Consider the following 115,343-nt stretch of genomic DNA (forward strand, 5'->3'; position numbering starts at 1 on the left):
ACCGGATCGGTAATGCCGTCCCAGATTTTACCAATCGCGAAAATAGACGCGGCAGCGGCCGGGGACAGCCCGGCCACCTCAATATAAAAATAGAGTAACCAGAGGCCGGTTATCGTCATCGCGCCGCTGCCAAAAATATCCCCCATACCCCAGGCGAGAATGTTTTTGGTTTTGACGTCGCGACGGCCAGCAGAAAGCGGTTCGTTTTGCATAAGGCGTGTCCCTGTCATTAAGGTGAAAACCTGTTCACCTTAATGAGCGGACGACGGCCTGACCCAGCGCTGCTTGCACGCTTTTTTGCCGTTCTGCGACGGCGTCTGAAGATCGGATCCGGCGACCAGTGAAACTGTGATCGCCAGTCGGTTAACGCACGGCGCGGGGCTGCGACATGTGCGTTTGCGCACGTCTCGTCCTTTTTACGCCTCGCCGGTTGTGAGGATCATCACGCAAAACGCCCGGGCAAATCCGTCGTTGTGACGAGGGGCAAGAATTGCGTGAAAAGCTGTTATCACCGCCTGGCGCGCCTTCTGTCCGGGTGCTGTGATGTCGCTCTTTTTAACGACGGCGAGTAAAACCATGCAACTGACACTTTCTCAATTTTCTCCCTGTGCCGACGGCATCACTCCGGACACGACCTGTTTTCAGCGGGCGCTGGATCTGCTGGCTGAGCGGGGCGGCGGCACGCTGACGGTCGGGGCGGGGCGTTACCGGGTGGGCGGGCTGCGCCTGCGTTCGCACTGCAGGTTGCACCTGGCGTCAGGAGCCCTACTGATAATAAGTGACGATTACCACGACTTTTGCCCGGTGCAAAGCCGCGCCGAATGTTCTGACCGCGCCTTTCTGTATGCCGCGGGGGCGAGCGATATTGCCGTCACCGGCGACGGGAAAATTTGCGGCAATAGCGCAAGCTGGTTCGCGGCCAGCGCCGATGAAATGGGCTACCGGCAGCCCGCGGCGCAGCGCCCCAGAATAATAGTGATGGAAGGGTGTCAGCAGGTCAGGCTGATGGATTTCACCATTGAAGATGCGCCAATGTGGACTATTCACCTCGTCGCCTGCCAGCAGATAAAAGTGCAGCGCGTCACGGTGCGTAACGATCTTTGTCTGGCGAATACGGATGCGCTGGATATTGACTGCTGCCAGCAGGTACAGATTTCAGACTGCGATTTTAGCGCGGCGGACGATGGCATCTGCCTGAAAACCGCCCGTCACACGCCTGCGTTACAGCAGCCTGCCAGCCAGATCGTCATCAACAACTGCCTGATCCGCTCGAAAAGCTGTGCGATAAAAATCGGTACGGAAACCGCCTTTGATATTGAGGATGTCACGGTGAGCAACTGCGTGATCTATCAGTCAAACCGGGGCATTGGCCTGGTTTCGCGGGACGGCGGCAATCTGCGGCGGATGATATTCAGCAATATTGTTTTCGACTGCCATACGGCACATCCCTGTCACTGGGGAAAAGCCGATCCGCTTTATATCTCGGTGCGTTACCGCGACCCGGCAATTGAACCTGGCGACGTTGCCATGATCCAGTTTCGCGGGCTGACGGGCTGCGCCGAGGGGGCCGTGAATTTTCACAGCGAGCCGTACGGCAAAATTCATCATATCCTGGTAAGCGATGTGCAGCTGCGTCAAACCTTCAGCCAGAGCGCGGAACAGGGTTTTTATGATATTCGCCCGCCCTGTAACCCGGCCTCGCCTGTCGGCAGCGGCAAAGATAACGCCTGGGCGCGCGATCCCCTGACGCAACATATCTGGGGCGTTGAACCTTATCCGGCAGGTCTGCCCGCGCTTTATGCCCGCGGCGTGGTGGCGCTGCGGGTACGTTTTTGCGACTTCCTGCGCCCGCAGCCGCTACCGGATGGCTGGTGCCCGCAGCACCTGTGGCTGGACGCCTGTGAAGGCGTCACCGTCGATGAGTGATCCTCAGGCGCTGATGCCGCTCTGCGGCAACTGTTGCGCCAGCCGTGTCGCCAGATAGCGCAGGCTGGAGAACAGCCCGGCGGCGTGTACGGCGTCGTTTTTAATGGTCAGCGAGGAGATCGTCCAGAGCTGCCCCTGCACGTTTTCATTAATCGCCCGGCTGAACGGCCCGAGGAACAGCCCGCACAACGTCAGCGCCGGGTTGAGCAGCGCGTCGGACAGTGGATGACGTTTCAGCCGATCGTCGCTGTGCAGCCTGTTCAGTTCGAGGCTTGCCCAGGGCGTCAGCAGATCCTGTTCATCGTAAGGGGAGATGATTTTAATATCGCCCAGCGCCGCCAGTACATCGTCTGAGAGTCGGCGTTTATTCACCGTGGCGATCTGACGCAGCGGCAGGTGCAGGGTGACGCCCGTCAGCCGCGGCCCGCCTTTTATTTGCAGGGTTTCGGTTGTGGCGTAATACGGGCTGTTCATGCCCACCACGATATTATCCGGCAGCGCGACGTCATGTTCCGCACACAGCGTACGCAGCCACTGCCATAATTGCGGCTCGTCCTGTTCGGTGAGGGAAATAGCGCATAATACCCGCGCCTGAATGGTAAATAAGCGCAGACAATCGGCAACCTTCACCAGATTACACAGCAGCACCACGCCAATAAATCCGGCCAGGGTTTCGCCGACGATATATACCATCTCCCAGCTTTCGTTTTTCTTAACCTGATAAGAGAACCACAGCATATCGAAAACAATAATGGTTAACAGCGCCAGGATCAGAAATAACAGTTGTGCCGCGCTGGTCCAGCCAAGCAGGTTACGAAACCAGTTAAACAGGCTCACGTCGCCCTCCTCGCTGTGGCCCACCATATCCCGACAGCGCAGGCAGAAGCGCTGGGCCAGAATGCCGCAAAACAGCGACAGCAGGGCGCATACCATACTTGAGATCGACAAATACCATTCGGCGGTGACCACCTTCATAAAGGCGAACATTTCCGGCGGGAACTGGGCATAAAGTTCGGCATTAGCTTTATGTTGCAGGTATTCTTTATCCGGTTTTGACGGCGGAGAGATATAGGATTTGATAATTTCAGTAGAAGTTTCATAAATCTGATAAATAGATACGACTTTATCATGTGATTTATTTATATGAATGAACTGACCGCAGGCGTAAAACAACAGCAGCGCAGGTAAAATCCAGGTGGCGAGAATAAAGCGAAAGTTTTTGAGCATAATCCATTGCTCCAGAGATAAATAACCAGCGCGAATTTTACTCGCCGCGCAGGTGAAAATAAACTGGAATTTATTATTGATTCTGTGAATAAAATAAGCGCATCGCGGGCGGAATTCATGCCGCGATGCGTTTTATGGATCAGTCGCAGGCATGGCCCTGCGGCGGAAGCGGTACGCCATCCAGCCACGCGCGGTTATCGCGCATCGCCAGGCGGCCTTCGGTAAACCAGCTCACCACCAGCGGATAGATCGCATGTTCCTGAGTCTGTACGCGGTCAGTAATGTCCGCTTCGGTATCGCCCTCAAAAATCGGCACTTTGGCCTGCAGAATTACCGGGCCGCCGTCGAGTTCATCCGTTACGAAATGCACCGAGGTGCCGTGCTCCGTATCGCCGTTTTCCAGCGCCTGACGATGGGTATGCAGCCCCGGATATTTCGGCAGCAGGGAAGGGTGAATGTTGATCAGACGTCCGGCAAAGTGCGCCACAAACGCGGGACTGAGAATGCGCATGTAACCGGCCAGCACCACCAGATCCGGGGCGTAGGCGTCGATTTCCTGCATCAGTTCATGGTCAAAGGCCTCGCGGCTGGCAAACAGATCGGCGGTCAGGGCGTGCGCAGGAATATCAGCTTCGCGCGCACGTTCAAGGCCGAACGCGTCGGCCTTATTACTGAAAACCGCACGGATCGTGGCGTTAATTTTTTTCTGCTTACAGGCATCGATAATGGCCTGCAAATTGCTGCCGTTACCGGAAATAAGCACCACGATATTTTTCATTACGCAATGACCACGCGTTCAGCGGAATCGGAGGCTTTGATAACGCCGATTTTCCAGGCAGTTTCGCCTTTGGCATTCATCAGCTCAATAGCTTTATCCGCTTCTGCTGCCGGCAGGGCGATCAGCATACCCACGCCGCAGTTGAAGGTGCGGTACATTTCATGGCGGCTGACGTTACCGGCCGTTTGCAGCCAGTTGAACACGGCTGGCCACTGCCAGGACGCTTCGTCGATCACCGCCTGGGTGTTATCCGGCAGCACGCGCGGAATGTTTTCCCAGAAACCGCCGCCGGTCAGGTGAGCGATAGCGTGAACGTCGACGTGCTCAATCAGTTCGAGAATGTTCTTCACATAGATGCGTGTCGGCGCCAGCAGGTGATCGGCAAGCGGTTTGCCTTCCAGCTCAGTGGTTTCCGCATCGCTGCCGCTGACTTCCAGAATTTTGCGCACCAGCGAATAACCGTTTGAGTGCGGGCCGCTTGAGGCCAGCGCAATCAGCACATCGCCGTCGGCCACTTTTGAACCATCAATGATTTCTGATTTTTCTACCACACCGACGCAGAAACCGGCGACGTCATAATCTTCGCCGTGGTACATGCCCGGCATTTCTGCCGTTTCACCGCCGACCAGCGCACAGCCCGATTGCAGACAGCCTTCGGCGATACCGCTGATCACGCTTGAGGCGGTATCCACGTCCAGTTTACCGGTGGCGTAATAGTCAAGGAAAAACAGCGGCTCCGCGCCCTGGACCACCAGGTCGTTCACGCACATGGCGACCAGATCGATGCCGATGGTGTCGTGGCGTTTCAGATCCATCGCCAGACGCAGTTTGGTGCCCACGCCGTCAGTGCCGGAAACCAGCACTGGCTCACGATATTTTTGCGGCAATGCGCACAGCGCGCCGAAGCCACCCAGTCCACCCATGACTTCCGGGCGACGGGTTTTCTTCACCACGCCTTTGATACGGTCAACCAGGGCATTACCCGCGTCAATATCAACACCGGCATCTTTGTAGCTGAGAGAGGTTTTATCGGTCACTGCTTCTGTCCCCACGCGTTTACTTGCGGTAGAAATAAATTTCGGCGCAATTCTAACAGCCCAGGCAAACGTTTGCGAGTGCATTGTTAGGGGGCAGGCGCGATTATTCAGTCAGGCTCATTTCCGCTATGATTGATCGGGATCAACACACTACCTGTAGCGCCGCGGACAAAAAGCGGTATAATCCGGCGATTTTTTTTGTGGCTGCTAACTGTCTGGGGAAGGAGAAGAGTATGAAGATCGTGGAAGTGAAACACCCACTCGTCAAACATAAGCTGGGACTGATGCGTGAGAATGACATCAGCACCAAACGCTTTCGTGAACTCGCCTCGGAAGTGGGTAGTCTGCTGACCTACGTCGCGACCGCCGACCTCGCTACAGAAAAAGTGACCATCGAAGGCTGGAACGGCCCGGTGGAAATCGAACAGATCAAAGGTAAGAAAATCACCGTGGTGCCCATCCTGCGCGCCGGTCTGGGCATGATGGAAGGCGTTCTGGAAAACGTGCCGAGCGCGCGCATCAGCGTGGTCGGGGTCTACCGCGACGAAGAGACGCTGGAACCGGTGCCGTACTTCCAGAAACTGGTTTCCAATATCGACGAGCGCATGGCGCTGGTGGTTGACCCGATGCTGGCAACCGGCGGTTCGATGATTGCCACCATCGACCTGTTGAAAAAAGCAGGCTGCTCCAGCATTAAAGTGCTGGTGCTGGTTGCCGCTCCTGAAGGTATTGCGGCGCTGGAGAAAGCGCACCCGGACGTGGAACTGTACACCGCGTCGATCGACCAGGGCCTTAACGAGCACGGATACATCATTCCGGGGCTCGGCGATGCCGGCGATAAGATTTTCGGAACCAAATAATTGAATAAATAAAAAACAGCCGACTTCGATAGTCGGCTTTTTTTTGAATAAAAGAAGCCATTCGTTAATAACAAACACAACTCAGAGGAAAACACTATGACGCGCCGTGCTATCGGGGTGAGTGAAAGACCGCCGCTTTTACAGACAATCCCGCTTAGTTTGCAGCACCTGTTCGCCATGTTTGGCGCAACCGTGCTGGTGCCAGTCCTGTTTCACATTAACCCGGCCACCGTGCTGCTGTTTAATGGGATCGGGACGCTGCTTTATCTCTTTATCTGTAAAGGGAAAATTCCGGCTTATCTGGGTTCAAGCTTTGCGTTTATTTCCCCGGTGCTGCTGCTGCTGCCGCTGGGGTATGAAGTGGCGCTCGGCGGCTTCATTATGTGCGGCGTGCTGTTCTGCATCGTCTCTTTTATCGTGAAAAAAGCCGGTACCGGCTGGCTGGACGTGATGTTCCCGCCTGCGGCGATGGGCGCAATCGTTGCCGTCATCGGCCTGGAGCTGGCCGGGGTGGCGGCAAATATGGCCGGTCTGCTGCCGCCAGAAGGGCAGTCGGCGGATACTAAAACGGTGGTTATCGCGCTGGTGACGCTGGGCGTGACGGTCTTCGGTTCGGTACTGTTCCGCGGCTTTATGGCGATCATCCCGATCCTGATCGGCGTGCTGGCGGGATATGCACTGTCGTTCGTCATGGGGGTGGTGGATACCACGCCCATCGCCGAAGCCCACTGGTTTGCGCTGCCGACCTTCTACACGCCGCGCTTTGAGTGGTTTGCCATCTTCACCATTCTGCCGGCTGCGCTGGTGGTGATTGCCGAGCACGTCGGGCACCTGGTGGTAACGGCGAATATCGTCAAGCGCGATTTGATCCGCGATCCGGGCCTGCACCGTTCGATGTTTGCTAACGGTTTTTCCACCATTATTTCCGGTTTCTTTGGCTCGACGCCGAACACTACCTACGGCGAAAACATCGGTGTCATGGCGATCACCCGCGTCTACAGTACCTGGGTTATCGGCGGCGCGGCCATCATTGCCATTCTGCTTTCCTGTGTGGGTAAACTGGCGGCGGCGATCCAGATCATTCCGGTGCCGGTAATGGGCGGCGTTTCCCTGCTGCTGTACGGGGTGATCGGTGCCTCCGGTATTCGCGTGCTGATTGAATCCAAAGTGGATTACAGCAAAGCGCAAAACCTGATCCTGACCTCGGTGATCCTGATCATTGGCGTCAGCGGCGCGAAAGTGCACATTGGCGCCGCAGAACTGAAAGGCATGGCGCTGGCGACCATCGTAGGTGTGGGTCTGGCGCTGATCTTTAAGCTGATCAACGTGCTGCGTCCGGAAGAAGTGGTGCTGGATGCGCCTGACAGCGATAGCAGCCTGAAGTGATCGACGAGTTTGAGCCGGGCGTGATGCCCGGTTCAAACGCAGCGCAATTTTATGATAGACTCAGTGCGTTTTCTGTAAGCCCTGTTGAGGTCCCTCTGAACACACCGGCGCAGCTCTCTCTGCCATTGTATTTACCTGACGACGAAACCTTTGCCAGTTTCTGGCCGGGCGATAACCCTTCTTTACTGGCCGCCGTGCAAAACGTTTTGCGCCAGGATCACAGTGGATACATCTATTTCTGGTCACGCGAAGGCGCGGGACGCAGCCATCTGCTGCACGCCGCCTGCGCGGAACTCTCTGCCCGCGGTGATGCGGTGGGCTACGTGCCGCTGGATAAGCGCACCTGGTTTGTGCCGGAAGTGCTGGACGGCATGGAGCAACTTTCGCTGGTGTGTATCGATAATATCGAATGCATCGCCGGGGATGAGGAGTGGGAGATGGCGATCTTTGATCTCTACAATCGCATCCTTGAATCAGGCAAAACGCGGCTATTGATCACAGGCGATCGTCCCCCGCGCCAGCTGAATCTGCGATTAGCTGATTTGGCTTCACGCCTCGACTGGGGGCAAATCTATAAGCTGCAGCCGCTGTCTGACGAAGATAAAGTGCAGGCGCTGCAACTGCGTGCACGCCTGCGGGGATTTGAGTTGCCGGAAGACGTCGGCCGTTTCCTGTTAAAACGGCTGGATCGCGAAATGCGCACGCTGTTTATGACCCTCGATCAGCTGGATCATGCCTCCATTACCGCGCAGCGTAAGCTGACGATCCCGTTCGTAAAAGAAATTCTCAGGCTGTAACCTTGCCGGGTGGCGGCTGCGCCTTACCCGGCCTACAAGTTACGCCGTAAAACGTAGGCCCGGTAAGGCGAAGCCGCCACCGGGCAATATATTGCGCCATTTCAGGCAGTTCTGTAGGCCCGGTAAGGCGCAGCCGCCACCGGGCAACAGGTCACGCCAGATCCCCCAGCAGATGCTCCACCAGCAGCGGGATCGGCCTGCCCGACGCCACGCTTCTGCCGTTCTCCCGCCACAGCGCCGTGCCGCTGATATCCAGATGCGCCCACGGAATTTCCGCCGGGCAGAAATGATGCAGCAGCCAGGCGGCGGAGGCGCTGATCGCGGCATTATTGGTCGGCGTATTACATAAATCCGCTATCGCGCTGTCGGTCTGCTTTTTCAGACGGGCATCCAGCGGCAGCGACCAAACCTCATCGCCGCAGCGCTGCCCGGCAATCGTCAACGCCTCGCGCAGCGGGTCGTGCTGCGTCATCAGCCCGCTCAGCTCATAGCCCAGCGCTTTCACCACCGCGCCTGTCAGGGTCGCCATATCAATAATGTACCGCGCCTGCGGGTGACGCTGCGCGGCCCAGGCAATGGCATCCGCCAGCACCAGCCGTCCTTCCGCGTCGGTATTATTGATCTCCACCGTCATGCCATTGCAGGCGCGCGCCACGCTGCCCGGCTGCATCGCATCAGGGCCAATCGCATTTTCCGCCAGCGCCAGTACGCCCATCATACGCACCGGCAGAGCCATCTGCGCCACGGTCAGCAGCAGCCCCAGCACACCGGACGCGCCGCACATGTCGTATTTCATGGTGTACATGCCCGCGCCTTCTTTCAGCCACAGGCCGCCGGTATCGAAAGTAATGCCTTTGCCGACGTAGCAGCGCACCGGTACATTTTCCGCACCGTCATAGTGAATGGCGAGCAGCCGTGGCGGAGTGCTCGCTCCCTGGCCCACCGCCTGCAACAGACCCAGCCCCTGTTCCGCGATCTGCGTTTCATCCAGCACCTCGCAGCGCAGAGTAGGGAAGGGGGCGCATAATCTTTGCGCTTCCTCCACCACAAACTGCGGCGTACAGCGATCGCCAGGCAGATCCGCCAGCCGCCGGGCGGCGATCATCCCTGTGGCGATCGCCTGCTGCTGACGGAACAGCGCCTCAAGCTTCGCCTGTTGTTCGGGCAGGCATAGCGCGTCAATATGGGTAATTCTCACCCTTGTGGCCGGGTTTGATTTCAGTCCCAGATCGTCCAGCCGGTGCGCCTGATTAAACAAAAAGCGCAGCAGCTGCTTCAGGGTGGTGTCGTTGATGTCCGTCAGATCGACGATCAGCCGCGAACTGGCCGGTATCGCCAGCAAGGGGCGCAGGGCATTCACCAGGCTTTCCGTCAGGCTCTCCTGCCAGTGGGCGTCCGGCAGCAGCGTCACCCGCGCGAAGGGGGCGCAGCCAAAGCGGGTATCGGCGATCTCCGGCAGCCTGCGCATTTCATTGATAAGCGGGGTGTCCGGTAATAAAGGGCAGGAGGCGCGGGCGATGAGCTGTCCGCCTGGCGGTACCTGCGTGAGCGAAGTAATACATTGCCATGCGATCATAAATCCTCCTCTATCGGCGCGCGGATCCGCGCGGCATAGGCCTGCATCCATTCTTCATCCACCGGCTGATAATGGGTCTTTTCACGCAGGCGCTCCGCACGAAATACCGTCAGCGGCTGGCGGGCGGTGGCGACCACAAACGAAAAGGTTTTGATATTGGTCGCCGCGCCGAATTCGCCTTTATTGTTCATGCACACCACCGATAAATCTCCGGCGCGGCCAAAGCGCGACATCAGCTTATCTTCCAGTTCAAAAACCACCGAGTCCGCCGCCTGTTGCGGCGTCATCCCCTGCGCCATGCGGCGGACGATTTCATAGCTGGCACAGCCTTTCATCAAATCTTCCCCGACGCCGGTGGCGGTCGCCGCGCCGGTTTCGCTGTCGCAGTAGAAGCCAGAGCCGATAATCGGCGAGTCCCCCAGACGGCCACGTTTTTTCATAAACAGACCGCTGGTGGAGGTGGCGACGCTCATCGACCCCTGTTTATCCAGGCCGATAACGCCCACCGTATCGTGACCGTCATAAGGGCTAAGCCCTTTGTCGAGCGTTTCGCGGCAGCGCTTGCGATAGTGCTGCATGGCGCGATCAGTGAGCATGGTTTTTTCGGCAAGGCCCTGATTTAGCGCCCATTCGCGCGCGCCCTGGCCGACCAATAGACTGTTATAGCGCTGGCGACTCAGCGCATGGGCCACCCGAACGGGGTTGGCGATATCCACCAGATTGCCCACCGCGCCGAACGCCAGCGTATCGCCGTCCATGTAGGCGGCGTCCAGTTCCACCTCGCCATTTTCCGTGGGCAGCCCGCCGTAGCCGACGGATTTATAGAGCGGAAAGTCTTCCACTGCGGCCACCGCGTCCACCACAGCCGCGGATACCGGCTGGCCTGCCGCCAGCGCGGAGGCAGACCCGGTAACCCCTTCCAGCGCCATTCGCCAGGTTGCGATAATTCCCCACATGCTTTACTCCTGTTTTGCCAGTGTTGAATCGGTTTGCACAGGCGCGGTCAGTTCCGCCGCGCGGTACTGTTTATCAAGGATGCGCATAAAAGGCAGGTACAGCATCGCGCCAATCAGCAGGTTAAGCAGCTGCATCACGCTGCCGCTGAGATGACCGGTGACGATAAAACCGCTGATCACCGGCGGTAGTGTCCAGGGAATAAACACCCCGGTGGTGACCGCCACCGCGCCGATTTTCATCGCCGCGTACTGCACGGTAACCAGCACCAGCGGCACCAGGTTGAAGGGGATGAGCATGATCGGGTTCATGATCACCGGCAGACCAAACAGGATCGGCTCGTTGATATTAAACACCGAGGCCCCGGCCCCCAGCCGCGCCACCTCGCGCATGTTTTTGCTGCGGGCGAAAATCAGCATGGCGATGACCAGTGACAGCGTGGCCCCCGCGCCGCCCATCCAGATCATGTCAAAAAACTGTTCGGTGATAATGTGCGGCGGCGTGGCGCCCGCCTGGATCGCGGCAATGTTGTCGGTCTGGTTTTCCATCCACAGCGGGCGAATGATGCCGTTGACCATAGAGCCGGAGTTAATGCCCACTGACCATAAAATAGTAATGCTGAAGACCGTCATCAGCGCGCCAAAATAAGAGGTGCCGTAATGGCGCACCGGCGTGGCGACCACCTCGTAAATAAACTGGTGGATGGTGTGGTAGTGGCTGTTTTCAAACAGAATACGGATGCCGAGCACGAGGATCATCACGATCAACGCCGGGATCAGCGCGGCGAAAGATTCCTGCACCGCAGGCGGCACGCCTTCCGGCATTTTGATCACCAGATTTTTGCGCTTCAGCCAGCAGAACAGCTCCGTCCACAGCAGCGATCCGATCATCGCCACGAACAGCCCTTTGCTGCCCAGCCACTCCACCGGGATCACCGTGATGCCGCCGTTTTCCGCCACTTTAATAAAGGGTGTGAGGATCAGAAAACTGACCAGCGCAAGGATCCCGCTGGAGAGACGATCTTCGCCGTAATGCTCTGCCAGCCGGTAAGCCACCAGAAAGCTGATAAACAGCGACATGGTGGAGAACACCGCGTTAAACGGGATTTCGATGATGGCGCTCCAGCTTTCGCCAAAGGCATGAGACATAAACTGCTGATAGGTCTGGTTGGGAAAGGATGAGATCACCAGCAGGATGGAGCCGACGATAATAAACGGCATAAAGGAAACATAGGCGCCGCGGATAGCGCCCAGATGCCGCTGCTGCGCCGTTTTAGCCGCCAGCGGCATCAGTTTTGCTTCAAGAAATCCCAGAACATTGTTCATTGTGAACTCCGTAGAAGATCGGACGACGTGATTCAGGTAAGGTCCGGGGATTATCAGTGAAGCGCGGCGACGGAAAGGTGAAACGGGTCACAATGTCCGGCGTTTCTGATATAAATCTCATAAGATTGGTCATAAGAATTTGATCCGGGAGCCGGGGATGGAAATCAAACTGCACGCTAATGCCACCACCACGCCGCGCGTCCGGCGCTATCTGCAACAGTCCGATAAAAGCGACCGCGAGCTGGCGAGCGAGCTGGGAATTTCGGTGACCACCGTCAGGCGCTGGCGCAACCGCGAGCAGGTCGCCGACCGGCATACCACGCCGAAGGTGATACACAAAGCGATGAGACAAGAGCAGATCGCGCTGGTCAATGCGCTGCGGGATCTCACCCTCGCGCCGCTGGATGAGCTGTTGCAGCTGGTGAACGACGGGCTGGGCATTGCCGTCTCCCGCGCCACCCTGAACCGCTATCTGAAACCTGCAAAAACCGCACGACAGGGCGCGCCGCTGAGCGGTAAAAAAGCGCTGAAAGCCGGGCTGCTGCCGCACCGGCTGACGCTGCACCATCTGCCTCTGGCGTTATCCATGGACGATAACGGCGAGCATCATCTGCTGTGGGCGCGGGAGCCGGTGAGCGGCTGGTGCTTCGCCCGGCTGTATGCGGGCATCTCGTCGCAACGGGTGGTTAACTGGCTGGAGGAGGGACTGGCAGCCTGTCCGGCTGCTATACAATCTGTTGAGACTTTTATCTCACCTGCCGCCCTTGCCGGGCTACCGGCGCTTCTGGCGGAAAAGGGTATAACGGCAGAAATACAGGATGTCAGGCCCGTCACCCTGGCGGTGACGACGCCATTGGTTGAGATCATTCCACAACTGAAAGCAGAGCCAGCCGCCGGGCTGCTGGCGCGGCTGTGTGAAAGCTATAACAACAAGGCGCAGAAAAAGCTGGGGGGCGCGACGCCGCAGGCTTTTTTACAGGCGCTGCGGCGGGAAGGGTGATCACATTTTGGTGTAGGGCTTAAAGCGTTCCTGCATCTGGCGCAGCTGATCGATACGGGCGTCATAGCGCGCCTGTTGCAGACTGCCGAGCTTAACCTGCGCGCTGGCGCTGCCCAGCAGGGAAATGGCCTGATCGAGTTTTCCCTGTAACGCCTGGGTTTCCGCCCGCGCCGCCAGTTCCTGATCGCGGTGTCCCTGCGCCGCTTCCGCCTGCGCCAGCAGATCCCAGCCGTTAATGTCGTCCTTATTGGTAAAGGTATAACGATTGAGAATGGCTGCGGCTTCGGCAGGCTGGCCCGACTGCATATAGGCGTTCGCGAGGTTCAGTTGCAACACCGGACTGGTTTTGATCTCGCGGGCGTTTTTCAGGCGATTAATGGCGTCGCTGTTTTTCTTCTGTCCGAGGTCAATGTCGGTGGCGAGATCCAGATACCAGACGTTACCCGGATCTTCGCGCAATAAGGATTGCAGCGCCTGGCTGGCCTCGGCGAATTTGCCGGCCTCCATTGCCTGGAGTGCCCGGCCATATTGGGCCGCACGCTGTTCACGCACGTTGCCTTTCGACCAGCTATCCAGCTGCTCGCCGGTCAGCTGATTGCGGCCGGAATTATACATTCCCAGGGCGCGGACTTTCGCCAGGTAAAAATCTTCCGACGATTGCGCCACCACCGCTGGCATCTGGTTGGCGCGGTTGCGGGCGTCCGAGAGACGGCTTTCCGGTAAGGGGTGCGTCAGCAGGATCTCCGGCGGGCGGGAGGAGTAGCGAGCCTGATCGAGCAGTTTTTCCAGGAACCCCGGCATCGCCTGCGGATCGAAACCTGCGCGTTGCAATACCTGAATACCGATGCGATCCGCTTCCTGCTCGTTTTGCTGGGTAAAGCTGATCATGCCCTGGCGGGTACCGGCGAGCGTACCGGTCAGCGCCGCCATTCCCGCCTGCGGGCTGGCCATCGCCAGCAGAACTGAGCCTAATGCGCCGGCCCATGTCAGGGGCGCGCTGTTTTTCTGATCTTCCATTGCCCGCGCCAGGTGGCGCTGGGTAACGTGAGAAATTTCGTGCGCCATCACCGAGGCCAGCTGGCTTTCGTTATCGGCGTAGCGGAACAGCGCCGAATGCAGCACCACGTTGCCGCCAAAGAAGGCGAAGGCGTTAATTTCGTCGTTATTGATCAGGTAAAAATGAAAGGGCGTTTTCACCGAATTAGCGTGGGAAACCAGACGCAACCCCAGGGAATTAATGTACTGCACCAGCAAAGGATCGCTGATGAGCGGCGCGCTGCCGCGCAGCTGGCGGACATAATAGTCGCCCATCTGCATTTCCTGACCAATAGATAATGTGCTTCCTGCGGAGGTGCCCATATCCGGTAAGCTGTCCGCGGAATCGGCCAGCGCCGGAGCGGCGGGGCTTAGCGTCAGCGCCGCAATCAACGTGGCGGCAAGGGTCTTTTTAAACTGCCTGAACATAACCTCAATCCTTTATCTGGGTTTGACCGTTTGACCTGCAATACCCGTTATCGTTCCATGATCGCAAAAGGTGCAAAACAGCACAGCGGGCATCAGGATTATCTTAGCAAGCCGGGGCATAGTTTCCTGTTCCGGCGACAAAAAGCGAAGTCTTTTTAGTGTCATTTCGCTACAATCGCTCCACGTCGTTTTGACGAAGACTCTCCAGGGAAAGAATTATATGCTCGAAATGTTAATGCAGTGGTATCGCCGTCGCTTCAGCGATCCGGAGGCGATTGCGCTGCTGGTCATTTTGGTCGCGGGCTTTACCATCCTCTTCTTTTTTAGCGGCTTATTAGCGCCCCTGCTGGTGGCGATAGTGCTGGCCTACCTGCTGGAATGGCCGACCGCCCGCCTTGAGCACATTGGCTGCTCACGACGCTGGGCCGCAAGCATCGTATTAGTGCTGTTTGTCGGTATTCTGCTGCTGATGGCGCTGGTGGTGATGCCGATAGCCTGGCAGCAGGGGATCAACCTCATCCGCGATATGCCGGGTATGCTCAATAAATTATCCGACTACGCCGCCACGCTGCCCCGTCGTTATCCGGCGCTGATGGATGCGGGCATCATCGACGCGATGGCGGAAAACATGCGCACCCGCATGCTGACGCTGGGCGACTCGGTGGTGAAATATTCGCTGGCCTCGCTGGTGGGGCTGCTGACGCTGGCGGTGTATCTGGTGCTGGTGCCGCTGATGGTCTTCTTCCTTGTGAAAGATAAAGAGCAGATGCTCAATGCCGTGCGCCGCGTACTGCCGCGCAACCGCGGGCTGGCGGGGCAGGTCTGGATCGAGATGAACCAGCAAATCACTAACTATATTCGCGGCAAAGTGCTGGAGATGGTCGTTGTCGGCGTCGCCACCTGGCTGGGCTTTATCCTGTTCGGCCTGAATTATTCGCTGCTGCTGGCGGTGCTGGTGGGATTCTCGGTGCTGATCCCTTATATCGGCGCGTTTGTAGTGACCATTCCGGTGATCGGCGTGGCGCTGTTCCAGTTCGGGCTTGGCACCGAGTTCTGGAGCTGCTTCGCAGTCTATCTCATCATTCAGGGGCTGGACGGCAATCTGCTGGTGCCGGTGCTGTTCTCGGAAGCGGTGAACTTACATCCGCTGGTGATCATCCTGTCGGTGGTGATTTTTGGCGGGCTGTGGGGATTCTGGGGCGTGTTCTTCGCCATTCCGCTGGCGACGTTAATCAAAGCGGTGGTGCATGCGTGGCCGGATGTGCCCGCCGTCGAAGAGTAATATTGCCGGGTGACGGCAGACGCCTCACCCGGCCTGTAGTCGTTGCGACCTGCAGGCCCGGCAAGCGCCGCCGGGCAAATAATCAGCTATGGGTTTTAATCCAGTTCAGCACGATATCGTGGTGATTGCTGGTCTTAAAATCGTCAAATACATGTTCAACGACGCCGTTGGCATCGATCAGAAAACTGATACGGTGAATACCGTCGTAAGTTTTCCCCATGAATGACTTCTCACCCCAGACGCCAAAGGCCTCGCAGACTTTATGATCTTCGTCTGAGAGCAGCGTAAAGTTCAGCAACTCTTTTTCGGCGAAGCGGGACAGTTTTTCCGGTTTGTCGGTGCTGATCCCCAGCACTTCCACGCCCGCTTTTTTCAGATCGTCCATGTTATCGCGTAAGCCGCAAGCCTGAACGGTACAGCCGGGGGTCATCGCCTTCGGATAGAAGTAGACCAGAACGCGCTGTCCCTGGAAGTCGGCCAAATTAACTTGTTCGCCATCTTGATCCGACAAGCTAAATGTCGGTGCAGGATCACCGGCTTTCAGTGGATTCATTACTTCACTCCATCATGTTCATCAGTTTGAGAATAGTTGACGACATTAATACTGCCTTGTGCGTTCAGTTCTGTACATAGTGCTTTGAACGCTTGCTCGATAATTGAGGCATTCTGCGAAGCGGGACTGTGGGCGGTGATCTGGATAAACAGCTGCGCGGCAGCATCGCCCTGGGCGGGCTGCGTGCGGGAAACCAGCTCCGCGATATTCATATTGTGCGCGTCGAACAGGGCGGTGAACCGTTCGATAAGATGCGGCGAATCAGGCACATCGACCTGAACCCAGACGGTGGCGGGCATCGCCGTACCGGGGCGCGCGGTGGTGCGCTTCATCACGATCAGCAAATCCAGCTCGGCACCCTTTAAGGGGAGGGTGGATTCAATCAGGGTAATCGCATTCCACGAGCCGGAAAGCAGCATAATAAAGGTAAATTCCTCACCCAGCATGGCCAGCCGGCTGTCTTCAATATTACAGCCGCAGCTGCTCACGTGACGGGTGATCGTGTTCACAATACCAGGCCTGTCGACACCAAGCGCTGTGATTACCAGATAATGTTGTGATGACGGTGTCAAACCTGTTCTTCCTGTAAGCGGTGAGGTAATCCTAAGGAAAGCATAAAAAAAACCTCCATACAACCGCCTGAAGGCCTCTCGTCGCTTGCTTTTATTACAGTTCCAAACGTACCATTGAGGCTCTTGTTTGCACAGAGGATGGCCCATGTTCACGGGAAGTATTGTCGCGCTTATCACGCCGATGGATGAAAAAGGTAATATCTGCCGGTCAAGCCTGAAGAAACTGATTGATTATCACGTCGCTAACGGAACCTCAGCGATCGTCTCGGTAGGAACCACCGGTGAGTCCGCCACGCTGAGCCACGATGAACATGGCGACGTGGTGATGATGACGCTGGACCTGGCTGACGGGCGCATCCCGGTGATCGCCGGTACCGGTGCAAACGCCACCGCCGAGGCCATCAGCCTGACGCAGCGTTTTAACGACAGCGGCATTGTCGGCTGCCTGACGGTGACCCCGTACTACAACCGTCCTACGCAGGAAGGGCTGTTCCAGCACTTCAAAGCCATCGCTGAACATACTGACCTGCCGCAAATCCTGTATAATGTGCCTTCGCGTACCGGTTGCGATATGCTGCCTGAAACCGTAGGACGCCTCTCGAAAGTTAAAAATATTGTCGCAATTAAAGAGGCGACCGGGAACTTAAGTCGCGTTCACCAGATCAAAGAGCTGGTTTCAGATGACTTTATTCTGCTGAGCGGCGATGATGCGACCGCGCTGGACTTTATGCAGCTCGGTGGTCACGGCGTGATTTCCGTGACAACAAACGTGGCAGCACGTGATATGGCTGAAATGTGCAGGCTGGCAGCTGAGGGGCATTACCGCGAAGCGCGCGTAATCAACCAGCGTCTGATGCCATTACATAACAAACTATTTGTCGAACCCAATCCTGTCCCGGTCAAATGGGCATGTAAGGAACTGGGGCTTGTAGCGACCGATACGCTGCGCCTGCCGATGACGCCGATCACCGACCACGGTCGTGAAGTCGTTGCCGCGGCGCTCAAGCATGCCGGTTTGCTGTAAAGTTTAGGGAGATTTGATGGCTTATTCAGTACAGAAGTCGCGCCTGGCGAAGGTTGCGGGTGTTTCGCTGGTGATGTTACTCGCCGCCTGTAATTCGGACTCGCGATACAAGCGCCAGGTGAGTGGTGATGAATCCTATCTGGATGCCGCGCCGCTTGCTGAACTTCACGCGCCTGCCGGCATGATCCTGCCGGTAGAAAATGGCGACTACCACGTCCCGGTGACCAACGGCAGCGGCGCTGTCGGCAAGGCGCTGGACATTCGTCCGCCTGCACAGCCGCTGGCGCTGGCGACGGGTACCCGTACCCAGTTTACCGGCGACACCGCCACGCTGCTGGTGGAAAACGGCCGTAACAATAACGTCTGGTCACAGGTAGTTAGCATACTTCAGGCGAATAACTACGCCATTGAGAAACGTGACGACGCCAGCCAGTCGCTGACCACCGGTTGGGTAGACTGGAACCGTCTGGATGAAGACCAGCAATACCGCGGCCGTTATCAAATCTCGGTTAAACAGCAGAGCTATCAGCAGGCGGTGATGGTGAAGCTGGTGAATCTGGAGCAGGCGGGTAAACCGGTTGCCGACATCGCGTCGCTGCAACGCTACAGCACCGAAATGCTGAACGTCATCTCCGCAGGTCTTGATAAAAACGCCACCGCAGCGTCTAACGCCTCGCAGAGCCGTACGGACGCCACGCTGGACGTGCAGAGCGCCGCCGATGACACCGGTCTGCCGATGCTGGTGGTGCGCGGTCCGTTCAACACCGTATGGCAACGTCTGCCGGGCGTGCTGGAAAAAGTGGGCATGAAAGTGACCGACAGCACCCGTTCAACGGGCAGCGTGGCGGTGACCTACAAGCCGCTGTCCGACAGCGACTGGCAGGAACTCGGCGCGCGCGATCCGGGTCTCTCTTCCGGCGACTATAAGTTGCAGGTAGGCGACCTCGATAACCGCAGCAGCCTGCAGTTCATCGATCCGAAAGGTCATACGCTGACGCAGTCCCAGAATGACGCCCTGGTAGCCGTATTCCAGGCCGCATTCAGCAAGTAAAAAAGAAGGCCGGAGCTGTCCGGCCTTTTTTATCGCCATTGACGCACACGTTTGCGTCGGGCCGGAAAGCCGAATTTAGTCTTTAAATCATCATACCTGGAGTAACAAAGATGCAAAAGAAAGCTGAGTTGTATCGTGGCAAAGCGAAAACCGTTTACAGCACGGATAACCCGGACCTGTTGGTGCTCGAATTCCGCAATGATACGTCAGCAGGGGACGGCGCGCGCATTGAACAGTTCGACCGTAAAGGCATGGTGAATAACAAATTCAACCATTTCATTATGAGCAAACTGGAAGAGGCGGGCATCCCCACTCAGATGGAAGCGCTGCTCTCCGATACCGAATGCCTGGTTAAAAAGCTCGACATGGTGCCGGTAGAGTGCGTGGTACGTAACCGCGCCGCAGGGTCGCTGGTTAAGCGTCTGGGCATTGAAGAGGGTATCGAACTGAACCCGCCGCTGTTTGATATGTTCCTGAAGAACGATGCCATGCACGATCCTATGGTCAACGAATCCTACTGCGAAACCTTCGGCTGGGTGAATAAAGAAAACCTCGCGCGTATGAAAGAGCTGACCTACAAAGCCAACGACGTGCTGTTTAAGCTGTTTGACGATGCGGGTCTGATCCTCGTCGATTTCAAACTGGAGTTCGGCCTGTACAAAGGCGAAGTGGTGCTGGGGGATGAATTCTCCCCGGACGGCAGCCGCCTGTGGGACAAAGAAACCCTGGATAAAATGGACAAAGACCGTTTCCGCCAGAGCCTGGGCGGGCTGATCGAAGCCTATGAAGCGGTGGCTCACCGTCTCGGCGTAAAACTCGACTGATCTCCCCGCAACATCGTTATGCCAGAGGCACTTGCCTGCCTCTGGCGTTCTGTGCCGTCTTTCTTATGGAAATCCTGCCTGTAAACGCCTACGATCTAAGAATAATTCCAGAATAAATCAGAGGTGGTTATGCGTTGGCAAGGGCGACGGGAAAGTAATAATGTCGAAGACAGGCGTAACGAATCCGGCGGCCCGATGATGGGCGGGCGGGGCATACGCTTACCGGCAGGCAAGGGCGGGATCATCCTGCTACTGGTGGTGGTCGTCGCAGGCTACTACGGCGTGGATCTCACCGGTTTGCTGACCGGACAGCCAGCCACGCAGCAAAGCGCGCCGCGGGCCACCGGGCCGCAGGAAAACGAAGCCGCAAAATTCACCTCAGTGATCTTCGCCACTACCGAAGAAACCTGGGGACAAATCTTCCAGAAAATGGGCGAAACCTATCAGCAACCGGTACTGGTCATGTATCGCAACCAGACCACCACCGGTTGCGGCACCGGTCAGTCCGTGATGGGGCCGTTCTACTGTCCGGCGGACAGCAAGGTCTATATCGATCTCTCATTTTACGATGAAATGAAAAACAAACTCGGCGCGGCGGGTGACTTCGCGCAGGGTTATGTGATCGCTCATGAAGTGGGTCACCACGTGCAGAAACTGCTTGGCACCGAGCCGAAAGTGCGCCAGCTCCAGCAAAACTCCACCCCATCGCAGGCGCGCCAGCTGTCGGTGCTGATGGAGTTACAGGCCGACTGTTATGCCGGGGTCTGGGGACACAGTATGCAGCAGCAGGGCGTGCTGGAAGCGGGCGATTTGCAGGAAGCGCTGAACGCCGCCGAAGCTATTGGCGACGACCGTCTGCAACAGCAAAGTCAGGGGCACGTGGTGCCGGACAGCTTCACCCACGGCACGTCTGAGCAGCGTTATACCTGGTTTAAGCGCGGCTTCGACAGCGGCGACATGAAACAGTGCAACACCTTCGGCAACCGCCTGTAATGCCCGGCGTTGACGTGTGAACTTAACCGCACTGACACAAAACATGGCGCGCGAAGGTATTCGCCGCCTGCTGGTGATCGCCGGGGAAAGCGCATGGTGTGTTGAACAGGCGCAGCGCTTTGCCCGCGAACAGGGCGCTGAGGTACTGTGGATCAGCGACAGCGCGGACGCACCGCAGGCCAGCAGTCCGCGCGCTTTTCAGCGGCTGCTGGGCCGGGAATTCACCCATGCCATTTTTGATGCCCGCGACGCTTTTGACGTGGCGGCCTTTGCCGCGCTCAGCGGCACGCTGACCGCCGGTAGCTGGCTGGTATTACTGACACCGCCGCTGGCAGACTGGGCCGCTACGCCCGATGCCGACGCCACCCGCTGGAGCGATACCCGCGACCCCATCCCGACGCCAAATTTTATCCGCCACTTCTGCCGCACCCTGGAAGAAGACAGCGAGGTGCTGATCTGGCAGCAGCATCATGCTTTGCCATCGCCCGATTTTTCCCGTCGCCCGCCATGGCATCCCGCGACGGGCGCGCCTGAGCGGGAACAGGCGGCGATCCTTGAACGCCTCGCCGCGCAACCACCCGCCGTTACCGTCGTCACCGCCCCGCGCGGACGCGGTAAATCAGCGCTGGCGGGTATGCATCTCGCCCGGCTCGCCGGTGACGCCATCGTGACTGCGCCAACGCGGGCGGCCACGGACGTCATGGCGCACTATGCCGGGGATGGTTTCACCTTCATCGCCCCGGACGCGCTGGCGCAACGGCTGGCGGAAGGCGATGCGCCGCACGCCCGCTGGCTGATCGTCGATGAAGCCGCCGCCATTCCCGGCCCGCTGCTGCATCAGATGGTCGCCGGATTTCCTCACGTGCTGCTCACCACCACGGTACAGGGCTATGAAGGCACCGGGCAGGGCTTTTTGCTCAAGTTCTGCGCGGGCTTTCCAGGTTTGCATCATGAAACCCTCAGCACGCCGCTGCGCTGGGCCGCAGGCTGCCCGCTGGAGGCCTTTATCAGCCGGGTATTGCTGTTTGAGGATGACACCTTAACCCGTGTGCCGGAGGGCGATTATCAGATCGCACCGCTGGGACAGACAAGCTGGCAGCAGGATCCCGCGCAGCCAGCCGCGCTTTATCGCCTGCTGGCCAGCGCCCATTACCGCACTTCGCCGCTGGATTTACGCCGTATGATGGATGCGCCCGGCCAGCGCTTCTGGCAGGCGCGCACGGCTTCCTTGCCGGTGGCGGCGCTGTGGCTGGTGGAGGAGGGCGGTCTCTCCCCGGCGTTAAGCCAGGCGGTGTGGGCCGGATTTCGCCGTCCGCGCGGCAATCTGGTGGCGCAGTCGCTGGCGGCGCACGGCGGCGATCCACTGGCAGCCACCTTTAAAGGCCAGCGCATCAGCCGCATCGCCGTACATCCTTATCGCCAGCGGGAAGGCATCGGCCAGGCGCTGATCGCCCGTGCGCTTGACCAGAGTGATGGCTGCGATTATCTGTCGGTCAGCTTTGGCTATACCCGCGAGCTGTGGCGCTTCTGGCAGCGCGCCGGATTTAAGCTGGTGCGCGCGGGCAGCTACCGCGAAGCCAGCAGCGGCTGTTACACGGCGATGGCGCTCTTGCCCCTCACCGAGAGCGGCAGAGCGCTGGTGGCGGCTGAACAGCGGCGGCTGGCACAGGATCTCCCCTGGCTTGCCTCCTGGCGCGATGAGGCGCTGGATCTGCCGCCAGCCGCTGACCAGGGGCTCGCCGATGCCGACTGGCAGGAACTGGCGGGTTTCGCCTTTGCCCATCGCCCGCTGTCGGCATCGACCGGCGCGTTGCAGCGGCTGCTTATCGCCTGCGACCTGCCGCTGGAGGCCCTGCGCGCGCAGTTAGCGGCGGGGCTGGATGAGCCGCAAATCTGCGTGCGGTTGCATCTTCACGGACGCAAAGCGCTGCTTGCAGCGCAACGGCAGCAAACCGCCGCGGCGCTGGCAAGCCTGGACGCGTCGCGCAGCAACGCCCTGAAAGATCACATTACGTCTCTGCAATTTTTTTAACTGACTCATTCAGTCATCCGGCATGGTCATTATGGCCGCAGGGCGTACACTTAGGGTATTGCCTTAAGGAGACCGTCATGAAACACGACCATTTTGTTGTACAAGCCCCGCAGACCCCGGCCAGGCAACTGCTGCTGTTTTTTCATGGCGTCGGTGATAATCCGGTTTCCATGGCACAGGTCGCCAGCCTGTTCGCACCCGTCTTCCCGGAGGCGCTGATCGTCAGCATCGGCGGCGCTGAAGCCTGCGGTCCGGCACCGGCGCGCCAGTGGTTTTCCGTGCAGGACGTGACGGAAGAGAACCGTCAGGCGCGTGTCGACGCCATCATGCCGGTGTTTGTCGATACCGTGCGTTACTGGCAGCAACAGAGCGGCCTTGGTCCGCAGGCGACCGCGCTGGTCGGCTTTTCGCAGGGCGCGATCATGTCGCTGGAGAGCGTTAAAGCGCAGCCACACCTGGCCTCAAGGGTCATTGCTTTCAACGGACGCTACGCCAGCCTGCCGACCCGCGTGAATCGCGATCTTACGCTGCATCTGATCCACGGCGGGGACGATCCGGTAATTAATCTGTCTCATGCGGTTGCGGCGCAGGAAGCGCTGTTAGAAGCAGGAGGGGATGTGACGCTGGATATTGTGGACGGGCTGGGACACGCCATTGACGATCGCAGCCTGCAACTGGCGCTGGATCACCTGCGTTTTACCGTGCCGAAGCACTATTTTGATGAAGCGCTGAGTGGCGGTAAACCGAACGACGACGATATCGTTGAGTTTATGTAAGCACTCTCTTCAGGCCCGGCAAGCTCGCGCTGCCGGGCGTTACCTTCAACAACCGGCTTATTTCTTTTTCGGCCAGTCGTCTTCGTCGTCCCACTTATCGTTAAAATCACGATGCGGGGGGAGATCGGGTTTATTGGCGAGAAACTTCTTATGGTCAACGCGCTTGAGATCTTTGATCACATTCAGCAGTACGCCGACCAGGAACACCAACACTAAAATCCACCAGTACTTTGCCAGCCAGTCCATGCGCTTATCCTCATTCAGTAATGCTTATCAGGCGACGAGCTGCACCATAATACGCTGGTACATGCGGGCGAGCAGTTGCAGATCGGCGGCGTTAACACATTCATTGATTTTATGAATTGTCGCGTTCACCGGTCCCAGCTCCACCACCTGCGCGCCCATACGGGCAATAAAGCGTCCGTCAGACGTGCCACCCGTGGTTAACAGCTGCGGTTTGATCTCATTATAGTGCGCAATCGCCTTCACTACCGCATCCACCAGCTTACCGCTATCGGTCAGGAACGGCTGACCGGAGAGCCACCAGTCGATGGTATAACGCAACTGGTGTTTCTCCAGCAGCGCCATCACGCGGGATTTGATCATCTCGTCCGTGAGTTCGGTGCTGAAGCGGAAGTTGAATTGCACAAAGAGATCGCCGGGAATAACGTTATTGCTGCCGGTACCGGCCTGAATATTGGCGATCTGCATGCTGGTGGCCGGGAAGAATTCGTTGCCCTGATCCCACTCAATGTTGACCAGTTCGTCGATCATCGGCGCGGCGCGGTGCACCGGGTTATCCGCCAGATGCGGATAGGCCACATGCCCCTGCACGCCATGAATGGTCAGGTTGCAGGTCAGGGAGCCGCGACGGCCATTCTTGACCACATCGCCCACCACTTCGGTGCTGGACGGCTCGCCCACCAGACAGTAATCAAGACGCTCATTACGCGCCATTAAGGTTTCCACGACCTTTACCGTGCCGTTGGTGGCGCTGGCTTCTTCATCGGAGGTGATCAGAAACGCCAGGCGGCCTTTATGATTCGGATGCTGGGCCACAAAACGTTCAGCAGCCACCACCATGGCAGCCAGCGAACCTTTCATATCCGCCGCGCCGCGTCCGAACAGCATGCCATCGCGGATCGTCGGTTCAAAGGGCGGATTGATCCAGCGATCGGCGTCCCCGGCAGGGACCACATCGGTATGACCGGCGAAAGCCAGCGTCTCGCCCTGACCACGCCAGGCCCAGAAGTTTTGCGTGTCGCCAAAATCCATGGTTTCAATGGTAAAACCGATCGCGCGCAGACGCTCAATCATTAACGCCTGGCATCCCGCATCATCGGGGCTCAGGGAAGGGCGGCGAATAAGCTGTTGCGTCAGCTCAATGACCGGGCATGACATAGACTACACCTCGTTAAAATACAGCTCGTAACTGGATCCAGTGAAACCCAGCAGCATAGGCTTACCGGGCGCGCAGAGCAATGGGCGTTTAATAATTGCCGGCATTTCAAGCATCAGCGCCATGGCCGCATCGGCAGTGGTGATGCCCGCGCGCTGTGCTTCGTCCAGCCTGCGCCAGGTGGTGCCGCGGGTATTCAGCAACGCTTCCCAGCCCAGTTCGTCAACGAAGGTACGTAATAAAGGCAGATCCAGGCCGTCAGTGCGGTAATCATGGAAGCGGTAATCAATCTGCTGATCGTCCAGCCAGCGGCGGGCTTTTTTGACGGTGTCGCAGTTTTTTATGCCATACAGCGTGATGATGGCCTGTTGCGCGGAAGCGGTCATGTCCAGTCCTGTGTCGTTTTTGTGATCCTGAAACCACTCATTGTATAACATTCATGAATGAGTTTGGGTAAATTTGCCTTTGGCTGTCAATTATTTTGAACAATGGCTGTCATTAGCGGGCTAATTTTACGCGTTATTATTATTTCTCTCTACACTGGCTTATTAATAGCAGGGTATCTATTTATGAATAAAATATCATCTTTTTTGCATGCGCATTAATAACAAAAATACTGCGCCTGAAAGTGATATTGCTGCGAATCATACATCATGAAATTATATATTAAGAAATCTTAATATTGCTGTAGATGATAATTTTTTGCATTCGCAGGATCCGGGCGGCGGAGAGGCGGGCGAGGCAAAACTTGAGCGGTTTTGCGCAGTTTTATGACCGCCGTCACGTGAGCGAAACGTTTCTATCGTTCGTTTCAGAATATTGCTATGTATCACAAAAATATAATGCGATACCGGGCATAGTTAATTCAGGCAAAAGAAGTGGCGGGGATAACAATCGTAGCAATCGCTTAAAATATCTTCACAACACCGTTTTGTTTTCGTAGAATAGCCATAATAATTACAGAGGTTGTTATGATTGAACATGAACTGGGGAACTGGAAAGACTTTATCGAAGGCATGCTTCGTAAATAATTTCCGGAACAAGACGTAAAGCAAGAAGCACTGAAACCATAAAAAATTGTGAAAAATATCACAAAGCAAAGGCGACCTGACGGGTCGCCTTTTTTATTTGTTCAAACTTACTGACCGTCTTTCAGCGGGAAGCGCTGACGCACCAGCACGAAGAACAGCGGCACAAAGAAGATGGCCAGCACAGTGGCGGAAATCATCCCGCCCATCACGCCGGTGCCCACCGCATGCTGGCTACCGGAGCCTGCGCCGGTACTGGTCGCCATCGGCAGCACGCCGAAAATAAACGCCAGCGAGGTCATCAGGATCGGGCGCAGACGCTGACGGCAGGCGTAAAGCGTGGCGGAGAGCAGATCCTGGCCTCTGGCGTTCATCTCATTAGCAAATTCCACGATCAGAATGGCGTTCTTCGCCGACAGGCCAATGACCGTCAACAGCCCCACCTGGAAGTAAACGTCGTTTTCCAGCCCGCGCATCCAGGTGGCGAGCAGCGCGCCTATCACCCCCAGCGGCACCACCAGCATTACCGAGAAGGGCACCGACCAGCTTTCGTACAGCGCTGCCAGGCAGAGGAACACCACCAGCAGCGAAATGGCGTACAGCGCCGGTGCCTGCGCGCCCGAGAGCCGTTCCTGATACGACATCGCCGTCCACTCCAGGCCAAAGCCGCCCGGCAGCTGTTTCACCAGGTTTTCCATAATGTCCATTGCGGTGCCGGTACTGACGCCCGGCGCAGCCTCGCCGACGATCTCCACCGCTGAATAGCCGTTATAGCGCTCCAGTCGTGGCGAACCCGTCTCCCAGCGCGAACTGGCGAAGGCGGAGAAGGGCACCATGCTGCCGTTTTTATTGCGCACGTACCACAGGTTGATGTCGTCCGGCAGCATGCGATATTTGGCGGCGGCCTGCACATAAACCTTTTTCACGCGGCCGCGATCCATAAAGTCGTTCACATAGCTGGAGCCCCACGCCGTTTGCAGCGTGTCGTTAATGTCATCAATGGAGACGCCCAGCGCCTGCGCTTTGCGCTGATCGATATCGATCTGCAACTGCGGGCTGTCGTCCAGCCCGTTGTGCCGTACGCGGGTAAGCTGTTTATTATCCCCCGCCAGCGTCATAAGCTGGTCGCGGGCGGCCATCAGCGCATCGTGTCCGGCTCCGGCGTGATCCTGTAGTTCCATATCAAAACCCGCCGAGCTGCCCAGTCCGCTGATCGCGGGCGGGCTGCTGGCGAATACCCGCGCTTCATTAATGCGGCTGAACGCTTTGGTGGCGCGTTCGATAATGGCGAAAGAGGTGCCGGTTTCGCTGTCCCGCTCCTCCCAGTCTTTCAGGCGCACAAACATCCGCGCCACATTCTGCCCGTTACCGCCAGGGCCGGAGCCGACGGTGGCAAATACCGAAGTGACGGTATCTTTCTCATGGGTGAAGAAATAGTCTTCGATTTTCTGCACCACTTTCAGCGTCTGCTGCTGGGTGGCGCCGCTCGGCAGCTGTACCGAGGTGGTGAACATCCCGCGATCTTCCTGGGGTAAAAACGAAGTCGGCAGGCGTAAAAACAGAAACACCATGCCCCCCAGCAGCAGGACATAAACCACCATCCAGCGCAGACTGCGATGCAGGATCTTCGCCACGCCGGACTCATAACGTGCGGCGTTGCGGTTAAACATGCGGTTAAACCAGCCAAAGAACCCTCTCTGACCGTGCTGCTCGCCTTTATGCAGCGGTTTAAGCATGGTGGCGCACAGCGCCGGGGTGAGGATCATCGCCACCAGTACCGACAGCACCATGGCGGCGACGATAGTAATGGAGAACTGCCGGTAAATAGCTCCTGTGGTGCCGCCGAAAAAGGCCATCGGCACGAACACCGCCGACAGCACCATCGCGATACCCACCAGCGCACCCTGAATCTGCCCCATGGATTTGCGTGTCGCCTCGCGGGGCGACAGGCCTTCCTCCGTCATGATGCGCTCGACGTTCTCCACCACCACAATGGCATCATCCACCAGCAGACCGATGGCCAGCACCATCGCAAACATGGTCAGGGTGTTAATGCTGTAGCCGAAGGCGTAAAGCACCGCAAAGGTGCCGAGCAGCACCACAGGCACGGCAATGGTCGGGATCAGGGTGGCGCGGAAATTTTGTAAAAACAGGTACATCACCAGGAAGACCAGCGCGATGGCTTCGATAAGGGTTTTCACCACGTCGATAATCGACGCTTTTACGAAGGAGGTGGTTTCGTAGGCGACTTTATATTCGAGGCCATGCGGGAAAAAAGGCGCCAGTTCGTTGAGGCGGTCGATCACCAGCTTCGAGGTTTCCATTTCGTTGGCGCCGGAGGCCAGTTTCACCCCCAGTCCGGAGGCGGCCTTCCCGTTAAAGCGGCTGAGGTTGTCATACTTCTCCGCACCCATTTCGACGGTGGCCACATCCCCCAGCTTCACCTCTGAGCCATCCTGATTCACGCGCAGGGTGATGGCGCGGAACTGCTCCGGGGTTTGCAGCAGCGACTGGGCGTTAATGGTGGCGTTCAGCGCCTGGTCATCCACCGACGGCGTGCCGCCCAGCTGGCCGACGGCGATCTGCGCGTTCTGGGATTTAATGGCGTCCGTCACGTCGGTGGCGGTGAGCTGGAAGCTGTTAAGCTTCGCCGGATCGAGCCAGATACGCATCGAATACTGCGAACCATAAGCGTCAATATCGCCGACGCCGTTCACCCGGCTCAGCGGTTCCTGAATATTACTGGCGACATAATCGGCAATATCTTGCTTATCCATGGAGCCGTCGGTGGAGACAAAGGCGATGGTCAGGATGTTGGTATCGCCGGTTTTACGTACCGTCACCCCCTGATTCTGCACCGCCTGCGGCAGCTTACGCATCGCCGACTGCAACTGGTTTTGCACCTGCTGCACCGCTTCGTCCGGATCGGTACCGGCTTTAAAGCTCAGGGTGATGGACGCCTGGCCGGTGCCGCTGCTCTGCGACGACATATACATCAGGTTATCGAGACCGGTCATGTTCTGCTCGATCACCTGGGTGACGGTGTTTTCCAGCGTCTGCGCCGACGCGCCGGGATAGTTGGCGGTGACCCGCACATTAGGCGGGGCGAGATCGGGATATTGCTCAACGGGTAATGAAAAAATGGCCAGGGCGCCGGTCAGGCAGAGAATAATGGCTAACACCCAGGCAAAAATGGGGCGATCTATAAAGAAATTCGCCATCAGAAACAGGACCTCTTTTTGCTGTACTTCATTATTTTACATTGCTCGCTTCACTTTAGCGGCATCAGGGCGACTAAACGTGGAGAAAAAAAGGAGAAAGTGTAAATTACCGTCGTCACGACGTATCATCATGATCCTGCTATGTGTCGTGGAGTCGTATTACCGATGAATATTGAAATCATCAAAGACAAAATCCTTTCAGAAAACTACTTCGTGCTGCGCAATATCACCTACGACTTAACGCGGAAAAACGGCGAGATTATTCGTCACAAACGGGAAGTGTACGATCGCGGCAACGGGGCGACCATTCTGCTCTACAGCCGGGAAAAACAGAGCGTGGTGCTGATCCGCCAGTTCCGCGTCGCCAGCTTTGTGAACGGTAATCCGGACGGACGGCTGATTGAAGCCTGCGCCGGTCTGCTGGACGATGACGAGCCGGAAGTGTGTATCCGTAAAGAAGCCATCGAAGAAACCGGCTATGCAGTCGGCGAGGTGCGCAAAGTGTTCGAGCTGTACATGTCCCCCGGCGGCGTCACGGAAATCGTGCATTTCTTTATAGCCGAATACAGCGAAGCCCAGCGTGCTAATGCGGGCGGCGGCGTGGAAGATGAAGATATTGAAGTGCTGGAAATCCCCTTTGCCGAAGCGCTTGCCATGGTACAGCGGGGCGAAATTCGTGACGGTAAGACGGTGATATTACTGCAATATTTACAGGCGTCCGGACTAATGGCTTGATTTTAATCAGGTTAATAAGATGTATTTTAAATAAATCTATCCGATAATTCTGATTGAGCATCAACCTCCGAATGAAGATCATACGCGCGTTTAATTAAGCGTATTTTCTTCCGGGGTTGTGCTGTCCATGCGTTATCGCGTTCTGATATTGTTTTTTCTCGGCCTGTTGACGGCGTTTTCGTCGTGGGCGGCGCCTGCCCAGCAGCGTTACTCAGACTGGCAGGTGACCTGCAACAACCAGAACTTTTGCGTGACGCGTAACACCGGCGAGCATCACGGGCTGGTGATGACGCTGGCCCGCAGCGCCGGCGCGAAAACCGACGCCACCCTGCGTATCGAAATGGGCGGCCTGGACGAGCCCGCTGCCCGCATCGCCCCCATTGCCCCCCGGCTGTTACTGGACGGCAAACCTCTGCCGCTGACCTCCACCAACTGGAGCGTTACGCCTCAGCGCCTGATCACCGGCCATGCCGCCACCATCAGCGACTTTTTGCAGACCATTCAGGAGGCGCAAACCATTACCCTGCAAAACGGCGAGGGGATGATTTCGCTGGTGGGATTAAAAGCCGCGCTGCTGTTTATCGATGCCCAGCAAAAGCGCGTCGGCAGTGAAACCGCGTGGATCAACAAAGGCAGTAGCCCGCCGCTCAGCGTGCCGCCTGCGCCTGCGCTGAAAGGCGTCGCGCGGGTTAATCCGACGCCCACGCCGCTCACCCGGGAAGAGCTGGACGACCTGCTGGATTATGGCAACTGGCGGATGGGCAATACCCAGTGTTCCCTCGATCCGGCGCGCCGGGAAGTGCGGGTGACCGCGTTAACGGACGATAAAGCGCTGTTGATGATTGGCTGTGAAGCCGGAGCCTATAACACGGTGGATCTCGCCTGGCTGGTATCCCGTGAAAAGCCTTATGCATCGCGCATGGTGAAACTGCGCCTGCCGTTCACGCCCGCCAGCGGGGATAACGATATGGAAATGATGAACGTGGGATTTGATACGAAAACCCGCGAGCTGACCACGCTGGCCAAAGGTCGCGGGCTGACAGATTGTGGTATTCAGACCCGCTGGCGGTTTGACGGCCAGCGTTTTCGTCTGGTGCGCTATGCGGAAGAGCCAAGCTGTGATAACTGGCATGGGCCAGATGCCTGGCCCACCCTGTGGATCACACGTTAAGCACTTTCTTCGCTTTCGCCACCACGTTGTCGACGGTAAAGCCAAAGTACGGGAACAGCTTATCCGCCGGTGCGGATTCACCGTAGCCGGTCATGCCGACAATCGCCCCTTTCAGGCCGACGTATTTGTACCAGTAGTCGGCGATACCCGCTTCCACCGCCACGCGGGCGCTGACGTCTGACGGCAGCACCGCCTCGCGGTACTCCTCATCCTGCGCATCGAAAATATCGGTAGACGGCAGGGACACCACGCGTACCTTGTGGCCTTCTTCACGCAGCTTCGCGGCGGCATTGACGGTGATCTCCACCTCGGAGCCAGTGGCGATAAGGATGATGTCCGGCGTCCCGTCGGCGTCCTGTAAAATGTAGCCACCGCGGGAGATGGCTTTCACCTGCTCCGGGGTACGCTCCATCTGCGTCAGGTTCTGACGGGAGAGGATCAGCGCCGTCGGGCCGTTATGGCGCTCAATGGCCAGCTTCCAGCCCACCGCCGCTTCCACCTGATCGCACGGGCGCCAGGTGCTGAAGTTTGGCGTCAGACGCAGGCTGGCGAGCTGTTCCACCGCCTGGTGCGTCGGACCATCTTCCCCCAGACCGATGGAGTCATGGGTGTAGACCATGATCTGCCGCGCCTTCATCAGCGCCGCCATACGCGCCGCGTTACGCGCATACTCCACGAACATCAGGAAGGTGGCGGTATAAGGCACAAAGCCGCCATGATGGGCGATACCGTTGGCGATGGCGGTCATACCGAATTCACGTACGCCGTAGTGGATGTAGTTCCCGGCAGGATCTTCTTTCAGCGAGGTCGAGCCGGACCAGATGGTCAGGTTACTGGGTGCAAGATCCGCCGAGCCGCCCAGCAGTTCCGGCAGCGCCGGGCCATACTGGTTGAGGGCGTTCTGCGAAGCCTTACGGCTGGCGATCTTCGCAGGCTCCGCCTGCAGTTTTTCGATGTACTGCTGAGTTAACTGCTCCCAGTTATCCGGCAGGCCGCCGCTCATGCGGCGGGTAAATTCAGCCGCCAGCTCCGGGTGCGCTTTTTCATAAGCGGCGTATTTTTCGTTCCACGCCTGCTGGGCTTTCTCGCCGCGCTCGCGGGCGTCCCATGCGCGATAGATCTCTTTCGGGATCTCAAAGGCCGCATGTTTCCAGCCCAGTTTCTGGCGGGTGAGGGCGACTTCTTCTTCCCCCAGCGCCGCGCCGTGGGATTCTTCTTTGCCCGCTTTGTTTGGCGAGCCATAACCGATCACCGTACGGCAGATGATCAGCGACGGCTTGTCGGTCACGCTCTGCGCTTCCTGGATGGCTTTTTTCAACGCTTCCGGATCGTGACCGTCAATTTCATGCACCACATGCCAGTGGTAGGCTTCGAAACGCTTCGCGGTGTCATCGGTGAACCAGCCTTCGGTTTCGCCATCAATGGAGATGCCGTTGTGATCGTAGAAGCCGATCAGCTTGCCCAGCCCCAGCGTACCCGCCAGCGAACAGACCTCGTGGGAAATCCCTTCCATCAGGCAGCCATCGCCCATAAACACATAAGTAAAGTGATCGACGATATCGTGGCCCGGCTGGTTAAACTGCGCCGCCAGCGTGCGCTCGGCAATCGCCAGACCAACGGCGTTCGCCAGCCCCTGACCCAGCGGACCCGTGGTGGTTTCCACGCCTGGGGTGTAGCCGATTTCCGGGTGGCCCGGCGTTTTAGAGTGCAGCTGACGGAAGTTTTTCAGTTCCTCAATCGGCAGATCGTAGCCGGAGAGGTGCAGCAGGCTGTACAGCAGCATTGAGGCGTGACCGTTCGACAAAATAAAGCGGTCGCGATCGTACCAGGTCGGATCCGTCGGGTTGTGCTTGAGGAAGTCGTTCCACAGCACCTCCGCAATATCGGCCATGCCCATCGGTGCACCGGGGTGCCCGGAATTGGATTTTTGCACCGCGTCCATACTCAGGGCGCGGATAGCATTGGCAAGCTCTTTACGGGACATAGTTCTCTCCATGGCAAAAGTTACAGTTTGGCGGCAAGCAAATCTTCCAGGCTGCGCTGATCGACAGCGAACTGGCGAATACCATCGGCGAGCTTCTCAACGGCCATCGGATCCTGGTTATGCTCCCAGCGGAATTCGGCTTCGGTCAGCGGCGGCTGACGCTGGAAGGTCTGGGAAGACGGCACCAGTTTGCGCTCAACGGTGCCTTCTTTCTCCTGCAACTCTTTCAGCAGCGCCGGAGAGATGGTCAGACGGTCGCAGCCTGCCAGCGCGAGGATCTGTTCGATACGACGGAAGCTGGCGCCCATCACGATGGTTTCAAAGCGGTTACGCTTGTAGAAATCATAAATATTGCGTACGGACTTCACGCCCGGATCTTCTTCGACCACGTACGGATCCATGGGTTTACGGTCCTGATACCAGTCGTAAATACGGCCCACGAACGGCGAAATCAGGTAGACGCCCGCTTCGGCGCAGGCACGGGCCTGCGCAAAGGAGAACAGCAGGGTCAGGTTACATTTGATGCCCTGTTTTTCCAGTTCCTCGGCGGCGCGGATGCCTTCCCAGGTGGAGGCGAGTTTGATCAGGATGCGGGATTTATCAATGCCCTGTTCTTCGTACAGCTCAATCAGACGCAGCGCTTTGGCAATGCTCTTTTCTTTGTCATAAGAGAGGCGGGCATCCACTTCGGTGGAGACGCGTCCCGGTATGCTTTTCAGAATTTCCGCACCGATATTCACCGCCAGTTTGTCGCTGGCCTCCGCCACGATCTGCTCCTGGGTTTTCCCGCGTTTTTTACCGTATTCCAGCGCGTCATCAACGAGGTGGGAGAAGTGCGGCAGCGCGGCGGCCTTCAGCAGCAGCGAGGGGTTTGTGGTGGCGTCTTCCGGCTGATAACTGCGAATGGACTCAATATCGCCGCTGTCGGCGACCACGGTGGTGAATTTTTTGATGCCGTCTAAATAATTCATGCTAAATACTCCTTAAAAACCAAAAGCTTACGCTAGTGTGTTATCGCACACTTTTGTGAAGTTGTTCACGGGCCTGATAAAAAAGCATAGCAGACCGGGGCTGGCTTGCCGGGGAAGGGTGTAACAGCACTGTTATAATTTGATAACAAATTTGCTTTTGGATTGGTAAGAGTTTGGCGGCGTTCAAAGTTTATGAGCCGTCATGGGGCGATACTGGTGGATGCATCAGGATAGCTATCACGCTTCAACCCTACTAACGATACGTGAAAGGATCACCATAATGGATGAACAACTAAAACAGAGCGCGCTCGATTTTCACGAATTCCCGGTTCCCGGCAAAATTCAGGTTTCCCCCACTAAACCGCTGGCGACGCAGCGCGATCTGGCGCTGGCCTATTCACCGGGCGTGGCTGCGCCCTGTCTGGAAATCGAAAAAGATCCGCTGGCGGCGTACAAATACACCGCGCGCGGCAACCTGGTGGCGGTAATTTCCAACGGTACCGCCGTGCTTGGCCTCGGCAATATCGGCGCGCTGGCAGGCAAACCGGTGATGGAAGGAAAGGGCGTACTGTTTAAAAAATTCGCCGGCATCGACGTGTTCGACATTGAAGTGGACGAACTGGATCCCGACAAGCTGATCGACGTGGTGGCCTCGCTGGAACCCACTTTTGGCGGCATCAACCTTGAAGACATCAAAGCGCCGGAGTGTTTTTACATCGAGCAGAAGCTGCGCGAACGCATGAACATCCCGGTGTTTCATGACGATCAGCACGGCACCGCCATTATCAGCACCGCAGCCATTTTAAACGGCCTGCGCGTGGTGGAGAAAAACCTCTCAGACGTGCGCATGGTGGTATCCGGCGCGGGCGCCGCCGCCATTGCCTGTATGAACCTGCTGGTCATGCTCGGCATGCAAAAACACAATATTGTGGTCTGCGACTCAAAAGGGGTGATCTACAAAGGCCGCGAGCCGAACATGGCGGAAACCAAAGCCGCCTACGCCATCGACGATGATGGCAGGCGCACCCTCGCAGACGTGGTGAAGGACGCCGATATTTTCCTCGGCTGTTCCGGACCGAAAGTGCTGACGCCGGAAATGGTCAAAGAGATGGCGCGTCAGCCGCTGATCCTCGCGCTGGCCAATCCGGAGCCGGAGATCCTGCCGCCGCTGGCGAAAGAAGTCCGTCCGGATGCCATTATCTGCACCGGTCGTTCCGACTATCCGAACCAGGTGAATAATGTCCTCTGCTTCCCGTTTATTTTCCGCGGCGCGCTGGACGTTGGCGCTACCGCCATTAACGAAGAGATGAAGCTGGCCGCCGTGCATGCTATCGCCGAACTGGCCCATGCCGAGCAGAGCGAAGTGGTGGCCTCCGCCTATGGCGATCAGGATCTGAACTTCGGCCCCGACTACCTGATCCCGAAACCTTTTGATCCACGCCTGATCGTCAAGATCGCCCCGGCGGTGGCAAAAGCGGCCATGGACACCGGCGTCGCCACCCGGCCCATCACAGACTTTACCGCCTACATCGACAAGCTGACGGAGTTTGTCTACAAAACCAACCTGTTCATGAAGCCGATTTTCTCCCAGGCACGCAGTGAACCGAAACGCGTGGTGCTGGCGGAAGGTGAGGAAGCGCGGGTGCTGCACGCCACCCAGGAGCTGATCACGTTAGGACTGGCGAAGCCGATCCTGATCGGTCGTCCGGGCGTCATCGAAATGCGTATCCAGAAGCTGGGGCTGCAAATCAAGGCGGGCGTCGATTTTGAGATCGTCAACAACGAATCGGATCCGCGTTTTAAAGAGTACTGGAACGAATACTACGGCATCATGAAACGCCGGGGGATCACCCAGGAGCAGGCGCAGCGCGCGGTGATTAGCAACTCCACGGTGATCGGCGCGATCATGGTACAGCGCGGCGAAGCGGATGCGCTGATCTGCGGCACCATCGGCGATTACCATGAGCATTTCAGCGTGGTGCAGCAGCTGTTCGGCTATCGCGATGGCGTGAACGCGGCGGGGGCGATGAACGCCTTACTGCTGCCGAGCGGCAACACCTTTATTACCGATACCTACGTCAACGACGATCCGACGCCGGAACAGCTGGCGGAGATCACCCTGATGGCGGCGGAAACCGTACGCCGCTTCGGTATCGAACCGCGCGTGGCGCTGCTGTCGCACTCTAACTTTGGTTCATCGAATTCGCCTGCGGCCTGCAAAATGCGCGACACGCTGGCGCTGGTGCGTGAACGCGCGCCGGATCTGATGATCGACGGTGAGATGCACGGCGATGCGGCGCTGGTGGAGAGTATTCGCCAGGATCGCATGCCGGACAGCCCGCTGAAAGGCTCGGCCAATATTCTGGTGATGCCGAACGTGGAGGCGGCGCGCATTAGTTACAACTTACTTCGCGTTTCCAGCTCAGAAGGCGTCACCGTTGGCCCGGTGCTGATGGGCATAGCAAAACCGGTGCATGTGCTGACGCCGATCGCCTCCGTACGGCGTATCGTCAACATGGTGGCGCTGGCGGTGGTCGAAGCCCAGACGCAGCCGCTGTGATCCTGTTTTCCCCTCACCGGCGGGTGAGGGGAGCTTTCTTTCACCTTACCAGTTATAACTCACCGTCGCCGTCATGGTGCGGCCCACGCCATAGAAGCAGGCCGAGTCGCTGGCGCAGGACGCCACATATTTGGTATCCGCTACGTTATTGACGTTAAACTGTACCGACGCCCCTTTCAGGCTGCCGTTCATCTCGTCCAGATCGTAACTTACCATCGCGTCATACAGATCCACCGCCGGGACTTTAAAGCTGTTGCGCGCGTCGCCGTAACTGGTGCCGATATAACGCATACCCACCCCTGCGGTCAGGCTTTTCAGCGGACCGCCCGGCAGGGTATAGCTGGCGAAAGCCGAAGCCATGTGCGTCGGTATACGCGCCGGGGTTTTACCTTCGGTGCCGGCGACCGTGGTGCTGACGGTTTCCGCGTCGGTGTAGGTGTATGCGCCGATCAGGTTAATACTGTCGAGCAGCGTGGAATGCACTTCGGCTTCCACGCCTTTTGAGCGCACTTCCCCGGCATTTTCAAACCAGCCCGCCGCGCTGTCATAGGTGGGCACATTATTTTGTCTTAAGTCATACACCGCCAGCGTCATCAGGGTGCTGTCCACCGGCTGATACTTCACGCCCACTTCCGTTTGCTTGCCGGTAGTGGGTTTGAACGGCGCCACGCCCGGCGCGCGGTTAGTTTGCAGGTTAGGTTCAAAGGAGGTGCTGTAGCTGATGTACGGCGACAGGCCGAAATCAAAGGCATACAGCAGGCCGGTGCGCCAGGTGAATTTATTGTCGTTCTGCTGCACCGTATCCGCTGTGCCGGTAAAGTCGCTGGTGCGCACTTCGTCCCAGTCATAACGCCCGGAGAGCAGTAATTCCCAGTTATTCCAGCTCAGCTGATCCTGCGCATACACGCCCAGCTGATCCAGCGTCTGTTTTTCGTCGGTCATCGTACGGAATGCGCCTTCATCCACCTTCACGCCGTACACCGGACGCTGCCAGTCAAGGTCATACTGCGAGCCTGCGCCGCGCGCCAGCGTCTGGCGATCGTTGCTGGACTTATAATCCACGCCGCCGAGCAGCGTATGGCTTATCTCGCCAGTGACATATTGCGCTTCCAGCTGGTTATCAAGGCCAAACTCATCGGTCTGACGGGTTTCATGCTGGGCGCGGCGGGTCAGCAGGGAACTGTTAGCGGCGCTGGTGGCATACACCAGATAACGGTATTTCTGTTTGATGGTGGAATAACGCGCATTCTGGCGGAAGGTGAGCGCCTCATTAAGCTGATGCTCAAACTCATAGCCGATCATCGTCTGCTCGCGCCAGGACTGGTCGTAATCCGTATCGCTGACGTTAAAGTCCCGCGGGATATACTTGCCGTCCACCGGCACCACCGTCCCGTAATAGGGCAGGAAATTGCGATACCCGGCGTCGGGATCTTTCTGGTAGCTGGAAAGCAGTGTAAAACGCGTCTGATCGTTCGGGAACCAGGTGATCGCCGGGGCGATCGCCATGCGCGTCTCTTTATAATCCTCCACCTGGTTATGCTGGGTGCGGCCAAGGCCGTTGACGCGATACAGCACGCGGCCATCGTCGCTCAGCTGGCCGCCAAAATCGAAGGCGCCTTCCGCCAGCTCGTTATTGCCGGTGCGGAACTGCACGCTGTGGATCGGCTCCGCCGTTGGACGTTTGCTGGTCATGCTGATAAGCCCGCCCGGATTCACCTGACCGAACAGCACCGACGCCGGGCCGCGTACCAGTTCAACGCGCTCCAGCAGCCAGGGATCCACCGTGCCGGTCTGCGACGACGCGCTGGCGCCAAAACTCAGCCCGTCGAGGTATTTCGGCACGTAGCTGAAGCCACGCACGAACACCTCATCATTGCGGTTCGACGAGCCGCGGTATTCGGTAAAGGCCCCGGCGCTGTAGCGCAACGCCTGCGACACCGAGGTGACATCCAGCGCTTTCATCTGATCGCGCGTCACCACTGACACCGACTGCGGCGTTTTCACCAGCTCAGTGGCGGTTTTGGTGGACGACAGGGTTTTGGTCGCCACTATGCCTTTAACGGGCGCCGTAGGATCTTCTGCGGTACCCGGCGTCACCACCATGGTTTCTTCATTTGCCTTCACCGGCAGCGCAGCACCCGCCGCCAGGCTGAGCACCCAGAGTTGCATCATCTTATTTTTATTAAACATTTTATTATTAATTTCCCGTTTTGCTTTTGCCATCATCCGCCTGCGTCCCCCGGAGGGGGATCGCAGGTATCCCTCAAAATCGCTATGAATGATATTGCAAATAATTAGCATTTGCATTAGCGTCCTATATAAATTTCAGCAGGGAAATGTCTGGCAATGAAAATGGCGTTAAGCGGATTACTGATTGGCCTCAGCACCATGCCGGTGATGGCGGCAAGCTGCGAGGCACCCGCGGTGCAGGGAGAGCAACAGGGAAAGTTTGATGCCAGCGGCGAGGTCTGTTTCCAGCTGCCGCCGCTTGAGGAAAATTACGTATCGGCTACGCTGGAAGGCATCACCGATGCCCGCCTGCTCGACGCCAGCAACCGCCGTATCCGCACGCTGCTGGAAGGCGGCCCGGCAGACGGGCAGCAAAGTCTGCTGTTTGCTCTGCCGGTAAACCAGATCTCCTCGCTGGTGTTGCACGGCGAAGAAGGCGCGCGCTGGCGCTTTCGCTGGCATATGAAAGAGACCACGCCGCTGAGGGTCGCGCAGGTGATGGAGCCGGTAAGCCCGACCTTGCAACAGCTGGCTAAACAGCTGGCTGCCGGCGGGACGACGGCGGCATTCTGGCAGGCGCGCCAGCAGGCCGGGACGCCGCTTGTGGAACCGGTGGATGCCACGCACAAACGCGTCACCTTTTTATGGCGCGGCGCGCGGGGTAACGTCTTTATACTCGGCTCCCCGGCCGGGGATCACGATCCGCTGTTCCGCCTCGCCCAGTCCGACGTCTGGTTTCGCAGCTACGTCGTACCCGCCGACACAGTGATGCAGTATAAGCTCGCGCCTGACGTGCCGCAGATTGAAGGAACGCCCCGCGATCAGCGCCGGACGATCCTCGTCAGCGCCCAGGCCGATCCCCTTAACCCGCACACCATGAGCGGCCCCTTTACCGACCGCTGGAACCGTTCATCGCTGCTTGATCTGTCCCGTGGCCGCTATTTCACCGGCGAGGCCATGGCGAAACCCCTGCGTTACGGCACGCTACAGCGTTATCAGTTCAGAAGTGAACGGCTGGGTAATAGCCGTGAAATCGCGCTCTACCGCCCGCGAAGCCCGCAGCCGGTACGCTGGACGCTGTTCCTGTTCGACGGTAAAACCTGGCAGGGGGACTACCACACCGCCAACGTGCTGGACGATCTCATCGCCCGGCATGCGCTTTTGCCGATTAATATCGTCTTTATTGATAGTCTTGATCATGCCCGGCGGGCAAAAGAACTGCCGCCGAACGCCGATTTCGCTGACTTTATGGCCCATGAACTGGTGCCCTGGCTGCGGCAGAAAGGCATTGTATTGCAGCGCAATAAAACCGTGCTGGCCGGGGCGAGCTACGGCGGGCTGGCCTCATCCTGGGTGGCGCTGCGCTACCCGCGTCTGTTCGGCAACGTGCTGAGCTTATCCGGCTCTTACTGGTGGGCGCCGAAAGGCGAACCGGCCAGCTGGCTGACGCGCCAGTATCAGAACGCGCCGCACTATCCGGTGCGCTTCTGGCTCCAGGCCGGACGCTTTGAAACCGGCGGCCCGGACGGCGGCATCTACAAAAACAGTCTGGAGTTTGAGCAGGTACTGCGGGAGAAGGGCTATCGCGTCAGCTTCCATCCGTGGTCCAGCGGCCATGATTACGCCGCCTGGACCGAAGCGCTGGTGCACGGCCTGCGCGATCTGTCAGGCTTAACCCGCCAGCGAGAACCAGCGACGCCAGATAAAGCGCAGCAGCAGGTACTCCAGGGTGCCGAGCAGTAAAAACCACGCGCATAAGAACAGGGTGTAAAACTGGCTGGCATCCATCAGATGAAAGAGGCCAATCAGTTTTTGCACCAGTGCGGTGCCAGGGGAGGGCACCGGCAGCAGCAGACAGGAGAGGAACGCCAGCAGCAGGATCCCGGCGGCGGTCATCAGCGATTCAAGGGGATGTTTCATTATGGTGTTAATCGTCAGTTAAAACGCCATTAGAAGTCATTTGCACGGCAGGTGCAATCGTCAGGCATCAGCCCGACGCCCAGATCTCGGTGTGTTTCTCCACCAGGCCAAACAGCGAACCGCCATCCGCCACAAAATCACGCATCAGCTGCGCCTCGCTTTTGCCGCGTTGCACAAAGCGCGACAGCTCATCCAGCGCGCTACCACCATTGAGTTTATCGGCATAGGGGGCGACTTTTTCCAGCATCCGCAGAATGTCGTCCTTGATGCTGATCTGATCGCCGGTATGCACATCCGTCAGAATGCCGTCGAAGCCAAAACGGCAGGCCTGGAAGCGGTTGAATTTATACAGCAGATAATCCCGCTCCTGCATTTTGAAAGGCCGCTCGGCGAGCAGCCAGTGGGCGGTGGCCTGAATAAATCCGGCGACGTTAATCGCATGGGCCAGCGTCAGAGGCGTATCCATCACCCGCACCTCCACGGTGCCAAAATTGGGGCTGGGGCGAATATCCCAGTGCAGATCTTTAATGCTTTCGATCATGCTGGTATAGCTCAGGCGGCGGAACAGCCCCTCGAATTCTGACCAGTTAGTCACCCAGGGCGCATGGCCGTTATCCGGGAAGGCGGAAAAGATATTTAAGCGCGACGAGGCAAAGTGCGTATCCGCCCCCTGCATATAGGGCGATGCCGCCCCCAGCGCGATAAAGTGCGGCACAAAGCGCGATAGCCCGTGCATCAGATAGATAGCGTCATCGCCGCTGCGACAGCCAATATGCACATGCTGACCAAACACCGTCGCCTGCTGCATCAGATAGCCGAACATCTGCAACGTGCGGGAATAGCGCTCATCGTTGCAGATCTCCTGGCGCTGCCATTTCTGGAACGGATGCGTGCCGCCGCCGCAAATTTTTACATGATGCTCCGCCGCTGTTTGCAGAATGATGTGCTGCAATGCGCCCAGCTGGCTGGCGGCCTGATGAATGTCGACGCACACGCCGGTGGCGATCTCCAGCATGCTCTCGGTGATGTCGTGCTTCACTTCCCCCGCGCTGACCTGCGCTTTCATCGCATCAATAAGCGTGGTCGAATCCTGGCTTAAATCGTATCCCGGCGGGTTGACGATCTGTAATTCCAGTTCAATGCCCAGGGTAAAGGGATCGGAGACATGAAAATCGGTTAAAGGCATAGTTACGCTCACATATATCTGCTTTTTTTTGAGTATAGTCGGGATTTTTCCCTCACCCCGGCCCTCTCCCGGTGGGAGAGGGGGCGAACATTCCATCCCAGGGAAGAAGGCAGGGGGCTGGGGCGATCATTCCCTCTCCCTGGGGAGAGGGTCAGGGTGAGGGGAAGCCTTAAGCGCAGCCATGATCACCATTAAAACGTTTTCCATATCAAGCAGATCATTATTCCAGAATCTGACCACCCGCCAGCCGTGTCGCCCCAGCCACAGGGTTCTTACCTTGTCATAATCAACATTTTCACTGTGCTGCCCTCCGTCGAGTTCAATCACCAGCTTCGCCTGCCAGCAGGCAAAATCCACCACGAAACGGCCCAACGGCAACTGGCGACGAAATTTATAGCCCGCAAAACGGCGATCCCGCAGCAAGTACCACAGTTTCCGCTCCTGGGGCGTCATATTTTTACGCAGCGCACGGGCATGCATGAGATGTGTTTTCATCGCCGCAGCATGCCAGTATGCCACCATAATGAAAGGGAACAGGTTGAATTCTGGAAGGCGGCTTCAGAGGATTTAATGATTGAGGCGTAAAAGGCTGATATAACAAATTCATTACAACCCAATGAGGATGTCACGTGCCAGAAATCAATGAATACGGTCAGACGGTGGGCGATGCGCTGACTGACTGGCAGGGCGCGCCTGCGCTGCCGCGTAAGGTGCTGTCCGGTCACTACTGTCGTCTGGATCCGCTGACGGCAGAGCATGCCGCCGATCTGTTTGATGCTTACGCGCAGGCCGCCGCCGAGCGGGACTGGACGTGGATGGCGAGCGATCGCCCGGCGTCGGTTGCGGATACCGCCGCCTGGATCGACGGCAAAGTGCAGGACCAGGGGCTGGTGCCTTATGCGGTCATCGATCTGAAAAGTGGTCGTGCGGTAGGGCTGGTATGCTACATGGCAATCGATCGGGAAAACGGTACCGTTGAGATCGGTCACGTCACCTGGTCGCCGCGCATGCAGCAGACCGTGTTCGGCACTGAAGCCGTATGGTTACTGCTCGGCAATGCCTTTGCATACGGTTACCGTCGGGTGGAGTGGAAGTGTGATTCCCTGAACGTCGCTTCCCGCCGCGCCGCCGAACGGCTGGGCTTTACCTTTGAAGGCCGCTTTCGCCAGAAAATCGTACGCAAAGGCCGCAACCGTGACAGCGACTGGCTGTCGATCATCGACGCGGAATGGCCCGCCCGCGATGTGCCGATCCGCGCCTGGCTGGCAGAGGATAATTTTGACGCGCAGGGCAGGCAAAAGCGCAGGCTGGAGGCATTTCAGGAACGGTGATCCCCGGCCACTAACGCCGCACGATCGTAAAATCGCTGGATCACGCCCCTGGCCATAAAGGCCGCCCGGTCGGACATATGGGCGATAACATCCGCATCATGGCTGACCAGCAGATAGGTCATCTGGTGCGCCTGCTTCAGGGTATTCAGCAGGTTAAGGATTTCCGCCTGTACCGACATATCCAGCGCAGAGGTTGGCTCGTCGAGCAGCAGCAGGCGAGGGCGCAGCAGCAGTGCACGGGCGATAGCCACGCGCTGGCGCTGACCGCCGGACAGCTGGTGCGGATAGCGCTGTGCTGCGTCGGCGGCGAGTCCCACTTCCGAGAGTGCCGTCGCCACCCGCGCCGCGCTGTCCGGTTCGCCATGAATGAGCAGCGGCTCCGCCAGCGTACGGTAAATGGTGTGGTTCGGATGCAGCGAGGCGTAAGGATCCTGAAACACCATCTGCACATTACGCCGCCGCTCGCCCTGAAAGCGCACGCCGGGTTTCAGCGGCTCGTCAAAAAGCGATACGTGGCCCTGCCACTCCCGCTGCAAACCCGCCAGTACCCGCAGGATGGTGGATTTTCCGCAGCCGGATTCACCGATCAGGCTGAAGGTTTCCCCCGCCTGCACGCTGAAGCTGGCGGCGGAGACGGCGATTTTGTCAGCAAAGCTGACCTGTAAATTCTCGATCGTAACGAGGCTCATCGTTTTAACTCCGCGCGATTCAACGTCGGTAACATCTGCCCGTAGGTGGCGGCGTTAGGGCGACAGGTCCACAGGGTGCGGGTATAGGGATGCGTGGCGGTGGCAAGCTGGCTGGCGGGCATTTCGTCCACCTTTTCTCCCTGATACATCACCAGCACGCGATGGCAGTGCTGCGCCACCAGCGGTAAATCGTGACTGATCAGCAGCATCGCCATCTGCCGCTGTTCGCACTGTTCCACCAGCAGTTCGAGGATCTGGTTACGCAGGCGCGCATCCAGCGCTGAAGTAGGTTCATCGGCGATCAGCACGCGCGGATTGTTGATCAGCGCAATGGCGATCATCACCCGCTGCCCCATACCGCCGGACAGCTCGCCCGGATAGCGGTCAAGCACCGTCTCGTTCAGCCCGACCGCCAGCACCGCCTCGCGAATACGATCCCGGCGCTCCTGTTTATTGATGCGCTGATGCAGCGTCAGCGTTTCCTCAATCTGGGAGAAAATGGTTTTTACCGGATTTAACGCATAACGCGGATCCTGCAATATCATCGCCAGATGATTACCGCGCAGCGCCCGCCAGCCGGCAGGCTTCAGCGTCAGCAGATCCTGCCCGCCGACGCTCAGCTCAGTCGCGCGTACCACGCCCGGACGGCGCACCAGCCCCATCAGCGCACGGGCGGTCATGGATTTGCCGGAGCCGGATTCTCCCACCAGCGCCAGCCGCTCATTGCCGAGCGTAAAGCTGACGTTTTTCACCACCTGCGCGGCGGGATAATCAATGGTCAGGTTCTCCACGCGAACGTTAATGTCAGTCATGTTGCGGCTCCAGTACATCGCGCAGGCCATCGCCCAGCAGATTAAAGGCAAGGCTGGCGACCAGAATGATCGCGCCGGGCGCGGCGGCAAGCCACCACTGATCGAAGATCACCTGCATACCGTCGGCAATCATTGCCCCCCATTCCGCCATTGGCGGACGTGCCCCCAGTCCCAGGAAACCCAGTCCGGCGGCGGCCAGAATAATCCCCGCCAGATCCAGCGCCAGCCGCACAATCGCTGACGGCAGACACAACGGCAAAATATGCCCCACCAGCAGCCGCCAGCCGCGAATGCCCATCATCTCTGACGCGGCCAGATAGTCGCTGTGGCGCAGACGCTGGATCTCGCTGCGCGCCTGGCGGGCATAGGCGGGCCAGGTGGTGAGCGCCAGCGCCAGCGCGCCGTTCACCAGACCGGGGCCGAGCATGGCGACAAACGCAAAGGCGAGGATCAGACGCGGCATCGACATCACCACATCGGTAAAGCGCATCAGCACGCGCTCCAGCCAGCCGCCGTAATAGCCGGATAAAATGCCCACCAGCAGACCGGCGGGCAGGGTGATGATAGTGACCAGCGCCACCAGCCCCAGCGCCGGGCGGGTGCCGTAAATCAGCCGCGACAGCACATCGCGCCCGTAGCTGTCGGTGCCGAGCCAGTAGTCGGCATTCGGCGCCTGCAAACGGGCGGCGGCGGACTGCCAGTTGGGATCGCGCGGGGCGAGCCAGGGGGCGAACAGCGCGATCAGCAGTAAGATCGCCACAAGCAGCAGGCCGGTCAGGGCAGCGGGGGAGCGGCGCAGACGGCGCAGGAAAAGATAAGTCGGCATCAGCGAACCCTCGGATCGGTCAGACGCACCAGCAGGTCGGTGAGGTTATTAATCAGTACAAAGCTCACGCCAATCACCAGCGTACCGCCCATAATGGCGGTGGTATCCCCGGCAAAGAGCGCGGTGGTGAGGTAGCGGCCTATGCCCGGCCAGGAGAACACCGTTTCGGTGAGCACCGCGCCTTCGAGCATCCCGGTGTAGGCGAGGGCGATCACCGTCAGCAGCGTGCCGCGAATATTCGGCAGCACATGGCGCAGCAGAATGGTCATCTCGCCTGCGCCTTTCGCGCGCGCCAGCAAAATGTACTCTTTGTTCATTTCGCTCAGACAGGCGGAGCGGGTAAGGCGGGTGATGCTCGCCAGCGAGTAATACGCCAGCAGCAGCACCGGCAAAACCAGGTGGCTGATGGCGTTGCGCAGGGCTTCGCCATCGCCGGACAGCGCGGTATCAATCAGCGCAAAACCCGTGCGCGGCTCCACGGTATAAAGGTAGATATCGTCCAGACGGCCCGGCCCGGCGCTCCAGTGCAGACGGGCGTAAAACAGCGCCAGCATCAGCAGGCCGAGCCAGAAAATCGGCACCGAATTACCCAGCAGCGTAAAGGTACGCACGAACAGATCCCAGGGGCTGCCGACAAAACGGGCGCACAGCACGCCCGCGATAACGCCCAGGGTCGCGCCGACCACCAGCGCCAGGGTCGCCAGTTCCAGGGTGGCCGGAAAGGCCGCCAGCAAATCCTGTAACACCGGCTGCCCGGTGGCGCTGGCCGTACCCAGATCGCCATGCAGCAGATTTAGCAGATAGTGCCAGAACTGCACCGGCAGCGGCTGATCCAGCCCCAGCTGGTGGCGCACCTGATCGTAAGTGGACTGGCTGGCGTGATCGCCGACGATTTGCAAAACGCGATCGACAGGTGAAAACGCGGAGAGCGCAAAGGTAACGAGCAGCAGCCCGAAGAGCGTGAGCAGCAGAGTCAGCAGACCCTGCAGCACGCGGGTGGAAAGATGTGGCATGGGAAATCTCTTCCTGCCGGGCGGCATCGCCTTACCCGGCCTGTAAACAACTGGATCGCAGCCTTGTAGGCCGGGTAAGCGCAGCGCCACCCGGCAACAAGGACAACTTACTTGGTGACGTTGTCGTACCAGACCATATCGGCGTTCAGCCCCTGCTGATAGCCCTTCACATTGTCGCGTACCACGATCTGGGTTTTGCCCTGATCGACAAACACGTACGGCGAATTATGCTGCAACTGTTCCTGCATTTTACTGTACAGATCAAGGCGTTTTGCCGCATCCGGCTCCGCCACGGCTGCCAGCGTCTGCTTGCTCAGCTCAGGGATCTGCCAGCCGTTCAGACCGGCGACCGTGCTGGCTTTACCGTCGTTATAGGCAAAGGCGCTGGCGTTGGAGTGGGCATCAAAGTAGTCCGGGATCCACAAACGAATCGCCGCCTGATGCTGCTTCGCGCGCACGCGGGCATACACCTGGCTGCCCGCCGCCGGTAGCAGATCCACCTTCACGCCGCCCTGGGCGAAGCTGGCCTGCATCGACTGGGCGATGGTGATAAACGGCGGTTTGTTCTCCACATCCAGCGTGAAGTGCGCGTCTTTGATACCCGCTTTGGCGAGGATCTCTTTCGCTTTCGCCGGATCAAATTTGAACGGGTTGGTTTCCAGCGCGCCCGGCAGACCCACCGGCAGGAAACTCTGATGGATAAAATACTGGCCTTTCAGCAGATCTTTGGTAATGCCTTCATAATCCACCAGCCAGCGGGACGCTTCCCAGAATGCCGGGTTATTGAGCAGCGGATTGGCGCTGTTACCGGCGTTAAACACCAGATAGTTTTGCTCGGCAGACGGGATGCTCAGCACCTGCACGCCTTTTTTGCCCTGTAACGCGCCGATCTGATCGGCACCCAGATCGCGGGCCACGTCGGCATCGCCCTGTTCGATCAACAGACGGCGGGACGCCGGATCGGGCACGTTTTTAATGATGATGTTTTTCAGCTTAGGCGCGCCGCCCACGGCATTGTCGTTGGCGTCCAGCACAATCGCCTGATGCGGCTGATAGACGCGCATTTTGAACGCGCCGCTGCCCGCCGAGTGCATTTTCAGCCAGGCATTGCCGAAGTCATCGCCTTTCACATTCGCGCTTACCAGCTTCTCATCGACAATGGAGGCAATCGGCGTGGAGAGAATATTCAGCGCCACCGCCGGGCTGACGTCCGCCGTCCACTGCAACTGCACGGTATGGTCGTCGATTTTTTTCAGCTGGCTATTGATATTGTCCGGCTGCCAGCCGAGCACGTTCAGAATAAAAGCGGGGGATTTGTTCAGCGTCACCGCGCGCTGATAGGAGAAGATCACATCTTCCGGGCGCAGCGGATTGCCCGAGGCAAATTTCGCGTCCGGCTTCAGTTTGATGGTCAGGGTTTTGGCCGCCGGATCCGCCTGCCAGCTTTCGGCGAGGATCGGGGTCACTTTTTCAGGATTGTCACGATCCGGCTGTACCAGGCGCTGATACAGGCTTGGCACGGTCTGGATGCTGGAAAGCTCGTTCGCTTCCGCGGGATCAAGACTGACAATATCATCCAGCCCCTGCGCCACCACCAGCGTATTCGGCGGCGTGGCAGCATGGCTGGCGGCCGACAGCGCGGTCAGCACCAGTAACGACAGCAATTTTTTGGTCATGAGCAATCCCTGTAAAGTAACGTAATGAGTTTGTTATGTTCCGCTACGTTAGGGGGGATGAGATTTTCCTGAAAGTCATAATTTGACTTAGCTTATGCGGAAAAAGCATAAGCTGTTCAGTTGTGCGATAAGAGGGTGATGACGTCGTCCTGCGCCACGCACCAGCCCGCAGTAACGGTTTCACCGGCCAGCGCCGGGCAGAAGCGGGCGGAAAGGGTGAGCGAGAGTTGCGCGTCGGTCAGCGCCGTCACCCGCGCGCTGGCAAAGCCGGGGTAAGGCAGAGCGCGGGCGGAAAAAGCTTTATACAGGCTCTCTTTGGCGGAAAACGCCAGCGTGACCGCAAGGGGCAAGGGCAGGCCGGAGGCGGTCAGCAGCGCGCGCTCATCCGCATCGACAATACTGTCCGCCAGTTCTGCGCAAAGTTTCGCATCGAGGCAGCGTTCAATATCCACACCCACCGGCCGGGTCGCGATCACCGCCAGCGCGGTGGTGCCGCTGTGGCTGATGCTGCCGAACACTCCCGGAGGCCATAAGGGCGCGCCATTGTCGCCAATGGCGGGGATCGCTCCCAGCGCGTGAAAGGCCGCCAGTCTGCCCGCCAGATGTTCCCGCTGACGTTTTTGTGAAGTGTGATGCAGCTGTGTATGGTGCGGCAGCCAGAACAGATCGGCGTCCGTCCAGGTGGCGGGATCGAAATCGATGCGGTGCAGTGTAAGGCCAGCGAGGGGGAGTGTAGTGTGATGATAATCCATTATTTATCCCCTGTTCGTAGGCCCGGCAAGCAAGCGCTGCCGGGCATTATGACTATATCAGAAGTGCGTATTCACGCCCATAAACCAGGTGCGGCCAGACTCGTTGAAGGTTTCCGCGCCCGCGCCGTACATATAGCCCGTAGTACCACCGGTGGTCTGGGCATTGCCCGCGCGCCAGTGACGTTTATCGAACAGGTTATTCACCCCGCCGGTCAGGCTGACATTTTTGGTCACGTCCCAGGTCCCGCTCAGGCCGACAATACTGTACGGGCTGACTTCGTTGGTTTCGGAGCCGGTCGTGCGCTCGCCCTTATAGTTGAATTTCTTCGGCTGCTGCTTGCCGTACCAGGTAAAGGTGGATTGCAGCGACACATCTTCACGCACCTGCCAGCTCAGGGTTGAGTTGAGCGTGTACTGCGGAATAATCGACAGGCGCTCGCCGGTCTCTTTATTCTTACTTTGCAGCATATACGTGAGGTTGTTGCTCCAGGTCACGGCGTCAGACACCGGCACGTTCAGCGTCCCTTCCAGACCTTCCACCACCGCTTTAGGCACGTTATCCCACTGGTAAATATCGGTCTTCAGCGATCCCTGTTGGGTCTGGCCGACCGGGACATAACCCGCCTCGATTTTGTTGCGGTAATCGTTGCGGAACCAGGTCACGCCCGCCAGCCAGCCGTCGCGTTTAAATTCGAGGCCGATCTCTTTGTTGATGCTGTTCTCGGCCTTCATGTCGTCGTTACCCTGCATATAGCAGCCGGTGCCGACCGGACTGGCGTAGCAGCCCTGACCACGGCTATACAGAATATAGTTCGGGTTGGTCTGATACAGGCTCGGCGCTTTATAGGCGCGGGCGATACCCATTTTCAGGGTGAAGTCTTCGCCCAGGCCCTGAGAGAGGTTCAGCGACGGGCTCCAGTTATTGCCGACCACCGTGTGATGATCAAAACGCAGCGCAGGCGTCAGCATGGTGCTGTCGGTCAGCTCCATATTGTCTTCGGCGAACAGCGAGAAAATCTCTGCGCTGGAGTAGGGGCTGCGGCCGGTGCTGTCGTAGCCGGGGATCGCGCCGCCGGACAGCGCCTGGGTGTTGGACGCCAGATCCTTCATGCGCTGCTGGTTCCATTCGGTGCCAATTGTCAGGTTCTGGTTGAACAGATACTCAAAGGGGATGTTCACTTCACTGTGCAGCGTCACGTCAGCCAGATCGATATCGCTGAACTTCTCGCTGTTGAACAGGCCTTCCGTGCCGCCCGCCAGCCCTTCGCCCAGACGGGAGTTGCGCGTGTGCTCGTACTGGGCCCAGTTGCTGGTGGTGATGCCGTTTTCCCAGCCGCCGTTCCAGGTGATGGCATAGTTCTGGCGGTACAAACGGTTAGTCTCTTTGCCGTAGTATTTTTTCACCAGACCATTGGTTTTATTGTCGTTGTTGGTGTTCTGCGTGTCCCCCGCGTAGAGGTTATTCTGGCGGCTGTAGCCCGCCTCAAACTCCAGCGAGTTCATCGGCGCAAAGTCCCAGCGCAGCACGCCGTTGATATTTTTGTTTTCCACCCCTTCGCGTCCGGCGGCGAGAGTGTCGCTGTAAATGCCGGTGCGTTCAGACTGATGGCCTTTGTTGATGTCCCAGGCATCGGCCTGCGTTTTATCCAGATTTCCCACCAGGCGGAAGCTAAAATCGCCCCCCAGCGGTCCGGTGAGGCTGAAGTCGGTGCGTTTGGTCGCGCCTTCGTCTTTATGTTCCGGCGCGTTCAGGTAGGTGTTCCAGGAACCGTGCCAGTCGCTGCTTACCGGTTTGGTGATGATGTTCACCACGCCGCCCGCCGCGCCGTTACCGTAACGCGCCGCCGCCGGACCCCGGATCACTTCGATGCGTTCGATCATCTCCGGCGGCACCCAGCCGGTATCGCCGCGGGTATCACGCTCGCCGCGCCACCCCAGACGCACCGAGTTACGGCTGGTCACCGGTTTGCCGTCGATCAGGATCAGGGTATTTTCCGGGCCCATGCCGCGAATATCGATCTGGCGGTTATTACCGCGCTGGCCACTGGTGGCATTACCGGTAAGGTTGACGCCCGGCATGGTGCGGATGATTTCGGATACGTCGCGCGCGGGCGGGTTTTTGCGGATCTCATCGGCGGTGATGGTGGACACGCCCGGCGCCTGTAAGTTCTGCTGCGCGGCGGTCACCACAATGGTGTCGTCGCCGCTGGTTTCTGCCGCATACACCGGCAGTGCTACCCCTGAGATACCCAAATGAACCAGTACGGCCAGGGTATTAAATTTATTATTCATGTTATTACCTGAGTTTGTCGCCAGCCTCTGCATCCTGCAAACGCGCACGGCTAACCGAATAGAGTGAAAGACGCGCATCCCGCCGCGCGCCAATACGCTATTGCAAATGAAAATAGTTATCAATAATATTATCGACAATTGTTGTCTTGTAACAATATTTCGCAGGTAACCTGGAGTTGCAGAACGGTGACAACGCAAGTAACGGGCAGTGACGCCTGGTGGAGTACAAAGCACGGGCCGGAATGGCGTCGCGAAAGCGAAGAGGCGTATCAGGTCACCTTCTGGTGGCGCGATCCGGCAGGCATTGAAGCCACCTCGCCGGTGCGCCACGTCTGGATCTATATCACCGGCGTTACCGACCATCATCAGCAGTCCGCGCCGCAATCCCTGCGCCGCCTCGCCGGAACCGATGTCTGGTGCTGGCAAACGACGCTGCCCGCCCGCTGGCGGGGGAGCTACTGTTTTATCCCCAGTGAAAACGACAGCGATTTTTCCGCCGCGGTGTTTGCAGGCCAGACGCCGGATCGCGCCGCGCTGCGCGAAGGCTGGCGCACGTTGCTGCCAAAGGCGATCGCCGATCCGCTGAATAAGGATTCCTGGCGCGGCGGGCGCGGCCATGGAGTTTCCGCGCTGGAAATGCCGCAGGCCCCGCTACAGCCGGGCTGGGATCGCACCGACACGCCATTTACGCCGCCGGAATGTATTCACTGGCACAGCGCGATGCTGAAAAACCGCCGCCGGGTGTGGATCTACACCACAGGCGCGGTCACCAGCGACACGCCGCTGGCTATTCTGCTCGACGGGCAGTTCTGGGCGGAAAGTATGCCCGTCTGGCCCGCGCTGGCAGCGCTCACTGACGACGGCCAGCTTCCGCCCGCCGTCTATGTGCTGATCGACGTGATTGATAATGCTCACCGCAGCCGCGAACTGCCCTGTAATGCCGATTTCTGGCACGCCGTGCAGCAGGAACTACTGCCGCTGATCCACGCCCGCACGCCCTTCAGCGCCGATCCGGCACGCACGCTGGTGGCCGGGCAAAGTTTCGGCGGCCTGGCGGCGCTTTACGCCGGGCTGCACTGGCCGCAGCGCTTTGGCTGCGTGTTGAGCCAGTCGGGATCTTACTGGTGGCCGCACCGCGGCGCGCAGCAGGACGGCGAACTTATTGAACAGCTGCGTCGTGGCGATGTGAACGCCCGCGGACTGCGCATTGTGCTGGAAGCCGGTAAGCGCGAGCCGCTGATCTGGCGCGCCAATCAGACCTTATTAAGCCTGTTGCAGGACACCCCGCAAACCTTGCTGTGGCGTGAAGTGGACGGCGGACACGATGCCCTTTGCTGGCGCGGCGGCCTGACGTCCGGGCTGATCGCCCTCTGGCAATCCCTGTCCCCCGCCACGCCATAAGCCGTTACCCCACAGGAGCCTGGTATGGAATTCAGTAATCCCTTCGATAACGCACAGGGACACTTTTATATTCTGCAAAATGCGCAGCAGCAGTACAGCCTGTGGCCGCAGCAGTGCGCGCTGCCGGAGGGCTGGCGCGTGATCTGCGAGCCGCAGCCGCAGGACGCCTGCAACGCCTGGCTGACCACCCACTGGCAGACCCTAACCCCTGCGCATCACGCGCGCTGAGGAACCCGCATGTCCGCTCGACTCCCCTTAGTTGCCGCTCAGCCCGGGATCTGGATGGCTGAAAAACTCTCCACGCTGCCCAACGCCTGGAGCGTGGCGCATTATGTAGACATTACCAGCGCCGCGCTGGATGCCCCGCTGCTTTGCGAGGCGATTGCCACCGGCATGACGCAGGCCGATACCCTGCGTATGCGCTTTGTGGAAGATAACGGCGAGGTGTTCCAGTATGTTGATGAGGCGCTGACCCTTGCCGTACCGTCCATTATTGATGTGCGTGATGCCGCCTGTCCCCACAGCGCCGCGCTGGCGCAGATGCAGGCAGACCTGGATCAGAACCTGCGCGTCGACAGCGGAAAACCGCTGGTGCATCACGCGCTGTTCCGCATCGGTGAGGATCGCTGGTACTGGTATCAGCGTTATCACCATTTGCTGGTGGATGGCTTCAGTTTTCCGGCGATAACCCGGCAGATCGCCGCCATTTACCGCGCCTGGCGCAGCGGAGCACCGACGCCGCCGTCCCCTTTTACCCCCTTCGCGGAAGTGGTGGACGAGTACCAGCGCTACCGCGACAGCGAGGCGTATGCCCGTGACGGCGCATTCTGGGGCGAGGTGAAGCGCACGCTGCCGCCGCCGGTATCCCTGTCCGGCACGCCGCTGCCGGGTCGCGCCGCAACCACCGATATTCTGCGCCTCAAACAGACGCTGGATGCTGCGGCCTTCTCACGGCTTGCCGCCAGCGCGCCAGGCTGCCAGCGGGCCGATCTCGCGCTGGCGTTAGTGGCGCTGTGGCTGGGGCGTCTGTGCGGACGCCTGGACTACGCCGCCGGATTTATCTTTATGCGCCGCATGGGATCGGCGGCGCTGACCGCCACCGGCCCGGTGCTGAACGTGCTGCCGCTGGCGGTGAATATTGATGCGCAGGCCACGCTGCCGGAGCTTGCGCAAAAACTCACCGCCAGCCTGAAAAAAATGCGCCGCCATCAGCGGTACGACGCCGAGCAGATCGTACGCGACGCCGGACGCGCGGCGGGGGATGAACCGCTGTTCGGTCCGGTGTTGAACGTCAAAATGTTTGATTATCAGCTGGAACTGGACGGCGTGGCGGGCAGCACTCATACACTGGCGACCGGGCCGGTGAACGATCTGGAAATCGCCCTGATCCCGGACGAGGAGGGCGGTCTGAGTATTGAGGTGCTGGCGAACCGTCAACGCTACGACGAAAGCACGCTTAACGCGCATGCCGCGCGGCTGGACGCGCTGTTGCGCCAGTTTGCCGGCACGCCGGATCTGCGCTGCGGCGATGCGCAGCTCATATCGGCCGACGAGCTTGAGCAGATTGCGCGCATTAACGATACCGGCAGAACGCTGCCGGAAACCACCCTCAGCCAGCTGGTGACGGCGCAGGCGCTGAAAACGCCGCACGCCCCCGCGCTGGCGGATGCCCGCTGGCAGTTCAGTTATCGCGAAATGCGCCAGCAGGTGATCGCGCTGGCGCAGCTCTTGCGCGAGCAGGGCGTACAGCCCGGCGACAGCGTGGCGGTGGCGCTGCCGCGCTCGGTATTCCTGACGCTGGCGCTGCATGCCATCGTTGAAGCGGGGGCCGCCTGGCTGCCGCTGGATACCGGCTATCCTGACGATCGTCTGCGCATGATGCTGGAAGATGCCCGTCCGCGGCTGCTGATCACCGCCCCGGATCAGCAGGGGCGCTTTGCGGATCTGCCGCATCTCAACACCCTGTGTTATACCGCGCCGCTGCCGGTGAGCGACGCGCCGGGGCTTGATCTCTCGCGTCCGGAACACACGGCGTACATTATTTTCACCTCCGGCTCCACCGGTCGCCCGAAAGGGGTGATGGTCGGGCAGACGGCAATCGTCAACCGCCTGTTGTGGATGCAGGCGGCTTATCCGCTGAGCGCCGACGACGTGGTGGCGCAAAAAACGCCGTGCAGTTTTGACGTCTCGGTATGGGAATTTTTCTGGCCGTTTATCGCCGGGGCGAAACTGGTGATGGCGGAGCCGGACGCCCACCGTGATCCGCAGGCGCTGCAACACTTCTTCGCGCAGTGGGGCGTGACCACTACCCATTTTGTGCCGTCGATGCTGGCGGCCTTTGTCGCCGCGCTGACGCCGGAAACTGCCCGCGCAAGCTGCCGCACGCTGAAACAGGTGTTCTGTAGCGGCGAAGCCTTACCGGCAGATCTGTGTCGGGAATGGGAGCACCTGACCGGCGCGCCGCTACATAACCTGTACGGTCCGACGGAAGCGGCGGTGGATGTCAGCTGGTATCCGGCCCACGGCGAGGCGCTGGCGGCCGTCAGCGGCAACAGCGTGCCCATCGGCTTCCCGGTGTGGAATACCGGCCTGCGCATCCTTGATGCCATGATGCAGCCGGTGCCGCCGGGCGTGGCGGGGGATCTCTATCTCACCGGCATTCAGCTGGCGCAGGGCTATCTGGGCCGCGCCGATCTCACCGCCAGCCGCTTTATTGCCGATCCCTTTGCGCCGGGCGAGCGCATGTACCGCACAGGGGATGTGGCGCGCTGGCTGGATAACGGCGCGGTGGAATACCTCGGACGCAGCGACGATCAGCTGAAAATTCGCGGCCAGCGTATTGAGCTTGGCGAAATCGATCGCGTGATGCAGAGCCTGCCGGACGTGGCGCAGGCAGTGGCCCACGCCTGCGTGCTCAATCAGGCCGCGACCGGTGGCGGCGACGCGCGTCAGCTGGTGGGCTACCTGGTTTCCGAATCGGGCCTGCCGCTGGATCGCGAGGCGCTGCGTGAGCAGCTCAGCGCGCGCCTGCCGCCGCATATGGTGCCGGTGGTGCTGGTGCAGGTGGCGGATCTGCCGCTGAGCGCCAACGGCAAACTGGATCGCAAAGCATTGCCGGTGCCGGAACTGATCGCGAAAGCAGGCGGACGCGCGCCGCAGACGGCCAGTGAGATCCGCGTGGCGCAGGCGTTCAGCGAGCTGCTGGGCTGCGAGGTGAATGATGCAGAGGCAGATTTCTTCGCGCTCGGCGGGCATTCGCTGCTGGCGATGCGGCTGGCGGCACTGCTCAGCCGCGAGAGTGGGCGTCAGGTTACGCCGGGGCAAATCATGGTCGCCTCAACGGTCGCTGCGCTGGCAACGCTGCTCGACGCCGATAACGACGAGCAGGCGCAACGTCTGGGTTATGAGACGATTTTGCCGCTGCGTGAAAGCGACGGGCCAACGCTGTTCTGCTTCCATCCGGCGTCGGGCTTTGCCTGGCAGTTCAGCGTGCTGTCGCGCTATCTGCCTCCGCGCTGGTCGATCACCGGTATTCAGTCGCCGCGCCCGGATGGTCCGATGGCGACCGCCGCCACCCTGGATGAGGTGTGTGAGCATCATCTGGCCACGCTGCTGGAGCGTCAGCCGCACGGTCCGTACTATCTGTTCGGCTATTCCCTCGGCGGTACGCTGGCGCAGGGCATCGCCGCCCGCTTACGTCATCGTGGCGAGGCGGTGGCGTTTCTGGGACTGCTGGACACCTGGCCGCCGGAGACGCAAAACTGGGCGGAAAAAGAGGCCAACGGGCTGGATCCGGAAGTGCTGGCGGAAATTGACCGCGAGCGGGAGGCGTTTCTGGCCGCGCAGCAGGGGAGCGGGTCGGCGGCGCTGTTCAACGCCATCGAAGGCAACTACGGTGACGCGGTGCGCCTGCTCACCAGCGCACGCAGCCTGCCGTTTGACGGCAAAGCGACGCTGTTTGTGGCCGAACATACGCGGCCATCAGGGATGGATCCCGCCCGCGCCTGGTCGCCCTGGGTACGGGAGCTTGAGTGTTATCCGCAGCGCTGCGCCCACGTCGATATTATCTCTCCCCGCGCCTTTGAATCTATCGGGCCGATAATGCAGAAATTGTTGCAGTGATGTAATAAGTTTATCGCCCGTGATGAGCAATCATTGCGGGCAATTATTCTGCTTATATATCAGCCAGCCTGAAGCATCTGCATCATACTTCAGTCAAAAAACTACAAAAATTTGTAGCTAGACAGCACATTTCACCTCTCAGGGATTCAGATTATTCTCACTTTGTAATACCATTGAGCAGAACACAGGATGAGCTTATTCGGCCTATATACTTTAAAGAAGTTAATAAAATGTCCTCAACGAATATTAAGCAAGACAGGGATGTGGAGTTCAGTAATTATCCGCTTGAAACCCATCGTAATAATGAAATCGATCTGCTGGCGCTGCTCGACGTTTTATGGTGCGCTAAAAAACAAATTATTGGTATTGCGCTGGCCTTTGCGCTACTGGGTGTGCTGGCAACCTTTATGATGCCGCAACGATGGACCAGTCAGGCGGTCATCACCCCGGCGGAAGAGCTGCAATGGAACGAACTGCAACAGACGTTAATGCAGCTGCGCGTGCTGGATATCGATGTTGGCGTTGATCAGAAAGACATTTTCAATCGTTTTATTAAGGCCTTCAATTCCCGTGCCCTGATGCAGGAGTATTTCATGTCATCGCCGGACGTGATGGGGCAGCTGAAAGACGCTGACCTTGATCCACTGGAATTACAGCGGGCAATTGTGCGTCTGTCGGATAATATGAAAGCCGCTGACAATGCGAAATTGAAAAACGACATTGATCTTCCCTACGTCGCCTGGAATTTAAGCTTTACCGCGCCAACGGCGAAAGATGCGCAGGCGGTGTTACAGGGATACATTAATTATGTAGCGGCGCTGGTGACAAAAGAAGCGCTCGACAGCATCCGTAATACGGTGGCGCTGAAAACGCATTTTGAAAAAGAAAAATTAATGCTTGATCGCGTCAGATTAACCAACCAGCGTGATATTAAGATCCAGCGTCTTAACTATTCGCTGGAAGTGGCGAACGCGGCGGGGATTAAACGTCCGGTTTACAGCAATGGTCAGGTGGTGAATGACGATCCGGATTTCTCCATTGCGCTGGGTGCGGATGGGATCCAGGAGAAATTAAAAATCGAGAAATCGCTGCGCGATATTTCCGATCTGAACGCTGAACTGCGTAACCGCGAGTTTCATCTGGCCGAACTGGAAAAAGTCAGCGTGAAAAACGTCGATTTCGAACCCTTCAAATACCAGCTGGCGCCGTCCTATCCGGTGAAAAAAGATGGTCCGGGCAAGGCGCTGATCGTGGTGCTGGCGGCAATCATCGGCGGCATGGTGGCCTGTGGCTTTGTGTTACTGCGTAACGCGATGGTCACCCGCACGCTGACGCCGGAACTGACGCTGGAACCTTCTCACTAAGTTTTTGCCCGGTGGCGCTGCGCTTACCGGGCCTACGGAATGAGGCTACTGTAGGCCCGTGCAAGCGCAGCGCCGCCGGGCGCAGCAAACCTACCGTAGCCCGCGGCCCAGCGGCACCACCAGCGGCGTATGGGCCACCGGATCCTCAATAATCACGCAGCGCATCCCGTAAATTTTCTCGATCAGCTCGGCCGTCACAATCTCTTTCGGCGCGCCCTGCGCCACAATTTTCCCGTCCCGCAGCGCAATCAGATGCGTGGCATAGCGACAGGCCTGATTGAGATCGTGCAGCACGGCGGCCAGCGTATAGCCCTGCTCGCGGTTCAGCTCGCTTAACAGCTCCAGCACGTCAATCTGATAGCTGATGTCCAGCCAGGTGGTCGGCTCATCCAGCAGCATGATCGCCGTTTCCTGCGCCAGCACCATAGCGATCCACGCCCGCTGACGCTGCCCGCCGGAAAGCGTGTCCACGCTCTGCCCGGCCAGCGCCGTAACGCCGGTGGCCTCCATCGCTCGTTGCACCGCCGCGTCATCCTCTGCCCGCCAGCGGGTAAACAGCGGCTGATGCGGATAGCGCCCGCGCGCCACCAGCTCCTGAACCGTAATATCCCCCGGCGTGGTGGCGTTCTGCGCCAGTAGTCCAATGCGGCGGGCCACCTCTTTACTGTTGAAACGCTGGATCTGCTCGCCGTCGAGATAAACATGCCCCTGCGTCGGGGTCATCAGGCGACTTAACGTGCGCAGCAGCGTCGATTTTCCGCAGCCGTTGGGGCCGATAATGGCGGTGAAATGCCCGTCGGGCAGGATGACGTTCAGGTTTTCGGCAACGATTTTTTTGCCATAGCCGAGGGTTAAGGCCTCGCCGCGCAATCGGGTATCAGAGAAAGTCATCTTTTGCGGGACTCCTTAATTAACAGGGCGATGAGATAAATCCCGCCCAGGCTCACGGTCACCACGCCGACCGGAAGTTGATAGGGTACAAACAGCCGCTGGGCGCAGAGATCGGCGGCCAGCAACAGCAATGCGCCGCACAGTGCCGCCTGGGTCAGCCCCCAGCGCGCGGTGCCGCTGATACGCCGCGCGATGTGCGGGGCGACCAGCGCAATAAAAGAGATCGGGCCGGTCAGGGCGGTGGAGGCGGCGGTCAGCACCACCGCCACCAGCATCATCAGCAGGCGGGAACGCTCAACGCTGACCCCCAGCGCGCAGGCGCTGTCATCGCCCATCTCCAGTAGCCGCATGCGGCGCACCAGCAGCGCGGCACAGACAAACATCACCAGCAGTACCGGCGCGGCGGGCAGGGTTTTCGCCCACGTCAGACCATTGAGCGATCCGGCGTTCCACAGCCCGGCGGTAAAGGCCGTCTCAAGGGATGCCTGCAACAGCAGCCAGGTATTGAAGGCCACCAGCATGGCGCGCACGCCGATGCCGATAATAATCAGCCGGAAGGTTTCAATGCCGTTGCGCCACGCCAGCAGCCAGACCACCAGCGAGGTGAGAATACCGCCCGCCATCGCCGCCAGCGCAATGGCCGTCAGATGCTGGCCGAAAAACACCATGGCGATCAGCACGCCGCTCCATGCCCCGGTGTTAAAGCCCATCACGTCCGGGCTGCCGAGCGGGTTACGCATCAGCGACTGGAAAATGGCCCCGCTGATCCCCAGCGCCGCGCCGGTCAGCAGGGCGATGACGACACGTGGCAGACGCCACTCATTGACCACCAGCATAATACCGCGCGGCGCATCGCCGGTGAGGGCGGCAAACACCTGAGACAGCGTCAGCGGAACCGCGCCGCTTTGCAGACTCCACACCGCCACCAGCAGACAGGCGATCGCCAGCAGCAGGCAGCTTAAAATCAGACGACGGGAAGGGGCGTTCACCAGCCACCTCCGCGACGATGGCGGCGTACCAGCCAGATCAGCACAGGCGCGCCGATAAAGGCGCTGACCACCGATACCCGCAGCTCGCCGGGCACCAGCAGACGGCCAATAACATCGGCAAACAGCAGCAGGGCAGGGGTGGCGATCAGCGTGACCGGCAGTGACCAGCGGTGATCCGCCCCCACCAGCCAGCGCGCCATATGCGGCATCATCAGGCCAATAAAGGCAATCGGGCCGACCACCGCCGTGGCGCTGCCGCACAGCACGGTAATTGCCAGTAAGCCCAGCAACTGCGTGCGCGCCACCCGGCTACCAAGCGCCGTGGCAGTGTCCGCGCCGAGGCTCAGGCTATTCAGCGCCCGGCTTTGCAGCAGGGCGATACCCGCGGCGATCAGCACCGGCAGCAGGACGATTTTCAGGGTGTGGATCTGCCGCACGTCCAGCGATCCGGCCTGCCAGAAGCGCAGCTGATCGTAAACATCGGGGTTGAGCAGCGCGATGCCGCTGGATAAGCCTTCCAGCACCGCGGCCAGCGCGACGCCCGCCAGCGTCAGCCGCACCGGACTGAGCTGCCCGCCGCCCGCGCTGCCGGTAAAGGCCACCACTAACGACGCCGCCAGCGCGCCGCTAAAGGCCAGCGCCAGCTGTTCATGGGGAGAGGTTAAACCGAGCAGCGCCGCGCCCAGCACGATGGCGAAGCTGGCGCCAGCGTTCACGCCGAGCAGACCGGGATCGGCCAGCGGGTTGCGGGTCAGGGTTTGCATCAGCGCGCCAGCAAGGCCCAGCGCGCCGCCAGCCAGCAGTCCGGCCAGGGTACGGGGCAGACGGGCATCCAGCACGATAGTGCAGTCCGCGGTCTGGCAGCTGCCCGTGAAGGCGTCCATGACGGCGGAAAAGGGCAAGGGTTTCGCCCCGATAAGTAAGCTGAGCGCAGCCGCAAGGAGCAGCAATAACAATAACCCGGTCACGATAATCGGACGCGCCAGGCTGAGCGAAAAAGACATCACAACGTCCTTGAGTTGATAATGATAGTAGTTATCGTTATCGATCTTGTTCGGGTATGTTAGCATGTGCGGCCATTGAAAAGGTATGAGAAATCGCAATAAAAGGCCCTGTAATGAACCGACAATCCTGGCTGCTCAATATGAGCCTGCTGAAAACCCACCCGGCGTTCCGCGCGGTGTTTATCGCCCGCTTTATCTCCATTTTATCCCTCGGTTTGCTGGGCGTTGGCGTGCCGGTGCAGATCCAGGCTATGACCCACTCCAGCGCCCTAGTGGGCCTTGCGGTCACCCTGACCGGCGGGGCGATGTTTGTCGGGCTGATGGTGGGCGGCGTGCTGGCGGATCGCTATGAGCGTAAGCGCCTGATCCTGATCGCGCGCGGCACCTGTGGGCTGGGTTTTATCGGCCTGGCCATTAATGCGGCGCTGCCGGAACCCTCGCTGGTGGCGATTTATCTGCTCGGTTTGTGGGACGGCTTTTTTGGCGCGCTCGGCGTGACGGCGCTGCTGGCGGCGACGCCCGCGCTGGTCGGGCGTGAAAATCTGATGCAGGCGGGGGCGATCACCATGCTGACCGTACGCCTGGGATCAGTGATCTCCCCGCTGTGCGGCGGCCTGCTGCTGGCGTCCGGCGGCGTGGTGTGGAATTACGGGCTGGCGGCGGCGGGAACCTTTCTCACCACACTGACGCTGCTGCGTTTACCCTTGCTGCCTCCGCCGCCGCAGCCGCGGGAACATCCGCTGAAATCCCTGCTGGCGGCCTTTCAGTTTTTACTGCGCAGTCCGCTGATCGGCGGCATTGCGCTGCTCGGCGGACTGTTGACCATGGCGAGCGCCGTGCGCGTGCTTTATCCGGCGCTGGCGGTGAACTGGCAGATGTCACCGTCGGAAATCGGCCTGCTGTATGCCGCCGTTCCGCTCGGTGCGGCGCTGGGGGCGCTGACCAGCGGCAATATGGCGCAGCGTGCGCGTCCGGGGGCGATCATGCTGTTTACCACCGTCGCCGCCTTTGTGGCGGTGGCGCTGTTCAGCCTGATGCCTGTCTGGGCGCTGGGGGTGTTGTTCCTCGCGCTCTTTGGCTGGCTGAGCGCGGTGAGTTCGCTGTTGCAGTACACGCTGATCCAGACGCAAACCCCCGAGGCGATGCTCGGGCGCATTAACGGCTTATGGACGGCGCAGAACGTCACCGGCGATGCCATTGGCGCGGCACTGCTTGGCGGTATGGGGGCGCTGATGACGCCAGCGGCCTCCGCCAGTGTTGGCGGCTGGGTGCTGGCGGTCATCGGACTGCTGCTGGTGGTGCTACTTAAAGAGTTACGACGTTTCCATCAGCCAAACAGCGTGGCGAACCGCTGAAGCAGCAGCGTCACGCTGTAAAAGTCGAGGCGGAAGGTTTCACTGCCCAGCGCGTAAACGCGTTTGTTTTTCACCGCGCTGAGATGACTTAACAGCGGGTTGGCTTCAATGGCCGCGGCGTCGTTGTCGTCATTGGCGAATAAAAACAGCGCTTCGCCGTTCAGCCCCGCCGCCAGATTTTCGCCGCCCAGCTGCACGATGTCATGGCGTTTACCCTGGCTCTGGCTGGCGTTCAGCCCCTCCGGCAGAGTGGCGAGCGTAAAGCCAAGCTGGGCTAACAGCTGCCCCTGCGCGGAATCGCGGGTCCACAGATTGGCGCTGTGCGCCGCCCGGTGATAGACCAGCGCGCTTACCGGCTGCGGCGGCAGGGTGATCTTCTGCTTCACCGCCGCCAGCTGCGTATTGAATTCGTCGATGCGCGCCTGCGCCTGTTTCTCCTGGCCGGTGATCTCGCCGAGCTGCGTCAGCAGCGCCTGCCAGCTTTTATCGTCGTAATTGATGACCAGCGTCGGCGCGATGGCGGAGAACTGATCGTACAACGCCAGCGCCGAGTCGCCGCCGGTGGCGCTGACGAGGATCAAATCAGGCATCTGCGCCGCCACGGCTTCCGCGCTGGCCTCGCCAATGTAGAGCCGGGAAACCTGACGCTGTTTTGCTATCTGCCCCCACTGGCGCAGAAAGCCCTGATCGTCGGCAAAGCGGTTATTCGGCGTGGTCGCGCCGCTGGCGATCACCGGCGCATCAATGGCGAGCAGCGATCCGGTAAGCGTCACGCTGGTGGAGACAATACGCAGCGGTTTGCTTTCCAGAGTATGAGTGCCCCGGCTGTCAGTCACCTGACGCGGCCATCCGGCGGCGTGGCTTGCGGAAAGTCCTAAAACGAAAAGGCTGAGCGCCAGCACAGCATGCAGGCGTAACGAAGCAAATCTCACGGCGTGGTATCCTGTATTTATTGCAGTTAATGCTTCTCATTTTCATCATTGTGCGAAGCGGATGCAAGCGTTAGCCGCAGAAGTTGCATCAACCAGAGTTGACACTGCTGACAATAACTTTTAGCTTACCGACCAAAATATAAATGATAATTATTCTTAATGCCTTTATCATTTTCGGAGGAAGATATGGATACGTCAGTGGCAGAGGGGATCGCGCAGCGTACAGACGCGTTGTCGCCCGACCGGTTTTTCTTTATGTCGCCATACCGCAGCTTTACCACATCCGGCTGCTTTGCGCGCTTCTCAGAGCCTGCCGTTAACGGCGACGATCTGAACAGCCCGTTCCAGCGCAAACTGGCCGGGGCCTTTGCCGAGGCAAAAGCGCAGGGCATTGCAAAACCGGTGATGGTGGGGGCGATCCCGTTTGATACCACGCAACCGTCGGCGCTCTTTATTCCGCAGTCCTGGCAGACGTTCACCCGTCCGGCAAAGCAGCACTCCGCGCGCTATTTCCAGGGCAGCCCGACGCCGAACGTGGTTTCGCGCCAGGCCATTCCGGAGCAGGACGCCTTTATGGCGATGGTGGCGGAAGCCGCACGCCTGACCGCGACGCCGACCGTTGACAAGGTGGTGCTCTCGCGGCTGATTGACATTGCCACCGACGCCCGGGTTGACAGCGGGGCGCTGCTGGAACGGCTGATCGCGCAGAATCCGGCGAGCTTTAACTTCCATGTGCCGCTGCCGGATGGCGGCGTGCTGCTCGGTGCCAGCCCGGAGCTGCTGCTGCGTAAAGAAGATGAGCGGTTCAGTTCGCTGCCGCTGGCAGGCTCGGCCCGTCGTCAGCCGGATGACATGCTGGATCGCGAGGCCGGTAACAAACTGCTGGCCTCGGAGAAAGATCGTCACGAACACGATCTGGTGGTGCAGGCGATGAAAACCGTGCTCAGGCCACGCAGCCATGAGCTGTCGATACCGGCTTCGCCACAGCTGGTGAATACGCCGACGCTGTGGCATCTGGCGACACCGGTCGAAGGCCTCGCTGCCGCTGAAGAAAACGCCCTTTCGCTGGCCTGTCTGCTGCACCCGACGCCGGCGCTGAGCGGTTTCCCGCATCAGGTGGCGAAGCGCGTTATCGCGGAGCTTGAGCCGTTCAACCGTGAGCTGTTCGGCGGCATCGTCGGCTGGTGTGATGAGCAGGGCAACGGCGAGTGGGTGGTGACCATTCGCTGCGCGCGCATCCAGGATCGTAACGTTCGCCTGTTTGCCGGGGCGGGCATTGTGCCTGCGTCCTCCCCGGCGGCGGAGTGGCGCGAAACCGGCGTCAAACTTTCCACCATGCTTAATGTTTTTGGTCTGAATTAAGGAGCGATCATGACCCTTCCTTTTACCCGCTGGCCGGATGACTTCGCCCGCCGTTATCGTGAAAAAGGCTACTGGCAGGATCTGCCGCTGACCGACATTCTCACCCGTCATGGGCAGTCTGACCGCACGGCGGTGATTGAAGGCGAGCGCGCGTTAAGCTACCGCGAGCTGGATCAGGCTTCGGATAACCTCGCCTGCGCGCTGACGGCGCAGGGCATTCGCCACGGCGACACCGCGCTGGTGCAGCTGGGCAACGTCGCGGAGTTTTACATCACCTTTTTTGCGCTGCTGAAAATGGGCGTCGCGCCGGTCAATGCGCTGTTCAGCCATCAGCAGAGTGAACTCAACGCCTATGCCGCGCAGATCCGCCCGGCGCTGGTGATTGCCGATCGCGAACATAAATTGTTCCAGGATGACAGCTTCCTGAATGGCTTTGTCGCCGAACATGCCAGCGTGCGCGTGGTGCTGTTGCGTAATGACCAGGGCGAACATGCCTTACAGGCGGCCATTGAACGCCCGGCGGACGGTACGCCTCTGTTGCCGACCCCTGCCGATGAAGTGGCGTTTTTCCAGCTCTCCGGCGGCAGTACCGGCACGCCGAAGCTGATCCCGCGCACTCACAACGATTACTACTACAGCATCCGCCGCAGCAACGAGATCTGTGAATTTACCGCCGACACGCGCTATCTGTGCGCGCTGCCTGCCGCCCATAACTATCCGCTCAGCTCCCCCGGCGCGCTGGGGGTATTTCTCGCAGAAGGCTGTGTGGTGCTGGCGGCGGATCCAAGCGCCACGCTCTGCTTCCCGCTGATCGAAAAACATCAGATTAACGTCACTGCGCTGGTGCCCCCCGCGGTCAGCCTGTGGTTGCAGGCGATTGCCGAGTGGGGCAGCAATGCGCAGCTGGCCTCGCTGAAGCTGTTGCAGGTGGGCGGCGCGCGCCTGTCCGCCACCCTTGCCGCGCGTATTCCGGCAGAGATCGGCTGTCAGTTACAGCAGGTGTTCGGCATGGCGGAAGGGCTGGTGAACTATACCCGTCTGGATGATGGCCCGGCGCGGGTGAATCACACCCAGGGCCGCCCGATGTGCCCGGACGATGAAGTGTGGGTCGCCGATGAACAGGGCAATCCGCTACCGACCGGCGAAGTGGGGCGCTTGATGACCCGTGGCCCGTACACCTTCCGTGGCTACTTTAACAGCCCGGAGCACAACGCCAGCGCCTTTGACGCCAACGGTTTTTACTGTTCCGGCGATCTGATCTCCATTGACGCCGATGGCTATATCACCGTGCAGGGACGGGAAAAAGATCAGATTAACCGCGGCGGAGAGAAGATCGCTGCCGAAGAGATCGAAAACCTGCTGTTGCGCCACCCGGCGGTGATCCACGCCGCGCTGGTGAGCATGGAAGACAGCCTGCTGGGCGAGAAAAGCTGCGCGTATCTGGTGGTGCGCCAGCCGGTGCGTCCGGTGGAGATACGACGTTTTCTGCGCGAGCAGGGCGTGGCGGAATTTAAGCTACCGGATCGCGTGGAGTGCGTGGACGCGCTGCCGCTGACCCCGGTCGGCAAAGTTGATAAGAAGAAACTGCGTCAGATGCTGGCTGAAAAGTCACAGGCGTAACACTGGAGAAGAGATGGCTATCCCGAAATTAACCGGCTATGCGCTGCCCGCCGCGGCAGAGATCCCGCACAACAAAGTGAACTGGGCCTTTGAGCCTGAGCGCGCCGCATTGCTTATTCACGATATGCAGGACTATTTCATCAATTTCTGGGGCGATAACTGCCCGATGATGGAGCAGGTGGTGGCGAACATCGCCGCGCTGCGCCAGTTCTGCAAACAGCAGGGCATTCCGGTCTATTACACCGCGCAGCCCAAAGAGCAGAGCGACGAGGATCGCGCGCTGCTGAACGACATGTGGGGGCCGGGCCTGACCCGCAAACCGGAAGAACAACAGGTGGTGGCGGCCCTTGCGCCTGACGCAGACGACACCGTGCTGGTGAAGTGGCGCTACAGCGCGTTTCACCGCTCCCCGCTTGAGCAAATGCTGAAAGAGACCGGGCGTAACCAGCTGCTGATCACCGGCGTGTATGCCCACATCGGCTGCATGACCACCGCCACCGATGCCTTTATGCGCGACATCAAGCCGTTTATGGTCGCCGATGCGCTGGCGGATTTCAGCCGCGACGAGCACCTGATGGCGCTCAACTACGTGGCCGGACGTTCAGGCCGCGTGGTGATGACCGACGAACTGCTGCCGGTACCGCTGACTAAGGACGCGCTGCGTGCGCAGATCCTGCCGCTGCTGGATGAATCCGACGTGCCGCTGGATGATGACAACCTGATCGATTACGGTCTGGATTCGGTGCGCATGATGGCGCTCGCCGCCCGCTGGCGCAAAGTCTACAGCGACATTGATTTCGTGATGCTGGCGAAAAACCCGACTCTCGACGCCTGGTGGGCGCTGCTCTCCCGCGAGGTGAAATAATGGCGGGGCTGGATTTTAGCGGCAAAACCATATGGGTGACCGGGGCCGGTAAAGGCATCGGTTACGCCACCGCGCTGGCCTTTGCCGATGCGGGCGCGCTGGTGACCGGCTTCGATCTGGACTTTCCGCAGGCGGATTATCCCTTCGCCTGCGAGCGGCTGGATATTGCCGATGCCGCACAGGTGGCGGACACCTGCCAGCGTCTGCTGGCGCATACTCCACGGCTTGACGTGCTGGTGAACGCCGCCGGGATTTTGCGCATGGGCGCGACCGATGCCCTCAGCCTTGCCGACTGGCAGCAGACCATGGCGGTGAACGTCGGCGGGGCCTTTAATCTCTTTCAGCAGACCATGCCAATATTCCGCGCCCAGAAGGGCGGGGCGATAGTTACTGTCGCCTCCGACGCCGCGCACACGCCGCGTCTGGGGATGAGCGCCTATGGCGCGTCGAAAGCGGCGCTGAAAAGCCTGACGCTGACCGTCGGGCTGGAGCTGGCCGCCAGTGGCGTGCGCTGTAACCTTGTCTCGCCCGGCTCCACGGATACCGACATGCAGCGTACGTTGTGGACCAGCGACGATGCGGAACAGCAGCGCATTCGCGGTTTCGGCGAGCAGTTCAAGCTCGGCATTCCGCTGGGGAAAATCGCCCGGCCTGACGACATCGCCGGTACCGTGCTGTTTCTCGCCTCCGATATGGCAGGGCACATCACCCTCCAGGATCTGGTGGTGGACGGCGGTTCGACGCTGGGAGCATAAGCATGATCTGGAAACGTCATTTATCCCTCGACGAACTGAACGCCACCAGCGCCAACACCATGGTGGCGCATCTGGGCATTGTCTATACCCGTCTCGGGGATGAGGTGCTGGAAGCGGTGATGCCGGTGGATGCGCGCACTCATCAGCCGTTCGGCCTGCTGCACGGCGGCGCGTCGGCGGCGCTGGCGGAAACTCTGGGTTCGATGGCCGGTTTTCTGATGACCCGCGACGGGCAGTGCGTGGTGGGCACGGAGCTGAACGCCACGCATCACCGCCCGGTATCGCAGGGCAGGGTGCGCGGCGTTTGCCAGCCGCTGCACCTCGGACGGCAAAGCCAGAGCTGGGAAATCGTGGTGTTTGACGAGCAGGGACGGCGCTGTTGCACCTGTCGGTTAAGTACGGCGGTGATGGGGTAGTTTTACCCCATCACCAGCGCCGCTTACAGCATCGACACAATCCGCTTCAGCAGCCTGATACGCGGCTCGATGGAAGCGATATCCAGCCATTCCGCCGGGCTGTGAAAGCCCGCGCCGACCGGGCCTAAGCCGTCCAGCGTCGGAATGCCGAGCGCGGCAATATGGTTGGCGTCGCTGCCGCCGCCTACCGCCTGCCAGGTCACCGGAATGCCTTCTGCCGCACCCGCCTGTTCCACCAGCGCCATCAGCGCGGCGGTACCCTCGCTTGCCGCCATCGCCGGTTTGTAGTTCACGCGCGTCAGGGTGGTGGTCACACCGTCAAGAAAACCTTCAGCGCACAGCGCTTCCAGCCGGGCGTGGACGCGATCGTATTCGCTGTTTTCCCAATAGCGCAGATCCAGCTCGGCGGTGGCATGGTCGGCCACTACATTAGACGCGCTGCCGCCGCTGACTACGCCGATATTCAGCGTGGTGCCGCGCGGCATATCCGCCAGCGCATTAATGGCGATCACCGCATTTGCCAGCGCGGTGATGGCGGAGCGGCCTTTTTCCGGATCGTTACCCGCATGGGCGGCGACGCCGCTGAAGGTCAGTTGATAACCGGCCAGCCCTTTACGCGCTTTCACCAGCGAACCGTCGGCGCGCGCCGCTTCGCACACCAGCACCACCCGCGCGGTGCTTGCCAGGCCGCTTAACCAGGCTTCCGAATGCACCGAGCCGGTCTCTTCGTCCGGGTTCATCGCCACCGCAATGCTCAGGCGATGTTTATCGGCGGCGGGCAGTTCGCGCATCGCCTGGAGAATATTCAGCAGCCCGCTTTTCATGTCCGAGACGCCAGGCCCGTACAGGCGGCTGTCGTCGCGGCTCATCGGGCGTTGGGCGACTGTACCCGCCGGAAACACGGTGTCCATATGGCCGACCAGCAGGACATCATAATGGGTGGCCTGCGGCTGATTGGTCACCAGCAGTCCCGGCCCTACCGCAGTGCCGAGATCAACGGTAGTCACATGCCAGCCTTCCTGACGCCACAGCGCCGCCAGTCTGTCGGCGACCTGCGCCACGCCCTGCACGCATTGCGTGCCGCAATCGACGTTGACCAGGCTTTCCAGTTCAGCAATATAGTGTTCGATATTCATAAGACATCCTGTTCTAGATAATGATACGCATCAGTAACATAGCGATGAAGGCGTTGATAACCGAGATAACGATCATCAGCGGAATGCGGCGGGCGCTGGTGCCAATCACCCCGAGAATGCGCCCGAGGTACTGTACCTGCGATCCCATCAGATAAATGGCCGGGGCCATGATCGCCAGATGTTCGCCGGTGATAATGCCCTTATCGAATAAGCCGATGGCGACGCCAATTCCGCCGCCCATCGACATCCAGCCGCCGATCAGCACCGCCGCCGCTTCCCCCGGCAGCCCGAACAGCCCCATCAGCGGCGAGAAAATCAGCCCGAGTCCCTTCAGCGCGCCGGTGATCTCCAGCGCTTTGATGATGATAAACGCCATCACCACGTTAGGCAGTGTGCTGGTGGTGGCGATATTCCAGCCCTTGCGCGCGCCTGCGACAAACACATCGGTAATAACGGGATTAGAGGTCGGGTGGCTCATTGTGCAGCTCCTTGCGCGGCGCTTTTTTTCTGCGTGAAGCGGATAAACAGGCGCATCAGGTTCGCGCCGACAATTTTCATAATAAACATCACCAGGATACACATGCCGATAGAGGTGGGTACAGCGGTGCTGCCATCGGCGGCGATGAGCGTAAAGAGAATGGCGCCTGAGGAGAAAAAGTTGGTGATCATCGCTCCGGCGGAAAACTGGAACATGGCGAACACGTCTTTTTCGTTTTCATCCAGCTGACCTTCATCCGCCAGATTACGGGTTAAGGACGCCCCGACGTCAGTGCTTTGCAGGCTGCCGATTAGCGCCAGCCCGGTGGTGCCAGGCAGCCCCAGCAGCGGGCGCAGCAGCGGCGTGAGCAGACGGCGGGCGGCGTTCAGCGCGCCGTAATGCTCCAGCACGTTAATCATCCCCAGCGCAAACATCACCGCCGGGATCAGCCCAAGGGCGAACAGAAAGCCGTCCATCGCCCCGTTACCGCCGACGCCGCGAAAGGCGCTGGTGGTGGTTTTCAGCGTTTCGCCGTTCTGGCTGACGCCGGACACCACTTTGCCAAAAGCGCCGTTCAGGGTGGTGAAGTCAAACACCCCGTACCACTCTTTACCGCCCAGCAGCCCTGAGAAAAACACCGCTGCAAAGGCCAGCGCGAAGTAGGCCACGGGACCCGGTTTACGATCGTCTGGTGTTACATCCATTTGCTTCTCCTTGATTAAATAAATCCTCACAAACTTAACGGATTATCCGTGATGGGCCGGGCAAAAACCGTGAAGCAAGCCGTTGACTCCTATAGAAAATTGCTAAAAAGCCATAAATCAGAATAACGACCGAGGTTGTACCAGCTGGCGGGGCGGGCGGAATGTTACGCCGGATCTGAAACGCGGCGGCTGTTGCAGCCTGACGACCTGCGCAGAGTGATCGCCGTAACACTGTGGAGTAAATAGGCGGGGCTGACAGGCGTTTTTAAGGTTTCAACATTGTTAAAAGCAGGCGGTTGATATAGATACAAAATGTAACATCTCTCTGTCTCAGCCAACGGATACCGATTATGCAAAATTCAGGGAAATACCTCATATGGGCCGCGCTCTCTGTTGTTGGCGCCTTCGCCCTGGGCTATATCGCATTAAACCGTGGTGAACAGATCAACGCCCTGTGGATTGTGGTGGCGGCGGTCTGTATTTATCTGATTGCTTATCGTTTTTATGGACAGTATATCGCCCGCACGGTGCTGGCGGTGGATGCCACACGTATGACGCCCGCGGTGCGGCATAACGACGGTCTGGACTATGTGCCGACCGATAAAAAAGTGCTGTTCGGTCATCATTTTGCGGCCATTGCCGGGGCAGGGCCGCTGGTGGGGCCGGTGCTGGCGGCGCAGATGGGCTATCTGCCGGGGATGATCTGGATCCTCGCAGGCGTGGTACTGGCGGGTGCCGTGCAGGATTTTATGGTGCTGTTCGTTTCCACGCGCCGCGACGGACGATCCCTCGGCGAGCTGGTGAAAGAGGAGATGGGGCCGACCGCCGGGGTGATTGCGCTGGTGGCGTGCTTTATGATCATGGTGATCATCCTCGCGGTGCTGGCGATGATCGTGGTGAAAGCCCTCACCCACAGTCCATGGGGGACTTACACCGTTGCCTTTACCATTCCGCTGGCGCTCTTTATGGGGATCTATATCCGTTATCTGCGTCCGGGACGTATTGGCGAAGTGTCGGTGATTGGCCTGGTGTTTCTGGTGTTCGCTATCATCTCCGGCGGCTGGGTGGCGGACAGTCCGACCTGGGCGCCGTACTTTGACTTTACCGGCGTGCAGCTGACGTGGATCCTCGTGGGCTACGGCTTTGTGGCGGCGGTGCTGCCGGTGTGGCTGCTGCTGGCGCCGCGCGATTACCTTTCCACTTTCCTGAAAATCGGCACCATTGTCGGGCTGGCGATTGGCATTCTGATTATGCGCCCGACCCTGACCATGCCAGCGCTGACGAAATTTATCGACGGCACCGGGCCAGTGTGGACGGGCAACCTGTTCCCGTTCCTGTTTATTACCATTGCCTGTGGCGCGGTGTCCGGCTTCCATGCGCTGATCGCTTCCGGCACCACGCCGAAAATGCTGGCGAATGAAAATCAGGCCTGTCTGATCGGTTACGGCGGCATGCTGATGGAGTCGTTCGTGGCGATCATGGCGCTGGTGTCGGCCTGTATTATCGATCCGGGCGTCTACTTCGCGATGAACAGCCCGATGGCGGTGCTGGCACCGGCGGGGACAGCCGACGTAGTTGCATCGGCGGCGCAGGTGGTCAGCGGCTGGGGCTTTAGTATTACCCCGGAAACGCTCACGCAAATTGCTAATGAAGTGGGCGAGCAGTCGATCATTTCCCGGGCGGGCGGCGCGCCGACTCTGGCGGTGGGGATGGCGTATATTCTGCACGGCGCGCTTGGCGGCCTGATGGACGTGTCATTCTGGTATCACTTCGCCATCCTCTTTGAAGCGCTGTTTATCCTCACGGCAGTGGATGCCGGAACGCGCGCCGCGCGCTTTATGTTGCAGGATCTGCTGGGGGTGATAAGCCCGGGGCTGAAACGTACCGATTCGCTGCCCGCCAACCTGCTGGCGACGGCGCTCTGCGTGCTGGCATGGGGGTACTTCCTGCACCAGGGCGTGGTGGATCCGCTGGGTGGTATCAATACCCTGTGGCCGCTGTTCGGCATCGCTAACCAGATGCTGGCGGGGATGGCGCTGATGCTCTGCGCGGTAGTGCTGTTCAAAATGAAGCGTCAGCGTTATGCGTGGGTGGCGCTGCTGCCGACCGCCTGGCTGCTGATCTGCACCCTGACGGCGGGCTGGCAGAAGGCCTTCAGCCCGGATGCGAAAGTGGGCTTCCTGGCGATCGCCAACCGCTTCCAGGGCATGATCGACAGCGGCAACATTCCGGCGCAGTACACCGCCGCACAGCTGCGTCAGCTGGTGTTCAACAACCGTCTCGACGCCGGGCTGACCATCTTCTTTATGATGGTTGTGGTGGTGCTGGCGTTTTACTCCATTAAAACCGCGCTGGCGGCGATGAAGGTCGATCGTCCTACTGCTAATGAGACGCCGTACGAGCCGATGCCGGCAAATGTCGATCAGATTGTGACGCAGGCGAAAAGCGCGCACTGATGCGGTAACGCCCGGCGCTCTGGTAAGAGTGCCGGGCCAAAATATCCTAACGGAGTCACTATGTTCGATACGCTTTCTAAAGCCGGAAAATACCTGGGCCAGGCCGCGAAGCTGATGATCGGCGTGCCTGACTACGATAACTACGTTGAGCACATGCGCCAGAACCACCCCGATCAGCCGCCGATGACCTATGAAGAATTTTTCCGCGATCGGCAGGACGCGCGCTACGGCAGCAAAGGCGGCGCGCGCTGCTGTTAAGATCAGCGGCTGAGATTTTCCACTTTTTCAAAGGCCGCACGCAGGGAGGCGGGCGTCACCGGCACCGGTAGCGCGTGGATGGATTCCACCGGGCGCAGGGTGTGGACGATCACTTTATCCAGTTCGGCGGCGTTGTGAATATCCACCTCCAGTTGTGCCAGGGTGGTGGGCAGGTTGAAACGTTTATAGGCGGCGATGAGCTGCGCCAGTACCTCGTCCTGGCCGAGCAGGGCGCTCTGCACCAGAATGCCGTAGGCGACTTTGGTGCCGTGCAGGTATTTCTCGGTTTGCGGCAGCACGGTCAGCCCGTTATGCACCGAATGCGCCGCCGCCACGCGGGTATAGCGCTCGCCCAGGCCGCCCACCATGCCGCCGCCGGCGATGATGGCGTCCACCACATCGCGAAACGCCTGCGTCACCTCGCCCCGTGCCTGATCCGCCAGCGCCGCTTCACTGCTTTCCAGCAGCACATCGCGGATCGCCAGCGCGCCGTTGATGCCAAGCCGTACCGTCAGCGGCAGGCTTTCCGGTTCAGGGGCCAGCACCACCGCTTCATACCACTTCGCCAGGGTATCGCCGATGCCTGCCAGCAGATATTCCGCCGGGGCGTCAAGAATGATCTGCGGCTCTACCAGCACAAGGAAATTGGCGTCGTCGAAAATCTCAAAATGCAGCGCCTGTCCCGCGTCGTTATACCAGACGGAGAGCGGCGTCCAGGCCGCGCAGGTGGCGGCAATGGTCGGAATGGCCACCACCGGCAGCGCCAGACGACGTGCCACCGCTTTCACGGTATCCAGCAGCGCACCGCCGCCGAGGCCTATCACCACGCTGCGATCTTCTCCCGACTGCGCCACCAGCTCCGCGACATCGCGCTCGCTGCAATGGCCTTTAAACAGCAGGTGCTTTGCTCCCGGCGTATGAAAGCTTTCCGGCAGGTACGGCGTGGCGGCGGCGATGGCACGTTCGCCGTAGATCCAGACCGCGCGGGAAAGCTGTTCGGGGGTATAAAAATCATGCAGGCGCGCCAGACTGCCGGCGTGGGAATAGTAGTTGGCGGGGCCGGGTACGACGCGAATATCGGTGTTGCTCATGAGTGTGTCCTTGTGCGTGATCGCTAACCTGATGTTATGTCTGGACATCCGGATGGCTAATAATATTTTGCTTTATCTTATGCCTTTTCCGTAGTTGTCAGTCAAGCCGCGCTGTGAAAAATTCATGAAATCAATCTATTAATGACAGGGATCTCCAGCGAATGAGCGTTAACCATCTCGACATGCGCGCCATCACGCTCGCCTTTGCCGGTGTCAGAGCGCTGTCGCAGGTCGATTTTACCCTGCGCGGCGGCTCGGTTCATGCCCTGACCGGGGCGAACGGCGCGGGCAAATCCACGCTGATGGCGGTGCTGTGCGGCACCCACGAGCATTACGAAGGGGAGATCGCCATCAATAACCAGGTGGTGTCCATTCGTTCGCCCCGCGACGCAAAACAGTTGGGTATTCATCTGGTGCAGCAGGAAGTGGACGTGGCGCTGATCCCCGGCCTGTCGATTGCGGAAAACATTATGCTCGACCGGCTGGCGGAGCCGGGCCATGCGTATCACTGGTCGAAAGTGCGTCAGCAGGCGCGTGCTGCGCTGGCGCAGCTGGATATAACTCTGGACGTGCGACGCCCGATTGACAGCTGCACGCTGGCCGAAAAACAGCAAATTTTGCTGGCGCGCGCCCTGTCGCACCGCTGCCGTTTTTTGATCCTCGATGAACCCACAGCCCCCCTCGATCAGCACGAAAGCGAGCGGCTGTTTGCGGTGGTCAAACGCCTGCAACAGCAGGGGATCGCCGTGGTGTTTATCTCGCACCGCATTCATGAACTGAAAGCCATCTGCGACACCTTCACGGTGCTGCGGGACGGCAGGCTGATCGAATCCGGGCCAATGGACAATCTGCGCGGCGAGGAGATCGTCGAGAAGATGCTGGGTCATGAGCTGAGCGATATTTACCCGCCGAAACGCGCCCGCCACAGCGACGAGACCTTGCTGCGGGTGGAGGGGCTGCACGATGAAGGCCTGTTAAAAGACATCTCCCTGCAGCTGCGCAAGGGCGAGATTTTAGGCATTGCCGGGCTGGCGGGCGCAGGCAAAACCGAGCTGTGCAAGGCGCTTTTCGGCGCCAGCAAAAGCCGTATCACCCGCGGGGAGCTTAACAGCCAGCCGTGGAAACCGCGCGATCCGGCGGACTCTGTACTGCGCGGCATCGCGCTGGTGCCGGAGGAGCGCCGCAAGGAGGGCATTTTCATTGACGAATCGATGAGCATGAATCTGGCGGTCAGCGCAGACAACAGCTTCTCCCGGGGCGGGATCTTCAGCCATCGCAAGGCCTGGCGCTGGGCGCAGGAGGTGATCGCCCGCACCGGCGTGCGCACCACCGGACCAGCGCAACTGCTGCGGCGGCTTTCCGGCGGCAATCAGCAGAAAGTGGCGATTGGCAAATGGCTGCGCGGTAACGCGAACGTACTGATTTTTGATGAGCCGACCAAAGGCGTGGACGTGAAAGCTAAAACCGATCTGTTTCAGCTTATCGACGGCCTGGCGCGGGAAGGGAAGGGCGTGATCTACGCTTCCGGCGAGTTCGCCGAGCTGGTGGGACTGTGCGACCGCATCTGCGTGTTGTGGGACGGCAAAATCGTGGCGGAGATCGCCGGGGCGGACGCCCGTGAAGAGACATTACTTTATTATTCGACCGGAGGTACGGCGTCGTGAGCAAGGCCCTTTCAGTGAATGCGACGGCATCGGGCCGTCAGCAGTTTTTCGATTTTCTTTATAAATGGGGCATGTTGCTGACCGTGGTGGTGCTGATCGCCGTGTTTGGCCTCGCCTCGGATAACTTCCTCGATCCGTTCAACATCATCAATATTCTGCGCTCCATTGCCATTGTCACGGTGATCGCCATCGGCGTGTCCATTTCCCTCACCGTGGGGGGTTTTGACCTGTCGGTAGGATCGACGGCGTCGCTGGCAAACGCGCTGGTGATTTCGCTGTTTGTCTGGCACGGATTTGGCACCACGGAAGCCATTCTGGTGACCCTGGCGCTCTGTACGCTGGTGGGGCTGTTCAACGCCTTTCTCATCGTCGTGCTGCGTATTCCCGACATGCTCGCCACGCTCGGCAGCCTGTTCGTTATTCAGGGTGTGGCGATGACGTACAGCTACGGCGGCTCGATCACGCAAAACATGCTGCTGCCCAGCGGCGAAATGGCGGAAGGGCTGATCCCGGAGAGTTTTGCGCTGCTCGGCCAGGTGCCGGTGATCGTCATCATCATGCTGGTGGTCACGGTGCTGGCGCAGCTGGCGCTGTCGCTGACCACACATGGTCGCCGTATGTACGCCATCGGCGGCAACCCGGAAGCGGCGCGCCTTTCCGGCATTCGCACCACGCGCTACAAAGTGGCGGCCTATGTGATTGCCTCGCTGCTGGCCGGGCTGGGCGGGATTTTACTGGCCTCGCGCATTGGCTCCTCGCAGGTAAACGCGGGCGGCGGCTATCTGATGGATGCGGTGGCGGCGGCGTGGATCGGCTTTTCGCTCGCGGGCTCCGGTAAACCTAATGCGCTAGGTACGCTGGTTGGCGCGGTCATCCTCGGCGTGCTGTCGAACGGGCTGGTGATGCTGTCGGTGCCCTATTACGCCATGGACATTATTAAGGGGCTGGTGCTGGCCGGCGCTCTTGCACTCACTTATTTCCAGCGCCGTTAATTCATTATTCAGGGGAAACAGAGATGAAAAAATTTGCACTGTCACTGCTGGCGCTGGGCTTACTGAGTTCAGTACCGGGTTATGCCGCCACGCCTGCGCCGGTTCCGGCCGCCATTGCTAATCACGACGGCCCGATCCGTATTGCGGTTATTCGTAACCTTGGCTCCGACGATAACACGACGCAGTTTGTCTCCGGGGCGCTGACGGAAGGCAAAAAGCTCGGCTTTAAAATCAGCACCTTTTTAAGTAACGGCGATGACGCGAAGTTCCAGGACTTTGTGAACCAGGCCATCAGCCAGAAATACGACGGCATTATTCTCTCTCAGGGGCGCGACCCTTATTCCACCGATCTGGTGAAAAAAGCGGTGGACGCAGGCATTGCGGTGTCGGTATTTGATACGGCGGTAAAAGGGGAGATCCCGGGCGTGACCGTTACCCAGCAGGATGACGCCTCCCTGACGGATCTGTCGTTTGGCGAACTGGTGAAAGACTTCAACGGCAAGGCGAACATCATCAAACTGTGGGTAGCCGGTTTCCCGCCGATGGAGCGTCGCCAGGCGGCCTATCAGGAACTGCTGAAGCAGCATCCGGGCATCAAAGAGCTGGAATCCATTGGCGCGGTGTCGTCGGACGTACAGGGCGATACCGCCAACAAAGTAGGCGCGGTGCTGGCGAAATACCCGAAAGGGCAGATCGACGCCATCTGGGGCACCTGGGATGCCTTCAGCCAGGGCGCATATAAAGCGCTGAAAGAGAATGGCCGTACCGAGATCAAACTCTACAGCATCGACATCTCCAATCAGGATTTACAGCTGATGCGTGAGGCGGGCAGCCCGTGGAAAGTGAGCGTGGCGGTGGATCCGAAGCTGATTGGCGCCACCAACGTGCGGCTGATCGCCAATAAGATCGCCGGTGAGAAAACGCCTGCCACCTATGACTTTAAAGCCGCCGCCATTCCGCAGGCGCTGCTGGCGAGTCAGCCGGGCAATGTTAACGTCGCGGCGCTGGGCAAAATTATTCCGGGCTGGGGCCAGACGGAAGACTTTATTGCGCCGTGGTTTGCGACGCTTGCAGCGAAGCAGAAGTAATATTGTTCTTGCCCGGTGGCGCTAGCGCTTACCGGGCCTACAAAATCCCATGACCGACATCATGTAGGCCGGTGCAAGCGCAGCGCCGCCCGGCGAAATGGCAACATCGTAACAAGGAAACAACGTGGCTTCTCATTTACCCACTCCCGACTACAGCCGCAATATGCGCCTCATTGGCCACAGCGATCAGGGCGGTCGACCGGACGGGGTGCAACTGATGGTGCATCGCGGCTATGCGTATATCGGCCATATGGTGTCGCAGGGCTTTTCCATTGTGGACGTGCGCGATCCTGCCAACCCGAAACCCGCCGGTTATATCCCTGCGCCGCCGGGCACCTGGAACGTTCATTTACAGGCGCACGACGATTTGCTGCTGGTGATCAACGCCCGCGATCTGTTCGCCGACGCGCGTTTTGCCGATGAAAAGGTCTATTACAGCCGTCCGGTAGGCGAGACAGTGCGCGATGTACAGGACAAAGGCTGGAGCGCCGGGCTGCGCATTTTTGATATTTCCACACCCGACAAACCGCGTGAAATCAGCTTCCTGTCGCTGAACGGCATCGGCATTCACCGCATCTGGTACGTGGGCGGGCGCTGGGCTTATGTCTCGGCGCTGATCGACGGTTTCACCGATTACATTTTCCTGACTATCGATCTGGCGGACCCGCGCAAACCAGAAGTGGCCGGGCGCTGGTGGTTACCTGGGATGTATCAGGCGGCGGGGGAAACTCCGCAGTGGCCGGAAGGTAAACGCTACGCGCTGCATCACGCCATTATTGCCGGCGATACCGCCTATGGCAGCTGGCGCGACGGCGGGCTGACGCTACTGGACGTGAAAGATCGCACCCGGCCAACGCTCATCAGCCACCGCAACTGGAGCCCGCCCTTTGGCGGCGGTACGCATACCGCGCTGCCGTTACCGGACAGAGATCTGCTGGTGGTGCTGGATGAGGCGGTGCTCGACAATCAGGAGGATGGCGAAAAGCTGATCTGGCTGTTTGATATTCGCGAGCCGTCAAATCCGGTGAGTATTGCCACTTTCCCGCAGCCAAATGAAACTGACTACGTGGCGAAGGGCGCGCACTTCGGGCCGCATAACCTGCATGAAAACCGGCCTGGCAGCTTTGTCAGCTCGACGCTGATCTTTGCCACCTACCAGAATGCTGGCGTGCGGGCCTACGACATCTCAGATCCGTACCGTCCGGTGGAAACCGGCGCGCTGGTGCCTGCCGCCCCTGCCACCATGATGGACACCCGGCCCGGACGTCCGCAGGTGATCCAGTCCTGCGACGTGTTTGTCGACGCGGCGGGGATTATTTATAGTACGGATTATAACGGTGGATTATCGGTGATCGAGTATCTCGGTTAGTGAAACGATGAATAACTGAAATATAATTTTTCAAAAAAGTACAATGTTACTAATATATGCCCAGTTAATTATTTTATTGGGCATTTCCTTATGTTTTTAAGGTAAGAGTTATTGGTTTTAGTCAATTCTTATCAAAGTGAAAGCTTGCTGCTTTTATTTATTCTTGAGATTTATTAGTTCTTCAGTTAAGTTAAAAAGTAAGCTTAATAAAATATTAAAAAACGATTTCATTCTCTATATAGTGTGCCCCCGCAATATGATTTAGAGGGAACTAATATTATGCGAATGAAAAAGATTCTGGCGTGCGTGCAAATCGCGCTCCAGTTTATTTCACCCACCTCATTATGTTATCTGGGATCGTTTTCAACCAGCCACGCGCAGGAGACGGTGATTCAACCTAAACCTGTAGCAGACAACGGCAGTAACGACCAGACCATCGCTCAGACCGCGGTGCAGGCAGGTTCGGTGCTGAACGGCGGCAATGGCGGCGCGCTGGACGACGCTATCGTCTCCACCACCACGAGCGCCGCCACCGCGGAAGTACAGAACTGGCTGAATCAGTTTGGTACTGCCCGCGTCAGCATCAGCACCGATGAACATTTCACTCTCCAGGATTCTGAACTGGATCTGCTGCTGCCATTGTATGACGGAAAAGAACACCTCTGGTTTACCCAGCTTGGTGGCCGTCGCTATGACGAGCGGAATATGGTGAACGCGGGGCTGGGTTATCGCTATTTCAGCGACCACTGGATGTGGGGCACCAATATTTTCTACGATCAACAGATTTCCGATAATCATCATAAACGCCTCGGCGTCGGTACGGAAATGGGCTGGGATTACCTGAAGCTATCGGCTAACGGCTATTTCCGTCTCAGCGACTGGATGGCATCAAAAGAGTACGCCGATTATGACGAGCGGGTCGCCAACGGCTTTGACATTCGCGCCAATGGTTATTTACCCGCCTGGCCGCAGCTGGGCACCACGCTGGTCTACGAACAATATTATGGCGACAGCGTCGGCCTGTTCAGCGACGACGAAGACGACCGGCAGAAAAACCCGCATGCTATTACCTTCGGGCTGAATTACACCCCGGTGCCAATGATGACGCTGGGCGTTAACCAGAAATTCGGTAAGGGCGGTAAAAATGATACGCAGGTGAATCTGGGCGTTTCCTGGACCCCTGGCGTGCCGCTCAGCACCCAGCTCGATCCGGACCAGGTTGCACTGCGCCGCTCATTGCTCGGCAGCCGCATGGATCTGGTGGATCGCAACAATAACATCGTGCTGGAGTATCGTAAGCAGGATCTGATCTCGCTGGGCCTGCCGCCCGAACTCACCGGCGCGGAAGGCGAAAAGCAAACCGTGACGGCGAAAGTCAAAACCAAATACGGCCTTGAAAAAATCGACTGGCAGGGGGATGAATTCTTCCGCCAGGGCGGGAAAATCACTGAGACCTCCAGCCCGGAACAGGTGGTGCTGACTTTCCCGGCGTGGAAGAACGGCAGCGCTAATGCGTATGTCATCTCCGCCACCGCGTGGGATAAAAAGGGCAATGCTTCCAATTCCAGCCAGATGAAGGTCAACGTCAGCGGCATTGATGTCGCCACTCTGGTATCAAGTACCAGCGCCTCGCCGGTCACGCTGCCTGCGGATGGCGTCAGCACTTCGGCGGTGCGCGTGACGCTGAAAACGGCAGCGGGAGAAAACGCCACAGGCTTTGCGGAACGCCTGAGCGCGACGCTCACGGCACCGGCAAACGTGGCGAAAAATGTCACCACCGACAGCAAAGCGGCCGCCATCAGCGCCTTTCAGGAAACGGAAGCCGGAGTGTATGTTGCCACCTTTACCAGCGGCACTACGCCGGGGAGCGTGACCGTTCAGCCAGTGATCGACGGTTCAACCAAACTGGCGACGGCAAAAATCATCCTCGAAGCCACGGAAATTCTGCCGACGCTGACGCAGATCGACGTTTCGGCCAGCAGCGTTCAGGCGGACGGCATCACGCCCATTACCCTGACCGCACACGTGGTGGATCAGTTTGGCAAGCCGCTGAAAGACGCCGCCATCCAGTGGAGCGCCGACAACCCGAAAGCGCTGCTTTCCACCGACAGCACCACCACTGATGCACAAGGCCTGGCGACGATCGACGTCACCAGCCGCGAGGTGATCAGCACCATCGTTACCGCACAGCTGGAGCAGGGCAACAGCGTCAGCACACCGGCGCTGAACTTTACCGCCGACGTTGCCAGCGCCCAGGTGGTGACCATTGTAAGCGCGAAGCAAAAGGTGATCGCCAATAACAGCGACACCGATACCGTGACCGCGCAGGTGATGGATCACAATAATCATCCGCTGCCGGACATTACCGTTAACTGGACGGTGAAAAAGACCGACGGCACGCCGTTCAGCAGCAAGATCTCGGTATCCGACAGCGAGGGTATAGCCACGCTTGAACTGAAATCCGCGAAAACCGGTACGGTTACGGTGATGGCGGCGACCAGCGGTGGCACTGCGCAGGAAACCGCTCCTATCACCTTTGTTGCTGATACCCGTACCCAAAAAGTCACCACCCTGACGTTAAGTAAAAACCAGGCGCTGGCAAACGGCACGGACAGCATTACCTACGAAGCGCAGGTTACCGATGCTCAGGGTAACGCTGTCAACGGTGCCAGCGTGGACTGGTCGGCGGATAATCCGGACGCTACCTTAAGCGCCAGCAACACCACCAGCGGCACGGACGGGAAATCGACCATTACCGTCACCTCACTGAAAGCGGGGAAAATCGTTGTGACCGCGCAGACCAGTGAAGCCACGCCGCTACAGGCGGAGCCAGCGACCTTTATCGCCGACAGCGCCACCGCGACCATTAAAACGCTGAAAAGCGATCGCACCTCCGCGCTGGCAAACGGCAGCGATGCCATCAGCCTGACCGCCACGGTCGAGGATGCGAACGGCAACCTGGTGAACAATGCAGACGTTAACTGGACGGTAGACCCGGCAACCGGCACGCTCTCCGCCAGCAGCAGTAAAACCGATGCCTCCGGCGTGGCACGGGTGACGCTCAGCTCCCGGGACGTGGCGCAGTACAGCGTAACCGCCTCCACCGGCAGCAGCAGCGAAACCCTGGCAGGATTGTACTTTATTGTCGACAGCGGCACGGCGCACCTTAATACGCTGACGGCATCGTCAACGGAGGTACTGGCAGACAACAATACGGCTATCACGCTGACCGCGAAGGTTATCGATAACAGCGGGCATCCGGTATCCGGGGAGACGATCAACTGGACGGCGGATAACAGCAAGGCGCAACTCTCTGCAACGCAATCCATTACCAATACCCAGGGCGAGGCGCAGATCCAGGTGGCCAGCGCGGACGTTATCGCTACGGTGATCACTGCCCAGCGTGGCCAGGCGGAAGCCCTGCGCAGCGAGACGCTGAACTTTGTGGCGGACCCGGCCTCGGCGAAACTGGTATCAGTGGAGCCCGACAAAAACCAGGTGGTGGCGAATAACATCGACAGCGCTAAGCTGACGGCGAAAGTCACCGATGCGAATAATCATCCGTTATCGGGCATCAGCGTCACCTGGAAGTTGGATAAAACCGACGGCACTACCCTCGGCAACCGCACCTCGCAGACGGATGCGCAGGGCGTGGCGACGACCGTGCTGAAATCTGCGAAAACCGGATCGGTCAGCGTCTCGGCGGCTATCAACGGCGGCACGCCGTTACGGACCGAAGACATTACTTTTATCGCCGACAGCAGTACCCAGAAAGTCACCGCGATCGCCCTCGATAAAACCGAGGCCATCGCCGACGGTACGGATCGCATTACCTATGAAGCGACGGTGACCGACCAGCAGGGCAACGCGGTGAATGGCGCGACGGTGAGCTGGTCCGCAGACACCTCCGATGCCATTCTGAGTAGCACACAGACCACCAGCGACGGCAGCGGCAAATCGACCATTACCGTAACGTCACTGAAAGCCGGTGAGAAAGTCATTACCGCCCAGACCAGCCCGGAAACGGCAATGCAGGCGAACAGCGCAACCTTTATCGCGGATAAGACGACGGCGAAAGTCGTGGCCGTCAGCAGCGACAAAACTACCGCGCTGGCGAACGATAAAGATGTGATCACCCTCAGCGCCACGGTCACGGATGCCAACGCCAACCCGTTAGACGCAACGGATGTGACCTGGGAAGTGGCGCCAGAAAGCGGAATGCTGTCAGCGAGCACCAGCACCAGCAATGCCGCAGGCGTGGCGCAGGTAACACTGAAATCAGCCGTTGTCGCCAGCTATGAAGTCAGGGCGACGGTCAATGGCAACAGCGACTCCATCAGCAGCCTGAGATTCACCGCCGATAGCGCCACGGCAAAGATTACCAGCCTGACGGCGGATAAGACCGCTGACATTGTGGCGGATAAAGATGTGGTGACGCTGACGGCGACGTTGCTGGACGCTAACCAGCATCCGGTGGTGGGCGAAACGGTGAACTGGCTCAGCAGCGACGACGCTAACAGCACCTTCACGCCAGCGACGTCGGTGACCGATGCCAACGGCCAGGCAACAGCCACCTTTAAAACCCTGAAAGCGGGCAGTGTCGATGTCACCGCCTCGCATACCCACGGTGACAAGACGCTGACGCTGACGGTGATTGGCAACGTTGAAACGGCGCAGTTCGCCGATGTCGTGGCGGATAAAACTGAGGCCGTGGCGGATGGCTCTGAGGCTATCACCTGGAAGGCGATAGTGGAGGATAAAAACCACAACCTGCTACCGGACGTGACGGTAAACTGGAAGGCGGATCGCAGTGATGTGACACTAACGCCGGAAAACGCCACTACCGGCAATAACGGTGAAGTGTCTGCCAGCGGCACCAGCCTTAAAGCCGGTGACGTGGTGGTCACGGCGACGCTGACCAGCCCGGTAAAAGAGAAAAGTGCTAAAACGGTCTCTTTTATTGGTGATGTGAAGAGCGCGAAAATTATCTCGCTGACCGCCAGTAAAACTATCGCCATCATCAACACCGACAGGGTGGAAATGACCGCGACCGTTACTGATGCCCATGACAACCCGGTGCCGAACGTCAACGTCAGTTGGACGACCACTTTGAACCAGCTTTCTGCACCAACCAGTACAACGGGTAAAGATGGCATCTCCACAGTCAAGCTGGCAGGACTGGAGACGGGTAAAGCGAAGGTGACTGCCTCAATCGAGGGTTCCAGCATGACCAGTGAAGAAATTACCTTCGGCGCTCATTACGAGGCAAACTGGGATATCGTCGGCGACAGCGATACGTTTAAAACGCAGGGACTGTTTGGCTTTAAATCTTTGGGTTTTATTGCCAGCGGCAACACTTCGGGGCCTCATGAGCTGACCTGGTCTGCAGACCATAGCGAAACACCGCTGATGTTCAGAGCAACCGATGAAGAGGGGAAAACATGGGATATACATATAAAGGGACAGAGGAGTTCAGCGTGTGGGCCAACTATCTTTAACTCGGCGGCCACCTGTGGGCAGGGGGGATGGGAAAGCTCGGGTTATGCAGCATCGCTAAGCTACAACAGTGCGGATAACCCAGGCCTGCCGCCAGGCGTTTATCGGGGCGTGATCACCTTTGTCGGTCAGGAATGGAATAGCTTAAAGGTGCTGGATTACACAGTAACCACCACCCTGACCGTTAACTAACCAGCACTCGCCTTACCGACGCAGGCCTTCAGCTAACAGCACGAAGGCCTGCGTTGCTTTTGGCAGCCGCTCATCCGGTGCCTCTGCCGCCGCCACCCACAGCGCCGCATTCATTGCAGCGCCGTTCAGCAGACGGGCAGCCGCTTCCACGTCCACCGCTTTCATAATGCCCTGATCGATCATCTCTGCAACCGCCTGACAGGTGGCTTCCAGACAGGCGTTCTGGCTGGGCCAGCCTGACGGATCGCCGAGAAACGCCGGGCCGTCGAGCAGTACAATACGCTGCACTTCCGGATCCAGCGCCATTTCAATATACGCCGTGCCTTCGGCCAGCAGTCGCTCCCAGCCAGGTGCCGCTTTGCTGGCGCGCGCTTTTGCCCGCTGCGCCATTTCCCCGTCTACCTGCGCGACCACCGCGGCAAGCAGCCCGCGCTTATCGCCAAAATTATGGTACAGCGCGCCACGGGTCAGCCCGGCGCTGGCGGTGAGTTCATCCATTGACGCCGCGGCAAAGCCTTTTTCCGCAAAAGCCTTACGCGCGGCGGCAATCAGTTTGTTGCGGTTCTCTTCCATCATTTCTGCACGACGACCGACGGCCATATTCTTCACTCCTTCATTTCATATACGTCGCGTATTTTAAATTGACATACGCGGCGTATGCAAAGATACTCAATTTCACATACAGCGTGTATGTTAAATGATCCTGGCGCGTGACGCCCGGATTTTCTGACTGGATAAAAGAGGTGAGTGATGACAGAACGCGAAGCAATATTCCCGGCCAATCGCCATGCTTTATATAAGCAGCATGGCTACTCCGCGGCGATCCGCTCCGGGGATTTGCTGTTTGTTTCCGGTCAGGTGGGCAGCCGGGAGGACGGGTCGCCGGAGCCGGACTTTGCCGCCCAGGTCCGGCTGGCCTTTGCTAACCTGCGGGCTACGCTGGCCGCTGCCGGATGCGGGTTCGATGATTTGGTTGATGTGACGACCTTTCACACCGATCCGGAAAACCAGTTTGCCACCATTATGGCGGTGAAGCAGGAGATTTTCCCGCAGGCTCCCTATCCCAACTGGACGGCGGTGGGCGTCAACTGGCTGGCGGGCTTCGATTTTGAAATTAAAGTCATTGCCCGCATTCCGTAAGCGCAGTGGCGCGGGTCAGCTGTACTGGCGCACCCGCGCAATTAACTCCTCTGCGCTGTCGATACGTCCGGCCACCAGTATCAGGGATTTACCCAGCTCAATGGCATGACGCAGGCAGGCGTGGCGCATCTCCTCGTCGCGGATGGTATCCAGATCGGCGACGTGGGACAGGCCGACGCTGCGGCGGATCAGCTCCGTACCGCAGTAGCCCACCGCATCAGTCCACACTTTTTTGAGGAACTGCGAGGCATAGCCCGGCGTCGCCAGCGCGGCGTCGCGGGTTTTTTCCGTGGCCAGCGCCTGGAAGCGTTCGGCAAAGGTATGCCACAGCTGCTGAATGTCGGCCAGACGCTGTTCGCGGGCGGCAGCGGCATCGCGAATGCCCAGATGCCCCGGCAGGCCGCAGTAGTTCAGCAACAGGTTGCCGATGGCGGTGCCGATATCAAAGCCCACCGGACCAAAGAAACCAAATTCGGCGTCGATAGCTTTCAGGCTGCCGTCGGCGACGAAAATCGACCCGCTGTGAATATCGCCGTGCAGCAGCGCTTCGGCGTGGGAGAAGAAGTGGTGCTTCAGCGCCGCCACCGCCAGTTTAAGCTGGGCGTCGTCACGCAGGGCGGCGACGTCCGCTTCCAGTTCGGCGGGATAATTATTGCGCTCGTGGAGCTGGTAAGGGTCGTTGAAGAACAGATCTTCAGTGATCTCGCTCATTTCCGGGTTGATAAAACGCGCCACCTGCGCTTTTTTCTCATGGGGATGCAGATAAAAATCGCTGGTGTGGAACAGCGTATACGCCAGATATTCCCCCAGCTGTTGCGGCGCCTGCGGATAGCTGACGTTATTAATCAGCTCGCCGCGCCAGATGCGATGACTGGAGAGATCTTCCATCACCATCACCGCCAGCTGCGGATCAAAATGCAGGATCTGCACCGTGTGCTGTGGACAGTGCTGATAATGTTCTACCAGCGTCTGCGCTTCCAGCCGCGCGCGATCCAGCGTCAGCGGCCATGATTCCCCCACACAGCGCACATAAGGCAGCGCCTGTTTAACAATCACCCGGCTGACGCCCTGACGGTCGAAAATTTTAAACACCAGATTGAGATTGCCGTCGCCGACCTCCTGCGCATCCACCAGTTCGGACGGATCGGCCAGACCGCCAAATTGTTGTGCATAAGCGACAGCGTCCTGCGCGTTGAAGGTTCGGTATTGCGACATTGCCCTGATCCTCATTCTTCTGTTAATAAAGCCATTCAGACGTCTATACTTCCGGAAATCATCCTGACACAATAGGTCACAACAACGCAACAGGGATTTAACGATATGCAGCCATTACAGACCACCAGTCTGCGCGTCAGCGAAAATCAGCTTTTTATCCTCGATCAGCAGGCGCTGCCGCAGCAGAAAAACTGGCTTGCGGCCAGCACCACAGAACAACTGGTGGGGCATATCCACGCCCTGCGCGTGCGCGGCGCGCCGCTGATTGGCCTTTCCGCCAGCCTGCTGCTGGCGTTACAGGCAGAGCAGGGGCTGACGCGGGATGAACTGGCTGAATCGCTGGCGACGCTGCGCGCGGCACGCCCGACGGCAGTGAACCTGATGAATAATCTTGATCGCATGAAAGCGGCGCTGGCGCGGGAGAATTATGTTCCGGCGCTGGTGGCGGAGGCGTTGCGGCTGATCGATGAAGATAAGCAGCTGTGTGACGCCATCGCCCGCGCCGGTAGCGCGCTGGTAACGCCGGGAAGTCGCCTGCTGACCCACTGCAATACCGGCGGGCTGGCGACGGCGGGCGTCGGGACAGCCATCGGCGTGATTGCCCGCGCCCATGAACAGGGGCGGGTGGCGAATGTCTGGGTGGGTGAGACGCGCCCGCTGTTGCAGGGCGGGCGTTTAACGGCGTGGGAGCTGAATGAGCTGGGCGTGCCCTGCCAACTGATAACAGATTCGATGGCCGCCAGCCTGATGGCGAAAGGGCAGGTGGACGCGGTGTGGGTCGGGGCAGATCGCATCGCCGCCAATGGCGATGTGGCGAACAAGATCGGCACCTATTCGCTGGCGGTGCTGGCAAAATTCCACGGTATTCCGTTTTACGTCGCCGCACCTCACACTACACTGGATCGTGGCTGTCCGGATGGCGACGCCATCCCCATCGAACAGCGGGCGGCAGAGGAAGTGACAGGCGTGGCGGGCAGCTTTGGCGCGGTGCAGTGGGCGCCGGAAAAAGTACGGGTGTACAACCCGGCGTTTGATGTGACCCCGGCGGCGTTGATCAGCGGCTGGGTGCTGGATACGGGCGTGGTAACGCCGGAACAGGTCGCGGCAGGGGCGTTTGCGTGATATGCCGGGTGATGGGGTGCGTCCCGTGCCCGCTGTTTTGCCGGGTGGCGCTGACGCTTACCCGGCCTACAACAGCCATGCAGGCCCGGCAAGCCTGCGCCGCCGGGCGATACGTGCAGGTTTACCGGCCCGCCCCGTGGGGCGTTATCACCGCTTTGCCTTTTAACAATTTCCGTACCCAGAAGCGGTTCGGGTTCAGCGCCGCCAGGGTTTCGCCGTCCAGCGGGATCGGCTCGTCGCTCATCTGCGCGGCGAGGATCTCCGCCGCCAGCGGCGCGCTGCACAATCCCCGCGAACCCAGCGCCCCCAGCAGATACAAATCTTCCCACACCGGCGCGCTGACCGCCTGCTCCGGCTGTTCTGCCAGGCTGGCATATTCCCTCAACGTCGCCGCGAAATCCGGCGCGTTACCCACCACCGGCAGATGATCGCGGGTAGCGCAGCGCACGCCGTTGCGCGCCTCCTTAGCCGTTACATCCACCTCTTTCGCCCAGGCGGCATCCGGAAAACAGTCCAGCAAGCGCTGGCGATTATGCTGCTGATCGTCCTCGCGATACGCCGTTTCGCGATCGCCACGATGATAGCTTGCGCCGATGCAATGCTGCTGATTCACCGGATTTTGCGGCGTCAGATAGCCGTCGTAGCACAATACCTGCCGTAAAGGCGACAGCCCCGGCGTGGTGGGAATATGACTGACCTGGCCCGCCACCGGATAGACCGGCAACGCCTCGGTCTGGGTGAAATCCCCCAGCCGGTGCCCGTTCGCCAGCACCACCACCGCATGGGCGGCCTGAGCGCCATCAGCAAAACGCAGCTGCCAGCCACTTTCCCCCTGCGTCAGTTCGGCAACGTCCCGCTGATAATGCACTTTCAGGCCCTGAGTAACGCCCAGCTCAATGGCCGCCGCCGTTAGCTGGGCCGGACACAGCCAGCCGCCGAGCGGATACTGAATACCGCCGCAGCCGGTATCAACGCCGGTCGTTGCTTCAATACACGCTCCATCGGCTGCCGCGGCGATCTCCTGCGGCAGCGCCAGAGATAACATCTGATCGATTTTATGCTGGCTCTTTTCATCCCAGCCGGTCTGCGTCACGCCGCACCAGTCATGATCGAACGCTACCGGCAGCGTGTCATACAGTCTGCGGGCAAAAGTGAAGGCGGCGGGGAAGAAGCGCGCCAGCGCCGGATCGTGGGCATTCAGCAGCGGATAGAGCGCCCCCTGGCGATTACCGGACGCGCCCTGGGCAGGGGCGGCATCGGCGCAGTAAAGGGTCACCTGCCAGCCCCGACGCAGCAGGGCAAGGGATAACAGCGCGCTGGCCACGCCGCCGCCGATAAGCGCCACTTCACGGCAGGATGCGCCGCTGCGCGCAAACCAGGGCGCGCGCGGGGCAGGCTCACGCGTTTGCTTCATCACGCCGGTGAGCATTTCACGTTTACGGCCAAACCCTTTGCTTTTTTGCATGGTAAAACCGGCGTCCTGTAGCCCGCGACGCACAAAACCGGCGGAGGTGAAGGTCGCCAGCGTGCAGTCCGGGCGCGCCAGCCGCGCCATGGCGTTAAACAGCGCCGGGGTCCACATATCCGGGTTTTTAGCAGGCGCAAAACCATCCAGAAACCAGGCGTCCACTTTTTGATCCAGCGAATCGTCCAGCGCGTCGGTCAGGGTAGTAATATCGCCAAACCACAGATCCAGCGTTACCCGTCCGCCATCAAGCAATAAACGGTGACAGCCTTCAAAAGGCAGCGGCCACTGCGCCTGTAACTGTTCCGCCCAGGGGGCCAGTTCCGGCCAGCGCTGATGCGCCTTTTGCAGGTCGTCGGCGCGCAGGGGGAATTTTTCAAAACTGATAAAATGTAATCTTTGTACGCCAGTATGGGGATGCACAGCGGTGAAGGCGTCAAACGCTTGCCACAGCGTCAGGAAATTCAGGCCGGTGCCAAAACCGCTCTCCGCCACCACCATTAATTCGCGGGGATGGGTGCGAAAACGCGCGGGCAACTGATTGCCGCCGAGAAAGACGTAACGCGTTTCTTCCAGCCCGTTATCATTGGAAAAGTAGACGTCATCAAAATCTCGGGAAACAGGTGTACCCTCAGCATTAAATTCGAGGTTGGCAGGTTGTATAACGGTTTGTTTCACGTAAGTTACTCGTGTGGCGGGCAGTGTCACGATCTTAACGAGGAGTGTCAGTTGGTGCAAATTTCTGCATAAATTCGCTGATCGGACTTGTTCGGCGTACAAGTGTACGCTATCTTGCCACTCGAATATTAAAATAGTTCGACTTACAGGGGTATTGAATGAAACGTGCAGTGATTACTGGCCTGGGCATCGTTTCCAGCATCGGTAACAACCAGCAGGAAGTCCTGGCATCTCTGCGTGAAGGACGCTCAGGGATCACTTTCTCTCAAGAATTTCTTGATGCTGGCATGCGTAGCCATGTATGGGGTAACGTAAAACTCGACACCACCGGCATGATCGATCGCAAAGTGGTCCGTTTCATGAACGATGCCTCTGTTTATGCCTATCTGTCTATGCAGCAGGCAGTGCAGGACGCCGGTCTGACTGAAGAGATGTATCAGAACAACCCACGCGTGGGTATCGTTGCCGGTTCCGGCGGCTCGTCCAAAGCGCAGGTTTTCGGCGCAGATGCCATGCGTAGCCCGCGCGGTCTGAAAGCGGTCGGTCCTTATGTCGTGACCAAAGCGATGGCCTCTGCGGTTTCCGCCTGCCTCGCCACGCCGTTCAAAATCCACGGCGTTAACTACTCCATCAGCTCCGCCTGTGCGACCTCCGCACACTGCATCGGCAACGCCGTTGAGCAGATCCAGCTGGGCAAACAGGACATCGTGTTTGCTGGCGGCGGCGAAGAGCTGGGCTGGGAAATGGCCTGTGAATTTGATGCGATGGGCGCGCTGTCCACCAAATACAACGACGACCCGTCCAAAGCGTCCCGTACCTATGATGCAAACCGCGATGGTTTCGTGATCGCAGGCGGCGGCGGTATGGTGGTGGTTGAAGAGCTTGAGCACGCGCTGGCGCGCGGCGCGCACATCTATGCTGAAATCGTCGGTTACGGCGCAACGTCCGATGGCGCAGACATGGTTGCCCCGTCAGGCGAAGGCGCAGTGCGCTGCATGAAGATGGCGATGCACGGCGTGGATACGCCGATCGATTACCTGAACTCTCACGGCACCTCGACGCCGGTTGGCGATGTGAAAGAGCTGGGCGCGATCCGCGAAGTCTTCGGCGATAACTCCCCGGCGATTTCCGCCACCAAAGCCATGACCGGTCACTCGCTGGGCGCGGCTGGCGTTCAGGAAGCCATCTATTCCCTGCTGATGCTGGAGCACGGTTTCGTCGCCCCAAGCATCAACATCGAAGAAATGGATCCGCAGGCAGAAGGCCTGAACATCGTGACTAAAACCACCGAACGCGAACTGAAAACCGTCATGTCCAACAGCTTCGGTTTCGGCGGCACCAATGCCACGCTGGTGATGCGTAAACTCGACGCGTAATTAACATGCCCGGCGGCACAGCCGCCGCCCGGCAAGAATCTGAAAGGAGCCTGATGGCTCCTTTTTTCATTTCTGAGCCTTGGCCAATAATGTGATGTCGATCCGGTAAAGCTGCCGCGTCGTTGTTATTCTCTTTGCGTTATCAACGGAAAAGGGGGTAAGCATGCCAGGATTTAAAGCGGATTTTCTCTGGGGCGGCGCGGTCGCGGCGCATCAACTGGAAGGGGGCTGGCGCGAAGGAGGAAAGGGCGTCAGCGTGGCGGATGTGATGACGGCAGGCCGTCATGGCGTGCCGCGTGAGATCACCGAAGGGGTGATCGAAGGCAAATATTATCCCAACCACGAAGGCATCGATTTTTACCATCGCTATAAAGAAGACATTAAGCTGTTTGCGGAAATGGGATTCAAATGCTTCCGCACCTCCATCGCCTGGACACGTATTTTCCCGAAGGGAGATGAGCTGGAGCCAAATGAAGCCGGGCTGCAATTTTACGATGATCTGTTTGATGAGTGCCTGAAATATAATATCGAACCGGTGATCACCCTCTCGCATTTTGAAATGCCCTATTATCTGGTGACCGAATACGGCGGCTGGCGCAATCGTCAGGTGATCGAATTCTTTGTCCGTTTCGCCAGAGCGGTATTTACCCGCTACCAGAATAAAGTGAAATTCTGGATGACCTTCAACGAAATAAATAACCAGGCCAATTTCCACGAAGATTTTGCCCCCTTCACTAACTCCGGCCTGCATTATAAGCCCGGTGAAGATCGCGAAAAAATTATGTATCAGGCGGCGCATTATGAGCTGGTGGCAAGCGCCCTGGCGGTGGAAGCGGGCCATGCCATTAACCCGCAGTTTCAGATCGGCTGCATGATCGCCATGTGCCCGATTTATCCGTTAAGCTGCGATCCGAACGACATGATGATGTCGGTTCGTGCCATGCATCGCCGCTACTGGTTTACCGACGTCCATGTGCGCGGCTATTACCCGCGGCACATTTTAAATTACTTCGAGCAGAAAGCCTTTAACCTGGATATTACCGATGAGGATCGCCAGATCCTGACCCGCGGCTGTGTGGATTATATTGGCTTTAGCTATTACATGTCTTTTGCCACCAAAGCGACGGACGATAATCCGCAGCTCGATTATGACGAAACCAAAAGCCTGGTGAAAAATCCGTATGTCAAAGCGTCGGACTGGGGCTGGCAAATCGATCCGGTTGGCTTACGTTATTCGCTGAACTGGTTCTACGATATGTATCAGCTGCCGCTGTTTATTGTCGAGAACGGTTTTGGCGCGATCGACGAAAAAGAGCCTGACGGCACGGTAAACGATCGGTACCGCATCGAGTATCTTGAAAACCATATCCGCGAAATGAAAAAAGCGGTGGTGGAGGACGGTGTGGATCTGATGGGCTATACCCCGTGGGGCTGTATCGATCTGGTCTCTGCCGGTACCGGCGAGATGAAAAAGCGCTACGGTTTTATTTATGTCGATAAAGATAACGAGGGCAAAGGCACGCTGGCGCGCAGTAAGAAGAAATCCTTCGACTGGTATCGCGACGTTATAAAAAGTAATGGCGAGAATGTGTAAGCGCTAAACAGAACGCCGGGTAGGGAAATCTACCCGGCGGTGTCGTTAAATGACGATCCACACCAGCAACAATGCCACCATCAGGGCAACAAACATCAGGCCCGGGCGGGCTGAAAGGGTTTTCACCGTTTCCATCACCGGCGCGAACAGCGGGCTGTAAATCGGCTGTATATCGCGCACTTCCAGCGTTTCCTGCGCGCGCTCGGTACGACGCAGGAAGACAAAATTAAGCAGATCCTGCACCTGGGCATTGGTCAGCACGCTTTGCGGCGTGAGCTGGAACGTCTGCTGGGCATAATCCTGAATATGCTGCCACTCGTTGCTGTCCATCGGCTGCTTGAGCGCGGCCTGCATGGTATGCAGCGTCGGCGCGGGTTGCAGGCTGAGGGTCTGACGCGCCTGAAGCCAGGTCATCAGCGGGGCAAAATGTTTCGCCGGAATAAGCTCGCCGGTCTTCACGCCGGACAGCTCCAGCATCGACTGCCAGATCTGTTTGCCTGACTCGCCGGTCGCGGCCGCCAGCTTAGTCACCGCCTGATTCAGGGCATTGTGCTCGGCGGGCACCAGCGGCCTGTCGGTAGCGGGGCGCTGCTGAGGCTGCGGAATATTCAGCTCGCCTTTTTGCAGCATCACCAGCACCGTTTTCAGCTGATCCGGCGACAGCTGGCTTAACGCCGTCTGGCCGAACTGCTGGCGAATAAAGTCGCTCACCGCCTGACGGTTATTGCCCTGGCCTAACAGCTCCGTCAGCCGGGAAAGCACCTGGCGGTTAGCGTGCTGCTGGCTGGCATTCTCCAGACGCTGATTCAGGCTCTGTTCCGCTGCCGGAAAGTGTTTCGACAGCAGCGGGGTATCATTTTTTAATCCTAAATCGTGCTTCACTCCCGCCCATACTTCCGCGCCCTGCTGGTGCGTTAAAGAGATCAGGCGCGTGATCAGGCGCTCCAGCACGGTGCGCTGTTGCGAGGAGAGCGGTTGTTCGCCCGCAGCACTGGCGGGTGGAGTTGGGTCTTGCCCCGGAGGGCGCACCGGCACACCCTGGATGGGTTGCATCATTCAAAATCCTCGTAACGGTGGTCGGCATTCTCGGTATGCCTGGCGGCGAGATTATGGCACACTTGCACGCTTATCTCTCGTTATCATACAGGTACCGGAACGTGAAAATTCTCGTTGATGAAAATATGCCTTATGCCCGTGATTTGTTCAGTCGTCTGGGCGAGGTGAAACCTGTCCCTGGCCGCCCGATACCGGTGGCGGAACTGAACGATGCCGACGCCCTGATGGTGCGCTCGGTGACGAAGGTCAATGCATCCCTGCTCAGCGGAACCGCGATCCAGTTTGTCGGCACCGCCACGGCCGGTACCGATCATGTCGATGACGCCTGGCTTGCGCAGGCGGGCATTGCGTTTTCTGCCGCGCCGGGCTGCAACGCCATCGCGGTGGTGGAATATGTCTTTTCGGCGCTGCTGATGCTGGGCGAGCGCGATGGTTTTAGCCTGCGCGATCGCACCGTCGGCATTGTGGGCGTGGGCAACGTCGGCTCGCGTTTGCAGGCGCGGCTGGAGGCGCTGGGCGTGCGCACCTTATTGTGCGATCCGCCGCGCGCCGACCGTGGCGAGGAGGGCGATTTCCGTTCGCTGGACGAGCTGGTGCAGGAAGCCGATATCCTTACCTTCCACACGCCGCTGTTCAAAGACGGCCCGTACAAAACGCTGCACCTTGCCGATGAGGCGCTGATCGCCAGACTTAAACCCGGCACCATTTTAATCAACGCCTGTCGCGGACCGGTGGTGGATAACGCCGCGCTGCTGGCGCGGCTGAACGCCGGTCAGGATCTCAGCGTGGTGCTGGATGTCTGGGAGCCGGAGCCGGATCTGAACGTCGCGCTGCTCGATAAAGTGGACATCGGCACCGCGCATATCGCGGGTTACACGCTGGAAGGCAAAGCGCGCGGCACCACCCAGGTGTTTGAGGCCTACAGCGAATTTCTCGGCAAGCGTCAGCAGGTGGCGCTGGATACCCTGCTGCCCGCCCCGGAATTCGGTCGCATCACGCTGCACGGCCCGCTTGATGAGCCAACGCTGAAACGACTGGTGCATTTAGTGTATGATGTGCGCCGCGATGATGCGCCACTGCGAAAAGTGGCGGGCATTCCGGGTGAATTTGACAAGCTGCGCAAAAATTATCTTGAGCGTCGCGAGTGGTCTTCGCTGTACATCCAGTGTGATGACGCACAGGCCGCGACCTTACTGCAACAGCTCGGCTTTAACGCCGTTCATCACCCGACACGCTAACTCATTTTCTGTCGCTCTCCCGCCTGCGGGCAGGGGAGCGTATTGCTATTGTCTGGAGTAAACCACCATGTCTGAAGGCTGGAATATTGCCATCCTGGGCGCCACCGGCGCCGTAGGCGAAGCGCTTCTCGAAACTCTTGCAGAGCGCGAATTCCCCACAGGCGAGATTTTCGCCCTGGCGCGCAGTGAAAGCGCCGGTAAGGCCCTGCGCTATAACAGCAAAACGGTCTACGTGACCGATGCCGAAGAATTCGACTGGACGCAGGCGCAGCTGGCGTTCTTCGTGGCCGGGCCTGAAGCCTCAGCCCGTTACATTGAGGAAGCCACCAACTCCGGTTGTCTGGTGATCGACGCCAGCGGTCTGTTCGCGATGGAGCCGGACGTGCCGCTGGTGGTCCCGGACGTCAATCCGTTCGTGCTGGCAGATTACCGTAACCGCAATATCGTGGCGGTGGCGGACAGCCTCACCAGCCAGCTGCTGACCGCCCTTAAGCCGCTGATCGACGAAGGCGGCCTGTCGCGTATCGCCGTAACCAGCCTGCTGTCTGCGTCCTCCCAGGGCAAAGTCGCCGTGGATGCGCTGGCGGGGCAGAGCGCAAAACTGCTCAACGGTATTCCCGTTGATGAGGACGATTTCTTTGGCCGCCAGCTGGCGTTCAACATGCTGCCGATGCTGCCGGACAGCCAGGGCAGCGTGCGTGAAGCCCGTGTGGTAGTGGATCAGGTGCGTAAAATCCTCCAGGACGATGGCCTGATGATCTCCGTTAACTGCGTACGTTCGCCGGTATTCTACGGTCTGGCGCAGATGGTCAGCTTTGAAGGGCTGCGTCCGCTGGCGGCGGAAGAAGCCCGCGATGCCTTCGAGCGCGGCGAAGATATTGCGCTGTCCCCGGCTAACGACTTCCCGACCCAGGTGGGCGACGCTTCCGGCAATCCGCAGCTTTCCGTGGGCTGTGTGCATAACGATTACGGCATGCCGGAGCAGATCCAGTTCTGGTCGGTGGCCGATAACGTCCGCTTTGGCGGCGCGCTGATGGCGGTGAAAATCGCCGAGAAGCTGGTGCAGGAGTACATGTACTAATGTCCGACGCGCAGGCAAAGCCCGTCAGCAAGATTGCGCTCGGCATTGAGTACGACGGCAGTAAGTATTACGGCTGGCAGCGGCAGAATGAAGTGCGCAGCGTGCAGGAAAAGCTCGAAACTGCGCTTTCAAAAGTGGCGGACGAGCCGATCACGGTGTTTTGCGCCGGGCGTACTGACGCCGGGGTGCACGGCACCGGGCAGGTAGTGCATTTCGAAACCAGCGTACAGCGTAAAGATGCGGCCTGGACGCTGGGCGTAAATGCGAATTTACCTGGTGACATCGCGGTGCGCTGGGTAAAAAATGTGCCCGATGATTTTCATGCACGTTTTAGCGCCACGGCTCGCCGTTACCGCTACGTCATCTACAATCATCGTTTGCGCCCTGCCGTGCTGGGGCGCGGCGTCACTCACTACTATCATCCTCTGGATGCCGATCGGATGCATCGTGCGGCCCAGGCGCTGATAGGGGAAAATGACTTTACCTCGTTTCGGGCGGTTCAGTGCCAGTCGCGTACGCCGTGGCGAAACGTGATGCACATTAACGTGGCGCGTTACGGTGCATATGTGGTGGTCGATATCAAAGCCAATGCCTTTGTACATCATATGGTCAGGAATATTGTCGGCAGCCTGATGGAAGTAGGCGCCAACAACCAGCCGGAGAGCTGGATAGCAGAACTGCTGGCGGCGAAGGACAGAACGCTCGCGGCAGCAACGGCGAAAGCGGAAGGGTTGTATCTGGTGGCGGTGGATTATCCCGACCGCTTCGATCTGCCGCGCCCGCCAATGGGTCCGCTGTTTTTAGCGGACTAAATGCATTCAGACAAAGGCGTAAGACATGGATCTCATTTATTTTCTCATTGATTTTATTTTACACATTGATGTGCACCTGGCTGAGCTGGTCGCGCAGTACGGCGTCTGGATTTACGCCATTCTGTTCCTGATCCTGTTTTGCGAAACAGGACTGGTAGTGACGCCGTTTTTACCGGGTGATTCGCTGCTGTTTGTCGCAGGGGCGCTCTCCGCTTTGCCGACGAACGATCTGAACGTGCACCTGATGGTGACGCTGATGATTGTGGCGGCTATCCTTGGCGATGCGGTGAACTACACCATTGGACGGCTGTTCGGCGAAAAGCTGTTCAGCAATCCGAACTCAAAAATCTTCCGTCGCAGCTATCTTGATAAAACCCATGCGTTTTACGATAAGCACGGTGGCAAGACGATTATCCTGGCGCGATTTGTGCCTATCGTCAGAACTTTCGCGCCCTTTGTGGCGGGAATGGGGCATATGTCGTATCGTCACTTCGCGGCCTATAACGTCATCGGCGCGCTGTTGTGGGTGTTACTGTTCACCTACGCCGGCTACCTGTTCGGTGATCTGCCCGTTGTGCAGGAGAACCTGAAATTGCTTATCGTGGCAATTATCGTGCTCTCGATCCTGCCAGGCGTAATCGAAATTATTCGTCACCGACGCGCAGCAGCCCGACAGACAAAATAAGAACCCGTCAGCGGTTCGACCACTTTTTTGTCCCAAGTTGCCGAGCGTTATGTTTTAATGTGCCCCATTTATGGGCTACCAGGTTCATGCATAAAGGTCATCAATGAGCTGGATTGAACGAATTAAAAGCAATATTACCCCCACCCGCAAGGCAAGCATTCCTGAGGGAGTGTGGACCAAATGTGACAGCTGCGGTCAGGTGCTTTACCGTGCCGAACTGGAGCGTAACCTTGAGGTCTGCCCGAAATGCGATCACCACATGCGTATGTCAGCGCGTAACCGCCTGCATAGCCTGATGGATGAAGGATCGATGGTGGAACTGGGTAGCGAACTTGAGCCGAAAGATGTGCTGAAGTTCCGTGATTCCAAAAAGTACAAAGACCGTCTGGCGTCTGCCCAGAAAGAAACCGGTGAGAAAGACGCGCTGGTGGTGATGAAAGGCACGCTGCATGGTATGCCGGTCGTCGCTGCGGCGTTTGAATTCGCCTTTATGGGCGGTTCCATGGGTTCCGTGGTTGGTGCTCGCTTTGTTCGCGCGGTTGAACAGGCGCTGGAAGACAATTGCCCGCTGATCTGTTTCTCCGCTTCCGGTGGCGCGCGTATGCAGGAAGCATTGATGTCGCTGATGCAGATGGCGAAAACCTCTGCGGCGCTGGCGAAGATGCAGGAGCGCGGTCTGCCGTATATCTCCGTGCTGACCGACCCGACCATGGGCGGCGTCTCCGCGAGCTTCGCGATGCTGGGCGATCTGAACATCGCGGAACCGAAAGCGCTGATCGGCTTTGCCGGTCCACGCGTTATTGAACAGACCGTGCGCGAAAAACTGCCGCCGGGCTTCCAGCGCAGTGAGTTCCTGATTGAAAAAGGCGCAATCGACATGATCGTGCGTCGTCCGGAACTGCGCCTGAAGCTGGCGAGCATTCTGGCGAAGCTGATGAATCTGCCGACGCCAAACCCGGATGCGCCGCGTGAAAGCATCGTGGTGCCGCCGGTACCCGATCAGGAAAACGAAGCCTGATAAAATCGAAGGGCAGAGCGCAGGTGCTCTGCCTTTTTACTTTTTCAACTGCATTCAAGCCGGGCATCATGGAAACGAAAAGCATTCCTCAAGCCACGTCGCCCCTGGCCACGTGGCTTTCTTATCTGGAAAACCTGCACAGTAAAACCATTGATATGGGACTTGCGCGCGTTCAGACCGTGGCGGCTACGCTCGACGTGCTCAAACCTGCGCCTTTTGTCTTTACCGTGGCCGGTACCAACGGCAAGGGCACCACCTGCCGTACGCTGGAGTCTGTGCTGCTGGCGGCGGGGCTACGGGTGGGCGTTTACAGCTCGCCGCATTTAGTGCGCTACACCGAGCGCGTGCGCGTGCAGGGCGAAGAGCTGGCGGAAAGCGATCACACCCGCTCGTTCGCCGCCATCGAAGCTGCGCGTGGCGATACCTCCTTAACCTATTTCGAATACGGCACGCTGTCGGCGCTGTGGCTGTTCAAAGAGGCGGCGCTGGATGTGGTGATCCTCGAAGTCGGCCTTGGCGGGCGCCTTGACGCCACCAATATTGTCGATGCGGATGTCGCCGTGGTGACCAGCATCGCGCTGGATCATACCGACTGGCTGGGGCCGGATCGCGAGAGCATTGGCCGCGAAAAAGCCGGTGTCTTCCGGGCGGGCAAACCGGCGGTGGTCGGCGAGCCGGATATGCCGCAGAGCATCGCCGATGTCGCACGCGAGAAAGGCGCGCACCTGCTGCGCCGCGATGCCGACTGGCAGTATGAGGTCACGGGCGACCGCTGGCGTTTTCGCGATGCTCAGGGTGAGCTGACTGGCCTGCCGTTACCGCAGGTGCCGCAGCCCAACGCGGCAACCGCGCTGGCTGCCCTGCGTGCCAGCGGCCTGAATATCAGCGAGACGGCGATCCGCGACGGCATTGCGAAAGCGATTTTACCGGGACGTTTCCAGATAGTGAGCCAGTCGCCGCGCGTGATTCTGGACGTGGCGCACAATCCTCATGCGGCGGCTTATCTGGCCGGACGCCTGGCAGCGTTGCCGAAAAGCGGACGCGTGCTGGCGGTGGTCGGCATGCTGCATGATAAAGATATTGCCGGAACGCTTGCCTGTCTGGAGAGCCAGGTCGATAGCTGGTATTGTGCCCCTCTGGAAGGGCCGCGGGGCGCGACGGCAGAACAGCTGCTGACGCACCTTAACGGCGGCAGCGCCTTTGCCAGCGTCGAACAGGCGTGGCGGGCGGCAATGGCGGATGCCAGACCAGAAGATACCGTGCTGGTGTGTGGTTCCTTCCACACCGTAGCACATGTCATGGAAGCGATGGACGCGGGGAGAACCGGTGGCGAGTAAGTTTCAGAACCGTTTAATGGGCACCATTGTGCTGGTGGCGCTGGGCGTGATTGTGCTGCCGGGGCTGCTGGACGGGCAGAAAAAACATTACCAGGATGAGTTTGCGGCGATCCCGCTGGTGCCAAAACCCGGCGATCGCGACGAGCCGGACATGCTGCCGGCGGCCACGCAGGCGCTTCCGGCACAGCCGCCGGAAGGCGCGGCTGAAGAAGTGCGGGCGGGCAACGCCGCAGCGCCGTCGCTGGAGGCCTCGCGTCAGGCGGCCAACAATCCTGAAATGGATATTGACCCGCAGCCGGTGGTAACACCTAAACCTAAGCCGGTGGAAAAACCAAAACCGCAGCGCGATACCGCTCAGCAACAGGCAGCCACGACGCCGCCGCCGAAGCAGGCCGAAGAAGAGAAGCCTGCGCCGACGGGTAAGGCGTATGTCGTGCAGCTGGGGGCGCTGAAGAATGCCGATAAGGTTAATGAAGTTACCGGCAAACTGCGCAGCGCGGGTTATCGGGTATTCACTATTCCAGGCACGCCGGTGCAGGGTAAAATCACCCGTATTCTGGTCGGCCCGGACGCCTCGAAAGATAAGCTTAAGGGATCCCTTGGCGAGCTGAAGCAGATCTCCGGCTTAAGCGGCGTGGTGATGGGGTATACCCCGAACTGATTAGAAAAAACGCACAAAAACCCGGCCCGCAGAGGCCAGGCCTGTGCTGGCGTTGAAGATTTTTTCAGCGCCATTTTTATTTACGCGCGGGAAGGAAATCCCTACGCAAACGTTTTCTTTTTCTGTTAGAATTCGCCCCGAACTGGATGACAGGGCGATTAATCGTGGGACACATATGGTCTGGATTGATTACGCCATCATCGCGGTAATTGGTTTTTCCTGTCTGGTTAGCCTTATCCGCGGCTTTGTTCGTGAAGCGTTGTCGCTGGTGACATGGGGTTGTGCTTTCTTTGTCGCCAGTCATTACTACACTTACCTGTCTGTCTGGTTCACGGGCTTTGAAGACGAACTGGTTCGAAATGGGATTGCTATCGCGGTGCTGTTTATCGCGACGCTGATCGTCGGCGCTATTGTTAACTATGTTATCAGTCAGCTTGTCGAGAAAACCGGCCTGTCGGGTACTGACCGGGTGTTGGGGATTTGCTTCGGTGCGCTGCGCGGTGCGCTGATTGTCGCCGCCATTCTGTTCTTTCTCGATACCTTTACCGGCTTTTCCAAAAGCGAAGACTGGCAAAAGTCGCAGCTGATCCCGCAGTTTAGTTTTATCATCAGATGGTTCTTTGACTATCTGCAAAGCTCGTCAAGTTTCTTGCCCAGGGCGTAAGTCCTGAGATGTGGCTTAACGAGGAATATACGTATGTGCGGTATTGTCGGTATCGCCGGTTTCATGCCGGTTAACCAGTCGATTTATGATGCATTGTCGGTGTTGCAGCACCGTGGTCAGGACGCCGCAGGCATTATCACCATTGATGAACTTAACTGCTTCCGTTTGCGTAAAGCGAACGGCATGGTGAACGATGTATTTGAAGCCCGCCATATGCAGCGCCTGCAGGGGAACATGGGTATTGGCCATGTGCGTTACCCGACTGCGGGCAGCTCCAGCGCTTCAGAAGCGCAGCCTTTTTACGTGAACTCGCCGTACGGTATCACGCTTGCCCACAACGGCAACCTGACCAACGCCCATGAGCTGCGTAAGCGTCTGTTCGAAGAGAAACGCCGCCACATTAATACCACTTCCGATTCTGAAATCCTGCTCAATATTTTTGCCAGCGAGCTGGATAACTTCCGCCACTACCCGTTAGAAGCGGATAACATTTTTGCTGCCGTCGCCGCCACCAACCGTCAGATCCGCGGGGCCTATGCCTGCGTGGCGATGATCATCGGTCACGGTATGGTTGCCTTCCGCGATCCTAACGGTATTCGTCCGCTGGTGCTTGGTAAACGCGATCTCGCCGATGGCCGCACCGAATACATGGTAGCGTCTGAGAGCGTGGCGTTAGATACGCTGGGCTTCGAATTCCTGCGCGATGTGGCGCCTGGCGAAGCGGTGTACATCACCGAAAAAGGCCAGCTGTTCACCCGTCAGTGCGCGGAAAACCCGGTCAGCAATCCGTGCCTGTTTGAGTACGTTTATTTCTCCCGTCCGGATTCCTTTATCGACAAGATTTCCGTGTACAGCGCCCGTGTGAATATGGGTAAAAAGCTGGGCGAGAAAATTGCCCGCGAATGGGAAGATCTGGATATTGACGTGGTCATCCCGATCCCGGAAACCTCCTGCGATATCGCGCTGGAAATCGCCCGTATTCTGGATAAGCCGTACCGTCAGGGCTTCGTGAAAAACCGTTACGTTGGCCGTACCTTTATCATGCCGGGTCAGCAGCTGCGCCGTAAGTCTGTGCGCCGTAAGCTGAACGCCAACCGCGCGGAATTCCGTGACAAGAACGTGCTGCTGGTGGACGACTCCATCGTGCGCGGTACCACTTCCGAGCAGATCATTGAGATGGCCCGCGAAGCCGGTGCGAAGAAAGTGTACCTCGCCTCCGCCGCGCCGGAAATTCGTTTCCCGAACGTCTACGGCATCGACATGCCGACCGCCAACGAGCTGATTGCTCACGGTCGCGAAGTGGATGAAATCCGCCAGATCATCGGTGCCGACGGCCTGATTTTCCAGGATCTGAACGATCTCATCGACGCGGTGCGCGCCGAGAACCCGGATATTCAGCAGTTTGAATGCTCGGTGTTCAACGGCGTCTACGTCACCAAAGACGTGGATCAGCAGTATCTCGACTATCTCGACGCCGTGCGTAATGACGATACCAAAGCGCTGCTGCGTCAGAACGAAGTGGAAAGTTTAGAGATGCATAACGAGGGATAACGCCCTCACTCCGGCCCTCTCTCACCGGGAGAGGGCTGTTGCAACTCCCGCCAAAATCCTGCAAAGTCCTCAGCAAATTAGCGAAAGGGCGATGGACATGAAACGACTCATAGTAGGGATCTCCGGGGCCAGCGGCGCCATTTACGGCGTGCGTTTATTACAGGTTCTGCGGGATGTTGCCGGGGTGGAAACCCATCTGGTGATGAGTAATGCCGCCCGCCAGACCCTGGCGCTGGAAACCGATCTCTCTGTTAAAGATGTGCAGGCGCTGGCGGATGTGGTACATGACTCCCGCGATATCGCCGCCACCATCTCCTCCGGCTCGTTTAAAACCGCTGGTATGGTCATTCTGCCGTGCTCGATCAAAACCCTCTCCGGCATCGTACACAGCTATACCGACAGCCTGGTCACCCGCGCCGCTGACGTGGTGCTGAAAGAGCGACGTCCGCTGGTGCTCTGCGTGCGTGAAACGCCGCTGCATCTTGGACATCTGCGTCTCATGACCCAGGCCGCTGAAATAGGCGCAGTGATCATGCCGCCTGTTCCGGCGTTCTATCATCGTCCGCAGATGCTGGATGATGTGATTAATCAGACGGTGAACCGCGTGCTGGATCAGTTTGATATTGAACTGCCCGCCGATCTTTTCACCCGCTGGTCGGGCGGCAATGCCTCAAAGTAGTGCACTGCCCCGTTAAGGGGCAATTCTGCAAGCGCGATCATATCCTCGACATTTAATCCCCGTTTTCGGTTTGTAACCCGCGAGTGTGTCCGGCAGACCTGCTATCTTTCACTGTACGTCAGTATTGCAACCTTTTGTTAACATACTCAACGCGGTAAATCGCAGCGGCAACAAACTGGCATAAGACATGCAAGCATTGACGGGTAGCAAACACACAACACAACGCAATACATAATAAAATCAGAAAACTTGAGGGGAATGTATGAAGAAGACGGTTGTTGCTCTGTCTTTACTGCTGGGCCTGTCCGGTGTCGCCAGCGTTAACGCCGCACTGCCGCAGACCGTGCGCATTGGTACGGACGCCACCTACGCGCCATTCTCATCCAAGGATGCGAAAGGGGACTTCGTGGGTTTTGATATCGATCTTGGCAACGAGATGTGCACCCGTATCAAAGTGAAATGCACCTGGGTCGGCAGCGATTTTGATGCGCTGATCCCCTCCCTGAAAGCGAAGAAAATCGACGCGATTATCTCGTCCCTGTCGATCACCGAAAAACGTTTACAGGAAATCTCCTTCTCCCAACCGCTGTACGCCGCCAACGCCCGTCTGATCGCGGTGAAAGGCTCGCCCATCCAGCCGACCACCGATTCGCTGAAAGGCAAACACGTGGGCGTGCTACAGGGTTCCACTCAGGAAGCCTATGCAAATGACAACTGGCGCAGCAAAGGCGTCGACGTTGTGGCCTACCAGAACCAGGATCTGATTTACTCCGACCTGACCGCGGGCCGTATTGACGCCGCCTTCCAGGATGAAGTGGCCGCCAGCGAAGGCTTCCTCAAGCAGCCTGCCGGTAAAACCTTCGACTTCGCGGGCGCTTCAGTGAAAGACAAAAAATATTTCGGCGACGGCACCGGTATTGGTCTGCGCAAAGACGACGCCGAGCTGAAAGCTGCGTTCGATAAAGCGTTTGATGAGATCCGCAAAGACGGCACTTACGACAAGCTGGCGAAAAAATACTTTAACTTCAACGTCTACGGCGACTGATACCTGTTGCGCCGTGGTGCATAACTGACATGAATGCTTCAGCGTGGTGCATTTGATGCACCGCAATGGAGCATTCATGCATAGTTAAGCAAAAGCGATGCAAAAAAAAGCGTAACTTGTTACAGAATATTTTGCCTTGTCGGGGCGAACAATGGCACGATACCAGTCAACTTCATTTAATAAATCCCCCTGGAAAGTCAGGCTGTTGAGGATAAATATGAAAAAACTGGTGTTATCTCTGTCTCTGGTGTTCGCTGTTTCCAGTATCTCCGGCGCTTTCGCTGCCATTCCGCAAAAACTTCGTATCGGTACCGATCCGACTTACGCGCCCTTTGAATCGAAAAATGCACAGGGTGAATTAGTGGGTTTCGACATCGATCTGGCAAAAGAACTCTGTAAACGTATTAATACGCAATGTACCTTCATTGAGAACCCGCTTGACGCGCTGATCCCGTCGCTGAAAGCGAAGAAAATCGACGCCATTATGTCGTCGCTGTCGATTACCGAAAAACGCCAGCAGGAGATTGCCTTTACCGACAAGCTCTATGCGGCAGATTCCCGTCTGGTAGTGGCAAAAGATTCTGATATCGTGCCTGAACTGGCGAAGTTGCAGGGCAAGCGCGTGGGCGTATTGCAGGGCACCACCCAGGAAACTTACGGTAATGTGCACTGGGCGCCGAAGGGCGTGGAAATCGTCTCCTATCAGGGCCAGGACAATATCTACGCTGACCTGACCGCAGGCCGCATTGACGCCGCTTTCCAGGATGAAGTCGCCGCCAGCGAAGGCTTCCTGAAAACGAAGGTCGGTAGCGCTTATAAATTCGGCGGCCCGTCAGTAAAAGATGAAAAACTGTTTGGCGTCGGCACCGGTATGGGCGTGCGCAAAGATGACACAGAACTGCGTGAGGCGCTGAACAAGGCGTTCGCCGAGATGCGCGCTGACGGCACCTACGAAAAACTGGCGAAGAAATATTTTGATTTTGACGTTTACGGTGGCTGATCGCTATCAGGTCGCCGGATGGCGTCGCTGACGCGTCTTATCCGGCCTACGCGGTGAGCGCATTTCGTAGGCCGGATCAGGCGAAGCCGCCATCCGGCATCAACACACACAGGACACAGGCTGCATGCTGTACGGGTTTTCACAGGTAATTTTACAGGGCGCTATCGTTACGCTGGAGCTGGCGCTCAGTTCCGTGGTGCTGGCGGTGGCGATTGGTCTGGCAGGGGCCGGGGGCAAGCTTTCCGGCAACCGCCTGCTGCGCATCATCTTCGAAGGCTACACCACGCTGATCCGCGGCGTGCCGGATCTGGTGCTGATGCTGCTGATCTTCTACGGTCTGCAAATTGCCATTAACAGCGTTACTGAAGCCATTGGCATGGGGCAGATCGATATCGATCCGATGGTGGCCGGTATCATCACCCTCGGCTTTATCTACGGCGCTTATTTTACCGAAACCTTCCGCGGCGCTTTTATGGCGGTGCCGAAAGGGCATATTGAGGCGGCGACCGCCTTCGGTTTTACCGGATCGCAGATCTTTCGCCGTATTCTGTTCCCGGCGATGATGCGTTACGCGCTGCCGGGCATCGGTAACAACTGGCAGGTGATTTTAAAAGCCACCGCGCTGGTATCGCTGCTGGGTCTGGAAGACGTGGTAAAAGCCACGCAGCTGGCCGGGAAAAGCACCTGGGAGCCGTTCTATTTCGCGGTAGTGTGCGGATTAATTTATCTGGTGTTTACCACTGTCTCCAATGGTGTGCTGCTTCTGCTCGAACGTCGCTACTCCGTGGGTGTGAAGAGGGCTGACCTGTGATCGAGATTATTCAGGAGTACTGGCAATCCCTGCTGTGGACGGACGGCTATCGCTTAACGGGCGTGGCGATCACCCTGTGGCTGTTGATCTCCTCCGTGGTAATGGGCGGCATTCTGGCGCTGTTTCTGGCTATCGGACGCGTTTCCAGCAACAAATTTATCTGGTTCCCGATCTGGCTGTTTACCTATATTTTCCGCGGCACGCCGCTCTACGTGCAGCTGCTGGTGTTCTACTCCGGTATGTACACCCTGGAAGTGGTGAAGGGTACGGAGCTGCTTAACGCCTTTTTCCGCAGCGGCCTGAACTGCACGGTGCTGGCGCTGACGCTGAACACCTGCGCCTATACCACTGAGATTTTCGCCGGCGCTATCCGCTCGGTGCCGCACGGGGAAATTGAAGCGGCGCGGGCGTACGGCTTTTCCCAGGTGAAAATGTATCGCTGCATCATTCTGCCGTCGGCGCTGCGTATTGCGCTGCCCGCCTACAGCAACGAAGTGATCCTCATGCTGCACTCCACAGCGCTGGCCTTTACCGCCACCGTGCCGGATCTGCTGAAGATTGCCCGTGATATTAACTCGGCGACCTATCAGCCCTTTACCGCCTTTGGGCTGGCGGCGGTGCTGTATCTGATTATCTCTTATGTGCTGATCAGTCTGTTCCGCAAAGCGGAAAAGCGCTGGTTACAGCATGTGAAACCTTCTTCGACGCACTGAGAATACGATGTCTGAGAACAAACTAAACGTTACCGATCTACACAAACACTACGGCGAACACGAAGTGCTGAAAGGCGTGTCGTTGAAGGCGAATGCGGGCGATGTGATCACCATTATCGGCTCCTCCGGCTCCGGTAAAAGTACCTTTTTACGCTGCATTAACTTCCTCGAAAAACCGAGCGAAGGGACGATCGTGGTCAGCGGGCAGAACATCACGCTGGTGCGCGATAAAGACGGTCAATTGAAGGTGGCCGATAAAAATCAGCTGCGCCTGCTGCGTACCCGCCTGACCATGGTGTTCCAGCATTTCAACCTGTGGAGCCACATGACGGTGCTGGAAAACGTCATGGAAGCGCCCATTCAGGTGCTGGGGCTGAGCAAGCAGGAATCCCGCGAGCGGGCAGTGAAATATCTGGCGAAAGTCGGCATCGACGAGCGCGCCCAGGGGAAATATCCGGTGCACCTGTCCGGCGGCCAGCAGCAGCGTGTGTCCATTGCCCGCGCGCTGGCGATGGAGCCGGAAGTATTACTCTTCGATGAGCCAACCTCGGCGCTGGATCCGGAGCTGGTGGGCGAAGTGCTGCGCATCATGCAGCAGCTGGCGGAAGAGGGCAAAACCATGGTGGTGGTCACCCACGAAATGGGCTTTGCCCGCCATGTATCCTCCCATGTGATTTTCCTGCATCAGGGGAAAATTGAAGAAGAGGGCACCCCTGCCGAACTGTTCGACAACCCGAAAAGCCCGCGTTTGCAGCAGTTCCTTAAGGGATCGCTGAAGTAATTCTGGCCCCTCATCCTGTGGGTGAGGGGCTTATTTGAAATCCGCCATCTCAAGACGATAGACGCAGTCGTCATGAAACACGCCGTTCACCCTGTAAACCTTCGGCAGCACGTCCGTCTGCACAAATCCCAGTTTTTCCAGCACCCGTTGTGACGCGCGGTTTTCCGCCAGCACATACGCATTCAGCGCCGTCACGCCCGTCTGTGCAAACGCATACTCACACAGCGCCCGTAACGCTTCGCTGGCGATGCCCTGACCCTGCGCCTCGCTTACCACGCTGTAGCCGACATCCGCCTCCAGCGGATTCTGCGAGCTGATACGCAGCCCGAGATCGCCGAGCGGCGTCTCATCGTGATGACGGCGGATGACAAAGGCCCCGGAGTTATTCAGGCGGGTGAAAAACACATGGCGCACTTCGTCCTCGGCGGCAATATCCGCCATATAGCGCATGTTGTCAGGATCCTGACGCAGACGTAAAAAGAACGGCCAGTCGCTCTCCTGAAAGGTGGAAAGCGTCAGGCGCGGGGTGGTGAGAGTGACCATGATCATAGGAGTCGTCATTCCGGTGGGACAGGTGTTTACCTTATCACCGGAATGAGGCTAAGGCACTGTGTCAGTGAGTGCGGATTCTGGCGGGCTACTGCTTAGTACGAATAGCTTTAGTACGATCAATATACTTTCCTTGTGGATCATAGTAGCGGCTTGGCCAGATCCTTGCCGGATCGGTCTCAAGCGCATCGGCAATGATCTTTTCACCTTTCGGCCAGGGACGATTTAGCGCGTTTGCCAGAGTCGAAGAGCTTAAACCGGCCTCGCGCGACAGCGCAGCAAGTGAAATTTTACGCTTATGAAGCATCGCAATGATGTCAGCGGGATGCATATCCTGATATTGATTCATACATTTTCCTTAATAGATGAATTTGCACTGATTGATCCTCTTCATGCTAAGTAATACTTAGTACAATTTCAACTACCGGATACCAGAATTACGACTCTACTTCCGGATTTGAAGAGTCAAAATGCTTCCTCATCGACTAAAAGCGGCAAGACTTAAGGCTGGGTTATCGCAACAGAAGCTGGGTATCCTTGCAGGTATAGATGAAGCTACTGCCAGCGCCCGAATGAACCAGTATGAGAGAGGAATTCATACGCCCGATTTTGCGCTGGCGTGCAAACTTGCAGCGGTATTAAAAATTCCTGCATGTTATTTGTATACGGTAGAGGATGATTTGGCTGAATATATTTATGGTTATTATATTGATTAATAACAGTAATTATTGCGGTAGTGCCCTGATTTACAAATAACCAGAATAAAGAAAAGCTGTTGAAGAGATATATTTAATTATGACGCGCTTATTCATTATTAATAAGCGCGTCATTGTTCAGCGCACCACGTCCGCCAGCGCGTCTTCCAGTTCAAACCAGCGGAAGCCAAAGCCTGATTCCTCCAGCCGTTTAGGCAGCGCTCGCTGGCCGCCCAGCACCAGCACTGCGGCTTCACCCATCAGCAGGCGAATGGCGGTAGCGGGTGTGCGCAGGATGGTCGGGCGATGCAGCACATGGCCAAGGGAGTGGGCGAACTGTTCATTGTGCACCGGATAAGGCGAGACCATATTGAACGGGCCGCGCAGATCGTTATCCAGCAGCCAGAGAATGCCGTTGACCATATCGTCGATATGGATCCACGCCATGTATTGCCGCCCGTTGCCAATGGGGCCGCCAAGACCGGCGCGAAACACCGGCAGCAGTTTTCCGAGGATCCCGCCTTTGGGGGCAAGCACCACGCCGGTACGCAGCAGACAGACGCGGGTGGCTTCGCTCTGCGCGCCGCAGGCGATCTGCTCCCAGCGCGCGCACAGCTTATGGGTAAATTCGTTGTGCGGCGGTTCCTCTTCGGTAACCACCACTTCCCCTAAATCACCGTAATAACCAGTGGCCGAGCCGGAAATCAGCACCGCAGGCGGCGTCTCGCTGGCCTTGATCAAATCGACAAGCTTTTGGGTGATGGTCCAGCGGCTGTTGCACAGGCGCTGTTTTTGCGTCTCGCTCCAGCGTTTGTCGGCGATGGGTTCGCCCGCCAGATTGATCACCGCGTCGATATCGTTCAGATCCGTGCGATCGTGCAGCCCTTTCCACAGCGTGACGCGGGCGTCGAGCTGGCCCTGTGCCTTGTGCGGGTTGCGCGTCACTACGGTCACGCTGTGGCCCAGTTCGAGTAAACGGGGAATAAGATGGCGGCCAATCAACCCGGTACCGCCCGTAATCAGGACCCTCATGCAACCTCCTGTTAACGCTCAGCGCCGCCAGCTCATGGTCATGGATACCGAATCGGCGTAACGCAGGGCGTGAAGTTTATCGATCTCTGCTTCAGCATAGGTCACCCAGCGATGTTCCCGCGCAATATCGAGTACATCCTGGGTTAATTTTTCCAGCAGGGAGAAGCGATTATTCTCCACATGCTGAATGATGCTTTTGGTGATCGTCCGGTAATTCAGCGCATCATTAATGTCTTCGCTGGCGCGCGCTTTCTCCGCCGGATAGTGGATCACCACGTTGATCACGATGTCCTGTCGGTTCGCGATCTCCTCGTCTTTGATGCCGATAAAAGTCCTCAGGCGCAGGTTTTTTATCCGAATAACAGCATCAGGTTGCGGCATGAAATAATTCTCCTTGTAATGAATGGCTCCATCATACACGAGGATTATTGCCGCGCGCAGCGGCCCTACAGCTGCTGCGCTTTTTGCATCGCCCGCTGGGTGGCGGGACGATTACGAATGCGCTCAAACCAGTTATTAACCGCGGGATAATTATTTAAATCAATGCGCTGGCGCTCATGGCTGTTGACCCACGGCCAGGCGGCGATATCCGCGATGCTGTAATGTTCCCCGCCCAGCCAGGGCACCTGCTCAAGGCGTTTGTTCAGTACGTTATACAGCCGCTGGGTTTCCACCTGATAGCGTTCAATAGCGTAAGGTTCGGGTTTAGGGGCGAAGTGGTTGAAATGATGATTTTGCCCGAGCATCGGGCCGAGGCCGCCCACCTGCCAGAACAGCCATTGCAGCGTCCGGTGCCGCTCGCGCAGCTCGCCGCTCAGCAGCAGGCCGGTTTTCTCAGCCAGATAAAGCAGGATCTCCCCGGACTCGAACAGGCTCAGGGGCGCGCCGCCATCTGAAGGCGTATGATCAACAATGGCCGGTATTTTATTATTGGGCGATATTTGCAGAAACTCAGCGCGGAACTGATCGCCTTTGCCGATATTTACCGGTATCAGACGATAATCAAGTTCAGCCTCTTCCAGAAACAAGGTGATTTTATGGCCGTTCGGCGTCGGGGCGTAATAGAGATCGATCATGTCAGCTCCTGTCGTAGCGGTGGCGTCGCAGAATGGAGTATAGGCGTAACACCGGCGTGGTGAGTTTTCCTGAGTGACAGACGTGCCGTAAAGCACTATTTTGGAGGTAAATTCCCTGGTGCGTGAGGTTGTTATGAGCGATGCGGCAATAACGTTATGGTCTGATGCAAATTACTTTTCGCCTTATGTGATGTCGGTGTATGTGGCGCTGCACGAAAAAGGCCTGCCCTTCACCCTGAAAACGGTGGATCTGGATAGCGGCGAAAATACGCGCCCCGGCTGGCAGGGCTATACACTGACACGCCGCGTGCCGGTGCTGGTGATTGACGGCTTTGAACTGAGCGAATCTTCCGCTATTACCGAATACCTCGACGAGAAATTCCCCGCGCCGGAGTGGGAGCGCATCTATCCCCACGACATGCAAAAACGCGCCCGCGCGCGGCAAATTCAGGCGTGGCTGCGCAGCGACCTGATGCCGATCCGCGAAGAGCGTTCCACCGACGTGGTATTTGCTGGTGTGAAAAAAGCGCCGCTCAGCGCCGCCGGTCTGGCAAGCGCGCAAAAACTCTTCGATACTGCCAGCCTGCTGCTTACTCACGGCAAGCCGAATCTGTTTGGCGAATGGTGTATTGCCGATGCCGATCTGGCGTTGATGCTCAACCGTCTGGTGCTCAATGGCGATGACGTGCCCGAAGCGCTTGTGGAATACGCGACATTCCAGTGGCAGCGCTCCTCAGTGCAGCGTTATGTCGCACTTTCTGCGCAGCCTTCAGACTGATCGACGGTCAGAGATCCGCTATCATTAGACGGGATTTTTACCACGAGGTTTGCGCAATGAAGCTGATGTTCGCTTCAGACATTCATGGATCGTTACCGGCTACCGAACGCGTGTTGCAACGGTTCGCCGAAAGCGGCGCGCAGTGGCTGGTGCTGCTGGGCGATATACTGAATCACGGGCCGCGAAACGCGCTGCCGGAAGGCTATGCGCCTGCGCAGGTGGCCGGGCGGCTGAACGAGCAGGCGGCGCGCATTATTGCGGTGCGCGGCAACTGCGACAGCGAAGTGGATCAGATGCTGCTGAATTTTCCCATCACCGCGCCCTGGCAACAGGTGCTGATGGATAATCAGCGGTTGTTTCTGACCCACGGGCATCTGTTTGGGCCGGATAATCTGCCGCCGCTGGGAGCGGGAGATGTGCTGGTTTATGGGCATACGCATTTGCCGGTGGCGGAACGGCGTGATGAGATTATTCATTTTAATCCCGGCTCGGTCAGTATTCCTAAAGGCGGAAATGTCGCCAGCTACGGCATGCTGGATGAAAAGGTTTTGCGTGTAATCGCACTGAATGATCAACGCGTTATTGCACAGGTCACGATTAATCCGTAATTTACCCGACAACCAAAAACGCGTCATAAGAACGCTTAGAGAGAAGGTTTCCTGATGGTGGAACAACGTCATTTTACAGGCACGGAATGGGTAGATATTGTCAACGAAGACAATGAGGTGATAGCGCAGGCCAGCCGCGAACAAATGCGCGCGCAGTGTTTGCGTCATCGCGCGACCTATATCGTCGTGCATGATGGCATGGGCAAAATTCTGGTGCAGCGCCGCACCGAGACCAAAGACTTTATGCCGGGTATGCTGGATGCCACCGCCGGTGGCGTGGTGCAGGCGGATGAAGTCTTGCTCGATTCCGCGCGCCGGGAAGCCGAAGAGGAATTAGGTATTGCGGGCGTGCCCCTTGCCGAGCACGGGCAGTTCTATTTCGAAGATGAACACTGCCGCGTCTGGGGCGCGCTGTTCAGCTGTGTATCCCACGGCCCCTTTGCCCTTCAGGAAGATGAAGTCAGCGAAGTATGCTGGATGACGCCGGAAGAGATCACCGCCCGCTGCGATGAATTCACCCCGGATTCGCTGAAAGCGCTGGCACTGTGGATGACCCGCAATGCCAACAACGATCAGCCAAAGCTGGAAACGGCGCAGTAACCTCAGCAACTCTCCCGCAGACACAGCGTCGAGGCAATAGGCGCGCGTGTCGTCCAGTCATCATCATTCAGTCGCGCCAGCAGGGCGCGACCTGCTTCAATACCAATCTGGCGATGCGGTACGGCGATGGTGGTCAGCGGCGGCTGGCATACGCGGCTGACATCGCTGTCGCCAAAGCCGACAATCGCCAGATCGTCCGGCACTTTGATGCGCCTCCGCTGGCACTCATAGAGTGCGCCACACGCCAGCTCATCCGACACACACACCAGCGCATCCAGCTCCGGCCATGCCAGTAAAAACTCCGGCAGCTGCACCGCGCCGGTCGAAAAGGTGGGCGGCGCGGCGGCGTTAATTACCCGGTTGGGCGACATATGGTGGCGCAGCATGGCTTTATACCAGCCCTGCAAATGCTGCTGAAAGATCCACTGTTCCTGATTGGCGCACAGCAGGCCGATGTTCTGATAACCGCGCTGGATAAGCGTTTGCGTTAATTCCTGCATGGCGGCGACGTTATCAATGCCGATATTCATATCTATGGGATCGGTCCGCGTCGCGCCGATTTCCATCACCGGAATACTGGCGTTGGTCAGCCAGTGGCGCACGGTTTCGCTGTGCTCCACGCTGAGCAAAATGGCGGCGGCCAGGTTGGAGGCCAGCAGCGTTTCCAGCAGCTTTTCTTCCTGCTCCAGCCGGTGCTGCGACTCGGCCAGCATGATCTGGTAGCCCGCCGGTTGCAGCACCTGCTGAAGCCCGGCAAACATTTCCGAACAGCCGGACTCCGCCAGATTGGGCACCACCATCGCAATGGTCCACGACGAGGCGGAGGCGAGGGCGCTGGCCGCCAGATTAGGCAGATAGCCCAGCTCCTGTACCGCCGCCTCAATTTTTTCACGTAGCTTGCCGGAAACCTGCTCGGGCGTCCGCAGCGCACGGGAAACCGTCATGGTGCCGACGCCCGCCAGCTGGGCAACATCCGCCAGCGTCACCTTTCCGGTATTGCGCCGTTTTCGGGTAATAGACATTCTCGTTCCTGCGTAAAGACGATGATCTC

Annotated in this window: 104 protein-coding genes (1 of these 104 only partly in view); 58 read left to right on the forward strand and 46 right to left on the reverse strand. The window is 58.5% G+C overall.

From position 1 onward, the window contains the following. Positions 1-146 carry the 5' portion of an MFS transporter gene (locus ACQUTD_RS15205; protein ID WP_473277315.1) on the reverse strand. The gene continues 1,267 nt to the left of window position 1, outside the view, so only the first 146 of its 1,413 coding nucleotides appear in the window; its start codon is at positions 144-146; its stop codon lies off the left edge, out of view. A 105-nt stretch (positions 147-251) separates the two neighbouring features. Beyond that, positions 252-404, reverse strand: a complete 153-nt coding sequence (locus ACQUTD_RS15210) for a hypothetical protein (RefSeq protein WP_473277311.1) — start codon at positions 402-404, stop codon at positions 252-254. Positions 405-576: 172 nt separating this feature from the next. Between ACQUTD_RS15210 and ACQUTD_RS15215 the strand changes: the two genes are divergently transcribed. Then, a complete protein-coding gene (locus tag ACQUTD_RS15215; protein ID WP_473277316.1) occupies positions 577-1,926 on the forward strand; it encodes a glycosyl hydrolase family 28 protein in 1,350 nt (449 codons plus the stop codon). A gap of 3 nt (positions 1,927-1,929) precedes the next feature. Here the strand turns inward: ACQUTD_RS15215 and ACQUTD_RS15220 are convergent, their stop codons facing one another. The 3 genes from ACQUTD_RS15220 to purM all read right to left on the reverse strand — a co-directional run bounded on the left by ACQUTD_RS15220 (position 1,930) and on the right by purM (position 4,968). Continuing rightward, positions 1,930-3,153 (reverse strand): hypothetical protein, encoded by a 1,224-nt coding sequence (locus ACQUTD_RS15220; RefSeq protein WP_473277312.1) that lies wholly within the window; start codon positions 3,151-3,153, stop codon positions 1,930-1,932. A gap of 139 nt (positions 3,154-3,292) precedes the next feature. Continuing rightward, positions 3,293-3,931: a phosphoribosylglycinamide formyltransferase gene (gene purN / locus ACQUTD_RS15225; protein WP_473277313.1), complete on the reverse strand. Its 639-nt coding sequence runs from the start codon at positions 3,929-3,931 to the stop codon at positions 3,293-3,295. Continuing rightward, positions 3,931-4,968, reverse strand: coding sequence for a phosphoribosylformylglycinamidine cyclo-ligase (gene purM / locus ACQUTD_RS15230; protein ID WP_072569503.1), 1,038 nt, complete (start codon positions 4,966-4,968; stop codon positions 3,931-3,933). The genes purN and purM overlap by 1 nt, the downstream gene beginning before the upstream one ends. A gap of 233 nt (positions 4,969-5,201) precedes the next feature. Here purM and upp point away from each other — a divergent pair, with 233 nt between their 5' ends. The 3 genes from upp (at position 5,202) to ACQUTD_RS15245 (ending at position 8,011) form a co-directional block, all read left to right on the forward strand. Then, positions 5,202-5,828, forward strand: coding sequence for a uracil phosphoribosyltransferase (gene upp / locus ACQUTD_RS15235; protein ID WP_072569308.1), 627 nt, complete (start codon positions 5,202-5,204; stop codon positions 5,826-5,828). Between the two features lie 96 nt (positions 5,829-5,924). Beyond that, positions 5,925-7,214 (forward strand): uracil permease, encoded by a 1,290-nt coding sequence (gene uraA, locus ACQUTD_RS15240; RefSeq protein ID WP_072569307.1) that lies wholly within the window; start codon positions 5,925-5,927, stop codon positions 7,212-7,214. A 95-nt stretch (positions 7,215-7,309) separates the two neighbouring features. Further along, a complete protein-coding gene (locus ACQUTD_RS15245; RefSeq protein ID WP_234007234.1) occupies positions 7,310-8,011 on the forward strand; it encodes a DnaA inactivator Hda in 702 nt (233 codons plus the stop codon). 151 nt (positions 8,012-8,162) lie between these two features. Here ACQUTD_RS15245 and ACQUTD_RS15250 read toward each other — a convergent pair whose 3' ends face one another. From ACQUTD_RS15250 to celB, 3 genes are read right to left on the reverse strand one after another with little or no spacing between them, the layout of a single operon-like run. Beyond that, complete coding sequence (locus ACQUTD_RS15250) at positions 8,163-9,587, reverse strand: leucyl aminopeptidase family protein (protein WP_473277012.1); 1,425 nt, start codon at positions 9,585-9,587, stop codon at positions 8,163-8,165. After that, entirely contained in the window at positions 9,584-10,543 is a 960-nt protein-coding gene (locus ACQUTD_RS15255) for a glycosylasparaginase (protein ID WP_318362746.1), read from the reverse strand. The genes ACQUTD_RS15250 and ACQUTD_RS15255 overlap by 4 nt, the downstream gene beginning before the upstream one ends. Positions 10,544-10,546: 3 nt before the next feature. After that, positions 10,547-11,866: a PTS cellobiose transporter subunit IIC gene (gene celB, locus ACQUTD_RS15260; RefSeq protein ID WP_318362747.1), complete on the reverse strand. Its 1,320-nt coding sequence runs from the start codon at positions 11,864-11,866 to the stop codon at positions 10,547-10,549. Between the two features lie 157 nt (positions 11,867-12,023). Between celB and ACQUTD_RS15265 the strand changes: the two genes are divergently transcribed. Then, complete coding sequence (locus tag ACQUTD_RS15265) at positions 12,024-12,866, forward strand: transposase family protein (protein WP_473277015.1); 843 nt, start codon at positions 12,024-12,026, stop codon at positions 12,864-12,866. Here ACQUTD_RS15265 and bepA read toward each other — a convergent pair whose 3' ends face one another. Then, positions 12,867-14,330 (reverse strand): beta-barrel assembly-enhancing protease, encoded by a 1,464-nt coding sequence (bepA, locus tag ACQUTD_RS15270; protein WP_473277017.1) that lies wholly within the window; start codon positions 14,328-14,330, stop codon positions 12,867-12,869. 220 nt (positions 14,331-14,550) lie between these two features. On the opposite strand from bepA, the gene ACQUTD_RS15275 reads away from it, so the two are divergent. Continuing rightward, positions 14,551-15,612, forward strand: a complete 1,062-nt coding sequence (locus ACQUTD_RS15275; protein ID WP_321987849.1) for an AI-2E family transporter — start codon at positions 14,551-14,553, stop codon at positions 15,610-15,612. 82 nt (positions 15,613-15,694) lie between these two features. Here ACQUTD_RS15275 and bcp read toward each other — a convergent pair whose 3' ends face one another. Then, a complete protein-coding gene (bcp, locus tag ACQUTD_RS15280; protein ID WP_072569300.1) occupies positions 15,695-16,165 on the reverse strand; it encodes a thioredoxin-dependent thiol peroxidase in 471 nt (156 codons plus the stop codon). Next, positions 16,165-16,737 (reverse strand): glycine cleavage system transcriptional repressor, encoded by a 573-nt coding sequence (locus tag ACQUTD_RS15285; protein ID WP_318362751.1) that lies wholly within the window; start codon positions 16,735-16,737, stop codon positions 16,165-16,167. The genes bcp and ACQUTD_RS15285 overlap by 1 nt, the downstream gene beginning before the upstream one ends. A 145-nt stretch (positions 16,738-16,882) precedes the next feature. On the opposite strand from ACQUTD_RS15285, the gene dapA reads away from it, so the two are divergent. The 6 genes from dapA to ypfH all read left to right on the forward strand — a co-directional run bounded on the left by dapA (position 16,883) and on the right by ypfH (position 23,437). Then, positions 16,883-17,761: a 4-hydroxy-tetrahydrodipicolinate synthase gene (gene dapA / locus ACQUTD_RS15290; RefSeq protein WP_318374843.1), complete on the forward strand. Its 879-nt coding sequence runs from the start codon at positions 16,883-16,885 to the stop codon at positions 17,759-17,761. A gap of 16 nt (positions 17,762-17,777) precedes the next feature. Then, a complete protein-coding gene (gene bamC, locus ACQUTD_RS15295) occupies positions 17,778-18,812 on the forward strand; it encodes an outer membrane protein assembly factor BamC (RefSeq protein ID WP_473277021.1) in 1,035 nt (344 codons plus the stop codon). Positions 18,813-18,922: 110 nt separating this feature from the next. Continuing rightward, positions 18,923-19,636, forward strand: coding sequence for a phosphoribosylaminoimidazolesuccinocarboxamide synthase (gene purC / locus ACQUTD_RS15300; RefSeq protein WP_072569296.1), 714 nt, complete (start codon positions 18,923-18,925; stop codon positions 19,634-19,636). Between the two features lie 129 nt (positions 19,637-19,765). Continuing rightward, positions 19,766-20,629 (forward strand): KPN_02809 family neutral zinc metallopeptidase, encoded by an 864-nt coding sequence (ypfJ, locus tag ACQUTD_RS15305; RefSeq protein WP_072569295.1) that lies wholly within the window; start codon positions 19,766-19,768, stop codon positions 20,627-20,629. Between the two features lie 43 nt (positions 20,630-20,672). Next, entirely contained in the window at positions 20,673-22,661 is a 1,989-nt protein-coding gene (locus tag ACQUTD_RS15310) for a GNAT family N-acetyltransferase (RefSeq protein ID WP_473277127.1), read from the forward strand. A 77-nt stretch (positions 22,662-22,738) separates the two neighbouring features. Then, the gene (gene ypfH / locus ACQUTD_RS15315; protein WP_473277024.1) at positions 22,739-23,437 is read left to right on the forward strand and encodes an esterase; all 699 of its coding nucleotides are present in this window, start codon (positions 22,739-22,741) and stop codon (positions 23,435-23,437) included. Positions 23,438-23,494: 57 nt separating this feature from the next. On the opposite strand, the gene ACQUTD_RS15320 is transcribed toward ypfH, so the two are convergent. Genes ACQUTD_RS15320 through ACQUTD_RS15330 form a run of 3 tightly spaced genes read right to left on the reverse strand, consistent with a single transcriptional unit; the run spans position 23,495 to position 25,198 of the window. Beyond that, positions 23,495-23,683: a YpfN family protein gene (locus ACQUTD_RS15320; RefSeq protein WP_072569292.1), complete on the reverse strand. Its 189-nt coding sequence runs from the start codon at positions 23,681-23,683 to the stop codon at positions 23,495-23,497. Between the two features lie 27 nt (positions 23,684-23,710). Next, positions 23,711-24,838: a succinyl-diaminopimelate desuccinylase gene (gene dapE / locus ACQUTD_RS15325; protein WP_072569291.1), complete on the reverse strand. Its 1,128-nt coding sequence runs from the start codon at positions 24,836-24,838 to the stop codon at positions 23,711-23,713. A gap of 3 nt (positions 24,839-24,841) precedes the next feature. Beyond that, the gene (locus ACQUTD_RS15330; RefSeq protein ID WP_473277130.1) at positions 24,842-25,198 is read right to left on the reverse strand and encodes an ArsC family reductase; all 357 of its coding nucleotides are present in this window, start codon (positions 25,196-25,198) and stop codon (positions 24,842-24,844) included. Between the two features lie 609 nt (positions 25,199-25,807). On the opposite strand from ACQUTD_RS15330, the gene ypfM reads away from it, so the two are divergent. Then, a complete protein-coding gene (gene ypfM, locus ACQUTD_RS15335) occupies positions 25,808-25,867 on the forward strand; it encodes a protein YpfM (protein ID WP_100181659.1) in 60 nt (19 codons plus the stop codon). A gap of 107 nt (positions 25,868-25,974) precedes the next feature. On the opposite strand, the gene acrD is transcribed toward ypfM, so the two are convergent. Beyond that, positions 25,975-29,085 carry a multidrug efflux RND transporter permease AcrD gene (gene acrD, locus ACQUTD_RS15340; protein WP_072569290.1) on the reverse strand — a complete coding sequence of 1,037 codons (3,111 nt, stop codon included), beginning with the start codon at positions 29,083-29,085 and terminating at the stop codon, positions 25,975-25,977. Positions 29,086-29,250: 165 nt separating this feature from the next. Between acrD and nudK the strand changes: the two genes are divergently transcribed. Beyond that, positions 29,251-29,820, forward strand: coding sequence for a GDP-mannose pyrophosphatase NudK (gene nudK, locus ACQUTD_RS15345; protein ID WP_473277026.1), 570 nt, complete (start codon positions 29,251-29,253; stop codon positions 29,818-29,820). A gap of 127 nt (positions 29,821-29,947) precedes the next feature. Further along, complete coding sequence (locus ACQUTD_RS15350) at positions 29,948-30,991, forward strand: DUF1176 domain-containing protein (protein ID WP_473277027.1); 1,044 nt, start codon at positions 29,948-29,950, stop codon at positions 30,989-30,991. On the opposite strand, the gene tkt is transcribed toward ACQUTD_RS15350, so the two are convergent. Together tkt and tal are read right to left on the reverse strand one after the other, a co-directional pair. Continuing rightward, positions 30,981-32,975 carry a transketolase gene (gene tkt / locus ACQUTD_RS15355; RefSeq protein ID WP_473277028.1) on the reverse strand — a complete coding sequence of 665 codons (1,995 nt, stop codon included), beginning with the start codon at positions 32,973-32,975 and terminating at the stop codon, positions 30,981-30,983. The genes ACQUTD_RS15350 and tkt overlap by 11 nt on opposite strands. Before the next feature lie 20 nt (positions 32,976-32,995). Further along, positions 32,996-33,946 (reverse strand): transaldolase, encoded by a 951-nt coding sequence (tal, locus tag ACQUTD_RS15360; RefSeq protein ID WP_072569286.1) that lies wholly within the window; start codon positions 33,944-33,946, stop codon positions 32,996-32,998. A 280-nt stretch (positions 33,947-34,226) separates the two neighbouring features. Between tal and maeB the strand changes: the two genes are divergently transcribed. Further along, positions 34,227-36,506: an NADP-dependent oxaloacetate-decarboxylating malate dehydrogenase gene (maeB, locus tag ACQUTD_RS15365; RefSeq protein WP_473277029.1), complete on the forward strand. Its 2,280-nt coding sequence runs from the start codon at positions 34,227-34,229 to the stop codon at positions 36,504-36,506. 45 nt (positions 36,507-36,551) lie between these two features. Here maeB and ACQUTD_RS15370 read toward each other — a convergent pair whose 3' ends face one another. Further along, positions 36,552-38,696: a TonB-dependent siderophore receptor gene (locus tag ACQUTD_RS15370; protein WP_473277030.1), complete on the reverse strand. Its 2,145-nt coding sequence runs from the start codon at positions 38,694-38,696 to the stop codon at positions 36,552-36,554. A gap of 156 nt (positions 38,697-38,852) precedes the next feature. Between ACQUTD_RS15370 and ACQUTD_RS15375 the strand changes: the two genes are divergently transcribed. Next, positions 38,853-40,478: an alpha/beta hydrolase-fold protein gene (locus tag ACQUTD_RS15375; RefSeq protein ID WP_473277031.1), complete on the forward strand. Its 1,626-nt coding sequence runs from the start codon at positions 38,853-38,855 to the stop codon at positions 40,476-40,478. Here ACQUTD_RS15375 and ACQUTD_RS15380 read toward each other — a convergent pair. The 3 genes from ACQUTD_RS15380 to ACQUTD_RS15390 form a co-directional block, all read right to left on the reverse strand. Next, on the reverse strand, positions 40,407-40,655 hold the full coding sequence (locus tag ACQUTD_RS15380) for a DUF1158 family protein (RefSeq protein ID WP_072569283.1): 249 nt from the start codon (positions 40,653-40,655) through the stop codon (positions 40,407-40,409). The two genes, ACQUTD_RS15375 and ACQUTD_RS15380, sit on opposite strands and share 72 nt — an antisense overlap. Before the next feature lie 67 nt (positions 40,656-40,722). Beyond that, on the reverse strand, positions 40,723-41,841 hold the full coding sequence (locus ACQUTD_RS15385; protein WP_473277134.1) for a YbdK family carboxylate-amine ligase: 1,119 nt from the start codon (positions 41,839-41,841) through the stop codon (positions 40,723-40,725). Between the two features lie 126 nt (positions 41,842-41,967). Continuing rightward, entirely contained in the window at positions 41,968-42,336 is a 369-nt protein-coding gene (locus ACQUTD_RS15390) for a DUF559 domain-containing protein (protein WP_473277032.1), read from the reverse strand. A 134-nt stretch (positions 42,337-42,470) separates the two neighbouring features. On the opposite strand from ACQUTD_RS15390, the gene ACQUTD_RS15395 reads away from it, so the two are divergent. After that, positions 42,471-43,172, forward strand: coding sequence for a GNAT family N-acetyltransferase (locus ACQUTD_RS15395; RefSeq protein WP_473277033.1), 702 nt, complete (start codon positions 42,471-42,473; stop codon positions 43,170-43,172). Here the strand turns inward: ACQUTD_RS15395 and ACQUTD_RS15400 are convergent. The 7 genes from ACQUTD_RS15400 to ACQUTD_RS15430 form a co-directional block, all read right to left on the reverse strand. Then, positions 43,160-43,861 carry an ATP-binding cassette domain-containing protein gene (locus tag ACQUTD_RS15400; RefSeq protein ID WP_473277034.1) on the reverse strand — a complete coding sequence of 234 codons (702 nt, stop codon included), beginning with the start codon at positions 43,859-43,861 and terminating at the stop codon, positions 43,160-43,162. The two genes, ACQUTD_RS15395 and ACQUTD_RS15400, sit on opposite strands and share 13 nt — an antisense overlap. Further along, positions 43,858-44,673, reverse strand: a complete 816-nt coding sequence (locus ACQUTD_RS15405) for an ATP-binding cassette domain-containing protein (RefSeq protein ID WP_473277035.1) — start codon at positions 44,671-44,673, stop codon at positions 43,858-43,860. Before ACQUTD_RS15405 ends, ACQUTD_RS15400 begins: the two co-directional genes overlap by 4 nt. Then, positions 44,666-45,499 carry an ABC transporter permease subunit gene (locus ACQUTD_RS15410; protein WP_473277036.1) on the reverse strand — a complete coding sequence of 278 codons (834 nt, stop codon included), beginning with the start codon at positions 45,497-45,499 and terminating at the stop codon, positions 44,666-44,668. Before ACQUTD_RS15410 ends, ACQUTD_RS15405 begins: the two co-directional genes overlap by 8 nt. Further along, positions 45,499-46,512: an ABC transporter permease gene (locus ACQUTD_RS15415; RefSeq protein ID WP_318377667.1), complete on the reverse strand. Its 1,014-nt coding sequence runs from the start codon at positions 46,510-46,512 to the stop codon at positions 45,499-45,501. Before ACQUTD_RS15415 ends, ACQUTD_RS15410 begins: the two co-directional genes overlap by 1 nt. A gap of 107 nt (positions 46,513-46,619) precedes the next feature. Beyond that, a complete protein-coding gene (locus ACQUTD_RS15420) occupies positions 46,620-48,188 on the reverse strand; it encodes an ABC transporter substrate-binding protein (RefSeq protein ID WP_072569276.1) in 1,569 nt (522 codons plus the stop codon). Between the two features lie 116 nt (positions 48,189-48,304). Continuing rightward, positions 48,305-48,940, reverse strand: a complete 636-nt coding sequence (gene entD, locus ACQUTD_RS15425) for an enterobactin synthase subunit EntD (protein ID WP_473277037.1) — start codon at positions 48,938-48,940, stop codon at positions 48,305-48,307. Positions 48,941-48,997: 57 nt separating this feature from the next. Continuing rightward, complete coding sequence (locus tag ACQUTD_RS15430) at positions 48,998-51,232, reverse strand: FepA family TonB-dependent siderophore receptor (RefSeq protein ID WP_473277038.1); 2,235 nt, start codon at positions 51,230-51,232, stop codon at positions 48,998-49,000. 186 nt (positions 51,233-51,418) lie between these two features. Here ACQUTD_RS15430 and fes point away from each other — a divergent pair, with 186 nt between their 5' ends. The 4 genes from fes (at position 51,419) to wzz(fepE) (ending at position 58,119) form a co-directional block, all read left to right on the forward strand. Then, positions 51,419-52,633: an enterochelin esterase gene (fes, locus tag ACQUTD_RS15435; RefSeq protein WP_473277040.1), complete on the forward strand. Its 1,215-nt coding sequence runs from the start codon at positions 51,419-51,421 to the stop codon at positions 52,631-52,633. Between the two features lie 24 nt (positions 52,634-52,657). Continuing rightward, positions 52,658-52,861 (forward strand): MbtH family NRPS accessory protein, encoded by a 204-nt coding sequence (locus ACQUTD_RS15440; protein WP_473277042.1) that lies wholly within the window; start codon positions 52,658-52,660, stop codon positions 52,859-52,861. A 9-nt stretch (positions 52,862-52,870) separates the two neighbouring features. Continuing rightward, positions 52,871-56,755 (forward strand): enterobactin non-ribosomal peptide synthetase EntF, encoded by a 3,885-nt coding sequence (entF, locus tag ACQUTD_RS15445; protein ID WP_473277043.1) that lies wholly within the window; start codon positions 52,871-52,873, stop codon positions 56,753-56,755. A 230-nt stretch (positions 56,756-56,985) separates the two neighbouring features. After that, positions 56,986-58,119 carry an LPS O-antigen length regulator Wzz(fepE) gene (gene wzz(fepE), locus ACQUTD_RS15450; RefSeq protein WP_473277044.1) on the forward strand — a complete coding sequence of 378 codons (1,134 nt, stop codon included), beginning with the start codon at positions 56,986-56,988 and terminating at the stop codon, positions 58,117-58,119. A gap of 90 nt (positions 58,120-58,209) precedes the next feature. On the opposite strand, the gene fepC is transcribed toward wzz(fepE), so the two are convergent. From fepC to fepD, 3 genes are read right to left on the reverse strand one after another with little or no spacing between them, the layout of a single operon-like run. Further along, a complete protein-coding gene (fepC, locus tag ACQUTD_RS15455) occupies positions 58,210-59,010 on the reverse strand; it encodes an iron-enterobactin ABC transporter ATP-binding protein (protein ID WP_473277045.1) in 801 nt (266 codons plus the stop codon). After that, positions 59,007-59,999 carry an iron-enterobactin ABC transporter permease gene (gene fepG, locus ACQUTD_RS15460; protein ID WP_318376892.1) on the reverse strand — a complete coding sequence of 331 codons (993 nt, stop codon included), beginning with the start codon at positions 59,997-59,999 and terminating at the stop codon, positions 59,007-59,009. Before fepG ends, fepC begins: the two co-directional genes overlap by 4 nt. After that, positions 59,996-61,003, reverse strand: a complete 1,008-nt coding sequence (fepD, locus tag ACQUTD_RS15465; protein WP_318376893.1) for a Fe(3+)-siderophore ABC transporter permease — start codon at positions 61,001-61,003, stop codon at positions 59,996-59,998. Before fepD ends, fepG begins: the two co-directional genes overlap by 4 nt. Positions 61,004-61,116: 113 nt before the next feature. Here fepD and entS point away from each other — a divergent pair, with 113 nt between their 5' ends. After that, positions 61,117-62,358, forward strand: coding sequence for an enterobactin transporter EntS (gene entS / locus ACQUTD_RS15470; RefSeq protein WP_318362779.1), 1,242 nt, complete (start codon positions 61,117-61,119; stop codon positions 62,356-62,358). On the opposite strand, the gene fepB is transcribed toward entS, so the two are convergent. After that, positions 62,331-63,269: a Fe2+-enterobactin ABC transporter substrate-binding protein gene (gene fepB / locus ACQUTD_RS15475; protein ID WP_412176424.1), complete on the reverse strand. Its 939-nt coding sequence runs from the start codon at positions 63,267-63,269 to the stop codon at positions 62,331-62,333. The two genes, entS and fepB, sit on opposite strands and share 28 nt — an antisense overlap. Before the next feature lie 207 nt (positions 63,270-63,476). Here fepB and entC point away from each other — a divergent pair, with 207 nt between their 5' ends. From entC to entH, 5 genes are read left to right on the forward strand one after another with little or no spacing between them, the layout of a single operon-like run. Further along, the gene (gene entC / locus ACQUTD_RS15480) at positions 63,477-64,652 is read left to right on the forward strand and encodes an isochorismate synthase EntC (protein WP_473277046.1); all 1,176 of its coding nucleotides are present in this window, start codon (positions 63,477-63,479) and stop codon (positions 64,650-64,652) included. A gap of 9 nt (positions 64,653-64,661) precedes the next feature. Further along, positions 64,662-66,272: a (2,3-dihydroxybenzoyl)adenylate synthase EntE gene (gene entE / locus ACQUTD_RS15485; RefSeq protein ID WP_473277048.1), complete on the forward strand. Its 1,611-nt coding sequence runs from the start codon at positions 64,662-64,664 to the stop codon at positions 66,270-66,272. A gap of 13 nt (positions 66,273-66,285) precedes the next feature. Further along, positions 66,286-67,137 (forward strand): isochorismatase, encoded by an 852-nt coding sequence (locus ACQUTD_RS15490; protein ID WP_318373754.1) that lies wholly within the window; start codon positions 66,286-66,288, stop codon positions 67,135-67,137. Then, entirely contained in the window at positions 67,137-67,892 is a 756-nt protein-coding gene (gene entA / locus ACQUTD_RS15495) for a 2,3-dihydro-2,3-dihydroxybenzoate dehydrogenase EntA (protein ID WP_473277050.1), read from the forward strand. The genes ACQUTD_RS15490 and entA overlap by 1 nt, the downstream gene beginning before the upstream one ends. 2 nt (positions 67,893-67,894) lie before the next feature. Beyond that, positions 67,895-68,308 (forward strand): proofreading thioesterase EntH, encoded by a 414-nt coding sequence (gene entH, locus ACQUTD_RS15500; RefSeq protein ID WP_072569261.1) that lies wholly within the window; start codon positions 67,895-67,897, stop codon positions 68,306-68,308. 23 nt (positions 68,309-68,331) lie between these two features. On the opposite strand, the gene ACQUTD_RS15505 is transcribed toward entH, so the two are convergent. Genes ACQUTD_RS15505 through ACQUTD_RS15515 form a run of 3 tightly spaced genes read right to left on the reverse strand, consistent with a single transcriptional unit; the run spans position 68,332 to position 70,626 of the window. Then, positions 68,332-69,444: a M20/M25/M40 family metallo-hydrolase gene (locus ACQUTD_RS15505; RefSeq protein ID WP_473277054.1), complete on the reverse strand. Its 1,113-nt coding sequence runs from the start codon at positions 69,442-69,444 to the stop codon at positions 68,332-68,334. Between the two features lie 13 nt (positions 69,445-69,457). Continuing rightward, positions 69,458-69,922, reverse strand: coding sequence for a YjiG family protein (locus tag ACQUTD_RS15510; protein ID WP_072569259.1), 465 nt, complete (start codon positions 69,920-69,922; stop codon positions 69,458-69,460). Further along, on the reverse strand, positions 69,919-70,626 hold the full coding sequence (locus ACQUTD_RS15515) for a nucleoside recognition domain-containing protein (RefSeq protein ID WP_072569258.1): 708 nt from the start codon (positions 70,624-70,626) through the stop codon (positions 69,919-69,921). Before ACQUTD_RS15515 ends, ACQUTD_RS15510 begins: the two co-directional genes overlap by 4 nt. A 350-nt stretch (positions 70,627-70,976) precedes the next feature. Between ACQUTD_RS15515 and cstA the strand changes: the two genes are divergently transcribed. Next, positions 70,977-73,082 (forward strand): pyruvate/proton symporter CstA, encoded by a 2,106-nt coding sequence (gene cstA, locus ACQUTD_RS15520; protein WP_473277057.1) that lies wholly within the window; start codon positions 70,977-70,979, stop codon positions 73,080-73,082. A gap of 60 nt (positions 73,083-73,142) precedes the next feature. Next, the gene (locus tag ACQUTD_RS15525) at positions 73,143-73,340 is read left to right on the forward strand and encodes a YbdD/YjiX family protein (RefSeq protein WP_072569256.1); all 198 of its coding nucleotides are present in this window, start codon (positions 73,143-73,145) and stop codon (positions 73,338-73,340) included. Positions 73,341-73,342: 2 nt separating this feature from the next. Here ACQUTD_RS15525 and ACQUTD_RS15530 read toward each other — a convergent pair whose 3' ends face one another. After that, positions 73,343-74,431, reverse strand: coding sequence for an oxidoreductase (locus ACQUTD_RS15530; RefSeq protein WP_072569255.1), 1,089 nt, complete (start codon positions 74,429-74,431; stop codon positions 73,343-73,345). 161 nt (positions 74,432-74,592) lie between these two features. On the opposite strand from ACQUTD_RS15530, the gene ACQUTD_RS15535 reads away from it, so the two are divergent. From ACQUTD_RS15535 to ACQUTD_RS15555, 5 genes are all read left to right on the forward strand, one after another. Continuing rightward, positions 74,593-76,095, forward strand: coding sequence for an ATP-binding cassette domain-containing protein (locus ACQUTD_RS15535; protein WP_473277058.1), 1,503 nt, complete (start codon positions 74,593-74,595; stop codon positions 76,093-76,095). After that, on the forward strand, positions 76,092-77,087 hold the full coding sequence (locus ACQUTD_RS15540) for an ABC transporter permease subunit (protein WP_473277059.1): 996 nt from the start codon (positions 76,092-76,094) through the stop codon (positions 77,085-77,087). The genes ACQUTD_RS15535 and ACQUTD_RS15540 overlap by 4 nt, the downstream gene beginning before the upstream one ends. Before the next feature lie 23 nt (positions 77,088-77,110). Then, a complete protein-coding gene (locus ACQUTD_RS15545; protein WP_318376463.1) occupies positions 77,111-78,175 on the forward strand; it encodes a sugar ABC transporter substrate-binding protein in 1,065 nt (354 codons plus the stop codon). Between the two features lie 163 nt (positions 78,176-78,338). Further along, positions 78,339-79,544 carry an LVIVD repeat-containing protein gene (locus tag ACQUTD_RS15550; protein ID WP_473277138.1) on the forward strand — a complete coding sequence of 402 codons (1,206 nt, stop codon included), beginning with the start codon at positions 78,339-78,341 and terminating at the stop codon, positions 79,542-79,544. Between the two features lie 279 nt (positions 79,545-79,823). Beyond that, positions 79,824-85,232 carry an Ig-like domain-containing protein gene (locus tag ACQUTD_RS15555; RefSeq protein ID WP_473277061.1) on the forward strand — a complete coding sequence of 1,803 codons (5,409 nt, stop codon included), beginning with the start codon at positions 79,824-79,826 and terminating at the stop codon, positions 85,230-85,232. A gap of 12 nt (positions 85,233-85,244) precedes the next feature. Here ACQUTD_RS15555 and ACQUTD_RS15560 read toward each other — a convergent pair whose 3' ends face one another. Continuing rightward, on the reverse strand, positions 85,245-85,832 hold the full coding sequence (locus ACQUTD_RS15560) for a TetR family transcriptional regulator (protein ID WP_473277064.1): 588 nt from the start codon (positions 85,830-85,832) through the stop codon (positions 85,245-85,247). 150 nt (positions 85,833-85,982) lie between these two features. On the opposite strand from ACQUTD_RS15560, the gene ACQUTD_RS15565 reads away from it, so the two are divergent. Beyond that, positions 85,983-86,372, forward strand: coding sequence for a Rid family hydrolase (locus tag ACQUTD_RS15565; protein ID WP_473277066.1), 390 nt, complete (start codon positions 85,983-85,985; stop codon positions 86,370-86,372). Between the two features lie 15 nt (positions 86,373-86,387). Here the strand turns inward: ACQUTD_RS15565 and mtnK are convergent, their stop codons facing one another. Continuing rightward, positions 86,388-87,587: an S-methyl-5-thioribose kinase gene (gene mtnK, locus ACQUTD_RS15570; RefSeq protein WP_473277068.1), complete on the reverse strand. Its 1,200-nt coding sequence runs from the start codon at positions 87,585-87,587 to the stop codon at positions 86,388-86,390. A 105-nt stretch (positions 87,588-87,692) separates the two neighbouring features. Between mtnK and mtnA the strand changes: the two genes are divergently transcribed. Further along, positions 87,693-88,709: an S-methyl-5-thioribose-1-phosphate isomerase gene (gene mtnA / locus ACQUTD_RS15575; protein WP_473277069.1), complete on the forward strand. Its 1,017-nt coding sequence runs from the start codon at positions 87,693-87,695 to the stop codon at positions 88,707-88,709. 121 nt (positions 88,710-88,830) lie between these two features. On the opposite strand, the gene mnmC is transcribed toward mtnA, so the two are convergent. Next, on the reverse strand, positions 88,831-90,852 hold the full coding sequence (gene mnmC, locus ACQUTD_RS15580; RefSeq protein WP_473277071.1) for a bifunctional tRNA (5-methylaminomethyl-2-thiouridine)(34)-methyltransferase MnmC2/FAD-dependent 5-carboxymethylaminomethyl-2-thiouridine(34) oxidoreductase MnmC1: 2,022 nt from the start codon (positions 90,850-90,852) through the stop codon (positions 88,831-88,833). A 158-nt stretch (positions 90,853-91,010) separates the two neighbouring features. Here mnmC and fabB point away from each other — a divergent pair, with 158 nt between their 5' ends. Together fabB and ACQUTD_RS15590 are read left to right on the forward strand one after the other, a co-directional pair. Further along, a complete protein-coding gene (gene fabB / locus ACQUTD_RS15585) occupies positions 91,011-92,228 on the forward strand; it encodes a beta-ketoacyl-ACP synthase I (protein ID WP_473277073.1) in 1,218 nt (405 codons plus the stop codon). 163 nt (positions 92,229-92,391) lie between these two features. Further along, positions 92,392-93,822: a 6-phospho-beta-glucosidase gene (locus ACQUTD_RS15590; RefSeq protein ID WP_473277075.1), complete on the forward strand. Its 1,431-nt coding sequence runs from the start codon at positions 92,392-92,394 to the stop codon at positions 93,820-93,822. A gap of 45 nt (positions 93,823-93,867) precedes the next feature. Here ACQUTD_RS15590 and flk read toward each other — a convergent pair whose 3' ends face one another. Then, positions 93,868-94,875 carry a flagella biosynthesis regulator Flk gene (gene flk, locus ACQUTD_RS15595; RefSeq protein ID WP_072569496.1) on the reverse strand — a complete coding sequence of 336 codons (1,008 nt, stop codon included), beginning with the start codon at positions 94,873-94,875 and terminating at the stop codon, positions 93,868-93,870. 104 nt (positions 94,876-94,979) lie between these two features. On the opposite strand from flk, the gene pdxB reads away from it, so the two are divergent. The 15 genes from pdxB to hisP all read left to right on the forward strand — a co-directional run bounded on the left by pdxB (position 94,980) and on the right by hisP (position 108,954). Continuing rightward, positions 94,980-96,116, forward strand: a complete 1,137-nt coding sequence (gene pdxB, locus ACQUTD_RS15600; protein ID WP_473277077.1) for a 4-phosphoerythronate dehydrogenase PdxB — start codon at positions 94,980-94,982, stop codon at positions 96,114-96,116. A gap of 67 nt (positions 96,117-96,183) precedes the next feature. Beyond that, positions 96,184-97,197 (forward strand): aspartate-semialdehyde dehydrogenase, encoded by a 1,014-nt coding sequence (locus ACQUTD_RS15605; protein ID WP_072569242.1) that lies wholly within the window; start codon positions 96,184-96,186, stop codon positions 97,195-97,197. Next, entirely contained in the window at positions 97,197-98,009 is an 813-nt protein-coding gene (truA, locus tag ACQUTD_RS15610) for a tRNA pseudouridine(38-40) synthase TruA (protein ID WP_072569241.1), read from the forward strand. Before ACQUTD_RS15605 ends, truA begins: the two co-directional genes overlap by 1 nt. 25 nt (positions 98,010-98,034) lie before the next feature. Then, positions 98,035-98,694, forward strand: coding sequence for a DedA family protein (locus ACQUTD_RS15615; RefSeq protein ID WP_072569240.1), 660 nt, complete (start codon positions 98,035-98,037; stop codon positions 98,692-98,694). A gap of 103 nt (positions 98,695-98,797) precedes the next feature. Then, positions 98,798-99,712 carry an acetyl-CoA carboxylase, carboxyltransferase subunit beta gene (accD, locus tag ACQUTD_RS15620; RefSeq protein ID WP_318362805.1) on the forward strand — a complete coding sequence of 305 codons (915 nt, stop codon included), beginning with the start codon at positions 98,798-98,800 and terminating at the stop codon, positions 99,710-99,712. A 68-nt stretch (positions 99,713-99,780) separates the two neighbouring features. Beyond that, positions 99,781-101,049, forward strand: a complete 1,269-nt coding sequence (folC, locus tag ACQUTD_RS15625) for a bifunctional tetrahydrofolate synthase/dihydrofolate synthase (RefSeq protein ID WP_473277078.1) — start codon at positions 99,781-99,783, stop codon at positions 101,047-101,049. After that, positions 101,039-101,710, forward strand: a complete 672-nt coding sequence (gene dedD / locus ACQUTD_RS15630; RefSeq protein ID WP_473277081.1) for a cell division protein DedD — start codon at positions 101,039-101,041, stop codon at positions 101,708-101,710. Before folC ends, dedD begins: the two co-directional genes overlap by 11 nt. Positions 101,711-101,885: 175 nt before the next feature. Continuing rightward, on the forward strand, positions 101,886-102,374 hold the full coding sequence (gene cvpA / locus ACQUTD_RS15635) for a colicin V production protein (RefSeq protein ID WP_072569236.1): 489 nt from the start codon (positions 101,886-101,888) through the stop codon (positions 102,372-102,374). A 33-nt stretch (positions 102,375-102,407) separates the two neighbouring features. Then, positions 102,408-103,925, forward strand: coding sequence for an amidophosphoribosyltransferase (gene purF, locus ACQUTD_RS15640; RefSeq protein WP_072569235.1), 1,518 nt, complete (start codon positions 102,408-102,410; stop codon positions 103,923-103,925). Positions 103,926-104,022: 97 nt separating this feature from the next. Continuing rightward, positions 104,023-104,604 (forward strand): UbiX family flavin prenyltransferase, encoded by a 582-nt coding sequence (locus tag ACQUTD_RS15645; protein WP_473277083.1) that lies wholly within the window; start codon positions 104,023-104,025, stop codon positions 104,602-104,604. A gap of 262 nt (positions 104,605-104,866) precedes the next feature. Then, entirely contained in the window at positions 104,867-105,649 is a 783-nt protein-coding gene (gene argT / locus ACQUTD_RS15650; protein WP_473277085.1) for a lysine/arginine/ornithine ABC transporter substrate-binding protein ArgT, read from the forward strand. Positions 105,650-105,866: 217 nt separating this feature from the next. Beyond that, on the forward strand, positions 105,867-106,649 hold the full coding sequence (gene hisJ / locus ACQUTD_RS15655; RefSeq protein WP_072569232.1) for a histidine ABC transporter substrate-binding protein HisJ: 783 nt from the start codon (positions 105,867-105,869) through the stop codon (positions 106,647-106,649). A 124-nt stretch (positions 106,650-106,773) separates the two neighbouring features. Then, complete coding sequence (locus ACQUTD_RS15660) at positions 106,774-107,460, forward strand: histidine ABC transporter permease HisQ (protein WP_072569231.1); 687 nt, start codon at positions 106,774-106,776, stop codon at positions 107,458-107,460. Next, positions 107,457-108,173, forward strand: a complete 717-nt coding sequence (locus tag ACQUTD_RS15665) for an ABC transporter permease (RefSeq protein ID WP_072569230.1) — start codon at positions 107,457-107,459, stop codon at positions 108,171-108,173. Before ACQUTD_RS15660 ends, ACQUTD_RS15665 begins: the two co-directional genes overlap by 4 nt. A 7-nt stretch (positions 108,174-108,180) precedes the next feature. Next, a complete protein-coding gene (gene hisP / locus ACQUTD_RS15670; RefSeq protein WP_072569229.1) occupies positions 108,181-108,954 on the forward strand; it encodes a histidine ABC transporter ATP-binding protein HisP in 774 nt (257 codons plus the stop codon). A 30-nt stretch (positions 108,955-108,984) separates the two neighbouring features. On the opposite strand, the gene ACQUTD_RS15675 is transcribed toward hisP, so the two are convergent. Further along, complete coding sequence (locus ACQUTD_RS15675) at positions 108,985-109,497, reverse strand: GNAT family N-acetyltransferase (RefSeq protein WP_473277140.1); 513 nt, start codon at positions 109,495-109,497, stop codon at positions 108,985-108,987. Between the two features lie 94 nt (positions 109,498-109,591). Further along, positions 109,592-109,852 (reverse strand): helix-turn-helix domain-containing protein, encoded by a 261-nt coding sequence (locus ACQUTD_RS15680; protein ID WP_318362808.1) that lies wholly within the window; start codon positions 109,850-109,852, stop codon positions 109,592-109,594. A gap of 121 nt (positions 109,853-109,973) precedes the next feature. Between ACQUTD_RS15680 and ACQUTD_RS15685 the strand changes: the two genes are divergently transcribed. Further along, complete coding sequence (locus tag ACQUTD_RS15685) at positions 109,974-110,219, forward strand: helix-turn-helix transcriptional regulator (RefSeq protein WP_318362809.1); 246 nt, start codon at positions 109,974-109,976, stop codon at positions 110,217-110,219. Positions 110,220-110,336: 117 nt separating this feature from the next. Here the strand turns inward: ACQUTD_RS15685 and ACQUTD_RS15690 are convergent, their stop codons facing one another. The 3 genes from ACQUTD_RS15690 to yfcG all read right to left on the reverse strand — a co-directional run bounded on the left by ACQUTD_RS15690 (position 110,337) and on the right by yfcG (position 112,306). Continuing rightward, entirely contained in the window at positions 110,337-111,230 is an 894-nt protein-coding gene (locus ACQUTD_RS15690; RefSeq protein WP_473277090.1) for a TIGR01777 family oxidoreductase, read from the reverse strand. Positions 111,231-111,248: 18 nt separating this feature from the next. Next, positions 111,249-111,611, reverse strand: coding sequence for a dihydroneopterin triphosphate 2'-epimerase (gene folX, locus ACQUTD_RS15695; RefSeq protein WP_072569227.1), 363 nt, complete (start codon positions 111,609-111,611; stop codon positions 111,249-111,251). A gap of 65 nt (positions 111,612-111,676) precedes the next feature. After that, positions 111,677-112,306 (reverse strand): GSH-dependent disulfide bond oxidoreductase, encoded by a 630-nt coding sequence (gene yfcG / locus ACQUTD_RS15700; protein WP_473277092.1) that lies wholly within the window; start codon positions 112,304-112,306, stop codon positions 111,677-111,679. 133 nt (positions 112,307-112,439) lie between these two features. Here yfcG and yfcF point away from each other — a divergent pair, with 133 nt between their 5' ends. From yfcF to yfcD, 3 genes are read left to right on the forward strand one after another with little or no spacing between them, the layout of a single operon-like run. Further along, complete coding sequence (yfcF, locus tag ACQUTD_RS15705; protein WP_473277143.1) at positions 112,440-113,084, forward strand: glutathione transferase; 645 nt, start codon at positions 112,440-112,442, stop codon at positions 113,082-113,084. 56 nt (positions 113,085-113,140) lie between these two features. Next, positions 113,141-113,692 (forward strand): phosphodiesterase, encoded by a 552-nt coding sequence (gene yfcE, locus ACQUTD_RS15710; protein ID WP_473277094.1) that lies wholly within the window; start codon positions 113,141-113,143, stop codon positions 113,690-113,692. Between the two features lie 57 nt (positions 113,693-113,749). Next, complete coding sequence (gene yfcD / locus ACQUTD_RS15715) at positions 113,750-114,292, forward strand: NUDIX hydrolase YfcD (RefSeq protein ID WP_072569494.1); 543 nt, start codon at positions 113,750-113,752, stop codon at positions 114,290-114,292. Positions 114,293-114,294: 2 nt separating this feature from the next. On the opposite strand, the gene ACQUTD_RS15720 is transcribed toward yfcD, so the two are convergent. Then, positions 114,295-115,314, reverse strand: coding sequence for a substrate-binding domain-containing protein (locus ACQUTD_RS15720; protein WP_473277095.1), 1,020 nt, complete (start codon positions 115,312-115,314; stop codon positions 114,295-114,297). Positions 115,315-115,343 lie beyond the last annotated feature (29 nt).

Source organism: Enterobacter sp. K510 (assembly GCF_055804875.1).

Coding starts and splice junctions, on each gene's coding strand:
- ACQUTD_RS15535 (WP_473277058.1), top strand. CDS start 74,593: ATGAGCGTTAACCATCTCGACATGCGCGCCATCACGCTCGCCTTTGCC.
- ACQUTD_RS15660 (WP_072569231.1), top strand. CDS start 106,774: ATGCTGTACGGGTTTTCACAGGTAATTTTACAGGGCGCTATCGTTACG.
- ACQUTD_RS15545 (WP_318376463.1), top strand. CDS start 77,111: ATGAAAAAATTTGCACTGTCACTGCTGGCGCTGGGCTTACTGAGTTCA.
- ACQUTD_RS15265 (WP_473277015.1), top strand. CDS start 12,024: ATGGAAATCAAACTGCACGCTAATGCCACCACCACGCCGCGCGTCCGG.
- ACQUTD_RS15550 (WP_473277138.1), top strand. CDS start 78,339: ATGCGCCTCATTGGCCACAGCGATCAGGGCGGTCGACCGGACGGGGTG.
- ACQUTD_RS15275 (WP_321987849.1), top strand. CDS start 14,551: ATGCTCGAAATGTTAATGCAGTGGTATCGCCGTCGCTTCAGCGATCCG.
- ACQUTD_RS15390 (WP_473277032.1), bottom strand. CDS start 42,336: ATGAAAACACATCTCATGCATGCCCGTGCGCTGCGTAAAAATATGACG.
- ACQUTD_RS15720 (WP_473277095.1), bottom strand. CDS start 115,314: ATGTCTATTACCCGAAAACGGCGCAATACCGGAAAGGTGACGCTGGCG.
- mtnA (WP_473277069.1), top strand. CDS start 87,693: ATGCAGCCATTACAGACCACCAGTCTGCGCGTCAGCGAAAATCAGCTT.
- ACQUTD_RS15505 (WP_473277054.1), bottom strand. CDS start 69,444: ATGAATATCGAACACTATATTGCTGAACTGGAAAGCCTGGTCAACGTC.
- fepC (WP_473277045.1), bottom strand. CDS start 59,010: ATGACTTTCTCTGATACCCGATTGCGCGGCGAGGCCTTAACCCTCGGC.
- mtnK (WP_473277068.1), bottom strand. CDS start 87,587: ATGTCGCAATACCGAACCTTCAACGCGCAGGACGCTGTCGCTTATGCA.
- entF (WP_473277043.1), top strand. CDS start 52,871: ATGTCCGCTCGACTCCCCTTAGTTGCCGCTCAGCCCGGGATCTGGATG.
- ACQUTD_RS15415 (WP_318377667.1), bottom strand. CDS start 46,512: ATGCCACATCTTTCCACCCGCGTGCTGCAGGGTCTGCTGACTCTGCTG.
- ACQUTD_RS15400 (WP_473277034.1), bottom strand. CDS start 43,861: ATGAGCCTCGTTACGATCGAGAATTTACAGGTCAGCTTTGCTGACAAA.
- fepD (WP_318376893.1), bottom strand. CDS start 61,003: ATGTCTTTTTCGCTCAGCCTGGCGCGTCCGATTATCGTGACCGGGTTA.
- entD (WP_473277037.1), bottom strand. CDS start 48,940: ATGGATTATCATCACACTACACTCCCCCTCGCTGGCCTTACACTGCAC.
- ACQUTD_RS15385 (WP_473277134.1), bottom strand. CDS start 41,841: ATGCCTTTAACCGATTTTCATGTCTCCGATCCCTTTACCCTGGGCATT.
- ACQUTD_RS15690 (WP_473277090.1), bottom strand. CDS start 111,230: ATGAGGGTCCTGATTACGGGCGGTACCGGGTTGATTGGCCGCCATCTT.
- maeB (WP_473277029.1), top strand. CDS start 34,227: ATGGATGAACAACTAAAACAGAGCGCGCTCGATTTTCACGAATTCCCG.
- folC (WP_473277078.1), top strand. CDS start 99,781: ATGGAAACGAAAAGCATTCCTCAAGCCACGTCGCCCCTGGCCACGTGG.
- accD (WP_318362805.1), top strand. CDS start 98,798: ATGAGCTGGATTGAACGAATTAAAAGCAATATTACCCCCACCCGCAAG.
- folX (WP_072569227.1), bottom strand. CDS start 111,611: ATGCCGCAACCTGATGCTGTTATTCGGATAAAAAACCTGCGCCTGAGG.
- ypfJ (WP_072569295.1), top strand. CDS start 19,766: ATGCGTTGGCAAGGGCGACGGGAAAGTAATAATGTCGAAGACAGGCGT.
- ACQUTD_RS15615 (WP_072569240.1), top strand. CDS start 98,035: ATGGATCTCATTTATTTTCTCATTGATTTTATTTTACACATTGATGTG.
- uraA (WP_072569307.1), top strand. CDS start 5,925: ATGACGCGCCGTGCTATCGGGGTGAGTGAAAGACCGCCGCTTTTACAG.
- dapE (WP_072569291.1), bottom strand. CDS start 24,838: ATGTCATGCCCGGTCATTGAGCTGACGCAACAGCTTATTCGCCGCCCT.
- tal (WP_072569286.1), bottom strand. CDS start 33,946: ATGAATTATTTAGACGGCATCAAAAAATTCACCACCGTGGTCGCCGAC.
- ACQUTD_RS15310 (WP_473277127.1), top strand. CDS start 20,673: ATGGCGCGCGAAGGTATTCGCCGCCTGCTGGTGATCGCCGGGGAAAGC.
- ACQUTD_RS15375 (WP_473277031.1), top strand. CDS start 38,853: ATGAAAATGGCGTTAAGCGGATTACTGATTGGCCTCAGCACCATGCCG.
- celB (WP_318362747.1), bottom strand. CDS start 11,866: ATGAACAATGTTCTGGGATTTCTTGAAGCAAAACTGATGCCGCTGGCG.
- ACQUTD_RS15220 (WP_473277312.1), bottom strand. CDS start 3,153: ATGCTCAAAAACTTTCGCTTTATTCTCGCCACCTGGATTTTACCTGCG.
- ypfH (WP_473277024.1), top strand. CDS start 22,739: ATGAAACACGACCATTTTGTTGTACAAGCCCCGCAGACCCCGGCCAGG.
- ACQUTD_RS15215 (WP_473277316.1), top strand. CDS start 577: ATGCAACTGACACTTTCTCAATTTTCTCCCTGTGCCGACGGCATCACT.
- ACQUTD_RS15490 (WP_318373754.1), top strand. CDS start 66,286: ATGGCTATCCCGAAATTAACCGGCTATGCGCTGCCCGCCGCGGCAGAG.
- ACQUTD_RS15675 (WP_473277140.1), bottom strand. CDS start 109,497: ATGGTCACTCTCACCACCCCGCGCCTGACGCTTTCCACCTTTCAGGAG.
- bamC (WP_473277021.1), top strand. CDS start 17,778: ATGGCTTATTCAGTACAGAAGTCGCGCCTGGCGAAGGTTGCGGGTGTT.
- upp (WP_072569308.1), top strand. CDS start 5,202: ATGAAGATCGTGGAAGTGAAACACCCACTCGTCAAACATAAGCTGGGA.
- nudK (WP_473277026.1), top strand. CDS start 29,251: ATGAATATTGAAATCATCAAAGACAAAATCCTTTCAGAAAACTACTTC.
- cvpA (WP_072569236.1), top strand. CDS start 101,886: ATGGTCTGGATTGATTACGCCATCATCGCGGTAATTGGTTTTTCCTGT.
- ACQUTD_RS15685 (WP_318362809.1), top strand. CDS start 109,974: ATGCTTCCTCATCGACTAAAAGCGGCAAGACTTAAGGCTGGGTTATCG.
- hisJ (WP_072569232.1), top strand. CDS start 105,867: ATGAAAAAACTGGTGTTATCTCTGTCTCTGGTGTTCGCTGTTTCCAGT.
- purN (WP_473277313.1), bottom strand. CDS start 3,931: ATGAAAAATATCGTGGTGCTTATTTCCGGTAACGGCAGCAATTTGCAG.
- ACQUTD_RS15370 (WP_473277030.1), bottom strand. CDS start 38,696: ATGTTTAATAAAAATAAGATGATGCAACTCTGGGTGCTCAGCCTGGCG.
- cstA (WP_473277057.1), top strand. CDS start 70,977: ATGCAAAATTCAGGGAAATACCTCATATGGGCCGCGCTCTCTGTTGTT.
- purC (WP_072569296.1), top strand. CDS start 18,923: ATGCAAAAGAAAGCTGAGTTGTATCGTGGCAAAGCGAAAACCGTTTAC.
- purF (WP_072569235.1), top strand. CDS start 102,408: ATGTGCGGTATTGTCGGTATCGCCGGTTTCATGCCGGTTAACCAGTCG.
- yfcG (WP_473277092.1), bottom strand. CDS start 112,306: ATGATCGATCTCTATTACGCCCCGACGCCGAACGGCCATAAAATCACC.
- ACQUTD_RS15255 (WP_318362746.1), bottom strand. CDS start 10,543: ATGTGGGGAATTATCGCAACCTGGCGAATGGCGCTGGAAGGGGTTACC.
- tkt (WP_473277028.1), bottom strand. CDS start 32,975: ATGTCCCGTAAAGAGCTTGCCAATGCTATCCGCGCCCTGAGTATGGAC.
- ACQUTD_RS15590 (WP_473277075.1), top strand. CDS start 92,392: ATGCCAGGATTTAAAGCGGATTTTCTCTGGGGCGGCGCGGTCGCGGCG.
- entC (WP_473277046.1), top strand. CDS start 63,477: ATGGATACGTCAGTGGCAGAGGGGATCGCGCAGCGTACAGACGCGTTG.
- ACQUTD_RS15525 (WP_072569256.1), top strand. CDS start 73,143: ATGTTCGATACGCTTTCTAAAGCCGGAAAATACCTGGGCCAGGCCGCG.
- entE (WP_473277048.1), top strand. CDS start 64,662: ATGACCCTTCCTTTTACCCGCTGGCCGGATGACTTCGCCCGCCGTTAT.
- ACQUTD_RS15350 (WP_473277027.1), top strand. CDS start 29,948: ATGCGTTATCGCGTTCTGATATTGTTTTTTCTCGGCCTGTTGACGGCG.
- bcp (WP_072569300.1), bottom strand. CDS start 16,165: ATGAATCCACTGAAAGCCGGTGATCCTGCACCGACATTTAGCTTGTCG.
- ACQUTD_RS15605 (WP_072569242.1), top strand. CDS start 96,184: ATGTCTGAAGGCTGGAATATTGCCATCCTGGGCGCCACCGGCGCCGTA.
- ACQUTD_RS15530 (WP_072569255.1), bottom strand. CDS start 74,431: ATGAGCAACACCGATATTCGCGTCGTACCCGGCCCCGCCAACTACTAT.
- ACQUTD_RS15380 (WP_072569283.1), bottom strand. CDS start 40,655: ATGAAACATCCCCTTGAATCGCTGATGACCGCCGCCGGGATCCTGCTG.
- truA (WP_072569241.1), top strand. CDS start 97,197: ATGTCCGACGCGCAGGCAAAGCCCGTCAGCAAGATTGCGCTCGGCATT.
- ACQUTD_RS15440 (WP_473277042.1), top strand. CDS start 52,658: ATGGAATTCAGTAATCCCTTCGATAACGCACAGGGACACTTTTATATT.
- ACQUTD_RS15320 (WP_072569292.1), bottom strand. CDS start 23,683: ATGGACTGGCTGGCAAAGTACTGGTGGATTTTAGTGTTGGTGTTCCTG.
- ACQUTD_RS15515 (WP_072569258.1), bottom strand. CDS start 70,626: ATGGATGTAACACCAGACGATCGTAAACCGGGTCCCGTGGCCTACTTC.
- ACQUTD_RS15420 (WP_072569276.1), bottom strand. CDS start 48,188: ATGACCAAAAAATTGCTGTCGTTACTGGTGCTGACCGCGCTGTCGGCC.
- argT (WP_473277085.1), top strand. CDS start 104,867: ATGAAGAAGACGGTTGTTGCTCTGTCTTTACTGCTGGGCCTGTCCGGT.
- ACQUTD_RS15560 (WP_473277064.1), bottom strand. CDS start 85,832: ATGGCCGTCGGTCGTCGTGCAGAAATGATGGAAGAGAACCGCAACAAA.
- hisP (WP_072569229.1), top strand. CDS start 108,181: ATGTCTGAGAACAAACTAAACGTTACCGATCTACACAAACACTACGGC.
- ACQUTD_RS15645 (WP_473277083.1), top strand. CDS start 104,023: ATGAAACGACTCATAGTAGGGATCTCCGGGGCCAGCGGCGCCATTTAC.
- yfcE (WP_473277094.1), top strand. CDS start 113,141: ATGAAGCTGATGTTCGCTTCAGACATTCATGGATCGTTACCGGCTACC.
- ACQUTD_RS15565 (WP_473277066.1), top strand. CDS start 85,983: ATGACAGAACGCGAAGCAATATTCCCGGCCAATCGCCATGCTTTATAT.
- ACQUTD_RS15430 (WP_473277038.1), bottom strand. CDS start 51,232: ATGAATAATAAATTTAATACCCTGGCCGTACTGGTTCATTTGGGTATC.
- ACQUTD_RS15680 (WP_318362808.1), bottom strand. CDS start 109,852: ATGAATCAATATCAGGATATGCATCCCGCTGACATCATTGCGATGCTT.
- ACQUTD_RS15250 (WP_473277012.1), bottom strand. CDS start 9,587: ATGATCGCATGGCAATGTATTACTTCGCTCACGCAGGTACCGCCAGGC.
- acrD (WP_072569290.1), bottom strand. CDS start 29,085: ATGGCGAATTTCTTTATAGATCGCCCCATTTTTGCCTGGGTGTTAGCC.
- ACQUTD_RS15410 (WP_473277036.1), bottom strand. CDS start 45,499: ATGCCGACTTATCTTTTCCTGCGCCGTCTGCGCCGCTCCCCCGCTGCC.
- dapA (WP_318374843.1), top strand. CDS start 16,883: ATGTTCACGGGAAGTATTGTCGCGCTTATCACGCCGATGGATGAAAAA.
- entH (WP_072569261.1), top strand. CDS start 67,895: ATGATCTGGAAACGTCATTTATCCCTCGACGAACTGAACGCCACCAGC.
- yfcF (WP_473277143.1), top strand. CDS start 112,440: ATGAGCGATGCGGCAATAACGTTATGGTCTGATGCAAATTACTTTTCG.
- ACQUTD_RS15405 (WP_473277035.1), bottom strand. CDS start 44,673: ATGACTGACATTAACGTTCGCGTGGAGAACCTGACCATTGATTATCCC.
- ACQUTD_RS15555 (WP_473277061.1), top strand. CDS start 79,824: ATGCGAATGAAAAAGATTCTGGCGTGCGTGCAAATCGCGCTCCAGTTT.
- bepA (WP_473277017.1), bottom strand. CDS start 14,330: ATGTTCAGGCAGTTTAAAAAGACCCTTGCCGCCACGTTGATTGCGGCG.
- flk (WP_072569496.1), bottom strand. CDS start 94,875: ATGCAACCCATCCAGGGTGTGCCGGTGCGCCCTCCGGGGCAAGACCCA.
- fabB (WP_473277073.1), top strand. CDS start 91,011: ATGAAACGTGCAGTGATTACTGGCCTGGGCATCGTTTCCAGCATCGGT.
- entS (WP_318362779.1), top strand. CDS start 61,117: ATGAACCGACAATCCTGGCTGCTCAATATGAGCCTGCTGAAAACCCAC.
- ACQUTD_RS15510 (WP_072569259.1), bottom strand. CDS start 69,922: ATGAGCCACCCGACCTCTAATCCCGTTATTACCGATGTGTTTGTCGCA.
- entA (WP_473277050.1), top strand. CDS start 67,137: ATGGCGGGGCTGGATTTTAGCGGCAAAACCATATGGGTGACCGGGGCC.